Here is a 115,343-nt window from a genome sequence, read left to right on the forward strand (position 1 = left end):
GTGCCTGCTGGCCGCCGCCGCCCAGAACATCAAGAAAATCGCCACCATCCTGGCCCGCAGACGGGCTCCTGACGGCAATTATCCAGGCCCTGCACGCCTCATTCGCGCAATCTGCCGCCTCATCCGCGCCGCCATCCTCATCGGCCCGCCAGAAACGCCAATCGCCGCCTGAAATCACCAAAAACAAAACCCCGCCGAATTTCGACGGGGTTTGTCAGCAGTCTGGGGCCCGGTGCAGACCGGGCCTTTTTGTTGAAGGGTCGTTGACGGTTCAGGCCACCAGTGAACCCAGGCGGCCGCGGATAATCGTCTCTGCCTCGCTGACGATACGGGTCAGCAGGTCCTGGCAGGTGGGGATATCGTGGATCAAGCCCTGGACCTGGCCGGCCCAGATCAGGCCGGCATCCAGATCGCCAGTTTCCAGGGCCACCCGGCCCTTGGCGCCCGAGACAAGGGGCCGGATATCGTCGAACACGGCATCCGGCTGGTTGGAGATCTCCACCACCTTCTGCGAGACGCTATTCAGCGCGACACGGCCGGTATTATGGAATTTGCGGAAAATCAGACGGGTGGCGCGTTCATCGTTGGCGACGATGAATTGCTTCACGGCTTCATGAATGGGTGCCTCTACCGTGGCACAGAAGCGCGTACCCATATTGATGCCGTCAGCCCCCAGCGCCAGGGCTGCGGCCAGACCGCGGCCATCACCGAAACCGCCACTGGCGATCATGGGGATTTTCACCTTGTCGGCGGCGGCGGGGATCAGGATCAGGCCGGGGATATCATCCTCGCCCGGATGGCCGGCACATTCAAAGCCGTCAATGGAAATGGCGTCCACACCCATGCGTTCGGCCGACAGGGCGTGGCGGACGGCGGTGCATTTATGCAGGACCTTCACGCCATGGGCTTTGAAATCCTCCACATGTTCCTGCGGTTTGTGGCCTGCCGTCTCCACAATCTTGATGCCGCTGTCGATGATGGCCTTGCGGTATTCGGCGTAGGGTGGCGGGGTGACAGAGGGCAGAATGGTCAGGTTCACGCCGAACGGCTTATCCGTCATCGACCGGCAGCGATCAATCTCGCGGCGCAGATCGTCGGGTGTGGGCTGGGTGAGGGCGGTCAGAATGCCAAGGCCGCCGGCATTTGACACGGCGGCGGCCAGTTCGGCCCGGCCCACCCACATCATGCCACCCTGGACGATGGGATGTTCAATCCCCAGCAATTCCGTGATCCGGGTGCGGATGGTCATGGTCAAGCTCCTGTGAAATCGGGTTTGCGGCGCGCGAGATAGGCGGCGACGCCCTCGCGGCAATCATGGGTGGCGCCGGATGCGGCGATGCGGCGGGTCTCGCGGTCCAGATGGGCCTCCAGCGACCCATCGAAACTGTCCAGCAGCAGGTTGCGGGCGGCACCAACCGCCCGCGTGGGGGCGGCGGCCAGGGTGCGGGCGGCTTCATCGCCGGCGCCGGCCAGATCGGCATCCTCCACCATGCTGGTGACCAGACCGATGGAAGCGGCTTCCGGCGCCGATATGCGCTGGTTGGCGATGATCATCTGCTGCGCGCGGCGCATCCCCACCAGCCGGGGCAGCAGCCAGGACATGCCGCCATCGGGCGACAGGCCGACGCTGCCATAGGCGGCGGTGAAATGGGCGGAGCGGGCGGCGATGACGATATCCCCGATCAGCGACAGCGACAGGCCCGCGCCCGCCGCCGGGCCATTGACCAGCACCAGCAGCGGCTTTGCCATGCGCTGCAACCGGCTGATGGCCATATGCAGCGTGCCCGCCAGCTCGCTGAGGAAGGCCGGCACCTGATCCCCCGCCGCCGCAAAGGCGGACAGGTCGCCACCGGCGCAGAACAGCCGCCCGGCCCCCGTCAGCACGACGCAGCGGATGCTCTCGTCCTGGTCGCAACGGATGGATGCCGTCAGCAGCGCCTGTGCCAACGGTAGGTTGATGGCATTGCCGGCGGCGGGGCGGTTCAGGGTCAGGGTGGCAATGGCCCCGTTGACGGTGAACAGCAAGGGCGTGTCGGTCATCGGCACTTCTCCAGTGACTGGCGGGCCAGAGACGCCAGACGGGGAAAGCTGGTGGCGCGTTCACGGGCATGGGCCGATGATGCCGTGCCTCGCACGACGCGGCCCTTGATGCCGTGGAAGATGGCGGCCAGCCGGAAGAAATTGAACGCCACATAGAAATCCCAGGACGGGATGTCGCTGCGGCCCGTGCGCCGGCAATAGGCCTGCACATAATCCGCCTCGACCGGGATGTTCAGCGCCGCCAGATCGGCGCCGGCCAGCCCCGCCACGATGTCGGGCGGCATCTGGTACATCATGGCGTGATAGGCGAAATCGGCCAAAGGGTGGCCCAGGGTCGACAATTCCCAGTCCAGCACGGCCACCACGTGCGGCTCTGTGGGATGGAAGATCATGTTGTCGCAGCGGAAATCGCCATGGACGATGGCGCTTTCCTCTCCGGCCGGGATCAGGTTGGGCAGGGCTTCGACCAGTGCATCCATGTCAGGGTCGCGGCCGGCGTCGGTATCCTCCAGATACTGGCGCGACCAGCGGGCGATCTGGCGTTCGAAGTAGTTGCCGGCCTTGCCATAATCACCCAGCCCCAGCGCATCGGCATCCAGCCGGTGCAGCCGGGCCATGGTGTCATTCATGGCATCGAAATAGGCGGGGCGGTCGGCCCGGTCCAGACCGGGGAAGGTGGCATCCCAGAAGATGCGGCCTTCCACCATCTCCATGACATAGAACCAACTGCCGATGATCCCGTCATCGGTGCACAGCCCATGCACATGGGGGACCGGAAATTCCGCGCGGCCGAGGGCGGTCAGCACGCGCGCCTCCCGTTCCACCGCGTGCGCGCCCTTCAGCAGGGGGCCGGGCGGCTTGCGCCGCATGACATAGCTACGACCGGGCGTCACCAGCTTGTAGGTCGGGTTGGATTGCCCGCCCTTGAACTGTTCCACCCGCAAGGGGCCCTTGAACCCATCCACATGCGTGCTCAGCCATCCGGCCAGGGCCTGCTCATCGAAGCGCAGGCCCTCCCGCACTGCCGTGGTGCCGGCATTGGCATCCTGCCCCAGCGCGTTCATGATTGCCCCGCCTTCCAGTCGCGGCGGACCTTCTTGGCCAGGCTCCATTTATGCACCTCCGTCGGGCCGTCATAGATGCGGAAGGCGCGGATTTCGCGGAACACCTGTTCCACGATGCTGTCGCCGGTGAGGCCTGACCCGCCCATCACCTGCACGCAGCGATCGGCCACGCGCATCAGCGCCTCCGATACGGCGACCTTGGCCATGGAGCTTTCGGCGACCCCCAGGGAGCCCGTGTCCAGCACGCCGGCGCACCAGTCGATCATCAGTTCGGCCTGTTTCAGGTCGATCAGATTGTCGGCCAGTTGGAAGCCCACGCCTTCATGCTCGATCAGCAGCTTGCCGAAGGCGTGGCGGCGGTTGGCATAGTCGGTGGCGATTTCATTGGCGCGGATGCAGGCACCCAGCCAACGCATACAATGGGACAGGCGGGCGGGTGAGAGGCGGATCTGCGCCAGGGTGAAGCCCTCACCGGGATGGCCCAGCATCTGGTCGGCGGGCACGCGCAGGCCTTCGATACGCACCACGGCATGGCCGCCGGGCATGGAACTGTCGATGGTGTTGGGCACACGCTCGATGCGGATCGCGGGGTCGGGCAGGTCGACCAGGAACATGCAGGCACCCTGCTCGGCCTTGGCCATGACGATGCCGATCTGTGCCCCCTGGGCCCCGGTGATGAAGGCCTTGCGCCCATCAATGACCCAATGATTGCCATCAGGCCGGCAGGTGGTGCGCATCATCGACGGGTCGGAGCCGGCCCCGTCATCTTCCGCCGGTTCGGTCATGAAGAAGGCGGAACGCGCCCGACCCTGGATCAACGGCTCCAGGAACCGTTTCTTGATCTCCGGGCTGCCCACTTTGCCCAGCAGATACATGTTGCCCTCGTCCGGGGCGGCCGTGTTGCAGGCCAGCGGTCCCAGCGGCGACAGGCCCGTGCGGGCCAGCACGATGGCGGTTTCCCGCTGTGACAGGTGGCTGCCGTCGGGCAGGATATGCGGGGTCAGCACACCGGCCGCCCGCGCCTTGTCCTTCAGGTCCGCCACCAGTTCTTCGGTGGGGCAGTCGTGATGGTCACGCCTGGGGTCCTTCTCATAGGGGACCACCACATCGCGGACGAACCGTTCCACTCGCGCGGCGATTTCCAGCGTTTTCTCCATGCCGACGCCGCTCATTTCGGGGCCATCCGGATGGCGCCGTCCAGGCGGATGGTCTCGCCGTTCAGCATCGGGTTGCTGACGATGCTTTCCACCAGTTGCGCATATTCGTCCGGCTGACCCAGGCGGGAGGGGAAAGGCACCTGTTTGCCCAGCGATGCCTGTGCGTCCGCCGGCAGCGTGGCCAGCAGCGGGGTCCAGAAGATGCCGGGGGCAATGGTCATGACGCGGATGCCATAGCGGGCGAATTCGCGCGCAATCGGCAGGGTCATGCCGACGATGGCGCCCTTGGATGCCGCATAGGCGGCCTGACCGATCTGGCCGTCATAGGCGGCGACCGACGCGGTATTGATGATGACGCCGCGTTCTTCCGGTCCCACCGTGTCGGCGTCATGCAGGCGGGCCGCAAACTTGGACAGGACGTTGAAACTGCCATTCAGGTTGATATTCACGATTTTCGTGAAATCGGCCAGGGGGATGGCCTTGCCGTCGCGGCCGATCACCTTGGCCGGCGGGCCGATGCCGGCACAATTGACCAGGATGCGGGCCTTGCCATGCAGCCCCTCGGCCTCGGCCAGTGCCGCCTCCACCGCTGCTTCGTCGGTGACATCGACCTTGATGAAATGCCCGCCGATGGCGGCGGCATGGGCAGTCCCCAAATCGGCGTTCAGGTCGAAGATGGTGACCCTGGCCCCGGCGCGGGCCAGCCGTGCGGCGGTGGCTCCGCCCAGACCTGAGGCGCCACCCGTGACGATGGCGGCCTGTCCATTGATCTGCATGATGATGGTTCCTCGAAAGATGCCGAGGCGGCGTCAGGGCAGCAGAACCGCCTTGATGCAGCCGCCCTGATGCTGGGTAGCGACCGCCTGATTGATCTGCGCCAGCGGGAAGGTCCGGATCAGCCGGTCAAAGGGGAAACGGCCCTGACGGTGCAGGGCGATCAATTCGGGAATGAAACGGTCGGGATCGCTGTCCCCCTCGATGATGCCGACAATGCGGTGGCCATAGGTGATGAACGCAGCCAGGTTGATGGGCAGGGTGCTGTCCGGGCGCGGCGGCACGCCCACCAGCCCCAACAGACCATGGCTGCCCAGGGCCGCCAGGGCGGCGGCCACCACCTCCTCCCGACCACTTGTTTCGAAACCATAATCAATACCGTCCGGGACGATGGCGCGGATGGCGGCGGTAACATCGCCGGCGGCGGGATCGATGACATGCGTCGCCCCCAGCTCCAGTGCCATCTGGCGCCGGGCGGCGACCGGTTCGACCAGGATGATGGTGGCGCAATTCTGGATGACGGCCCCCATGACGGCCGCCAGCCCCACAGGGCCGCCGCCGAAAATGGCGATGCTGCTGCCCGGATGGCAGGCCAGCGAGCGCATGACCCCGCCGGCTCCCGTCTGAAAGCCACAACCCAGGGGGCCCAGGATCGACAGGTCCAGCCCGGATGCATCCACCTTGACGACATTGCGTTCATGGGCCAGCGCGTGGCTGGCGAAGCTGGACTGGCCGAAGAAATGGCCAGAAATGCGGTTTCCATCCTGGCTCAGCCCGCTGCTGCCATCCGGCCGCGCCCCTGGATAGTTCAGCACCGGGAAGTCGCGGCAGTAAGAGGGCAGATTATCCCGGCAACGCGCGCAGGTGCCGCAGCTGTTGAACCCCAGAACGACAGTATCGCCCGGTTTGACCTTGGTGACGGCGGCTCCCACCGCCTCCACCACGCCCGCCCCCTCATGCCCCAGCACAGCCGGCAGCGGGATCGGAATGAACTGGTCACGGGCCACCAGATCGGTATGGCACAGGCCGACACCGGCGATGCGTACCACAACCTCATGGTCGCGCGGCGGCGCCATCTGTACCGGTTCAATGGTAAAATCGGCTTGCGGGCTGCGCGTTACGGCGGCTTGGATGTCCATCTTTCGGCTCCGTCCTTTCGGCGGCCAAACCCGCCGCCCGTACCGTTTCTTATCGGCTGATATTGGGTTTAGGCCGGGCGGCGCAGTGCGGCCTGGGCTTCTGCGATCAGCGGATCAAAGGACCGGCGAACATCGTCCAGGGTCAGGAAATCCTCTTCCGGACATTCGGTGAAGCTGGCGGTATGAGCAGGATAGACTCTTTCGCCAATCATCCGTGCCTTATCGTCATAGGGCCAGACCATGCAGATCCAGCGATGCTCGATATATTTCTTCGTGGGATCGGCATCGGGCAAGCCCCGCGCTATTGCACTCTCCCCCGACATGAAGGTGTGATAGAGCGCTTCTGAGGCAAAGCCCCAATCGTCAACGACCAGTTCCTCATGCTCCAGGAGCATGACGGTGGTTGCCGCATGTTCCAGCCCCTTATAGAAGCTCTGAACCTGCTCCGTTCCACGCAGCTCAAGCACCCCGACGGGGGATGAAACCCGATAAAACGGGTCTTCCACCGTCAGTTCGGGCACGAAAATCTCCGGCCAGCGGCCCGCCACTTCCAGCATCGCATGAAGCCGGTAATTGGCAACAATGGCCCGATGACGTGGATTCTCCAGCCGTTTCAGGGCATTGTCGGCGGCCAGGGTTAGGAGGATCGGGTTCAACTTCATCATCGGTTTCCTTTGGAAGGCGTTGCAGGTAGGGCGGGGATAACGTCCTGATGTTCAGCCGAAGGTTCGGACGGGGTCCCTCCCGTCCCAATCGGCCGATGCTTGCCGGATCAGGCCGAAGACCCCGGCAATGCGGCTCTGGCCTCCAATAGGCCGAAGCCGCGACATCTTAGAAGTTGGTCCGCGCCGTTACGCCAAAGGTACGGGGCGGGGCGAGATAATAATTCTGGTCACCGTTCTGGAAAGGCGTGTTAAATCCGTAGGTCCCATAGATCTCATTGAAAACATTTAACGCCCAGAAGCCGATTTCCCAACGGCCATCGCTCGATTTCACACCAAGATTGGCATTCACTATCTCCACGGCTCCCTGCTTGGTCAGCGAAGCGGTGTTCAGATATTGGGGACCAGAATACTGATATTGAAGCCTGCCGATCAGATTCAGGCTATCACTGATTGGCTGGTCCAGAAGCAGGGATGCATTGCCGGTAAATTTCGGAGCATAGCGGAAACGATGGCCGGACAGAACCGGGTCGATGCTGCTGTCCGTACCAAAGGCAGCCTTGGGCAGCCAGGTTCCATCCAGACCCAATGTCACACTGTCGGAAAGCTGAAACAGGTTTTCAACTTCCACGCCCTGGGTTTTGGCCGATCTTGCATTCAGCACCGTGAATTGCAGACCGACAAACTGGGCCACCTGCAGATCCTTCACTTCATTGTGAAACAACGCGATATTAGTGCGGGCGCGGCGGTCCATATACTCGATCTTGGTCCCCAGTTCGAATGCGTCCACCTTTTCCGGACGGAAAGCGGGGTCCAGCGGCTTGGCGCCAGGAGTGACGGTCGGGTTGTTCAGGGCCGTACCACCGGCATTGGCGTCGATATTCACACCGCCTGATTTGAAACCGCGATTATAGGTGAGATAGACCATGCTGGTCTCTGACGGGTGATATTGAACACCCAGCGTACCGCTCAATGCCCTGTTGGTCAGTTCACGATCGTAGGCAGGGCCCGGCTGTACGCCCAAAACCGTCATCACCTCATTGGGTGTCGCCGTATAAAACCGATAGGCAAAGCGGCCCTTCTTTTTCTCAATTGAATAACGGGCACCGGCAATCAGGTTCCAATTATCCCCGACCTTAAAATCGAAATGTGAGAAGCCGGCGATTGATTCAGAACTACCGCTCAAGCCATCATGATGCACCTTGCCCTTGGCACTGACCGTGCCGGCCGGCAGGCCTTGCGTCGCCAGCAGCGTATCCCAGTAGACCTGGGCTTGCGTGGTCCAGGTGCCGACCCGGTCCATCGCCAGCTTTTCATGGGCATAATAGGCACCGACGACATAATTGCCGTTCAGGCTGTCCAGCGTGCCGTTATAGGTGAATTCCTGGGATATGAAGCGGCTTTTGAAACTCTCGTCCATTTTGAACAGATCGGCACCGCTGAAATCAGCATCATCGTTGAATTGTGCCACACTGAACTTGCGGATCGCCGTTACAGATTTCAGCACGTCGTCACCGATATTGATATCGGTCAACAGGGCACCGCCATAATCCTTGGTTGTCTGATCAGTGACAAAGTTTTGTGCGACTTCAAAATCCTTCGGTCGCTTGGACGGAAGTTTGAGGCCCTTTGCCACCGTCAGTGCATCAATGAGCGGCTGTGTCGGCCCATCGACATAGTTGGACGTACCGTAACAGCAGTTACCGCTGCTTTCCAAATAATCGGCGATCAAACGGATCTGTACGCTCTCACTAGCGTCGACCAAATATTGGGCCTTGATGGCTTTGGTTTCGTCGTTGTTGACGTGTTTTCCCGTATTCACATCCTTGTAGAAACCATCCTTATGCGAATAAAGGCCGGAGACGCGAATTGCGCTGTCCTCAGAAACCGGGATGTTGACGGCAGCCTTGACGTTGTATGTGTTGTAATTTCCATAGGTGGCTTCAGCCCGCCCCTCTGTCCCGCCTGTGCTGGGAGCAGCGGAGGTCAAAAGCACGGCACCAGCGGAGGTGTTCTTGCCAAACAGCGTCCCCTGCGGGCCGCGGAGAATTTGCAAACTGTCGATATCGTTGAAGCTTTGCAGGGCGGCGCCGGCACGGCTCCGATAGACCCCATCGATGAACACACCGACGGCCCCTTCAAAGCTGCGGCTGACACCGGTGGTGCCCAGGCCGCGGATCTGGATATTGGCGGAGGAGCTGGAGATGTTACCGTTGGTGAATTGAACGCTGGGGGAGATCGTCGAGATGTTCGCGATATTCTCAACTCGGGCCAGTTCAAGCTGTTCGACCGAGGCAGCCGTGATGGCCACTGGCACATCCTGCAGCCGCTCCGCCCGCCGCTGCGCGGTGACGATAATTTCGTCCAGGACGTTTTCCTGGGTGGCGGTGTTGGCCTGAGCGCCAATGGTCGGCGTCAGCAGCATCGCGGTGCTTCCAAGCAGGATGGCAATCTTTCGCATTCGGGCGCTCCCTGGGGTTGATGCGGCTTGATGCCGTCTTCGGGGGTAAATTAGCTGACTGATTACTTAACCGCAAGCGCCCTCTTTGGGTGCTGAAATGATTCTGGGCGCCTTCTGGGTGGGCGGTCTGGTCCGGGAAGCGCCATGAGGTGACGGTGAGCTTGGAGATTAAAGAGCCAGGTGGGGTGCGGTCAGTTATGTCTGATCCCGGTGGATCATCCATTGACAGGGGCTGCAAATTAATCAATTGATCAACTACCAGATTGGGTGCAGTCTGGTGCCTTCCCATTTTGCGCCTGCCCCTTACGTCCAGGTGAGCTGAGCCATGAACTATGAGACGATCCGTTACGATGTTACGGATTCCATCGCGACCATCACATTGAACCGACCAGATCGGATGAATGCCTATAATCCGAAAATGGCGCATGAACTGGTGGACGCGTTTGATCATGTCGATGTCAATGACACGGTACGCGCGGTAATCGTCACCGGCGCAGGGCGCGCCTTCTGTGCTGGCGCAGATCTTGAGGGCGGCACGTCCACCTTCGATTTTGCCGGCCGTGACGATTCACCTGTCAGGGCTGATGGCAGCCTGGATTATGCCCGGCCGTCGGCCCGCGACATGGGGGGGCTGGTCAGCCTTCGTGTCTACCGCTGTCTGAAACCAGTGATCGGTGCCTTCAACGGGGCAGCGGTCGGGATCGGGGCCACGATGCTGTTGCCCGCAGATGTGCTCCTGGCGGCCGAAGAAGCCCGCTTCGGCTTCGTCTTTGCCCGACGCGGCATTGTGCCGGAGGCGGCATCGGCCTATTTCCTGCCGCGTCTTGTCGGCATCTCCCAGGCGTTGGAATGGTGCTATAGCGGGCATCTGGTGCCGGCGGAAGAAGCACTGTCGGCGGGACTTGTCCGTCAGGTTGTTCCCGCCGCCGATCTGCTGCCGACGGCCCATGCGCTTGCCCATCAATTGACGGCGCATTCTGCTCCGGTATCGGTGGCCATGATCCGGCAGATGATGTGGCGGGGCCTGGGCTATACCGACCCGATGCAGGCCCATCGCATTGACAGCCGTGCGATCTTGTCGCGCGGACGCAGCGGTGATGCAGCCGAGGGCGTGGCCTCCTTCTTGGAAAAGCGGCCCGCCAGCTTCCCCGACAAGGTCTCGCGCGACATGCCCGATTTCTTCCCTTGGTGGGAAGAGCTTTCCTACGAGTGACCACAGAGGCCGGTTGGCCGTTGGCACGCGCCGTCCACAGTCACCCCCGCGCGCTCTCACTGTTTTGACATCGCCCTGGTGTGGGAGCTGAAATCATGGAGCATTTAATGTTGGATACCACAACCCGCACAGCCTATGGCGAGGAACATGAGATATTCCGGGATCAGGTACGGAAGTTCTTCAGCCGGGCACTGGTCCCTTATCTTGACCGCTGGGAAGAACAGGGGGTAGTCGACCGTGATTTCTGGCGCGCTGCCGGTGAGGCGGGTTTGCTTTGCCCGACCATCCCGGAAGAATATGGCGGGCTGGGTCTGGATTTTCGCTTCAATGCCGTCATTGGTGAGGAACTGGCCTATGCCATCTCGGCCGCGGGCTTGCCGCTGCAATCTGACATCGTCGCCGATTATATCCTGCATTATGGGACGGAAGCGCAGAAGCAGCATTGGCTGCCCCGCATGGTCAGCGGGGAGGTGGTCACAGCAATTGCGATGACGGAGCCCAGCACCGGGTCTGACCTGCAATCCATCCGGGCCACGGCACGGCGTCAGGGGGATGAGTATGTTGTCAACGGGGCCAAGACCTACATTACCAACGGCCAGCTTGCCGATTTAATCATCGTGGTGGCCAAAACCAACCCGGAAGCCGGGGCAAAGGGCGTTTCCCTGATCCTTGTCGAGGCCAGCCGCCCCGGCTTCAGTCGGGGCCGCAACCTTGACAAAATCGGGCAGAAATCGGCCGATACTTCCGAGCTGTTTTTCGCTGATGTCCGCGTGCCCTGTACCAACCTGCTTGGTGAAGAGGGCAGGGGCTTCGCCTATTTGATGAACCAGTTGCCGCAGGAACGGCTCAGCATCGCTATCAGCGCACAATCATCGGCCCAGCGTGCGCTGGATGAGGCGATCTCATTCACAAAGGACCGTCCGGCCTTTGGCAAGACCGTGTTTGACTTTCAGAATACCCGCTTCACCCTGGGAAGCTTGAAAGCCAAGGTGCAGGCGGGCTGGGCTCATCTTGATTGGGCCTTGCAGCGCCATATCGCGGGCAAGCTGACCACGGCAGAGGCGTCGGCTGCCAAGCTGTTCCATACAGAATTGTTGTGGGAAGTGGCCGATGCCTCGCTGCAACTGCATGGCGGGGCCGGCTACATGAACGAATATCCCATCGCCCGCCTGTGGCGCGATGCGCGTGTCCAACGCATCTACGGCGGCACGTCGGAAATCATGAAGGAAGTGATCGCCCGCTCCCTGTAAGCGGCTGAACGAAGTTCCCGACGAAAACCAGAAAATGACCCGGACGGCCCTGGATGGCACCGGCGACAGATGAGAGGGTTCCCATGACCGAGGCATGGATCATTGATGCAGCCCGCACCCCACGCGGCATTGGCAAGGTTGGCAAGGGTGCGCTGACCGACATTCATCCGCAGCGGCTTTTGTCCACTGTGCTGAAGGCACTGGCTGAGCGTAACGGGCTTGATACCGGTGACGTCGATGATGTGATTGCTGGCTGCGGTACCCAGTTTGCCAAGCAGGGCAACTGCATCGCCCGCATGGCGGCGCTGGATGCCGGCTACGACCAGCGCGCTCCCGGCGTCAGCATTGACCGTTTCTGCGGGTCCGGCCTGTCGGCGGTCAGCTTGGCCGCCATGGGCATCAAAGCGGGTATCCAGCATCTGGTTGTGGCCGGTGGGGTGGAGGCGATGTCGCATTCGACCACCATCCCCGGTCTTCAGCCGATCCTCGATAGCGGCAATCTGGCGCTGCGCGCCCGCGTACCACAGCCCCACCAGGGTGTCTGTGCCGATCTGGTCGCCACGCTGGAGGGGTTCACCCGCGACGATGTCGATGCCCTGGCTCTGGAAAGCCAGCGCCGCGCGCATCAGGCCATCCAGGAGGGGCGGTTCGCCCGCAGCCTGATCCCCGTCCATCATGATGATGGACGGCTGGCGCTGGACCGGGAGGAATATCCACGGCCGGAGACAACAGCAGACGCGTTGGCCGCGCTGAAGCCGGCGTTTGAGCGTCTGGTTGATTTTGCGTTGGACGAGGAAGGGACCACCTATGCCCGGTTGGTGCGTCAGGCCTTCCCCGATATCCGTATCAACCATATACACACGGCGGGCAACAGTTCGGGTGTGGTCGATGGGGCCGGGGCCCTGGTACTCGCCTCGCCCGATTATGCCCGTGCGCATGGGCTGACGCCGCGGGCGCGTATCCGGGCCATGGCGACCTGTGGCGATAGCCCGACACTGATGTTGAACGCCCCCGTCCCGGCGGCGCGCAAGGCACTGGCGCAGGCCGGGATGCAGGTCGGCGATATCGACCTGTTTGAAATTAATGAAGCTTTTGCCGCCGTTCCCCTGAAGTTCATGCGCGATCTGGGCATTGATCCGGCCATCGTTAATGTCAATGGCGGGGCCATGGCGCTGGGCCATCCCATCGGCGGCACCGGGGCCATGATCCTGGGCACCCTGCTGGACGAGCTGGAACGGCGTGATTTGACGACGGGTCTCGTGACGCTGTGTGCCGCCGGTGGCATGGCCCCCGCGATGATTATTGAACGGATCTGATCCGTTTCACCCCAATCGATTGCCAAAGGTTCAACAGCATGGCTACACAGATTGCCACCCTGTCCGTTGCGGACGGTATCGCCACCATCATCATCAACGCCCCCCCGGTCAATGCGCTTTCTGCCCCGGTACGGTTGGGGTTGGTCGAGACATTCACGGCGGCGCTGGCCGATGACGGGATAAAGGGGATTATCCTGGCCTGTGCGGGCAAGACTTTCTTCGCCGGTGCCGATATCACCGAACTGGGCAAAGGGTTCCAGCAGCCGGACCTGCACGCCGTCCAGGCCGTGATCGAAGGTTCCAACAAGCCCGTCGTGGCCGCCATCCATGGCACCGCCCTGGGCGGCGGGTTGGAAGTGGCATTGACCTGCAATTATCGGGTGGCCGTGCCCTCGGCCAAGGTCGGGCTGCCAGAGGTGGCGCTGGGCCTGCTGCCCGGCGCCGGTGGTACCCAGCGCTTGCCGCGCGTTGTTGGGCCGGCTGCTGCATTGGATATCATGGTGTTTGGCAAACCGCTTTCAGCCCGCAAGGCGTTTGAGCTGGGCCTCATTGACGCGTTGGTCGATGAAGGGGGGCTACATGCAGGCGCGCTCGCCTATCTGCGCCAGGTGATTGCAGCGGGCAAGCCGCTGCCGCGTGTGCGGGACCGGGAGGACGCACTGAAGGAAGGGCGTAACGATCCCGGTCTGTTTGACCGATTCCGGGCCGCCAATGCCCGTGCCTTCCGCGGATTCAAGGCACCCGAAAACATCATCCGCGCCGTGGAAGCCGCGGTGACCCTGCCTTTTGAGCAGGGGATAAAGCGGGAATGGGAGTTGTTTTTGGAACTGCTGGGCTCGACGCAGTCCGCCGCGCAGCGATACGCCTTTTTTGCGGAGCGCGGTGTGGGCAAGATCCCGGACCTGCCCACCGATGCCAAGCCCCTTCCGATCAGCCGCATCGGCGTCATCGGTGCGGGCACCATGGGTGGCGGCATCGCCATGAATTTTCTAAATAGCGGGCTGCCCGTCACCATTGTAGAGCGCGCGCAGGAATCGCTGGACCGCGGTATCGACACGATCCGCCGCAACTATGCCAACACCGTTGCCAAGGGCCGCTTGAGCGAAACGGAGATGGAGCGCCGGATGGCGCTTCTCACGCCCACGCTGGATATGCAGGCGCTGGCCGGTTGCGATCTGGTGATCGAGGCGGTGTTTGAAAATATTGACCTTAAAAAGCAGATTTTTGCGACGCTCGACGGAATTGCCGCGCCGCACGCCATCCTAGCCTCGAACACCTCCTTCCTGGATTTGGATGCCATTGCGGCCGTGACGGCGCGACCACAGCAGGTGATAGGCCTGCATTTCTTCTCGCCTGCCAATGTCATGCGTTTGCTGGAGGTGGTGCGCGGACGGATGACCAGTCCGCAGGTGCTGGCGACGGCGCTGCAGGTTGGGCGCGTGATCGGCAAGGTCACCGTGGTGTCGGGCGTCTGCGACGGCTTCATCGCCAACCGCATGATGGCCCCGCGCACGGCCATCGCCAGCGACCTGACCCTGCGCGGCCCGCTGCCGTGGGAGATCGACCGGGTCATGACGGATTACGGCTTCCCCATGGGGCCATTTGCCATGATGGATCTGGTCGGGCTTGATGTCATCGGCTGGAATGCCGAGACCAGCCGGTCGGCAACCTTGCAGGAATTGCTGTGCGAGGCCGGGCACTGGGGCCAGAAGCGCGGGCGCGGCTATTACGATTATGATGACAAGCGACGGGCCCAGCCATCCGCCTTTACCATGGAAGCCATTGAACATCTGGCCACCAAGGCGGGAATTGAGCGCCGGCCCTATAGCGACGATGAAATTCTGGAACACCTGCTCTATCCCGTCATCAATGAAGGGGCGCGGATCCTGCGCGAAGGGATCGCGTTCCGGGGCAGCGATGTCGATATCGCCCTGATCTATGGCTATGGCTGGCCGGTCTTCACCGGCGGCCCCCTGTTCTGGGCCGACACGATCGGGCTGGACCGGATTGTCGCAGGATTGGAGAAGCTGCGGGCCAGTTATGGGGACACCTACGCCCCGGACAGCCTGTTGCGCGATTTTGCCGCCAAGGGCCTGAAACTGCATAAGTTCGGGGCCTGATACCAGGGAGGAGCCGGACCATGGTGGATGGGGCGGACGGTTTGCGGGGCAAGGTCGCCCTGGTTACGGGGGCCACCTCCGGTTTGGGGCTGCGCTTTGCCCAAGTGCTGGCGGGCCACGGCGTGCGGGTGGCGTTGATGGCCCGCCGCCGGGATCGCATGGATGCGATTGTGGCTGAAATCACGGCCCAGGGAGGAACGGCCGTAGCCATTCCCTTGGACGTCTCGCGCGTTGAAGACTTTGCCGATGCCGTCACGAAGGCTGAGACGGCCTTGGGTCCGGTGGATTTTCTGGTCAACAATGCCGGTGTGCCGGACGCCAAGCTTGCCACCAAGATGCAGGCAGATCATTTCGATCACGTCATGTCGGTTAATGTCCGCGCTCCCTTCCTGTTGTCAGCGGAGGTGGCGCGGCGGTTGATGGCGTCCAAGCGACCCGGTCGGATTGTCAATATCGCATCCATGGCCGCCTATCATTGCCCGATGCCCGGCATGGCACTTTACGCCGTCACCAAAAGCGCCCTTGTGCGGATGACAGAGGCGCTGGCGGTGGAATTGGCGGTCGCCAATATCAATGTAAACGCCATCGCCCCCGGTGCCTTCGCCTCGGAAATGATGGACGGCATGCTGCAGCGCATGGGGGACATCACCCGGCATTTTCCCCGTCGTCGCCTAGGGGAGCCCAGCGGGTTGGATAGCACGCTGCTCTATCTGCTGTCTGACGCCTCTGCCTATGTAACCGGCACCTGCATCAAGGTCGATGACGCGCAATACCCCCGATAGGGGGGCGTGGCGTGGGTGACAGGTAATCATTTAATTAATATATTGGCGCGTCGATCTGACGGCCATGAGGAGGAACGAAATGTCAGTAGCACAAGAAGATATGCAGTTCGTACCAGAAATGGTCGCCGACGCACAGCTTTACGGGCAAGAGAAGAAGCTGCGGGCCTTTCATTCCTGGCTGCAGACCAACCATCCCGTGGTGCGTGTTCACCCCGATGGTTACCGTCCCTTCTGGGTGGTCTCCAAGTTCGATGATATCCGGGCGATTGAAGCGGCTCCTGAGAAGTTCCTTGCGGCCCCCCGCAATGTGCTAATCCCTATCGATGTTGAACAGGCCAACTTGCGCGTGCTGGGCACACCCAACGGCGTCACCTCTCTGCCGCAGCTGGACGGAGAGAAGCATCGGGCTTTGCGGGCGCTGACACAGAACTGGTTCATGCCGAAGAACCTGAAAACCATGCAGGCCCGGATCGCCGACCTGGCGCGGGAATTTGTGGATCGTATGGTGGCGATGGGCGGCACATGTGATTTTGGTGAAGATATTGCTTTCTGGTACCCGCTTCGCGTCGCGACTACGATCCTCGGACTGCCACCGGAGGACGAGCCACAGTTGCTGAAGATGACACAGCAGCTTTTTGCGATGCAGGACCCCGAAGTGGCATTGAGCGCGGAGCCGGAGGCGGTGGCGCAGGTGATCAGCTCCTTCGCTGCCTATTTTGAGGCGGTGACGGCTGACCGTCGCGCTAACCCGCGCGAAGATGTGTCCACCCTGATTGCCCATGCTACCCTTGACGGTCAGGAACTGTCGCCACTGGACCGGATTTCATATTATATCCTCGTGGCGACGGCCGGTCATGACACGACCAGTTCCTCCATCGCGGGCGGGATGCAGGCCCTTGCCGAGTTCCCCGACCAATGGGCGCGGCTGAAGGCAAATCCCGACCTGTGCGCGGCCTTGCCGAACGAGGCGATCCGCTACACGGCGCCCGTCAAACATTTCATGCGGACCACCACGGAAGATGTTGAAATCCGCGGCCACAAGATTACGGCGGGTGAAAACATCTTCTTATCCTATGACGCGGCCTGCCGTGACGCGGAGGTGTTCGAGGATCCACACGCCTTCGTCATTGATCGTCCCAACAGCAATCGTCATCTGGCCTTTGGGTATGGCCCGCATATCTGCCTGGGGCAGTTTCTGGCGCGCATGGAAATTGAACTGTTTTTCCGGGAGCTGGTGCGTCGTGTCGACCATGTCGAACTGGCGGGGCCGGTACGCCATATGGAAAGCAGCTTTGTCAGCGGCGTGAAGCATCTGCCCATCCGCTACACGGTGGCCCGAGCCGCCGTCTAGCCTTTGTCAGACGCCTTTGGCAGCACCTGACAGCCGCAGCATGACCATCGGTCAAAATTCTTGACCGATGGTCATGTTGTCACTGCCGGCGTTTGAGGGAACTGAACCGCGCCGGGATTGTCGGCGGCAAAGGTTCGTGAGTCACGCCGCCAATTTCTGAGCGCTCACAGTGTCATGATAGCGTTGTTCGGCCTCTGCGGGCGGGATATTTCCGATGGGCTCGAGCAGGCGGCGGTTGTTGAACCAGTCGACCCATTCGAGGGTTGCGTATTCCACGGCTTCAAAGGATTTCCACGGTCCCCGCCTGTGGATGACCTCCGCCTTGTAGAGGCCGTTGACGGTCTCGGCCAAGGCATTGTCGTATGAATCGCCGACACTGCCGACCGACGGTTCGATGCCGGCCAGGCCCAGCCGCTCGGTGTATCGATTGGACAAATATTGGGCGGTCTCAACCGGTCGTCGCAACAGCCCTTTGATAGGAGGTTGGGATGGCCAAACGGAAGCGCCGGGCGGCGCTGATGCAGGGCCTGTTCCAGGGCATCCATGACAAAGCCGGCGTCAGCCGTGCGGGACACCCGCCAGCCGACGATCCGCCGGGCAAAGGCGTCGATGATGAAAGCCACATAGACGAACCCGCTCCAGGTGGACACATAGGTGAAATCGGAAAGCCACAGCTGATCGGGCCGGTCAGCCCGAAACTGCCGGTTCACCCGGTCCAGCGGACAGGGTAAGGCCTTGTCGGCAATGGTAGTTTTCACCGGCTTGCCGCGGATGGCACCCCGCAGGCCCATCTCCCGCATCAGCCGCGCGACCGTGCAGCGTGCCACCTGGATGCCTTCGCGCTGAAACTGCCGCCAGACTTTGCGCACCCCATAGACCTGGAAATTCTTAATCGAACACCCGCCGGATATCGGCCTTAAGGCCGATATCGCGCTGTGCGCGCGCCGACAGTTTGGCCGGATCAGCCTTGCGAGCCGCATGCAGACGCACAGTCGACGGGGCGATTGGCAAAACGTCGCAAATCGGCTCGACCCCGTATTCCTGGCGGTGGGCATCAACAAAACCCAGCATCATTTCAGTCGGCGGTCGAGCTCCGCCATCGCGAAATATGCCGACGCCTTGCGCAGGATTTCATTCGCCTGGCGTAGTTCCCGGATCTCCCGCTCCTGCGCCTTCAGCTTCTCCAGCACATTCAGCAGAATACCGGCATGGCTGCCGCTTTCAACCTCGGCTCATCTGACCCATTCGTTTGTGCCGTGTGGGCCAAACAGCCGATCATGGCTGAGGCAGCCAAGCCCTTTCAGTTTCTGTCCGGAAAGTTATCCTGATTTTCGAAACCTTGCCCTTTTCCCATCGTCATTCCCGCAAAGGCAGTACTCAGAAATCCGCGCTGTTGTATAGTTTCCAGCCTTCGCGGGAATGACGGTTAATACCAAGGGGCATGGGATATGACCTTTGGAGGCCGGCGACCGCCGGCCCGCGCACCCACTTGCGATCAGACGTGGCTTGCCAGCTGCATGACGTCAAGCGTCGATCGGGTGACAAAATCGGCACCGATACGGTGGAACGCCTTTGGTGAGGCGATAACGGCCGGGCCGCCAAGGGCGATTTTCATCCGCCGGATCCGGGGGCTGGCCTGCACGCGCCGGATCACCTCCGAACAGTCCCGCACCTCATCCACGCGGCTGACGGAAATCCCCAGCAGATCGTACGGCTTCTCGGCAAGGCGCGTATAAATATCCTCACCAATCTCCAGATCGCTGCCGCCATCGACCACCCAGCCCATGTCACGAAAGCAGGATGCCACAATGGAAACGCCAATCGTGTGCTGGGCCCCATGGGTGCGGGCAAGCAGGATACGCCGCGGGGCGTCTGCCTCCTCTGCCGCTGCGGTGGCAGCATGGGAAACATGGTTAACGATCATGCTGAGCCGGGTGGAGGCGACGGCGATCTGCATGAAATCCGCTTCGTCGGTACACCAGCGATGGCCCAGTGCCGTTGCCACCGGTGTAAATAAATGTACCGCCAGCGTCCGCACGGGGATGGCGGCGGCAAGCAGCTCTTCGATGAAGCGGCGGTGTCGGCGGGGATCGGGGGCGATCAAACAGTCCAGCAGGCTGGTCCGATAAGCCATGGCCTGTTCTGCCCCCGGCATCTGGCGCGCCATCGGATGGGATTCCGGGTGCAGCATCAGATCCCCGTCAACCCCCGGCCCGTGTCCGTTGGGCAGGGGGGGGTGATCCGGGTGGCTGGCGCTGACAATACTGGAAACAGAGCCCCTTATCGCCCGCTCCAGCGTGCGGTGATCATGGCGGCTGAGCTGGGGCTCACCCCCGGCTGACTTTGATTGTGCTGATTGGCTGGGACGCACCGGGCTTGGTGATCCGCCGGTCCCGTTATCATCCTTGTCGGCCATGTCCCCCCCCGGGTGATCAGCCTGGGAAGTTCGCCTTCCTCATCGGCAAAGTTTACTGCATCCCTGCATTTCTGCAATTTTTTTCATCATCAAATTGATATTTATCATTGATTCTCCGTGACAGGTCACTCCGCCGCGATGGTGCGCGGGGTCGGATCGGGGCCAAGCGGGCGCCGCCTGGGCGACAGGCGGCGCCGTTGGGCATGGGACAGGGCGCCCATGACAAGCCGTTCAATATGCGCGGCATTCAACCGCGCCTCTGCATACATCTGCTCCGGTGCGGCATGGGCGATGAAGCTGTCGGGCAGCGTCATGGTCCGCACCGCGCAACGCCCATCCAACATGCCCCGCGCGGCCAGATAATGCAGCACCAGCGCGCCGAAGCCGCCGGTTGCCCCCTCTTCAATGGTGACCAGCAGCCGGTGCCGGGAGATCAGATCATCGATCAATGCCTTATCCAGGGGCTTGGCAAAGCGTGCATCCGCCACGGTGACGGAGATACCCTGGGCGGCTAGCGCCTGACGCGCGGCCAAGCACTGGCCAAGACGCGTCCCGAAGGAGAGCAGGGCGACAGTTGAACCATTTTCCACCACCCGCCCCCGGCCAATCGGCAGAACCGTCCCGCGTGCCGGCAGGGCCACACCAGAACCGTCCCCGCGTGGATAGCGGAAGGCGATGGGTCCCCGGTCATGCGCGGCGGCGGTGGCAACCATATGCACCAGCTCCGCCTCGTCGCTGGCGGCCATCACGGTGAAACCGGGAAGGTTTGCAAGGTATCCGATATCGAAAGCGCCGGCATGGGTCGGCCCATCGGCACCGACCAGCCCGGCCCGGTCGATGGCAAAGCGCACCGGCAGGCCCTGCAGCGCCACATCATGGACGATCTGGTCATAGGCGCGCTGCAGAAAGGTGGAATAAATGGCGCAGAAAGGGCGCAGCCCGCTGGCGGCCAGACCGGCCGCGAAGGTGACAGCATGTTGTTCGGCAATGCCGACATCAAAGGCCCGGTCGGGAAAGCTGCGGGCGAAGATATCCAGCCCGGTGCCTGCCGCCATGGCGGCGGTGATGGCCACGATGCTGGGGTCGCGCGCCGCCTCGGCCACCAGCGCCGTGGCGAAGACCTTGGTATAGCTGGGGGCGGTGCTGCGCGGCTTTGTCTGCACACCTGTGTCAATATCGAACGGGGCAACGCCATGCAGCCGGTCAGCTGCCTGTTCGGCATGGACATAGCCGGCACCCTTGCGGGTGATGGTATGCAGCAGCACGGGGCCGTCTGCCCCTTCCTTCAACTGGCGCAGAATCCGCAGCAGGCCCGGCAGATCATGGCCATCCACGGGGCCATGATAGGCAAAACCCATCTGCTCGAACAGGCTGGTCATCGTGGCATTACCGCCAGGGCCCGTTTCCGCACCGGCCCGAACGGGTTCGGCCAGCCGCTCCAGATGGGCGGCCAGGGCCCCGGTGGGCGGTGAAATCGACATGGCATTGTCGTTGAGGATGACAAAGAGCCGGCGGCCCAGGGCGCCAGCATTGTTGATCGCCTCAAACGCCATGCCGGCGGACAGCGCACCATCGCCGATGACGCAGACAACATCCCCGACCGCCGCCCCCAGATCGCGCGCCACGGCAAAGCCGAGCCCGGCGGAGATGGAGGTGGAGGAATGTGCCGCCCCGAACGGATCATGGATGCTTTCGCTGCGGCGGGTAAAGCCCGAGGCACCGCCCTTTTTCCTTAAAGCCCGCATCGCCTCGCGCCGGCCGGTCAACAGCTTGTGCGGATAGCATTGGTGCCCCACATCCCAGATCAGCCTGTCATGCGGCGTATCGAAGATGGCATGGATGGCCAAGGTGAGTTCAACCACGCCAAGGCTGGAGCCGAGATGGCCACCGGTTTCGGCGACAACGCCGATGGTTTCCGCTCTCACCTCATCCGCGAGACTCAACAATTCACCGTCCGACAATCGGCGCAGGTCAGACGGATCGTGGATGCCATCAAGCAGCGGTGTCCTGGATGCTGGGGGTAATTGGCGCATTGCGTACCCTCCCGCGCCGGGTGCAACCACCCTGCGCCGGCAGGTGGTCCCTGCCGTCATTTTTTGCATGAACGCCCGGGGCCTGTACGGCAGGGCGTGACAGGGACCATCTTCCGGCAACTTGTCGCAGGTGTAAACTTTTATTTACACTTGACGGCGAATTTGCTATTTCCCTCGGTACTATTTCCCGGGGCTGAACTGCTTCAGATAGGCGATCACGTCGGCGATCTCCTTATCTGTCTTCAGGCCGGGAAAGGCCATTTTCGTGCCATTGACCAGATTCTTGGGGTTGGGAAGATAGGATTTCAGCAGCGCCTCATCCCAGGTTTTTCCGGCGCCGAAATCCACCATGGCTTTGGAATAGGTGAAGCCGCTGACCGTTCCCGGTTGCCGGCCGAACAACCCCATCAGCGATGGGCCCACCTTGGGCTTGTCATTTTCAACATTGTGGCAGGCCATGCATTTGTTGAACACAAGCTTGCCGGCGGCGGCATCTCCCTCCTGGGCGGGGGCGATACTTGGCATCAGCACCAGTGCCAAGCCGCAGGCAAATGCGAGAAACTTCGACATAAGCGATCTCCCGTAGCGAATATGCGTCTCTGGAACGCGGTTGCCTTCTGGATGATCATTTGCCCGGGCCGCTGCCATCCGGTGGGGCGATCAGATCGTTGCGTACTGTCACGGTTGGTTTACTGTCGTAAACGCCCGTCCCGTCAAAGGATCCTGCTATGGCGGCTTTTGCCTTCATTCTGATTGTTATCGTTGCCGCGTCCAGCGGCGCCATTTTCAAGCCCGGCGACTGGTATGAAAGCTTGCAGAAACCGGCCTGGACCCCGCCGAAATGGGCCTTTCCGGTGGTGTGGACGTTGCTTTATGCCGCCATCGCCTATGCCGGCTGGCTTGTCTGGAGCCTGGCCGGCTGGTCGCTGCCCATCCTGTTCTGGGGCCTTCAGATTGTGGTGAATGCCCTGTGGTCCTGGATGTTTTTCGGCCTGCGCCGGATGCGGCTGGCGTTGGGCGATATCGCCCTGCTCTGGCTGTCGATCCTGGGTTTCATCGTTACAGCCTGGCCGGTTTCCGACTTGGCGGCGCTGCTTTTCCTCCCTTATCTTGTGTGGGTTACCACAGCGGGTTTCCTTAATTATTCGGTGCTTCGGCTGAACAGCCGGCCCTGATCCTGGCGGCGCATCAGGATGTCGGCCGCGTGGGCGACCAGCGACGCCGCCAGCAGGGCCAAAATCCATATAGGGCCCTGACCGCGCAGGGCCAGCCCCAGGGCGCAAAGAAGGCAGGTACCGGAAAGGGCATTGGGGCAGAGCGCGCGGAAGCGCCGCCATCGCTGTGGGGAGAGCAGCGAAAGGGCCGCTGTCTCCACCCACAGGACCAGGATGGCGAACAGGCTGATCCAGCCATTGGCCAACCCGTCAAGCAACAGGGCCATGCCCACCTGCCGGAATGCCGAGCAAGGCCCGGAGATCCTTGAAGAAGACGCGCAGATGGGCCAGCGGATCACGCCGCACCAAAGCCTTGTTGAGGTAGGATTCCCAGGTCAGGCGCTGCACGTCGGGGTCGGCGCACATGGCGACGAATTTCTCCCGGAACCGATCATTGCGGTACCAGACGGCCTGCAAAAGGCCAAGGATGAAGAACACCCGGCCATGGTCCCGCATGAAGCTGCGGCGGGCCTGACGCAAGGCGGATGGTTTGCCGGTTTCCAGGCATTGATGCACCGCCTGGGCGCAGAGCCGGCCGCAGAGCATGGCATAATGGATGCCTTCGCCGGAGGCCGGTGCCACGGTGCCGGCGGCATCGCCGGTCAGCAGCACATTGCGCCCATTGTCCCAGCGCCGCATCGGTTCCAGGGGCAACGGCGCGCCTTCCCGGCGCACCAGCCGGCAACCGCTCAGGCCGGCGGCCTGACGCAAATCCGCCGTCGCCCTGCGCAGATCATGGCCCTTAACGCCAGACCCGCAGCCGACGGAGGTGAGCCTGCCATGCGGAAAGACCCAGCCATAGAAATCCGGGGAAATGCGGCCATCATAGATCACATCACAACGATCCGGGGTGAAGGCAGCACCTTCTTCTGTCGCCGGGCTTTCAATCACATCATGACAGGCAAAGACATAGGGTGGGCGCTGACGGGCCGGGAACATCAGTCGGCGCACGGTGGAATTGGCACCATCCGCGCCAATCACCAGACGGGCCTGCTGTGTGCTGCTGGTGCCGTCATTGGCGGCAAGGGTCAGCCGCAATGTCCGGTCGGCCGCCTCTTCCAGGGCGGTCAGCTTACCGGTGAACAGGCAGGCGCCGGCCTGTGCCGCCCGCTGGCGCAGATAAGGGTCGAAGCTGGCCCGATCCACCATGCCGACAAAGCCGATATCGCCGATCCGCATCTCCACCGTGCGGCCGGAAGGGGCGATGATGCGGGCGGCCGCCACGCGGGCCACCAGCAACTCTTCCGGGATGGCGAAATCCCGCAAGGTCCGCGATGGAATGGCCCCGCCGCAGGGTTTGATCCGGTTGCCGGGGTCGACCAGCAGCACCTGATAGCCTTTTTCGACCAGCCATTCGGCGGCCATGGCCCCGCTGGGGCCGCCGCCGATCACCGCCACATCATAAAGCTTGCTGGTTTCCGCCATGGATCACTCCGCCGGCTGCAGGCTGTGGGGGCGGGGTGCCGGCGGGCGCGATAGCCTGGCCGTGCGCCCGATGCGCAGGGCCACGGCAGCGGAAAGCAGGAACAGCACGGCTTCCAGCGCGAAAACCAGGGCAAAGGCGCTGCCATCGGCACCGGTCAGCTGTCGGCCGATATCCAGGCCGATGCTGCCCAGCAGCCCGCCCAGCCCGAAGGCGATGGCCTGCGCTGCCCCCCAGACGCCCATGCGCATCCCGGCATTGCCCGTCCGCCCCTGGGCCGCCAGCGCCATCATGGTGCCGATGGCGGCCACTGCGAACATGCCATTGGCAAAGCCCAGCCCGAAGATATTCACGGCCAGCGGCCAATCGGGTGCCAGGGAAGCCGCCAGACAGAGCAGCGTCAGCGCGGCGGCGGACCCCACGCAGCCGGCGATGATGAAAACCCGCGACAGGCTGGGCACCTTGGGGCCGAGGATCAGCCCGCCCAGCCCCACCACCGCCATGCCGGCGAAGACGCCCGCATGTTGCATCCCGGATAATTGGGTGGATTGGCCGGGCGACAGGCCGAACAGCAGCCCGGCAAAGGGCTCCAGGATCAAATCCTGGGTGGAATAGGCCAGCATCGACATGGCGATGAACAGGGTGAACAGGCGTGCCTCCCCATCGTGCCAGACCTCGCGCAAACTGTCACTGAAGCGGGCAGTTGTGCCCGCTGCCGCCTGGGGGGCGGAGAGGGCCGGCTTACGCTCAATACCCAATACGGCCAGCCCGGTGAGGCAGAAGGCAACCGCCCCGGTTGCCGCCGTCACCTGCACCAGCCGCAGGTGGGAATAGGGTTCCAGGGCAATACCGGTGACAATCGAGGTGATGATGATCCCCAGGATCATCATCATCCAGGTGATTGTCGCGGCCGTGGCGCGCCGTTCCGGCGGCGTGCGCAGGGCCAGCAGCGCCAACAGGGAGGTGCCGCTGGCCCCGATGCCGATACCGATCAGAATATAGGCGATGAAGGCGACGATCAGCCCCAGCGCCGGACTCTGCGCGAAAAACAGGGTGCTGGCCGATGCCATGGTGCCGGACAGTGCCAGCAATGCCATGCCGATGAGAATCCAGCGCGTGCGCGATCCGCCCGTGTCCGACCGGTGCCCCCAGAGCGGGCGGGTGATCTGCACCGCATAATGCACCCCCACCAGCAGGCCGGGGATGATGGCGGCCAGCCCCAATTCAACAATCATCACCCGGTTCAAGGTGGAATTGGTCAGGACCACGATGGCGCCCAGTGCGGCCTGCACCAGACCCAGGCGCAGGATATCCAGCCAGCCAAGCCCCGGCCGGAACCCAAGCCGCGGGGAGGCCCTGTCGGGCGACAGGGCCGGCGCGCTCATGCTCATGGCAATCTCCTCAACCCGGAATGGTGATGAGCGCGGCATGACGCAGACCGAAGGCGGCCAGCATCATGCCGATGACATAGAGACCGACACCGACGGCGGAATACCAGACCGCCCGGCCCACCGGATCGGCCAGGAAGCGCCGCATGGCGGCCAGCTGCACGGCCAGAAGCAGCGCCAGACCGCCGGCGTGCCAGGGCAGGGACCAATGGACCAGAAGCCCGATCACCGCCAGTTGCGGCAGGGCCATGATGATGCAGGCGATCCGCGCCGCTGCCGGGGCGCCGTGCAGAACCGGCAGGGTGGCGATCTTCATCGCCGTGTCGCCGCGGATCGATTTGAAATCATTCAGCGTCAGGATGCCATGGGCGCCGATGCCATAGAGCAGGCCAACCAGCAGAACCGGCGGGGCCGGCATCAGGCCGGTCATGGCGGTGGCGGCGGTGATCCAGGGCAGGGTTTCATAACTCAGCCCCACCGCCGCATTGCCGATCCAGCCATTCTGCTTGAAGCGGAAGGGCGGGGCGCTGTAAGCCCAGGCCAGTGCCAGCCCGGCCAACGCCGCCAGGAACACCAGCGGCCCCAGCAAGGCCGCCACCGCCGCCGACAGGGCCGACATGGCCAGCGCGATATAAAGCCCCCAGCGCCCCGGCATTCGGCCGGACGGGATGACGCGATCGGGTTCGTTGATGGCATCGACATGCCGGTCAAACCAGTCATTCACCGCCTGGCTGGTGCCGCAGAGCAGGGGGCCTGCCAGCAGGATACCCAGCATCGCGGCAAGGGCCGCACTCTCCAGCCCCTGACCCGACGAAATCACCCCGCAGCCATAGGCCCACATGGGTGGAAACCAGGTAATGGGCTTCAGCAGCGCGAGCACCGCAGCGGGGCCCGGCCAGTCACGTCGCAAGGTCTGTGTGCGGGTGATGTCCATGCGGCGATGCTATGCCCGCCTCAACAGAGTGTCAATTTGAATTGACACTTATGTATTTGAATCCGTATCGGTGTTGACACTGGCTGCGAGGGTCTGTGTAACCAAAGCCTATTCGTTCCCGCTGTGCCGGGGCAGAGGGGCAGCGGGGTGTTGGGGGGGCTCAGTGTCTGGCCCGAAAGCTATCCTGCCTTTCGAGACCTTGCCCTTGCTCTACCGTCATTCCCGCGAAGGCGGGAATCCATACAACAGCGCGGATTTTGGATTCCCACCTTCGCGGGAATGACGGTTAAGATATTGGAAAAGAAGTGAAAATTCGTGGGCGGACTCCAAGGTTCCGTCCGGAAAGTTTCACGCTATCTCACCGTCTTACACGTCTTATCTTTAAACGCTCCCGTCACCCATGCTGCGGCCGGGGTCCAGAATCACAAGCGCATTGCTCTACGAACTGGACCCCGGCCTTCGCCGGGGTGACGGGATTAAAACATTAACATGTTGAGAAAGAAGGAAAAGTTTTCAGACGGGCTCTAAGGAAAGCATCAGTTGGACGGGCGGTAATCTTCCAATCCGTGCCGGCGCAGCTTGATATAGAGGCTCTGGCGTGACAGGCCCAGCATTTCGGCGGCCGATGCCCGGTTGTTATTGGTCTGATCCAGGGCCGCTTCGATGCAAATCTTCTCGATCACCTCCAGCGATTCGCGGACCAGATCCTTCAGCGGCACCCGGCCGACAAGGTTGGCGAAACCATCGGCCTGTTCCGGCGTGCCGGGGGACGGGATGGCAATCCGCTCCGCACTGGGTGGCTGGGCGACGAAAATCAACTGGGTATGGCTGGTTTCCGGGTTGCGCCGGGCCGAAATCAGCACCGGGCGGTCACCGCTGAGATTGTCGGTCAGCGTCGTGCTGAACCCGCGCACCATCTGCTCCTCTGCCAGCCGGGAGACCAGCACATGCAGATCCAGCGAGGTTTTGGCGAACCAGGTTCCCAGATTGCGGCCGATCACCTGCCCAAGGGAGGGGGCATGGACAAGATCAAGGAACAGGGGGTTGGCGGCCAGAATCTGGCCGTGGTCGTTGGTCTGCACCGCTGGTTCCGGCACATCGGACAGGTCGGCCGGCCGCGCGCCCGGTTTTTCCGCCTGCTGCCGCTTGGCCTCCAGCGCATCGCCGCTGGCCCAGGCGGAAATGATCAGGTTGGTGACACCATTTTCCCGATAGGAGCGGAGATTGAGGGAGATTGCATCCCCCTTCACCGTCTTCAACGTGTCCAGCCGGACGGGGCTGGCGCTGTGCCGTGCCTCCCCGATGGCATCGCTCAGCAAGTCCCGATCCTGCTTGCGGAACAGGTCGCGGAACGGCTTGCCGATGATGGCCGTGGTGCCGCCGCCGATCAGGCTGATGGCGGCGGCATTGGCGTCCAGCACCGTCTTGCGCTCACCATCCAGCATGACATGGGCGATGGCGGAAACGCGAAAGGCGGTGCGATAACGCGCTTCCGCCTCCTGCAATTCCCGATAATCGGCCTCCAGCTCCATCTGGGTCTGGACCAGCCGCTGCTGGTCCAACATCTGCTGGCGCAGTTCCTGTCCGACCACCAGCGTGTAGGGCGTGCCCGCCACGGCAACGCTGGAATAGAGCACCGGCAGGTCCGGCTTGCCGTCGCACGCGTGGTTGATCTGATAGCCGCGCGCGTGCCGGGCGGTGCCGGCATCCGACAACATGGAATCGACCTTCGGCACGGATTCGATGGTCACCAGATCCTGCAGCCGCTTGCCCACCGCCTTGGCCAGACCATAGCAACCGATTTCAGGATCGGCATATTGCAGGCGCGCGACCTTCTGATCCTGATCCATCAGAATAACGATATCGGCACCAAGGCCAACCAGGGCCACGATGGCATCGGCATCAAGCGACTTCAGCAGACCGGCTGCAACTTCGACGCCATGCATCCTGTTCTTACCATTTAGGGGCTTCATGGGGACAACCAATCAGGTCCGCCCGAACTGACCATGAACTGTTGACTGGAGGCTGATGTTTGCTGACCGACGGCTTCAAGTTCGTAAAACTTTTCACAAATCCGTGAAGCGGAATAAACACTGTCACATATGCAGTCAATCCCCAAGCCCACCAGAAAATCAACGGAATCCAGCGCTGCTGCCCCCCCTGCGACAATCGGTGTCCGCGAACCGCTCTCCACCGACCGGATGATCCCGACAATATCCTGGAATTGTTTTTTAAGGCGCTGGTTGCTCCAGCCGATGCAGATGATATCCGCCTGTTTGAGGGTGGAGCGCAGCCCGGCCCCCTGCAGGGCCTTTCCTTCCAGGATCTGGCTGGTCCAGCCCATCGCATCGAACAGCAGCCCCAGGATATGCTGGGCCAGCGTGTGCTGTTCCCCCACCGGGGTCAGCAGCACCACGAACGGCACCCAGCTGCGGGGCTGCCGGTTGCGGAAATCAAACGATAACAGGCGGATGATTTCCTGCAGGCGGGCGGTACCGATGGTGACATCCACGAATCCGCAGTCACCCTGCATCCATTGCCGGCCCAGTTGGCGGGCCACCGCCTCAATGAACAGAACCTTGACGATTTCCGGCTGATCGCCCGGCAATTCGCTGTGCAGGAACCGATACAGGGCCGCCGCCCTTATCCGGGGGCGCACCACCTGGGCGCAGAATTCCGCCAGAGCTGCATCGTATCGACGATCATGCTCCAATCCCATCTCATACCGCGCTGCCAGCTTTTCGGCTGTCATTGACGCCACGGTCCCCTGGATGATGCGGCGGAGCCGTTCCCGTTCGCTTGTTGCTAGGTACTCTCCTTGATCATGCGGGGCAAGCGCTACACTGGTATGCGTGCCCCTGCCCAGCAGGGGCATCCGGTCAGGACAGGTTCTGTCAGGGGCGTTCAATATTCTGGTCATGTGCCGTTCGCGGAAACGCCCCCCTTTCGATCCAGAGAATGCGCGCCGCCAGGTGCAGGCAGGGTGTCTGCCCTGGGCACACTTGCAAGCGGCTTCAGAATGGCCAGCATGACGAGAAATGTAAATAAAAATTTACGTCAACCAAGATTGACACTTTGGTTTTTGACAGCGTACTCTTTCCCATCCCCGCAGCCCCGCCGCACCCGTCTGGGGAGAAGGAGAGAGCGTGATTGGCAAGAACCACCAACCGCATCCGGGCCCGGCCCTTTACACCGACGCGCAACGGCGGCGGCGCGATGCAAGCGGGTGGACCCGGGTGCAGGGCGTGCTGGCACCTGTCCAGTTTCTGGTGTTCCTGGTCAGCCTGGGTCTGATCCTGCGCTATCTCGCCACCGGCGATGGGCTGGGGCTGGCGCAGATGTCGGTGGTGATCAAGACGCTGACCCTTTACGCCATCATGATCACCGGTTCGATCTGGGAGAAGCAGGTCTTCGGCGTCTATCTCTTCGCCCGGCCCTTCTTCTGGGAAGATGTCTTTTCCATGCTGGTGCTGGCGCTGCACAGCGCCTATCTGCTGGCCCTGTGGAAGGGCGGGCTGAGGGCCGATGGCCTGATGGTCCTGGCGCTGGCCGCTTACGCCGCCTACCTTATCAATGCCGGGCAGTTTGTCTGGAAATTACGGCTGGCCCGCCTGGACGCGGCCCGCTGGGTGGCGGGCGTCGAGAATATCCATGACGGGTTGTCGGCGGCGGGAGGGGCATCATGACCCTGCCCGATATCGCCACCTGTGCCGAACCGGCCCCCCTGCGCCAGCGCGGCCAGCATGAGGTGTTCTGCGGCCTGACCTCCATCATCTGGCTGCACCGCAAGGTGCAGGATGCGTTCTTCCTGGTGGTGGGGTCGCGGACCTGTGCGCATCTGCTGCAATCGGCGGCGGGCGTGATGATCTTTTCCGAACCGCGCTTTGCCACCGCCATCATGGAAGAACGCGATCTGGCCGGGATGGCCGACATGCATGATGAGCTGGATGGGGTGGTGGCGCGCTTGCTGGAACGCCGGCCCGATATCCGCATGTTGGTGTTGGTCGGCTCCTGCCCGTCGGAGGTGATCAAGTTTGACCTGACGCGGGCGGCCGCCCGGCTGAATGCACGTCACGCCCCGCGTCACCGGGTGATTGCCTATTCTGGCAGCGGGATCGAAACCACCTTCACCCAGGGGGAGGATAATTTCCTGGCCGCCCTGGTGGCCGACAAGGCGACCAGCCGGCCCGCCGGTGCTGCCGCCAAGCTGGTGGTGGCTGGCTGTCTGGCCGATGTGGTGGAAGACCAGTTTGCCCGCCTGTTTAACGAACTTGGCCTGACCGGCGTGGTGTTCCTGCCCGGCCGTGATGCCATCAACGGCCTGTGCGTCGGGCCGGAGACGCGCTTCATCCTGGCCCAGCCCTATCTGGGCGCCACGGCGGCAGCTTTGGAAGCACGCGGCGCCCGGCGGATTGATGCCATCTTCCCGCTGGGGGCGGAGGGGACGTCAGCCTGGCTGCGCGCCATCTGCACGGCTTTCCGGGTCGATCCGGCCCGGTTCGATGCCGTGGTGGCGCAGCCAAAACGGCGCGCGGCAGCGGCCATGGCGCATTACCGGCCCTGGCTGGAAGGCCGCCGCGTCTTCTTCTTCCCCGACTCCCAGATGGAGCCCTCGCTGGCCCGGTTTCTGTCCCGCGAAATGGGGGTGGCGTTGCTGGAGGTGGGCAGCCCCTATCTGCACCGGGAGCATGTGGCGGGCGAACTGGCCCTGCTGCCGGCGGGCGTGACCATTTCCGAAGGGCAGGATGTCGACCGGCAGATCGAACGCTGCCGTGCGGCCAATCCCGATCTGATCATCTGTGGCCTTGGCCTTGCCAACCCGTTTGAGGCGGAGGGGCGGGTCAGCAAATGGTCGATTGAGTTCAGCTTCACCCCCATTCAGGGGTTTGAACAAGCCGGCGATCTGGCCGAGCTGTTCGCCCGGCCCCTGATCCGCAACGCCATGCTGAGTGGCGGTGCCGACCGACGGGAGGCGGTACGATGAAACTCTCCATGTGGACCTATGAAGGCCCGCCGCATGTGGGCGCCATGCGTATCGCCGCCTCGATGCAGGGTGTGCATTATGTGCTGCACGCGCCGCAGGGTGACACTTACGCCGACCTGCTGTTCACCATGATCGAACGGCGGCCATCGCGGCCGCCTGTCACCTACACCACTTTTCAGGCTCGCGATCTGGCCGGGTCGACGGCGGATGTGTTCAAGACGGCCTGCCGCGACGCCGTGGCGCGCTTCAAGCCCGACGCGCTGCTGGTGGGTGCGTCCTGCACCGCCGAACTGTTGCAGGATGACCCCGGCGGGCTGGCCCGCACGTTGGATGTACCGGTGCCGGTGGTGCCGCTGGAACTGCCTTCTTATCAGAAGAAGGAGAATTGGGGCGCGTCGGAGACATTCTATCGTCTGGTCCGCGCCTTCGTGGGCCGGAGCCCACGCCCGGAAAACATCCCGGCCAACAGTTGCAACATCCTGGGGCCGACCTCACTCGGTTTCCGCTGTCGTGATGATGTGACGGAGATTGTCCGGCTGCTGACCGAGGAAGGGTTGGATGTGCGCGTCGTGGCCCCGCTGGGCGCCACACCGGCCGATCTGGCACGCCTGCCGGAAGCGGCGTTCAACATCGTGCTCTATCCCGAAATTGCCGATGTCACGGCCCGCTGGCTGAAAACCGCGCATGGGATGCCGTTCGTATCGACCATTCCCATCGGTGTGGGGGCGACAGAGCAGTTTCTGGCTGAGGTGCGGGCCCTGGCCGGTCTGCCGGTGCGGGAGGGCCTGCGCCGTGACCGGCTGACCTGGTACAGCCGGTCGATCGACAGCAACTATCTGACCAACAAGCGGGTTTTCATCTTCGGTGATGCCACCCATGCCATCGCCGCCGCCAGGATCGCGTCGGAAGAGTTGGGTTTTCGCGTCTGCGGCCTTGGCACCTATATGCGCGAATTCGCCCGTGATGTACGCGATGCGGCGGCCAGGTACGGGGTGGAGGCGCTGATCAGCGACGACCATCTGGAGGTGGAAGCCGCTATCGTCGCCGCCCGGCCCGAACTGGTGCTGGGCACCCAGATGGAACGGCACATCGCCAAGCGGCTGCGCGTGCCCTGCGCCGTTATCTCCGCGCCGACGCATGTGCAGGATTTCCCGGCCCGCTATTCCCCGCAGATGGGGTTCGAGGGGGCGAATGTCATCTTCGACAGTTGGGTCCATCCGCTGATGATGGGGCTGGAGGAACATCTGTTGCAGATGTTCCGTGACGATTTCGAATTCAACGATGGGGCCGCCGCCTCCCACCTGCATCCGCAGGCGCCCAAGCCGGCGGCGGCCCCTGTCGAGACGGCACCCGCCGGGGTGATTGCCACCTGGACGCTGGAGGCCGAACGGGAGCTGCAGAAGGTTCCGTTCTTCGTCCGGGGCAAGGCCCGGCGCAATACCGAACTCTTTGCCCAGGGCAAGGGGATACACCCGATCACCGTGGAGACGCTGTATGACGCGAAAGCCCATTTCGCCCGCTGACAGCACCCCGGTTCGGGTGGTGCTGGTTACGCTGGATAATCACATTGTCGCGGCGGTGGATGCCGCCCGGCTGGCCCTGGTGCGGGAATTGCCGGGCCTGACGCTGACCGTTCATGCCGCCACCGACTGGGCGGAGAATGCGGGCCGGCTGGCCGCCTGCCGGGCGGACATTCTGGCGGGTGATATCATCATCGTCTCCATGATCTTTGTGGAAGAGCATGTGAAGGCCATCGCCGATGTGCTGGAGGCCCGGCATAGCGAGTGTGACGCCATGGTCTGCTGCATGTCGGCCGGTATGATCATGAAATTCACCAGCATGGGCCGCTTCCGCATGAGCGGTGAGCAGAAAGGCCCCCTGGCCCTGCTGAAGAAGCTGCGCGGGTCCAGCTCCCGTGGCGGCAAGGATAGCGGCAAGACGGCCGGCGAACGGCAATTGGCCATGCTGCGCCGCCTGCCGCAACTTCTGCGCTTCATCCCCGGTACGGCCCAGGATGTGCGCAATTACTTCCTGACCCTGCAATACCGCATCGCCGCCTCGGAAGAGAATGTGGCTAACATGGTGCGGTTGCTGGTGGCCAAATATGCCCGGGGCGACCGCAAGGGCCTGCAAGGCCGCGTCACCGTCGGCGATCCCGTCGAATATCCCGATGTCGGGCTGTACCACCCGCGCCTGAAACCGCGCGTCACCACGCAGTTGGCGGCACTGCCAAAGCCGGCGGCGGCCAAGGGCACCATCGGTCTGCTGTTGATGCGCACGTACATCCTGTCGGGCGATACGGCCCATTATGACCGGGTGATCGCAGCGCTGGAGGGGCGGGGATATCGGGTGGTGCCGGCCTTCTGTTCCGGCCTGGACATGCGCGGCGCGATTGAGCGCTATATGGACCCGGCCGGGGGTGGTGCGGCCATCGATGCGCTCTGTTCACTGACCGGCTTTTCCCTGGTGGGCGGCCCGGCCTACAGCGACAGTGCCGCCGCCGCCCGCACGCTGGGCAAGTTGGACGTGCCCTATCTGTCGGCCTTCGTGACGGAGTTTCAGACCAAGGAAGCCTGGCAGAAATCGGGCCAGGGCCTGACGCCGATTGAAACCACCCTGATGGTGGCGATCCCGGAACTGGATGGGGCCACCGGCTCCATGGTTTTCGGTGGTCGGTCGGAAGGTGGGGGCAAGGCCAAGCCCTGCACCTGTTCCCGGCAGTTGGGCGAATGCCCCGCCACCCGCGCCTGTATGCAGCCGGATGAGGAGCGGGTGGAGCTGCTGGCCAACCGGCTGGCGGCCCTGGTCGATCTGCGCCGCAAAGCCCGGCGGGAACGGCGCATCGCCGTCACCCTGTTCAACTATCCGCCCAACAGCGGCAGCATCGGCACCGCCGCCTTCCTGGCCGTGTTTGAAAGCCTCTACGCCACCATGAAACGGCTGGCTGCCGAAGGCTATGATGTCACGGTCCCCGACAGTGTGGACACGCTGCGCATTCTGCTGCTGGAGGGCAATGCCGCCTTCCACGGGACGGAGGCCAATGTTCACGCCGTCGTGCCGGCGGATGATCATGTGCGCCGCGAACGCCATCTGACCGATATCGAGGCGCAATGGGGCCCGGCACCGGGCCGTATCCTCAGCAATGGGCGCGGCATCTTTGTGCTGGGCCGGCAGTTCGGCAATCTGCTGGTCGGGCTGCAGCCTTCCTTCGGGTATGAGGGCGACCCGATGCGGCTGCTGTTCGAGGGCGGGTTTGCCCCCAACCATGCCTTCGCCGCCTATTACACCTATCTGCGGGAAACGTTCCGCGCCGATGCCGTGCTGCATTTCGGCACGCATGGCGCGCTGGAATTCATGCCCGGCAAGCAGACGGGCCTGTCGGCCACCTGCTGGCCGGACCGTATCCTGGGCGCCTTGCCCAATTTCTATCTCTATGCCGCCAATAACCCGTCGGAAGGTTCGATTGCCAAGCGGCGGTCGGCGGCCACGCTGGTGTCCTACCTGACCCCGCCCATCACCCAGGCCGGGCTCTATAAGGGCTTGAGCGAGTTGAAGGCCAGCCTGGACCGTTATCGCGCGACAGAGCCGGATGCGGTGGCGGAACGCAGCCGCATGATGGGGCTGATCCGGGTGCAGGCCGAACAGCTGGACCTCAGCCCCGCCCCGCCCGATGCCGACGAGGCGCAGGTGGTGCAGTATCTGATGCAGCAGATGCTGGAGCTGGAATATGCGCTGATCCCGCACGGGCTGCATGTCGCCGGTCAGGGCATGGGCCGCGCGGAACGGCTGGAACTGCTGGGTCATGTGGCTGTCGGCATGGAAGACGCGGCCTTCCTGCGCGGCGATACCGCGCTCACCACCGCCATCGTGGATCAGGACAGCCGGGCCATCGACACCGCACTGCGCGGGGCGGAGGAGGGCAAGCGGGCGGTGGTAGCGCGGCTGTCGGCCATGAACTCCGGACTGCTGCATAATGAGGAACTGGACGGTCTGGTCCGCGCCCTGGATGGGCGGTTCATCATGCCGTCGCCGTCGGGTGACCTGCTGCGCACGCCCGATCTGCTGCCCACCGGGCGCAACATCCATGGTTTCGACCCGTTCGGCATCCCCAGCGCCTTTGCGATGCAGGATGGCGAACGGCAGGCGGCCAAGGTGCTGGAGCGTTATCGCCAGATCGACGGACGGCTGCCGGAAACGGTCGCCATCGTGCTCTGGGGGACCGACAATCTGAAGACCGGCGGCGCGCCCATGGCGCAGGCCCTGGCCCTGATGGGGGCACGGCCCCGGCTGGATGCCTATAACCGGGTCTGCGGGGCCGAACTGATCCCGCTGGCGGAGCTGAAGCGGCCCCGCATTGATGCCGTGATGACCCTGTCCGGCATCTTCCGCGACCTGCTGCCGATCCAGGCCAGCATGTTGGCGGAGGCCAGCTATCTGGCCGCCACGGCGGATGAACCGGTCACGATGAACTATATCCGCAAGCACGCGCTGGCCTACTGCGAGGCCCATGGCGGGGTGTTGGAAGCGGCCTCCTACCGCGTCTTCTCCAATGCCGAAGGGGCCTATGGCGCCAATGTGAACATGCTGATCGGCTCATCCGCCTGGACGGATGATGAGGAGATTGCCGAAACCTATACCCAGCGCAAAAGCTTCGCCATCAACCGCAAGGGCAAGACCAGCAACCAGGCCGCCGTGCTGGACTCCATCCTCAGCGAAGTGGACATGGCCTATCAGAACCTTGATTCTGTTGAGGTCGGCGTCACCACCATCGAACATTATTTCGATACGCTGGGCGGCCTGACCAAGGCGGTCTCAAAGGCCAAGGGTGATGCTGCCCTGCCGGTCTTCATCTCTGACCAGACGCAGGGTGAAGGCAAGGTCCGCACGCTGGGTGAACAGGTGGCGCTGGAAACCCGTACCCGCACCCTGAACCCGAAATGGTTCGAGGGGATGTTGAAGCATGGCTACGAAGGCGTGCGCCATATCGAGGCACAGGTGACCAACACGCTGGGCTGGTCGGCGACCGCTGGCGGCGTGGACCCCTGGGTCTATGAACAGATGACCGAGACTTTCGTGCTCGACCCCCAGATGCGCCAGCGTCTGTCGAGCCTGAACCCCGCCTCCACCGCCCGGGTCGCCGCCCGGCTGATGGAGGCGCATGAGCGTAATTACTGGCAGCCGGACACCGAGACCCTCGCCGCCCTGAAACGGGCCGGTGAGGAGCTGGAAGACCGTCTGGAAGGCGTGGCAAGGGAGGCTGCCGAATGAACATACAGATCAACACAAAGACCGTGGAACGCGATGCAAGGCTGGTCCAGTCGTTGCGGGAATGTGCGGATGGGGAGGGCAGCGTTCAGGTCCATCTCGACCCGACCATGGAGATCGATGGTGCCAAGGTCTTCGCCGTCTATGGCAAGGGCGGCATTGGTAAATCCACCACCTCCTCCAACCTCGCGGTTGCCTTCTCTCTGCTGGGCAAGCGGGTGCTGCAGATCGGCTGCGATCCCAAGCATGATTCCACCTTCACCCTGACCAAAAGCCTGATCCCCACCGTCATCGATGTGCTGGAGAAGGTGGGCTTCCATTCAGAGGAACTGCGGCCCGAGGATTACATGGTCCAGGGCTATAACGGCGTGCAGTGCATCGAGGCGGGCGGACCGCCGGCGGGCACGGGCTGTGGCGGTTATGTGGTGGGGCAGACGGTCAAGCTGCTGAAGGAACATCACCTGCTGGATGATACCGATGTGGTGATTTTCGACGTGCTGGGCGATGTCGTCTGCGGCGGCTTTGCCTCGCCACTTCAACATGCCGAACGCGCCGTGATCGTCGCGGCCAATGATTTCGACAGCATCTTCGCCATGAACCGCATTGTGGCCGCCATCAAGGCCAAGTCGAAGAATTACGAGGTGCGGCTGGGTGGTGTCATCGCCAACCGATCGCGGGAAACCGACCAGATCGACCGCTACAACGCCGCCATCGGCTTGAAGCGTCTGGCGCATATCCCCGACAGCGATCAGGTGCGCCTCAGCCGCCTGAAGAAAAGCACGCTGTTTGAAATGGGCGACAGCCCGGAGATCAGGGCCATCCAGCAGGAATATCTGAAACTGGCCGAAACACTGTGGGCTGGAACGCCGGGGCTGCTGGTGGAGCCGATGAAGGACCGCGACATTTTCGATTTCCTGGGCTTCGAGTGATGGGGGCCGCCGCGATGACACATGTCGACCACATACGCCGGACCGGAGAGATCGAACATTACTTCGATCGCACCGCGCTGGATGCCTGGAAGAAACTGACGGGGGAACAGCCGGTCAGCGGCATCCGCGCCACCGTGCGCCGGGGCCGCGACCTGATGCGCCGTACCTTGCTGGGCTGGTTGCCGCAGGATTTGACCGGCTGGCGCATCCTGGATGCCGGCTGTGGGTCGGGCGTCATGTCGCTGGAACTGGCGGATCGCGGCGCGGATGTGCTGGGCATCGACCTGTCGGCGCAGATGGTGGAATTCGCCCGCCAGCGGGCCACCAACCAATGCCCGGTTGGCGGTCGTACCGGCACGCTGCGCTTTGCCAGCGGTGATATGTTGGACCCCCGCCATGGTCGCTTTGATGCCGTGGTGGCCATGGATGTGCTGATCCATTACGACGCCCCCCATGCGACGCGGCTGCTGGAACAGTTGGCGGCCCGCACGGAGCGTAAACTGGCCTTCACCCTGGCACCCGGCTCGCGCTTCCTGCGCACCATGCTGGCCGCCGGCCGCGCCTTCCCGCGCGGCAACCGCTCCCCCGCCATTTACCCGGTCGATACGGATGATCTGGTCACAGGGCTTGTCTCCCGGCCGGAGATGGCGGGCTGGTCGGTGGGGCGGACGGAACGGGTTTCCATCGGGTTCTACAAATCCCAGGCGATGGAGGTCACACGGCCATGAAGCTCGCCGCCGCCAACCGCAAAATGATCGGGCTCTGGCAGAAGCTGGGCACCCGCTACATGCCGTTCGCGGATGCGGCGTCGGTGGAAATGCCGCTGGCCCGCCTGCTGCGGCTGGCCTTGTTCCAGATTTCGGCGGGCTGCGTGATGGTGCTGCTGAACGGCACCTTGAACCGGGTGATGATTGTTGAACTGGGGGTTCCGGTCGAACTGGTGTCGGCCGCCATCGCCATCCCGGTGCTGGCGGCCCCCTTGCGGCTGTTCTTTGGCTACCGGTCAGACACGCACCGGTCGGTGCTGGGCTGGCGGCGCGTTCCCTATGTCTGGCTGGGCAGCCTGTTGCAGTTTGGCGGGCTGGCCATCATGCCCTTTGCCCTGCTGCTGCTGCAATCACAGACGGTGGGGCCGGCATGGGCGGGGGCCGTGGGGGCCTGTCTGGCTTTCATGCTGACCGGGTTTGGAATGCATATGTCCCAGACAGCCGGGTTGGCCCTGGCCAGCGATCTGGTGCCGGCGGAAAAGCGGCCGCGGGTGGTGGCCCTGCTCTATGTCATGTTGCTGGTCGGCATGATGGGGGCGTCGGCCTTCTATTCTGTCGCCCTGGTGGATTTCTCGCCCAAACATCTGATCCAGGTGATCCAGGGCACGGCGGTCTTCACCATCGCGCTGAATGTCATCGCCATCTGGAAGCAGGAAGCGCGCAACCCGGCTTTCACGGCGACCCGGGGCGACCGCGCCGGCTTCTGGGAAGCGCTGGGCCGCTATCGCAGCGATCCGGGAACGCTGCGCCTTCTGCTGACGGTGGCGGTGGGGTCGGCAGCTTTCTCCATGCAGGATATTCTGCTGGAACCCTATGGCGGCGAAATTCTCGGCATGTCGGTGGGGCGGACAACGCTGCTGACCGGCCTGTGGGCGGCGGGCGCTATGATCGGTTTTATCTGGGCGGCAAAAAGCCTGCAATCAGGTGGGCAGATGTACCGCATCGCCGCGCGCGGCCTGCTGATCGGCATTACCGCCTTTTCGGCCATCATCCTGGCCGAACCGCTGGAACTGCACAGCCTGTTCTATGCGGGGGCGGCCGGCGTGGGGATCGGGGGCGGGCTGTTTTCCGTCGGCACCCTGCTGGGGGCGATGGCGATTTCCGCCCGATCCGACAGTGGCATGGTGGTGGGGGCCTGGGGTGCCGTCCAGGCCACGGCCATGGGATGCAGCCTGCTGGCGGGCGGGGTGATCAAGAATGCCATCAACAATCTGGCGCTGAAGGGCGCGCTGGGTGAGGCGATGGTGACAAGGGCGGCGGGCTATCTCACCGTCTATGCGCTCGAAATTCTGCTGCTGTTTGTCTGCCTCGCCGCCATCGGCCCGCTGACGGGCCGGCGCTATCGGGCAAGCGGTTCACATGACATGCGTTTGGGCCTGGCGGAGATGCCCGGCTGACCGCCGGCACCAGCGCCTTATAAATGGGAGGGACAAAGATGATCGGTTCTCTCGGCGGCAGCCTCGATGTGGCCCAGATGGTGCTTTATGCCTTCTGGATCTTCTTTGCCGGCCTTCTCTGGTATCTCCGGCAGGAGGATCGGCGCGAAGGCTATCCGTTGGAAGATGACGCGACCGGGCGGTTCAACAAGAACCCCTTCCTGTTCATCCCACCGAAGAAAACCTTCATCCTGCCCCATGGCCAGGGCACCAAGCAGGTGCCGGATTTTGTACGCGACACAAGGCCCCTGTCGGGACGCCGGATCGCCAAGGCGTCGGGATATCCGCTGGAACCGGTGGGCAACCCGCTGCTGGCCGGCATCGGCCCCGGTTCCTGGGCGGAACGGGCGGAACGGCCGGACATGACCGCCCATGGCGATCCCCGCATCGTGCCGCTGCGCCATGCCGAGGGTTTCGCCATTGCGGCGGGGCAGACCGATCCGCGTGGCCTGCCCGTCATTGCCTGTGATGGGCAGGTGGCGGGAACGGTCAGCGATGTCTGGGTTGATCGGTCTGAGCAACTGATCCGCTATTACGAGGTGGCGCTGGGCACGGGCGAGGGGGCACGCCACGTGCTGCTGCCCAATAATTTCGTGGTGATCCGCAGCGGGCGCGGCAATCGCCGACAGCTTTATGTCCACGCCATCACCGCTGCGCAGTTCGCCGACGTGCCGGCCACGGCCCAGACCGGCACCGTGACGCTGCGGGAGGAGGACAAGATCGCCGCCTATTACGGTGCCGGTCTGCTGTACGCGGTGATTGACAGACAGGAGCCGCTGCTGTGAAACAGTTCGTCGCCCGTGAACATGAAATAGAGCCGATCCCTGGATTGCCGGGGCACCTGCCGGCGGGGGAGCAAATCCTCTGGCAGGGGCGCCCCGCCGCCCGGCTGGTGGCCCGGCATGTGTTGAAAAGCCTCTGGGTCGGCGGCTATTTCCTGCTGCTGGCGCTGTGGGCCGCCGCTGCGGGGCTGGCGGATGGCCAGCCTTTGGGCGGCATCCTGTTCTCCGTCGCCGTGCTGATCGCGCTGGCGGCGCTGGCGCTGGGCCTGCTGGAACTGTTCGCCTGGGGGGTGGAGCGGACAACGCTTTACACCATCACCAGCCAGCGGGTGGTGATGCGGTTCGGCGTGGCCCTGTCCATGAGCCTGAACCTGCCCTTCAACCAGATCAACGCGGTGGCACTGGGCCGGTTGGGCGGCAAGGCCGGCAGCATCGCCCTGGCCCTGCGCCCCGGCCATCGCCTGTCCTGGATGGTGCAATGGCCGCATGTGCGCGGTTGGCGCTTCGCCGCCCCGGAACCCGCCCTGATCTGTCTGGCCGATGCCGATGCCGTCGCCGCCATTCTGGCCATGGCCTATGGCCAGCATGGCAAGGTCCGGTCGCTGCCGGTCGCTGCCAATACGCTTGATGCCATGCCGCACGCCCTGGATGCGGAATAGGGGGGGATGATGCGATCCGCGCTCAGCCTGGGTTATTTCGACAGCCGGAAGCGGCGGGCGACCAGCCGGTTTCCGCGCTGGATATTGCTGGCCGCCGCCGCCTTTCTGCTGTTCGCCACCGCTGCCGTGCTGTTCGGCCAGGTAACGGGCATCGGCGTGGTGCGGGAGGGGGCAAGCCGGCCGCTGGCCGTGCGCGATATCACCATCACCCGCGCCCCTGGCGATCAGGTTGTCGTCACCGATGCGGCGACGGGGGCGGTGATTGCAGCATATCCGCCCGATCAAGGGGGCTTTGTCCGGGGCTCCCTGCGGGCCTTTGAGCGGATGCGCGATGTGGCCGCCGCCCCCAAGGGGGCCGCCTATCGCCTGATCCGCTGGGAAAATGGCCGGGTCAGCCTGTCTGACACGGCCACCGGCCAGCGCATCTATCTGGATGCCTTTGGCCGCGACAATGCGGCGGCCTTTGCCGCCTTGCTTGGCCCGCAAGGGGGAGGAAAGCCATGAACCCCGTCTTTGCCCTGATGCGACGGCGCGAGAGTGTCGATTGCACCATCGAGATCAACAACACGTTCGAGGCGCTGGGCGCGCATCTGCGCTTTGACAATGGCGTGATCATCCATCCAGGCGATGAGGTGCTGGTGCATGGCGCGCCGGTGCAAATCCCCTATGGCGAAAGCCAGAGCTTCCGCCGCCGGGCCACCATCACCCGCGCCGGCGCGCTGGAACGCGCCTGGACCCGCGCCACCGGCGACCTGGACATGCTGGAACTGTGCGAATTCAACTTCACGGAGAGGGCATTGTCATGAGCAACGCAGTGAGGGCCGATCTCCCCGACCATGAACCCTCCATTGAGGAAAAGCTGGCCGCGGTCAATGACACCACGCGCAGCGCGCTGGTTTCCACCATGCTGACGCCGCGCTTCTACACCACCGATTTTGACGAGATGGACAAGATCGATGTGGAGCCGGTGCGCGCGGAATGGGACGGGCTGATCGCCCAGATGCGCAATGACCCCAACCGCGGCCATTTCCGCCGCAATGCCGATTGGGACAATATCGACATTAATGACCTGCCCGCCGATTTGCGGGAGGAACTGATCGATTTCCTCGTCTCCTCCCTGACTTCGGAATTTTCCGGCTGCGTGCTGTATAAGGAAATGAAACGCCGGGGCACCAATAAGGAAATCTGCGAGCTGTTTGGCTATATGAGCCGGGATGAATCCCGCCATGCCAGCTTCATCAATGATGCGCTGAAGGATTTCGGCATTGGCGTGAATATGGGCTTTCTGGCCAAGGCCAAGAAATACACCTATTTCAAACCGAAATTCATTTATTACGCGACATACCTGTCGGAAAAGATCGGCTATGCCCGCTATATCACCATCTTCCGCCATCTGGAAAAGCACCCGGACCGCCGGTTCCACCCGATTTTCAAATGGTTCAAGGAATGGTGTAACGACGAATTCTCCCATGGCGAGGCGTTTTCCCTGATCATCCGCTCCGATGAACGGCTGTTGCAGGGTGTCAACAAGCTGTGGATCAAGTTCTTCCTGCTGGCCGTCTTCACCACCATGTATGTGCGCGACCATATGCGGCCCGCCTTTCATGCCGCCATGGGTGTGGATATCGATGATTACGATATGCGGGTTTTCCGCCTGACATCGGAGATTTCGCGCCAGTGCTTCCCGCTGGTGCTGGATCTGGATAATGATGCCCTGCGTGAAGGGTTCAAGCGCATGGAGCGCATCAACCGCCGCATCATCGCCGCCAAGCAGCGCGGCGGTGTGGTGGGGGCCCTCACCAAGGCCTGGTGGGCGGCGGCGGCGGGCGGCAATTTCCTGCGCATGTACATGATCCCGTCCAAGGCAAACGCGATCCCCGCGACCTCCCGCCTGCTGCCGGTCTGGTAGGGCGCCATGGAATTCGCCCACCCGGCCATCGTTGTGCTGATTGCCGTCATCGTCTGGTGGCTGTCGACCGGGCTTGTGCTGGCCATGGTCCACCGCACGGAACGCGGCGGCTGGGGGCCGGGGCAGGTCATGCCGGTCATGACCCTGTTCGGCGGTGCCGGTATTGGCCTGATGTGGTTCGGGGCCGGGGAGGTGACGCCGCTGGGCTCCTATGCCGGGTTCTTCGGGGCGCTGCTGGTCTGGGCCTGGCATGAGGCGGCATTTCTGACGGGCGTGCTGATGGGCGGCCGGGCAGGGGAATGCCCGCCATCGCTGGCAGGCTTCGCCCGCTTCCGCGCGGCGTGGGAGGCGATCTGCGATCATGAGATCGCTATCCTGATCACCGGCTTCGCCCTGTGGTTTGCCCTGGCGGACAGACCGAACCTTTTCGGCTTGGCGGCCTTTGGCTTGCTGTGGGGGATGCGGATTTCCGCCAAGCTGCTGATCTTCTTCGGCGCGCCCAATGCGGTCAGCGAGCTGATGCCGCGCCGCATCGCGCATCTGAAAAGCTATTTCAAGACTGACCGGCTGACGCCGCTTTTCTATCTGCTGATGGCGGGGGCGGTGTCGCTGTTCATTCTGCTGGTCTTCTGGGCCCATCGGGCGACAGAGGATCATTCCGTGGTTGGACATTCATTGCTGGCAACCTTCATGGCGCTGGCCATTCTGGAACATCTGGTCCTTGTCCTGCCGGTATCCGACACGGCGCTGTGGCGCTGGGCGGTGCCGGGCAGGGTGAAACACGCAACCGACAAACAGCCATAAACCGGGTTACAGGGATGGAAAGGGGAGAGAGATGGACGTTTTCGCCCATATGCAGGAAGCACTGAGCAACCTGAAAACCGCTGGCAATTACCGCGTCTTCGCTGAGCTGGAACGTCAATGCAGCGCCTTTCCGACGGCGACCGTCCACCGGGGCGATGGGGAGACGGGGGACGTCACCGTCTGGTGTTCCAATGATTATCTGGGCATGGGCCAGCACCCGAAGGTGACCGCCCGGATGACGGAGATCATCGCCAAATGCGGGGCCGGCGCCGGCGGCACCCGCAATATTTCCGGCACCAACCATTATCATGTGCTGTTGGAACGGGAACTGGCCGACCTGCATGGCAAGGAAGCCGCCCTGATCTTCACCTCCGGCTATGTCTCCAACTGGGCGGCCCTGGGTACGCTGCTGGCGCGTATTCCGGGGATCATTGTTTATTCCGACGCGCTCAACCATGCCTCCATGATTGAAGGCATCCGCCATTCCGGCTGCCAGCGCCGTATCTTCCGCCACAATGATTACCGGCATCTGCGCCAGTTGATGGCGGCGGATGATCCGACGCTGCCCAAGATGGTGGCCTTTGAATCCGTCTATTCCATGGATGGCGATATCGCGCCGATCCGGGAGATTTGCGACGTCGCACATGAATTCGGCGCGCTGACCTATCTGGATGAGGTTCATGCCGTGGGCATGTATGGGCCGCGCGGCGGTGGCGTGGCGGAACGTGAAGGGTTGATGGACCGCATCACGGTGATTGAGGGCACGCTGGGCAAGGCCTATGGCGTCATGGGCGGCTATATCACCGGGTCGGCGACCTTGATTGATTTCGTCCGCTCCTTTGCCTCCGGCTTCATCTTCACCACCGCCTTGCCGCCGGCCTTGGCGGCGGGGGCGGCGGCGGCGATCCGGCATCTGAAGGAAAGCCCGGTGGAACGTGCCCGCCACCAGGCCGCCGTTGCCAAGGTGCGCCAGGCGCTGGACGCGCGCGGCATCCCGCACATGCCCAATCCCAGCCATATTGTGCCGGTGATGGTGGGCAATGCCGCCAAGTGCAAATGGATTTCCGACATTCTGCTGGACCGGTTCGGCATCTATGTACAGCCGATCAATTATCCCACCGTGCCGGTGGGCACCGAACGGCTGCGCATCACGCCCACGCCGCTGCATAGCGACGCCGATATCCGCCATCTGGCCGACGCGCTATCCTCGCTCTGGTCACAATGCGCTCTGGCCCGTCAGGTTGCCTGACGGGGGCGCGCGCAGCAGCAGGGGGCGTCCATGGATATGATCGATAAGCCGATCATCATTCCGGCGGTGGCCCCGGACGGATCGCTGTTTCCGATTGAGAAAATGGCGGCGCACATCACCGGCCAGCTTCATCTGGCCGTGTCCGTCTTCGTTTTCGATGGCGATCTGCTGCTTCTGCAAAGGCGAGCCCTGGGTAAATATCATTGCGCCGGCCTGTGGGCCAATAGCTGCTGCACCCATCCGCATTGGCGTGAACCGGTGGAAACCTGCGCTGCGCGCCGATTGCGGGAGGAACTGGGCATCTCCCTGCCACTTCATCGGCACCAGACGGTGGATTACGCCGCCGATGTTGGTGAGGGGCTGCGGGAGCATGAACGGGTGACCTTGTTCAGCGCCTCGGCCGATCATACCCGTCTGGTGTCGTCGCCTGACCCGGTTGAGGTTGCGGCGACGCGCTGGATCAGCGTGGCCGAGCTGCGCCGCGAGGTGGCCAGCCAACCGCAGAGCTTCACGCCCTGGCTGCGGATTTACCTCCAGCGCTTCCCCGACCTGTCCTTCGACCACCCGGCGCGGGTGGCCTGACACGCACCGAACTATTCGGAATTTGCCACCGGAAATATATTTTTATTCAGCTTTTTGCTGCTTCCCGCCCGTCATTCACGCCTTCACACTTTGCTGTTGGGATGAATATTGCACAGCAGATTCCATCTTTCCTCCACCGACATGGGCATTAACAAGGTTCTGCCATAAAGAATTTCTCCTAAATTTGCTTGCGGGACATGCCCCTTCTGGTAGTACATTCATTTATATCTGATTCTTTAAAGAGAAGAAATCATGAACATCGCTGCAAGCGAATCGGTCGGTATTGCGGATGCCATCGACACCCTGCGAAAGGAATTGGCGGATGCCATCAATCGCGGTGATGGTGAGGCGTTGCGCTTCAAGGTCAAAGGGATTGAGCTGGAACTCACCGTTGCCTGCGAGATCAGCGGGAACGGCAAGGCCAGTTTCAAGGTGCTCGGCATCGGCGGCGAAGTGGGGGGTAGCGCCAAAAGTACCAACACCCATAAGGTCAAGTTAACGCTTGAGCCGGTGGATAAGAATGGAAATAATAAGGATACACTTGTAGGGGACAGGATTTCTAAGCTTCTCACTGACTAAGATAAATATTTTCACGAGATAGCAAAATGAATCCTGATCTATTATTGAGAGTTGAAGTTATATTTTCTGATGGCAGAGTTGAAATTGGGACTGGATATCCGATTTGGAAAGGTCGGATACTCACCGCGCGCCATGTTGTATCAGGTCAGGGTGGAAAAGAAAAAGAAAGCGTCAGGGTAGTCTGGCGCAATCTGGGCTCCGAGGGAAATCGGCCATCTGCAGAGGTAAAGAATATTTGGGTGCCTTCGGAAAACAAGGTTGATCTTGCGGTACTCTCTTGTGATTTTCCGGCCGAGGTCGTTGGGCCGTTCGGTACCATTTCATCCCTGCTCCCCACCTCTGATGAGAAGTGGAGTAGTCATGGCTTTGCACTTGTGGGGGAGGAATGCGATAAACGACCCTCGGTCCCGTTGAAGGGAACCTGTTTCCAGCCATCAGGCGGCAGCGATTGTCATTTTGAATTGGATGTTGATGCCAATACAACATTGGACAGGGGGTGGCGCGGGGTGTCGGGTGCGCCGGTCTTTGTCGGGGGAATGATCAAGGGTGTAATTGTTGAGTGCCCCGAGGGTTTTGGCAATGCTCGCCTTCGTGCTACGGGAGTTGCGGCCTTATGTACCGATAAAGAATTTTGTGACGCTGTTGGGTTTTCTGATATTGGCGAATATAAGAAATCGGCCGAACGACATTTGATGAAATTATTAGAAAACAAAGAATCTATATGCATAGAGTTAGCAGATAAATTTAATATTAACAGAAAAAACAATAATATAGTATCATATATTTTTCAGGCTATTCTGCAAAAATCAACAAAAGAAATTCTCGAAATATTCGAGTATATTTGTAAATTGTGGGATAGGAAGAATTGGCCGAATGATATTTCGGTTCAATTTATATGTGAATTAGTATTTATTATCCTTCCTTGTTCGGTTGACAGCGGAATTGTTCGATCTTTGAGTGCTCAAAATATTAAGAATTGGAAGCCTAATCCTGTGGGTATTCACACTGAGCACATGGCGGAGATTGCCATGGCTTCTTACGATAAACGCGCTGTACAGGTTGAGACTGTTCTGGGTGCTGGTCCGGTGGTTTTCAGGCCGAAACATGCGATCCCTACTCCTCCAACAGAAGGGCTTCATTTTGACGTTGGGGTGGCGGTGGACAATATAACCAAGCATATGATAGACGAATATTCTCCTGGATTGGAATCAAATTCTGACATACGGATCAAGGTGGTGAATAAACGACTAGAGCAATTATCGAAAAGTGCTGAGTCAAAATATATCACTTTTCTTTATGACCTAGGCAAAGAAGATCCTGTTGTTTTAAGATTAATGTCTCAATTAAAGCAGAAATTTGAGAAGCTTTTCGTGGTTCCACGCAGCGCCGATGATGCGGTCGTTTTAAACGAAGGCACCATTCCCAGCTCCATCAAATACTTCCTCGAACTCGCCGCCAGGACGAAATGATGCAGTTCTTGACCACACCAACCGGCCAACCGCTAACCCTTGCACCGCTGGGCAGCCAGCCGGAACAGGTGCATGTGTTCGATCAGGACAGCATCTATGCCATCAATGCGGCCCTGGCGGCCCGGCGTCCGCTTTTGGTGCTGGGGGAGCCCGGAACCGGGAAAAGCCAGTTGGCGCTCGCGGCGGCATCGGCCTTGCGGCGGGCCTTTGTGCAGAAGGTGGTGACCGCCCGGACCGAGGCGCAGGATCTGGTCTGGCAATTCGATGCCGTCAGCCGTCTGGCGGAGGCACAACTGGCCGGTGCCTTGAAATCAGAGGAAAACCACACGCAGGTGCGAGAGCGTTTGGCGGTTGAGAATTTTCTGACACCAGGGCCGCTCTGGTGGGCGCTAAACTGGGACAGTGCGAAGGCACAGGCTGAGAAGGCCAAAAGCCCGCCGCCACACCAGCCGCCGGGATGTGACCCGGCGAATGGCTGTGTGGTGTTGATTGATGAGATCGACAAGGCGGAGCCGGAATTGCCCAATGGCCTGTTGGAGGTCCTGGGCAATGGGGAGTTCACGCCGACCGGGTGGGACAAGCCGGTCAAATCTGCAGACACCCCGCCCCTGATCATCATCACCAGTAATGAGGAGCGGGCATTGCCCGCCGCGTTTCAGCGCCGATGTCTGGCGCTGCGGTTAAGCCTGCCGATGCAGCGGGAGGCGTTGATCGCGCATCTGATCGCGCGGGGGCAGGCACATTTCCCCAAGGCCAGCACCGATATGCTGGCCCGTGCCGCCGCACAGTTGGCGGATGATCGCCAAGCGGCGGCAGGCGACATTGCCCGTCCAAAGCCGGGACAGGCGGAATATCTGGATCTGGTGCGCGCCATCATCACCCTGGCGCCGGACGCGCCGGAGGAACAGGTGCGTCTGATTGAACAGATCGCCCCCTTTGTCATGAAAACCCATCGCGGCGAGGGGTAAGCAATGCGGGCACTGCACGGTCGGGCCGATCTGGTGCGGGCACTGGCCAGCGGATGCCCCACCCCACCAGAACAATTGGCGGCCCTTCTGGGTTTCCAGGTCCAGTCATCAAAGCCGGAGAAGCTGGAAGGCTCTGCTTCCCTGACCATATCGGCCACTATGTCTGCTACTGGCGAGGTGATTGAGGCGGCAAAGGCGGTCGACACCGTCCCCCCACCCTATTGGCAACCCGTTGCCCGCCAATACCGTTCTTCTGCCCCCGAACAACCGGAACTTTATTCTGCCCCGGTCGATGATGGGCCGGGGATGCCAGACAAACTGCCGCCATGGCCGTCGCTGTCACCCTGGCCGCATCTGTTGGCCCGGCTGAGGTCGGGGATGGCGCAAGCCCGCCCCAATGGTGGCCCCGACATTCTGAACGCCGTAACACGCATCGCCACGGCGCAGCAGCTTGACCGGGTTCCGCGGCTGCGGCGGCGGCAATGGGGTGCCGCCATTCAGGTGATTGATGATCGCAGCCGGCGGCTGGTGCCAATCTGGCATGATCAGGATGAGTTTCTGGGCTGGCTGATGCCCCTGTTCCCGGAAAACAGCGTGGATCATTGGCGTTGCTGGGACGGGGCAACGCTTCTGTTGCCGATGGATGAACGGAACCAGCATCTGGATTACGCCCCGCCGCCGGCGGGAACCATTGTGCTGGTTCTGGGCGACCTGGGCTGTCTGGACCGGTCGGCGCAGCCCCTGGTCCAGCATTGGCTGGAATTTGGTCGCACATTGCGCGCGGCGGGCTGTGTGCCCGTGGCCCTGATGCCCTGTGCGCCGCACCAATGGCCCGCTTCCCTGCAACGCATCTGGCACCTGATTCCCTGGGAGGGGCGGCAGGCCCCGCCATCATCCAATCATGATCCGGCGGAATATCTGCTGTCACTGCTGTCGCCCGCCGTCCGGGTGGAGCCGGGCCTGCTGCGGCAGGTTCGGCGGTTGCCAGGGGCGGGCGGTTTCGGCGTGGCGGCGGAGGTGGCCGCCTGGCAGCATGGTGTCATCACCAGCCAGTCCAGCGTCGCGGCATCGCTGGATGCCGAAGGAGCCAACCGCCTGCGCACGGATTTCGCCCAATATCCGGCGGACATACAGCGCCATGTCCTGGCGCTGATCCGCGACTGGCGGGCCGGCCTGTCCCCCGATGTCTGGTGTGAAGAAGTCCTCAGCCTTTCCGCCGCCAGTACTGCGCATCTGCCCGATCCCAAAGACCGCCAGCGGGCCATCCATCGCTTCCGCGAGCTTGGCCAAGCCTTGGCAAATTTGGATGACCCAAAGCGTGCCGCCGGTTATGCCATGGGCTTGCGTGGGTTATTATCCCGAATGCCCAAGGATATGGTGGAACCGGAAATCCGGCAGGCCATGGACCAGTTCTGGCATTTCGTGCACCAGTGGGATGCACGCGCGAATAACACCAGCACAGAACCGCCCAGCGGCTTTGATCCCGGCAGCATCGCACCCGGCCCTGATGCCGTGCGGCAACGCCTGCATCTGCACCATCAGGGCGGGCATTTGCGGGTTTCCCCGCCGGACAGTGCAGAAGCGGGGGGCAGCCCGCTGGCCACCATCAGCAGTGTGAACGGCCTTATTGCCATTGCCGGTGACGATCTGCCTGACCCGCGCGCGTCTTTCTGGCCGGGGGGCAAGGCCCCAGCCTGGGCCAGTGATTGGGGCCATGACCGGTTTGGGGCCTGGGCCAGTTTCACCATCGCGGGCGTGACACAGCGGCTGCGCTGGGTCACGCCGGGCCGGTTCCGAATGGGATCACCGGCGGATGAGCCCGGGCGGTATGATAATGAAGGCCCTGTGCATGAGGTGAAAATCAGCAAGGGTTTCTGGCTGTTTGACACACCCTGTACACAGGCGCTGTGGGACGCGGTGATGGGGGATAACCCCAGCCGGTTCCAATCCCCGGATCGACCGGTGGAGCAGGTGAACTGGAACGACGCGCAGGGATTTATTAAGCGGCTCAACAGCATGGTTTCCGGCCTGTCGCTCTCTCTGCCGACGGAGGCGCAGTGGGAATATGCCTGCCGTGCGGGCACGGAGACCGCGCTTTACACGGGCCCGATAGATATCAAGGGCAAACATGACGCCCCGGCGCTTGACCCCATCGCCTGGTATGGCGGCAATTGCGGCCAGGGGTTCGAGTTGAGGAATGGGCACGACATTTCGGATTGGAACGAACGACAGTACCCCGATACCAAGGGCGGCACCCATCCCGTTGGGATGAAGGCCCCGAATGGTTGGGGTCTGTACGATATGTTGGGTAATGTTTTGGAATGGTGTGCAGACTGCAACCGTGACTACAGCACCGATTCTCTCCTTGATCCCATCGGCGAGACTAAACGCGGTGCGCTCCGTTCGCTTCGCGGCGGTTCCTGGTTCGACCCCGCGGACCTCGTGCGGGCGGCCTACCGCCGCTGGTACAACCCGCTTGACCGGAACTTCGATTTTGGCTTCCGGTGCGCCCTAAGTCAGGATGGCCCGGAGGGTGGAGCGGAGCGGTCATTGTCGCATTCGCCCCGGCTGGCGGAGCGCCGGGGTGCGGCGGGAATGACATTGCCGCGACCAGGCACCAGCGTGGTGCAGGTGGGTGCCGATGCCGTGCTCGTGCCAATGCCTGCCATCCCGGCCCTGATCATCCGCAGCGATTGCGAAGAACTGCAACTGGCACAGATCACCCGCCCCGATTGGGCCAGCGCCATCGGCCGCGACCGGTTCGGCCTGTGGACCCGCATTGACATTGCGGGCGCAACGCAGCGACTGCGCTGGATGGCACCGGGCCGGTTCCTGATGGGATCACCGGCGGATGAGCCGGGGCGGTGGGATGATGAAGGCCCTGTGCATGAGGTGACAATCAGCAAGGGTTTTTGGCTGTTTGACACGCCCTGTACACAGGCGCTGTGGCAGGCGGTGATGGGGGATAACCCCAGCCGGTTCCAATCCCCGGATCGACCGGTAGAGACGGTGAGTTGGCACGATGCGCAGGGGTTCATAACGCGGATCAACAGCATGGTTCCCGGCCTGTCGCTCACCCTTCCGACGGAGGCGCAGTGGGAATATGCCTGCCGTGCGGGCACGGATACGGCGCTTTACACTGGCCCGATTGAGATTGACGGGAAGAACAACGCTTCGGCGCTTGATCCAATTGCCTGGTATGCCGGTAACAGCGAGAAACAAACCCATCCCGTTGGGATCAAGGCCCCCAACGGCTGGGGTCTGTACGATATGTTGGGCAATGTTTGGGAATGGTGTGCGAATGGTGAGTACAACTATGGCTCTGGTTCCATGGGGGAGACGGAGGACGGTGCAGACCGTTCGCTTCGCGGCGGTTCCTGGGACTACTCCGCGCGCAATGTGCGGGCGGCCGTCCGCTACTGGCACCACCCGGATGACCGGAGCGACGACTATGTTGGCTTCCGGTGCACCCAAGGTCAGGCAGGCCCGGAGGGGGGAGCGGGGAAGACGCCCGCTACAAAGAAACGCAAGAAATAACGACCACGAGAAAGATCAGCCATGCGCAGGACGTTTTTCACCACACATGTTCGGCCTAGCGCAACGGGACAGTACCGTATGGACATGGCCACGTCTGCGCACCAATGCCGCCCGTCGAACGCTCACCGGCTTGCCGCCCGTCCTGCGGGGGTCTTGGGATGAACAGGGCATCCATGGCGTTGATGCCCCCCCTGGCCAACGGCAATCCGCCGGATTGGGCCAGCGAATGGGGCCAGGATGAACACGGCCTGTTCGTCGGCTTTACGATTGCCGGTGTGACGCAGCGACTGCGCTGGGTAAAGCCAGGCCGGTTCCTGATGGGATCACCGGCGGATGAACCGGGGCGCTCCAATGACGAAGGCCCTGTGCATGAGGTGACGATCAGCAAGGGTTTCTGGCTGTTCGACACGCCCTGCACACAGGCGCTGTGGCAGGCGGTGATGGGGAAAAACCTCAGCCGTTTCCAATCTCCGGATCGACCGGTGGAGAGTGTGAGCTGGCACGATGCGCAGGGGTTCATAACGCGGATCAATGGTATGGTTCCCGGCCTGTCGCTGTCGCTGCCGACGGAGGCGCAGTGGGAATATGCCTGCCGTGCGGGCACGGATACGGCGCTTTACACCGGCCCGATTGAGATTGACGGGGATAACAACGCCCCGACACTTGATCCCATTGCCTGGTATGACGCTAACAGCAAACGTAAGTCTCACCCTGTTGGGATGAAGGCCCCCAATGGCTGGGGCCTCTATGACATGTTGGGCAATGTCTTGGAATGGTGTTTGGATGGCCCACGCAAATACAGTTCTGCTCCCGTCGTGGATCCTATCGGTGAGACGGACGTCGGTGCAGCCCGCTCTCTCCGAGGCGGTTCCTGGGGCCGCTCGCCGCGCCGCATACGGGCAGCCTTCCGCTGCTGGGACCTCCCGGATGACCGGAGCGGCAATTGTGGCTTCCGGTGCGCTCAAGGTCAGGCAGGCCCTTAGAGCATGATGGCGGCTGAACGCTCTGCCCGGCGGGCCGACGGCACCGTCAGTTGGGCTTGGCCTCCCCGGCGGCTGGTGGTGACCGTTCCGCCGGCTTGGCCTCGTCCCCTGTGTTCAGGATAACGGGCAGACCATCACGGCCGCCAATGATGATGGTCTTGGCATTGCTGGAGGTGGCAAAGCTCTGTGTCGCCTCAATCCCTCGCAGCCGCAGATATTCCGGGGTGATGGTACGGGCAACGATATCCTGGAACTGGCGGATGCCTTCGGCCTCGATCCGCTTGCGGTCCTTTTCCTTTTCCTCTCGGGCAATGCGGAAATCATATTCCTGCATAATCTGTTCCTGCTCGGCCTTGCGTTCAATGGCTTGACGCACGGTCAGGGGCAGGGTGACGTTGGAAACCAGCACTTCATCAATATGGATCATCGGCATGTTCAATGGATTGCCGGTCGTATCCTTATCATTACCAATGGGAAAATCGATCTTTGCCTGTTCTTCCAGGAAATCCTGAATTTCATCCCGTTTAACCGAGTAGAAATTTTCTGGCGTGTGTTTGGAGACGAATTTGTACAGCAGGCTGGCGATTTCCGGCTGGATCAGGGTTTCCAGATATTCCCGTCCTGCAAGCTTATGCAGCAGGCCCGCCGCTTCCGGGTTGACCCGGTAGCGGAGTGCGACTTCCACCTTGATGGCCAATCCATTGGCGGCCACCGCCTCATATTCACGCGTAAAGCTGCGCAGGCGGGTATCGTACAGGGTGCTTTCATCCCAGGGGAAGATGAAATGGGTGCCTTCCAGCATCACCTCTTCCGTAACGGTACCGCCGGCAAACCGTTTCCACATCACCCCGACGGAACCGGCTGGCACCTCGATCACCATGCGGGGGGCGATGGCCAGCAGGCCCAATATTATCGCCAGTGTCAGGGCGTAAAGGGAAACCGCATTCTCCTTCGCCCAGGCCTGAGCGCTATGCCAATAGCGCACATAGGTGGGGGTGGCGGCAGACGTCGCGACCTGTTTCATTCGCGTTCAGTCCCGCGTCTGCATCTTGAAATGGGATCCAGGCCGGGTAATGGCTTGGATAATGAAGGAGATCAGCGGGGTAATAAAAATCGCCAGCAGGAAATGGCCGATGAACCCGAAGGTTGTCTTGCGACCCATGAAGCCGCAGATGGCACAGGACAGGCCATAAAGCAGGAATACCGTAATCAACATGGGGCCAGAACCTTTGTCACCGGGTTGGCATCGTTGCTGAGAAGAGAAGGCGGGGGACTGTCGGTCCCCCGCCAGCAGGCTCAGGCGGCGACCGGGGCGGCGGCCTCGGCCGTTTCCTCCGCCTTCTTGCCGCGCACCTTGTTGTACTGGGACACGAAATAATCCTTCACCTTCGCCGGATCGAAGGTCAGGAAAGTGCCGCCAGAGGCGAAATGCTGTTCGAACACCCGGCCGACGGCATAGGTGAAGGCAGCATTGAAGCCCGGCAGGGCCAGCCAGCGATAGGCGGTGCCCACCACCGGCAGGTTGGCGACCAGGGCGCTGAGGCCGGAGCTGGCGACGGCCTTGGGGGCAATGGTGGCCAGCAGCGTACCCAGGGCCGGGCGCACCAGATCGGCACGGAATTCCTGACCATAAACCTTGGCCAGTTCGCGCACCAGGTTAAGCTGCACCCCAGCCAGGGCAACGCTGTCCAGCAGATAGACCGGCACCACCACCGTGGCGGCAGAGGCCAGCACGTGGTTGCGGATGATGGTGGCGGCATGGGCCGAACGGGCGGCATCCAGATCGCTGGATGTCGTGGTTTCGGCCGTGGTGGCCTCCGCTGCCGGGGCGGCAGCAGCGGCAGGGGCATCCGCAGCGGCCGTATCGGCAGCCGGGGCGGTACCCTCAGTCTGATCCTTCTTGGTTACCATGTCAGTGCGCTCCAGTAGAAGAGAGGATGGCGGGCCCGCCCCCGGTATGGCGGCGGGCTGTTCCTGCCCCGGATCGACGGTCAACGCTGGATGGCAGGCTCACGCGGCCAGCGACACCGTACAATGGGCTAACCAATAGTTGGGTGATAGTCAAAATTTTTCCCCATATTTACAAGTCAAATCATATGATGATTACGTGATGTCCTGCTGCGGCATCGGATTGCCGGGCGCTGCATGGCTGATTGTTTCCAACCGCCCTTCATTCATGTGATAGGCGCGGTCTGCCAAGTGGAACCAGCGGTCATCATGGGTGACGCAGATGACGATCTTGCCCATGGTCCGCAGTTCCGGCAGCAACTCCTCATAGAAGATCTTGCGGAAATGCGGGTCCTGGTCGGCGGCCCATTCATCCAGCACGATGACCTTCTTATCTTCCAGCCGCGCCACCACCAGGGCCAGCCGTTTGCGCTGGCCGGTGGAAAGGCTGGTTGTGCTGAAACAGCCATCGGCGATGGACACTTTGTCCCGCATTTCCAGCCGTTCCAGCAGGGGGGCGGCGTCCGCATCCGTCACCTCCCCCACGCCATAGAGGCGGCGTGACAGGTGATAGTCGGAGAAGATGGCGGAGATATTGTCCCGCCATTGCTGCATCGCCGTCGCCGGCACCGGCTTGCCATCCACCAGCAACGCCCCTTCATCCAGCGGCATCAACCCGGTCAGCAGCCGCAGCATGGTGGATTTGCCGGAGCCATTGCCGCCGGTGATGAAGGTGATCTCCCCGGCATGGAAGCTGGCATCCAGCGGGCCGACGGCAAAGATGGGATTGTCCCGCGCGTCACGATAGGCGAAACGGGCGCCTGACAGGGCGATGCTGGTGGGATTGTCGAAACCATCCGCCGGTTCCGGCTCGGCCGCGGCTGCTATCGGGCCGGCGGCTTCGCGCAGCCGTTCCTCCATCGCCTCAATATTGGCCAGCGACATTTCCGCCTGGGTCAGCATGGGCGTGACGAAGGAAACGGTGCTGACGGGGCCGACGATAAACAGGGCGGCCGTGGTGGCGGGCACGACAACCGTATGGAAATCGGTGGTCAGCAGGGGCACCACGAAAACCATCAGCCCGATCAGGGTGTAGAACATCACCTCAATCAGGGAGAAATTGCGCCCCCATTGGGTTTTGGTGGCGATGTTGACGGTGCAGGCGCGGGCGGAGGCCCGGCCGATGGCCTGGGTCAGCGCATCGGCGCGCGGCCGGCTCATCCTCACTTCCTTGAAGCCGCGCAGCATGTCGGTCAGCCCGTCAAACACATCGGCTTCCGCCGCGACGGTTTCCATCAGCTGCTTGCGGAAGCCATGCATCCGGGCATAGCGCACGGCCACGGCCAGCCCGGCGAAACCGAAGGCCAGCACACAGGCGATGGGCGACAGCCAGGCCAGATAAAGCGCCAGAAAGACCAGCATCACCGCCTGTTGGGCCCCGATCACCAGCAGCGGCAGGATGCTGCCCAGCGCCTGGGTATCCTGCACCAGCACGCCATTCAGCGCGGCCCGGCCGATCTTTTCCACCGTCACCAGATCGGACCGGCGCACGGCGTCGAACAGGCGCAGCCGGAATCCGTGGATCAGCCGTTCGGCATCGTGCGAGGCGGTCACCAGGGTGACATTATGGCTGATGCCGAACAGGGTGATGGTGACGACATACATCAGCACCAGCCGCAAACCCGGCTGGCCATCATCCTGCGTGGCCTGGGTGGCGGCCTGCACCAGCCACAGCAAGGTGGCCGTGGCGATGGCCGACAGCACGTTCATCCAGGAGACCAGCCGCAGATTTTCCGGTATCTCCCGTAAGATCACGCGGGCCAGATTGGAATTGAAAGGGGGGCGGGTCATGCGGCCATGTCCCCCTGTCCGGCGGGCGGGGGCGGCACCGGCACTTCACTCATCCGGCCTTCTTCCATATGCAGGCGGCGGTCGGCCACGTCGAAATAATGATCATCATGGGTGACGGCGATCAGGGTCAGGCCCTGGGCCTTCAGCGCAGGCACAATCTCACGGTAGAATTTGTGCCGGAAATGCGGGTCCTGGTCGGCGGCCCATTCATCCAGGATCAGGATGGGCTTCTTCTCCAGCAAGGCCGCCACCAGCCCCAGCCGCTTGCGCTGCCCGGCCGACAGGTCGCGCCGGCCGAACCGGTCATCCTTCAACGCCGTCACCTTGTCCATTTCCAGCCATGCCATCAGGCGGTCGGCTTCCGCCCTGTCGGGCGCGGGCGTGCCATAGAGGCGGCTGAACAGGTGAAAATCGGCAAAGACGGTGGCCATGTTTTCCCGCCATGCCGCCAGCCGGTCAGGTCCGACCGAGACGCTGTCCAGCAGCAACCGGCCCGATGTCGGCCGGTACAGCCCGGTCAGCAGCTTGATGAAGGTGGATTTGCCCGATCCATTGCCGCCGGTGATGAACACCACCTCACCCCGCCGCAGCGTCAGATCGAAGGGCCCGACGGAAAAGCCCTTTTCCCCATCGCGGCCGGGGAAGGTGAAGCTGACGGCATCCAGCTGCAATTGCTGGAAATCGGCCGGCAGTGCCTCCCCCGGCTGGTCGCTGCCTTCTTCGGCCAGGGCGGCCAGTTCCGGTTCCAGCTCAAGCATCCGCCCGGCGGCAGCCTCTGCCGCTGTCATGATGGCCAGCGACTGCATCAGCCCGAAGACGGGGGCCGACATGAACAGCACGGCGGCGGCCACCTGCGCCATTTCGGCGCTGAAGCCCTTGGCATAGGCGGGGGCGACGAAGATCACCAGCCCCAGCATCAGGTTGAAGGCCATTTCGCCAAAGATGAATTGCTGCCAGCTATGCATATGCACAATGTTGCGGGCACCGACGGTACGTTCGGAGGCTTCCGTGAAGCTCTGCCCCAGCCCGGCGCTGCGGGCGCTGTTCAGCCGCTGTTCCTTGAACCCGTCAAACAGGTCGGACACGCCCTCGAACAGGGCTGCTTCCTGCTGCATCAGTTTTTGCTGCTGCGCCTGCAGCTCCCGCCCCAGGCGGATATAACCCCAGGTGCCCAGCGCCAGCAGCCCGCCGATCAGCAGGAAGGCCAGGGCGTTGATGATGGCGATATAGACCAGGATCGCCAGGGTCAGCAGGCAGGATTGCAGGGTCAGCGCCAGGAACTGGGAATTCTGGGAGATGGTCTGGCTGGCCTGGCTGATACTTTCAAACAGCGGCGTCTGGCCGAATTTCTCCAGCTTCAGCAGGTCGGCATGGCGGATATGGTCCAGCAGGCGCAGGCGCAGCCCATCCACCACCTCTTCCAGGTCACTGGCCATACGGCGCACCAGCCAGACCTGGGAGAACCAGAATCCGGCCAGCGAGGCCAGGAACAGCAAAGCCAGGGCCGCATCCAGAAAATCCGCCTTTTCCTTGGCGATATTCTGCGCAGCAGTATTGATGATGGCCAGCACGATGGTGCTGCTCAAGGCAGAGCCAGCCGCCGCCAGCAGCAGCCGGCGCAGCGGCTGCGATCCCAATCGACCCAGAAGGCGCAGCAGATTCATTGTGTCAGGCCGCCCGGTCCAGGGCGGCGGCTTCGGTCTGGCCGCTTTCGGCCACCCGGATGCGCAGCACGTGCCGGTTATAATCGCTGAACGGCGTGCGGCCATGCAGGGCCTGATGGTTGTTCAGCACCTGCAAGCTGTCCGCCGGCATCTGCAGGGCCACCAGCTTGTCCTGCCGCGCCACCTCTGCATTCAGGATATCCAGGGCGCGGCGCAGCTCCGGCGTGTCCAGTTCCGGGTGAAGGGCCAGACCCTTGCGCAGCGTGTCGCTGCGGTAACGCACGGCCGGCCGTTCCCCGAAGATCGGGGCCAAGGTCACCTCCACCTTGTCGGCCGTGCCGGTTTCAGTGAAAACCGCCGGGATGCGGAAGGGCAGGGGCCGGTCGGTGAGATAGTCCATCGCCCAGCGCCCTTCCGCCGTTGCCGCCAATGATTGGCGCAGGCAGCGCAAATCCCGGTTGGTGGAAATGCCACCCCCGCAGGCCGCCGGGGTGATATAGTAAAGCATCATATAGCGTTCAGGGTTGGCAAAGTACTGCGTATCCGTATGCAGGTCTGCCTCAAACGGATGTTCAGAGAAGGTGGAGACACTGTTGGTCGCCATCTTCGCTTCCCGTACCTTCACATCCCAGACGACACGGCGATCCACCTTGTCGGTCGCGGTTGGCAGGCCCAGGCTGACCGACAGGGCGAACAGCAGGGCCGACCGTAGCGGCAATGGCAGCCCCGCCAGCCCCAGTTTGGGCAGCACCAGGGCGCTGTAATCGCCTTCCAGCAGTTCCTGAATGCTGTTGGCCAGATCGAACAGAACCGGGGCCCGCAAGGCCAGATCCGCCCGTAATTCGGTTTCCCGCTCCGGTGGCACCAGCCGGCCGGGATCGATCTCCCCGCCATAATGGTCGGCCAGCACGGCCAGGGCCGCGTCAATCTGCTCGCGGGCGAAGGGGCGCAGGGAGAATTCCCCCGTGCCCGGCCCCAGATCGCGGCAATGGCTCAGCAGGTTATGTGGCATCGACATGGTTATCAACCTCGATATCCGGCTGGTTCGGTGAAAAGAGTGTGGGCGGCTGCCACCATGGCGGCTTGGCCATCGCGCGGCACGGCGGGCCAGACGACCCCCAGCCGGCGCAAAAACTGTTGTGTGCGATCACTGGCCAGTTCCAGCCGGCGGCCGCGCGCCTGGGGGGAAATCCCGCGATGCAGGCCGAACCCTTCCAGAATTTCCGCCAGGGCGGTTTCCAGGGCGGGCGCGTCGACCGCTGCCGCCACCTTGTCCAGGAAGCAGCCGAAATCCATGGCTGCCACCCGCTCACCGACGCCGTCGGCCCCGGTGATGAAATCGGCCAGCGTGTCGCGCCGAGCATGTTCGACATGGTGGGTCAGGTTGGCCAGGGCGGGGCTTTCCGCCAGGGCCAGCACGGCCTGCGCCACCCTGTCGACATGGCAGAGCCAGAGATGGCTGTCATCGGGCACCGCCCCCAGCCGCGCCAACGCACCCATCAGGCGGAAAAAGGCATTTTCCTTGATGTTGCGCTGCAAGGGGCCGCCATCGGCGGCGAACACCACATTGCCCACCCGGTGAATGCTGGCATTGGCCAGCCGGTCACGCGCCCGCAGCACAAGCCGTTCGGCCTCCTGCTTGCTGCGGACATAGTAATTTTCCTCTTCCCCGTCGGGGGCGGGGTCATATTCAGTGAACAGGCGGAACCCGTCTTCCGGCGGCCGGCCGCAGACCGACAGGGTGGAGATCAGATGCAGGTCGGCCGTGCGCCCGCCGCTGGTCCGGCCATGCTGTTCGGCGAGATCCAGCAGATGCGCCGTCGCCGCCACATTATCGGCCTGGAAATCGCTGTAATGGCCGATATGGCTGACATTGGCGGCGGAATGCAGAATGGCATCCACCGATGCTGCCAGCCCGGTGAAACCGGCCTTGCCCAGCCCCAGATCGGGATGGCGCAGATTGCCCGCCCGCACCGACAGGCCCCCATGGCCCAGCAGGGCGGCCGCACCATCGGTTCCGAAATAATGGGCCACGGCGTTCAGCAGCCGCTGGCGGGCCGCCCCATCATCGGCGGCCCGTACCAGCACCGTCACCGCCCGGTCAGGGCGTTGCAGCAGTTCGCGCAACAGATAGGTGCCGAGATAGCCAGTGGCCCCGGTCAGCAGCACATGGCCGTAATCGGCCCGCTGTCCCGGATCGAAGCCGGCGAAGTGACTGTTCCGCAGTTCATAATCGGCGCGGGCCTGCGCCAGCGTGGCTTCCCGCGCGGCCTCATAGGCGGGAAGTTGATCCCGATAATCCCGCCAATGCCGCCCGGCCGCCCCGATCAGGTCACGCAGGTGATCGGCGCGCGGCCGGCACTGGCGGGCGAAATCGGCCAGCACCGGATGTTCGTAAAGATCATTGATCCGCACGCTGTAATGTTTGCGCAGCCTTGTGATGGTGGCGATGGCCCGCAGGCTGTCGCCCCCCAGATGGAAGAAATCATCCGTCCGTGACGGGGAGGCCCGGCCCAGAATATCGGCCCAGATGGCGGCCACCGCCGTTTCGACACTTCCCTTCGGCGGCTCAGCCGCTGCGGCGCCATTGGCGGTCAGTTCGCCGGCGGCCAGCCGTTCTTCCAGCGTGGCCAGCAGGGCCTTGCGGTCGATCTTGCCGGCCAGATTCACCGGCAGGGCGGGCAGGGCCAGGATGCCGGACGGGATCATATAGCCGGGCAGCCCCCGGCCCAGGAAATCCTGCCAGCCGGCAGCATCGGGCAGCGTCTCTGCCGATCCGCCGGGCACGACGAAGCCCCACAGGCTTTGCGCCCCGTCCGCCGCCTTACGCACCAGCACGGCGGCATGGCGCACGCCGGGATGGCGGGCCAGCGCCTGCTCGATCTCGCCCAGTTCCACCCGCTGTCCGCGCAGCTTCACCTGACCATCCATCCGGCCCAGCACCAGCAGCTGGCCATCGTGGCGCCAGCGGCCCAGATCGCCGGTGCGATACATCCGACCGTGCGGCGTCTGCCGGAAGGATTGTTCCGTCAGGTCCGGCCGGTTCAGATAGCCGATGCCCACGCCGGCCCCGCCAACCCAGATTTCCCCCACCGAACCGGGGGGCACCCGTTCCCCCTGTGCATCCAGGATCAGGATGAAGCTGTTGGGCAGCGGCCGCCCGGCCGGCAGCGGATCATCATCCGGATCAATCCGGCCGATGGCGGCGGCGGCTGTGGTTTCCGTCGGCCCATAGCCGTTGAAATAGGCCAGACGCGCCGCATAGAAGCGGGCATCGGCCGCCACCGGCGGCTCGCCCACCGTCATCAGGAAGCGCAGGGCAGGGAATTCCGCCTGTTCAAACAGACGCAGATAGGAGGGGGCCATGGTGGCCATGGTGATGCCCAGCCGGCCCAGCATCGCCTTCATGCCGGTAATGTCATCCATCTCTGCCTTGGTAGCCGGCACAATGGCGCCGCCTGCCCCCCAAACCATCAGCAGATCGGAAATCCACAGATCGAAGGAGGGGGAGGCGATCAGCAAGGCGCGGTCATCCGGGGTTGCCCCGGTCACCCGCACCAGCCCCAGGGCGAGATTGACCAAGCCGCCCTGCGACAGCACCACGCCCTTGGGCACGCCGGTGGAACCGGATGTGTGCAGGATATAGGCGGGGCTGTCCGACGCCGTTTCCAGCGCGGGCGGGGTGGCGGTATCCGTCAGCGCCATGGCTTCCGGCCGCAGCAGGACCGGGGTCGTTTCCAGCAGGGCCGGCGGCGGGGTCAGCCCGTCCAGTGCCAGCAGCAGGGTGATCCCGGCATTGTCGGCCATGAAACGCAGCCGATCCGCCGGCATCCCATGTGTCAGCGGCATATAGCAGCCGCCGGCCTTCCAGATGGCCAGCACCGCCAGCGGCAGGGTGGCGGAACGTTCCGTATAGACGCCCACCGTCTGGCCGGGGCGCAATCCCTGTTCGATCAGCCGGTGGGCCAGCGCATTGGCGCGGCCTTCCATGGCGGCATAGCTGATGGCGCCGGCCTGGGTGATCAGGGCCGGGCGATCCGGCTGCTGGCGGGCCAGCTGGCTGAAGCGCGCGGCCACGCTGTCGGCCGGGGCCGTCAACCGTTCCCCCTGTTCCCAGGGGGCCAGCCGCGCCAGTTCCGCCGGCAGCAGCCGGGGCAGGGGCTGATCAAGCGGCCGGTCCAGCAGCGCCAGCATTTGGCCCACAAGACCGGTCAGCCAGGCTTCCGCCGTTTCCCGGTCATAAAGGTCGGCCTTGACGAACCAGGAGAGGGAGAGCCCGCCATCGGCCAGCCCTTCATGCACCAGCACCATATCCTGGGCCGGGGCATTGTGGCGCAGATCATAGGCGATCCGGCCCGCCTCTGGCAGAACGCTGCTTTCAGCCGGCCGGAAGCGCAGGGCATCGGGGTTGCTGTCCGTTGCGGTGACGGCCGGGTTCTCCGTCACCGCCATATCGAACAGCGGATAGCGGGCGGGCTGCACCAGCCCCGGATGATCCTGGCGGAAATCGCGGGCGATGCGGGCGAACGGATAGGCGCTGTGGGCCAGCGCATCGGCCAGCATGGACCGGGTGGCGGCCAGGGCTGCCGCTACATCCGTCACACCCGACAGGTGGAAGGCCAGGGGCAGCAGGGTGACGTAATAGCCGACAATCCCCGCCTCTGCCGCGCTGGCGCGGGTGCTGGCGGCGGTGCCCAGCAGGAAATCCTGCCGCCCGGTGCGGCGCCGCACCTCCAGCCCCAGCAGGGTCAGCAACAGGGCGTGCAGGCTGGCACCCTGGCTGCGGGCCAGACGGCGCAGACCCTGGGCTTGATCCGCCGTCAGGCACAGGCGCAGCGTATGGCTGCCCCGGCCGGTGCCGGCGGTGCGGGCTGGCGGCCGGGGGCGGTCGGTCGGCCAGTCGGCAAAACCATCCTCCCCGCTGGCGGCCATTGCCGCCAGTTTCTGCCGCCACCAATCGGCATCGGCCTGCCCGGCCAGCCCCAGCAGATGGGTACGTTCACGCCCGGCACTGTCGGCAAAGCTGCCGCTGGGCGCGGGAAGGCTCTGCCCCGCCAACAGGGCCGTCAGGTCCGCCAGCAGCAACCCCAGCGACGCGCCATCGCCCACCGCATGATGCAGGGCCAGCCAGAAAATCGGCTTTTCCTCCGCCACCTCTGTCAGACCCGCCCGCCAGAGCGGGCCGGTGGCCATGTCGAAGGGCCGGCCCTGTTCGGCCCTGATCTCGGCCAATGCCGTGGCCACATCCGTGGCCCGGCTGATCGTGAAGCGGCCGGGGCTTTCCACCGCCACGATCCGTTTCAGGATGTCCGTCTCTTCGTCCAGTTCATAGCGGGTGCGCAGGGCTGGGTGACGGGCGGTCAAGCCCGTCCAGGCTGCTTCCCATTTGTCGGCGGCGGGGACGGGGCCATCCACCGCCAGGGTCAGGGTGATGGTGAAGCCGCGCGTTTCCAGCCCGGCCTGCTGGGCGGTCCAGAATTCCCGCTCCCCCTCCGTGGCGATGTCGCTGGGCTGGGCCTGGATGACCGGGACAGGCTCGGCCAGATAGGCGGCCACGCGGGCGGCAAAGCCGGCCAGCACCGGATCGGCGAACAGCAACCGCGCCGGCACCGGGCGGGACAACAGCCCTTCCAGCCGGTGGCAGAGGGCAATGGCCAGCAGGCTGTGCCCGCCCAGGCCGAAGAAATCATCCTCCCGCCGCACGGGGCCACTGCGCAGCAGTTCGGCCCACAGCGTGGCGATGGTCTGTTCCAGGCCGGGTTGCGGCGGGGTGCCGCCCGCCGGGCGCTCCTGCATCGACAGGCCAGCCAGCAGGGCGGTACGGTCCACCTTGCCGGATGCGGTGACGGGAATGGCGCTGACCGGCTGTATGGCTGCCGGGATCATATAGGCAGGCAGGATATCGCCCAGGAAAAGCCGCCAGCCGGCGCTGTCGGGCAAGGGCGCATCCGACGCCGCATGAATGAAGGCCCAAAGGCTCTGGCGCTCCCCGGCCTTCCCCTCCACGGCGGCAACCGCCTGGATGATGCCGGGATGGCGGGTGATCGCAGCTTCGATTTCCCCCAGTTCAATGCGGATGCCGTTCAGCTTCACCTGCTGGTCGATGCGGCCCAGCACTTCCAGCCCGCCATCCCCACGCCAGCGCCCCAGATCGCCGGTACGATAGCGACGGCCTTCGGGGGTCTGGACAAAGGCTTTTTCCGTCAGGTCCGGCCGGTTCAGATAGGCCTGGGCCAGGCCGGCACCCGCCAGCCAGATTTCCCCCGTCGATCCCGGCGGCAGGCGGCTGCCGCTGACGGGATCACGGATTTCCACGCCCGTATTGGGCAGCGGCCGGCCGCAATCCAGCCGGTCCGACTGTGCCGCCGACAGGCAGCCCATGGTGGAGGTGATGGCATTTTCCGTTGGGCCATAGGCGTTGAAATAACGCACCCGCCCGGCCAGCCTTGCCACATCGGCCGGCAACGGTGCCTCCCCACCGGTCACCAGGATGCGCAGGCCGGACAGGCTGTCCGTCTCCAGCAGGCGCAGATAGGTGGGCGTCAGGTCAGCGACGCTGATCCGCTGTTCCCGGATCAGGGCGGCGACAGCGGCCGGCTGATCGATCCGGTCGGACGGAACCGGGCAGAGGGCGGCACCGGCGGCCAGCGGAATGCCGATATCGGAAAGCGAGACATCGAAGGAAGGGGCGGCAAAGCCCAGGCAGCGATCCTCCGCCGTCAGCCCATAGGTTTCTACCGCGCCCAGCAGCAGGTTCAGATAGCTGCCATGGCTGACCACCACGCCCTTGGGCTGCCCGGTCGAACCAGAGGTATACAGGATATAGGCCGCATCATCCGGCCCGCCGGCAACGGCCGGTCTCCCGTCCGGGGCCGGTTCGCTGGTGTCGATCTGTGGCAGGTCAAGGCCGGCCGGCGGGGCGATGCCATCCAGCGCCAGCATGGCCACAGCCCCGGCATCGGCCGCCATAAAGCAGAGCCGGTCGGCCGGAAGATCAGCGGTCAGGGGCAGATAGATGGCCCCCGCCTTCCAGATGGCCAGCAAGGCGGCGGGCAGGTGCGCCGACCGGCGGGTCAACACGGCCACCACCTGTCCCGGCTGCACGCCGGCGGCGATCAGCCGATGGGCCAACCGGTTCGCCTGTCGTTCCAGCAGGCCATAGCTGACCGGGCCGTCCGCAGTCAGCAGGGCGGGGCGTTCGGCCTGTCCCGGCTGATCCACCAGCATTTCAAACCAGCGGGCGAAGGTCAGCGGCGGGCGCGGCCGCGCCGGCCCCTGTTCCCAGCCGGCCAATTGCCGCTGCTGGGCCGGCGGCAGGGAGGGGATGGTCGCCTGTGCGCCATGGGCTGCCAGCCAGCGGGCGGCTTCCACCAGCCCTTCCAGCCAGAAGCGGGAGATGTCGACATGATAAAGGGCGGCATTGGTCTGCCAGTCCAGCATCAGGCCGCCATCGACCAGCCTTTCATGGGTCAGCACCATGTCCTGGCCGGGCGGGTTATGCATCCGTTCGTACCCGATCCCGTCGGCCGGCAGGGTCAGCAGCCGTTCCAGCCGCAATTCGTCATCCGCTACCGGGCGCGGGCTGACCGGGTTTTCGGTGATGGCGATATCGAACAGCGGGTAGCGGTCCGGCTGCCGCCGGCCAGGATGGGTGGCCCAGAAATCATGATACATCCGGGCAAAGGGATAGCGGCCATGGGCCAAAGCCGCCGTCAGTTCCTGCGCCGTATGGCGCAGCAGGGAGGCGAAATCACCGGCGTCCCCCGTGGCGCGGAAGGCCAGGGGCAGCATGTTGACGCCATAATGCACCACCGCCGCTTCCGCTGCGGTTTCCGGCAGGGTGGCCGTGGTGCCGATCAGGAAGTCGCCCCGGCCGGTGCGCTGGCGCACAAGCTGCGCCAGCAGCGCCGTCAACAGCGCGTGCAGGCTGGTGCCATGCTGCCGGGCCAAGGCCAGCAGGCTGGCGGTTTCGGCCGCGTCCAGCCGGGTGGTATGGCGATGGCTGCCGGTGATGGCCGTACCGCGCGGCAGGTCCAGCGCCCAGTCATCAAAGGCCGCAGCGGGCAGGGCGGACAGAAGGTCACGCCACCAGCCGGCATCGCTGGCCGCCTCGCCGGCCAGATAGGCCTGTTCGCGGCTGGAAATCATCTCCGGCGTGGCGGTCAGGGAAGGCAAGGGCTCATCCCGCAGCAGCGCCAGCAGCTCCGCCATGATCAGGCCGAGCGAACGGCCATCGCCGGTGGCATGGTGCTGGGCCAGCCAGAACAGCCAGTCGCCATGATCCGCCACATGCACCAGCCCCACGCGCCACAGGGGGGGCTGCGCCAGATCCAGGGGGGCGGCGATGCGGGCGCGGATATGGGCCATGGCCTGGGCATGGTCGGCCTGTTCGGCCAGTTCCAGCGCGGCATCAACCGGCAGAGCCGGCAGGATGTCGCGATAGAGCACACCATCCTCCCCTTCGTGCAGGCGGCAGCGCAGGGCCGGGTGGCGGGCCACCAGCTGGGCCCAGGCAGTGCGCCAGCGGGCGATATCCGGCACCGGCCCGCGCACGCGGCGCACCAGGGGCATGGTGAAGCCGGCCGTGTCCAGCCCGGCCTGCTGCGCGGTCCAGAATTCCCGTTCGCCCACCGTGGCGCGGCGCCCGTCAAAACCGGTGGCGGCACGATCCGTACTGGCGCCCTGCTGCAGGCGGGCGGCGAAATCGGCCAGCACCGGGGCGCTGAACAGGTCGCGGGCGGAGACCGGCCGGCCCAGCCGGCTGGCCAGCTTGTGCGCCATGCCGATGGCCAGCAGGCTGTTGCCGCCCAGGGCGAAGAAATTATCTTCCCGTGCTGGCGGGGCGATGCCCAGCAAACTCGCCCACAGGGCAGCAATATCCTGTTCCAGGCCCGGCAATGCCGGGTTCTTCGTGCTCGTCACCGTTGCCATCGGGGCTGGTGGCGGCGGGGCCGCCCCTTCCAGCAGCCCCGCCAGCTGCAAGGCCGGCAGGTCGGGCCGGGTGGCCAGCAGGGTCAGCCGTTCCACCAGCCCGCCCAGCCAGGCGGCGGCGCTGTCACGGCTGAACAGGCTGGCATTGACGTGCCATTCCAGGGCGATGCCGCCATCGGCCAGCGCCTCATGGATCAACAGTAAATCCTGACCATGGGCGCTGTGCGTCAACTCATAGCCATCCGCGCCGATGCCCAGCCGTTCCAGCCGCACCCCATCAGTTGCCACGGGTGCCGGCGGGTTCTCCGTCACCGCCACATCGAACAGCGGGAAGCGCAGCGGGTCGCGCAAGCCCGGCCGCTGACGCCAGAAATCCGCATAGAGCCGGGCGAAAGGATAGCGCGCGTGCTGCAGCCCGCCCGCCAGCGCCTGCTGTGCCCCGCGCAGCAGGGTCGCCAGCGGTGCCGCCGGGTCCAGCCTCAGCGGCAGGGGCAGCATGTTCACCCCATATTGCACCAGGGCGGCCTCGGCCGCACTTTCAGGGGTGGAGACGCTGGTGCCCAGCATCAGGTGCTGTCGGCCCGTGCGCCGCGCCATTTCCACCGCCAGCAGGGAGACCAGCAGGGCATAAAGGCTGACCGCGTGTTGGCGGGCCAGCCCGCGTAAGCCCTCTGCCAAGGCTGGTTCCAGCACCAGCTGGAAGCGGTGGGTGGCGACATCGGCACCCAGGCGGCGTGGGAAATCCAGCGGCAGGGGCAGGAAAGCCTCATCCGGCACGGCGGCCAGCTGATCGGACCACCAGACGGCATCGGCCGCCAGATCAGGCCCGGAGAGATAGGCCTGTTCACGCGCGGCACTGGTGGCCGGATCGGCCGTCAGCGGCGCCAGCACCTGCCCTTGCAACAGGGCCTGCAATTCAGTGAAAATAAGGCCCAGGGAACGGCCATCGCCAATGGCATGGTGCAGCGACAGCCAGAACAGCCAGCCGCCATCCTGCCCCACCTGCACCAGACCCGCCCGCCACAAAGGCGGCTTTGCCATGTCGAAGGCAAGCAGCTGGTTCTGCCGGATCTGGATGCAGGCGGCATCCAGATCGGCCGCTTCCGCCCAGTGCAGGCCGGCAGCCTTGCCCAAATCCGCTTCCGTGGCGAAAACCCGGCGCAGGGCGCCATCATCGGCGGGGCTGAAACCCAGGCGCAGGCCGGGCTGGCGCTGCACCAGGGCCTGCCATGCCGCTTCCCAGCGTGCCCGTTCGGGCATCGGCCCCATCACCCGGCGGATGGCCGGGATGATATGGCCGGATGTGTCCAGCCCGGCCTGCTGTGCCACCCAGAATTCCCGCTCCCCTTCCGTGGCGCGGTCATCCAGCATCGCAGCCAGCAGGGGGGGCGCCCCTTTGCCCGCTGCCAGCCGGGCGGCGAAATCGGTCAGTACCGGGGCGGCGAACAGGTCACGCGGGGTCACCGGCCAGCCCAGCGCCGGGGCCAGCTGGTGGGCCAGACTGACCGCCAGCAGGCTGGTGCCACCCAGGGCGAAGAAATTATCCTCCCGCGCCACGGGCAGGCCGTCACTGCCCAGGTTCAGCAGGCGGGCCCAGGCGCTGGCAATGCGCTGTTCCAGTGCCCCTTGCGGGGCTGTGCGGCTGGCGGCACCGGCCTGTTCGGGCCGGCGTTCCCGCAGGATGGCCAGCAGGCGCAGCCGGTCCACCTTGCCATTGGGGGTTACCGGGATGCCCGGCACATCAATGATGGTGGCCGGCACCATGTGCGGCGGCAGCCGCCCGGCCAGAAAACCGCGCCATTCCTCGTTGCCAAGCGGGGTGGCATTCGGGTGCAGATGCACGAAGCCGCGCAGCAGCTTGGTGTCCCCGGCCCCCTTATCCACGATCACGGCCGCCTGGCGGACGGATGCATGGGCCAGCAGATGCTGTTCAATTTCCGCCGGTTCCACCCGCTGCCCATGCAGCTTCACCTGATGGTCAATGCGGCCGGCCAGTTCCAGCAGCCCGTCTGCCGACCAGCGCCCCAGATCGCCGGAGCGATAGAAACGCCCTTCGGCCGTATCGATGAAGGCCTTGGCCTGCTGCTGCGGATTGTTCAGATAACCGCCACCGACGCCCACACCACCCAGCCAGACCTCCCCCGTGCAGCCGGGCGGCACCCGCGCGCCATCGGCATCGCGGATGCTGATCACATCACCGGGCAGCGGGCGGCCGACGGGCAGGGGGCGATCGGCCGGATGGTCCGGGGCGATCCGGCCCAGGGAAACGATGATGCTGGTTTCCGTCGGTCCATAGCAGTTCCAAAAGGCGATGCCGGGATGGTGGGCCACATCCTCATGGCTGGGGGCCTCCCCGCCCACCAGCAGCACGCGCATACCGGGGGCATAGGGCTTGTCCTGGCTGACGCGCAGATATGACGGGGCGTGGAAGGCGATGGTGACGCCCAGGTCGCGGTATAAATCCTTCACACCCCAGGGATCTTCGCGTTCGATCCGGGTGACCGGCACCAGCGGCAGCCCGTGCAGCAGGCCCAGCCCCATTTCCCACAGGGAGGCATCAAAGGCCGGGGTGGCGACCAGGGCCACCCGGTCGCCCGGCGTGCATCCTGCGGCTTCCAGCGTCGACAGGATGGCATTGATCATGCCGTCATGCCGCACCTTGGTTCCCTTGGGCGCGCCGGTGGTGCCGGAGGTATAGATGATATAGGCGGTGGCCGTCGGGGCCAGCGGCACGGCGGGGCGGGGCGCATCCCCCGTCAGCTCCGCCGGGCGGATCAGGGTCACCCCGTCCGGCAGGCCGGCCGGCGCCTCGGCACCAGGCAATAACAGCAGATGCCGGGCACCGGCATCGGCCAGGATGAAGGCGACCCGTTCGGCGGGCATTTCCACGGCCAGCGGCAGATGCACCCCGCCCGCCTTCCAGATGCCCAGCGTGGCGGCGGGCAGCCAGGGGCCATTATCGGCCAGCACGCCCACCGGCTGTTCCAGGCCCAGCCCGGCGGCTAACAGGGCCTGGGCGATGCGGTTGGCCTGTGCCTCCAGCAGGGCATAGCTGGTGCTGCCGGTACGGGTGATGATGGCGGGTTGGTCCGGTATCCGGTCGATAATGGCTTCCACCAGCCGGTGGGCGGGCAGGGGCGCGCGAGCCTGCGCCGCCCCTGGTTCCACCCCGTTCAGCCATTGGCGCTCGGCCGGCAGCAGGTCGGGCAGGGGGCCATCCAGCCGGGCGGTATCGGCGGCCAGCCATTCCGCCCAGCCGGCCAGGGCAGTCAGCCAAGCCTCTGCCGTTGCCGGCTGGAACAGGCTGGCATTCCAGACCAGGGACAGCAGCACGCCGCCATCGGTGGTTGGTTCATGGGAGAAGGAGAGGTCCAGCCCGGCGGCGGGGACAGATCCGTCCCCCGCCAATGTCACCGGGGTCAGGCTGCCGCCGGCATCGGCATTGCCGGTGCTGCGGCCGGGATTGGCGGTCAGCGCCACATCCACCAGCCCCATCCGCCCGGCCGGTCGCATGGCCTTTTGCTGCTGGCGCAGATCGCGGATGATGGACCCGGCCGGGTAGAGCCCATGCTTCACGGCGCCGGTCAGGATGGATTGGGCATCCTGCAGCAGCTCGCAGAGCCGCGGCCCCGCCGGCACGGCCAGCGGCAAGGGCAGCAGATTGACGAAATGCCCCAGCTGGTTTTCCGTTCCGGCCGGCCGGGTGGCAATGCCGCTGCCCAGCAGAAGCTGCCGCCGCCCGGTACGCCGCCGCATCTCCATCGCCAGCAGGGCCAGCAACAGCGCGTGCAGGCCGGCCCCCTGGCGGTTGGCCAGGGCCGTCAGCCGCGCCACCAGCCCGGCATCCAGTTGCCGCTGGAAGGCGGGGGCGCTCACCGCCCCCGCCTCATCGGACCGGCGGCGGTCGCCGGGCAATTCCTCAAACGCTTCTTCCGGCAGGGCAGCCAGCTTGTCCAGCCAATAGGCGCGGTCGCGGTCGGCGTCGGGGGAGGCAAGATGCCGCCGTTCCGCCCGCGCGGCCAGCCGGGGGCCATCCAGCGCCGGGGCCAGCGCCCGGCCGGTCAGCAGCGACAGCAGATCCTGCTGCAGCTGGCCGGCGGACATGCCATCAACCAGCGCATGATGCAGCACGAACCAGAACAAGGGGGCGTCATCCCCGATCCGGATCAAGCCTGCCCGCGACAGGGGTGGCTGGGTCAGGTCAAAGGGTTGTGCTGTCTGGGCGGCCACAAAGGCGCCCGCTTCCGCTTCGCTGGCGAAATGCCGGGTTTCCAGCGTTACATCCAGGGCGGGGGCATCGGCTGGCAGGCTGCGCAGCCGTACCGTGCCATCATGGTCGCTGAACAGGCCGGTGCGCAGGGCCGGGTGATGGCGCAGCAGGCTGACCCAGGCATTCTGCCAGTCCGACGCATCGGCCGGCACACCCGAAAGGCGCAGCACCCGGGCGACATGGGCGGCGGCAGGGGGCAGGCCCAGGCTGGCCGCCACCCAAAAATCCACCTGCCCCAGGGTGGCGGCGGGGTTTTCTTCCAGCCCAACGCCTGCCGCGTCTTCTTCCGCCGCTGACAGGCGGCCGGCCAGGGCGGCGATGGTCATGCTGCCCAGAATATCGCGCACGCTGGCCGTCAGCCCAGCGGCCTGCAGGCGCTGGCCCAGCTGGATGGCGATCAGGCTGCTGCCGCCCAGGCGGAAAAAATCATCCTGCCGCCCGATCTGCGCCGCCGACAGCCCCAGAACCTCTGCCCAGATAGCGGCGATACGGCTTTCAAGCGGGCCTTGCGGCGGGCCGCCCTGGCCTTGGCCCCGGTTCCAATCCGTTTCGGCCAGGGCCAGCAGGGCGCTGCGATCCACCTTGCCGGCGCTGGCGATCGGCAATTGCGGCAATGTCAGTACCAGGGCCGGCACCATATAGGCGGGCAGTTTGGCCGACAGTGCAGCCTGCCAATCCAGCTCCGACAGATCAACACCCGGCTTCGGCTCCACAAAGCCCACCAGCCGGCCGCGATGCTGCACGATGGCGGCGGCACGAACACCATCTTGTGCCAGCAATACCCGTTCGATCTCCCCCAGGGCGACCGACTGGCCGGACACTTTCACCACATCGCCGGCCCGGCCCAGGGTCAGCAGCTCCCCCGTTTGGGTCCAGCGGCCAAGGTCGCGGGTGCGGTAGGCGCGGCCGAAGGGGGTGTCGACAAAGCTCTCTGCCGTCAGGTCCGGCTGGTCCAGATAGCCACGGGCGATGCCGGGGCTGAGCACCAGGATTTCACCCTCCGCCCCGGCCGGCACCGGTGCCCCCTGTTCATCCACCAGCAGGATGGTGGTGTTGGGGAAGGGCCGGCCGCTGGGGATCGCCCCTTCATCCGTGGGCGACACCTTGTGCATGGCAAAGGTGCCGCAGAGTTCCGTCGCCCCATGCATGTTCCAGTAATCAACATGGCGGGCATAGTGGCGCGCATCTTCCGGATTTGGCCGCTCGCCGGCCGTCAGGATCAGGCGCAACCCGGCCGGCACCGCGCCGCCCAGCAATTTCAGGTAGGATGGGGTCAGCAGGGCGACACTGACCTGATGCCGGGCCATGCTGTCCAACAGATCGCCCGGCCGGTCCAGCAGGGCGCGACTGGCCGGCACCCAGGCACAGCCCAGCGCCAGGGGCAGGCATAGTTCCCGGAAGCCCAGAATGAAGCTGGGGGCAGACGACAGCAGCAGCCGATCCGTCTCCCGGATACCCTGGGCCAGCGCATGGCCCAGCGCCATGTTCTGGCAGCCGACATGCTGGATCAGCACCCCCTTGGGCTTGCCGGTGGAGCCGGAGGTGAACAGGATGGCGGCCAGCTGGCCGGGCTGGCAGGGCAGGTGCGGACGGCCCCAATCCTGCCGATCCGCATCATCCAGGGCGGGCGGGCGCAGCACCTCAACCGGCCGGCCCTGGCCATTATCCGCCAAAACCGCCAGCAAGGCTGGCGGCGGCTGGTGCCCATCCAGGGCGATCAGCAGGCGGATGCCGGCCTGGGCCGCCATATTGGCCAGGCGCTGTTCCGGCAGGTCGGCCAGCAGGGGCACATAGGTGCCGCCGGCCTTCAAAATACCCAGGAAAGCAATGGGCAGCTGGGCCGACCGGTCCACCAGCACGCCCACCGGCTCTTCGGTTGCAATCTGCAACTGCAAAAGCCGATGGGCCAGCCGGTTGCCCATGCCATCCAGCTGGCCGAAGCTGATGATGCCGCCCGGGGTGATGATGGCCGGTCGTTCCGGATCACGATCCACCCAGGATTCAAAGGATTGGTGCAGGCAAAGGTCAGGCAGGGGCAGGCGGGTGCCATTGCTGAAATCCGGCAATTCCGGGCCAAGCGATGGCGCGTTCAGGCTGTCCGGCATGTCCTTCCCCACATGTTGGGTCATTGGTCAGGTGCCCGCTTGCCGGGCAAGTGATATGAAAAATGTAACCCAAAGATGTGCGCACCATACGCATCCAAAGAGGGAAGTCAACAGGACTCTGATAAAATTAAAAGTCGTTGTTGTTATATGATTATGTCGGGTAAGTGAAAATATGCTCAGCCCAGCGGTTTCGGCAGGGTGGTGAGATGACACGGCCCCAACAATGGCTGACAGCCCCAGCAGAGATGGCTTAGCGTCCGCGTCCCACTGTCAGTGTCTCGCGCCAAAATAATGGATTAATTACATTTGTTCGTTGTATAAATGCATAGATATTGCCGGCGCCCGCGCCCCGAGCATCCGGCCGCAGCCGACTCCAGTAAGGGTGGAGGGTGATGCATAACGACAAAAAGCCCCGCCGGTACACCGGCGGGGCTTTTTCGGTTCGTTTTGCGATCAGATGTAGAAGTGGATTTGGGTGCGGTCGTACCCGGTGCCGATCATCACCGGCTGGCCCTTCACCACCGGCAAATCCTGGCCGAAGAAATAGACGGCCTGCTTCCAATGGTTGGTCCGGGTGGGGGAGTTGGAATTGTAGGTCACCTGCCCATCCATATGCAGGTCGAACCAGAAGGCGACGCCATGGGCAATGCCCGTCTCGCTGGCGGTGACAGTCAGCGCCTTGGAGGCGGTGGCCGGCATGTTCTTGTAGAAATCGAAGAACCAGGCCTGTTCCGGGTTGGAAAGCAGCTGGTGATTATCGGCGGCCAGATCCAGCGTGCAGTAACCCGGCGTGCGGAACTGGTCGAAACGCGACATGTCAAAGCCGCTGATGGTGCGGATCGGGCTGATGCGGCGCAGATCGTCAGCCTGCACCAGCGAGCACCAGACGGTGGCCGAGGCCGGGATGATCTTGGCACCCGGCTTCAGCAGGTTCTGGCGGGCATGTTGCAGGATGGCCAGCATGTCCGGCGCCAGCATCCCGACATTGATCAGTTCAGAGACGAAGATATCGGCCTTTTCCGGCATGTCGCTGCCGATCACCAGATCGGTGGATTTCTTGCCGATGACGCTGACGCGGTCGCTATAGCCGTTCACCGCCACGGTTTCCCGCGCCACCTCAACCAGCGGCTTGTGCATCTCGCAGGTATAGACATGGCCGGCCCCGGCGCGGGCGGCCATCATCGCCACCAGGGCGGAACCGGTGCCGATTTCCAGCACCACATCGCCTTCCTGCACATTGTTCAGCAGCGCCGCCTCATAGGCGTCATTGCGTTCTTGATCATTGATCATCGGGATGTGCCAGGCCGGGATCTGCGTGGAACGCAGCAGCTGCAGGGCGAACAGCACATCGGAATTTTCAGGCATACGGTTGTGAACCCCGGTCAGCAGGGCGATGGCATCATCAAGACGGCCCTGGCCCTGGAACACCTGCGCCAGACCGATGGCGGCTTCCCCGCGCGACGGATCGCCAGCCAGCACATTGGCGAACAGGCGGCCGGCTTCATCCAGCCGGTCGGTGTAAAGCAGCAAGGCTGCCAGATTATAAGCGGCATCCAGGTTCTTCGGCCGCAGCGCCAGGGAATGGCGGAAGCAGAATTCCGCCTCGCCCAGATTGCCCAGATCGCGCAGCGTGTTGCCCAGGTTATTGTGTGCCTCGGCATAGGAGGGGCGGCGGGCGATGGCGCGGCGGAAGCACTGCTCTGATTCCATCAGATCGCCCTGGGCGCGCAGGGCATTGCCCAGATTATTGTGGGAAACCGGATCATTATCATCCAGTTCCACCGCCTTGGCGAATTCCACCGCCGCTTCGACGAAGCGGCAGCAGCCATAGAGCAGCACGCCGCGGCTGTTATGGAATTCCGCCTTATGGTCGTCCAGGGCGATGGCCTTGTTGAACAGGTCGTTGGCTTCGGCCGCGCGGTTGGAGCGCAGTGCGATGATGCCCAGCAGATGGGTGGCTTCCGAATGTTCCGGTTCGGCCTGGAGCGCCGTGCGGCAGCTCATCTCGGCTTCGGCCAGATAACCGGCCATCAGATGCTGACGGGACAGGCTGACGCAATCCTGGACGAACGACATGGGAAAACTCCTTCGGTTCTTTCTGCCGGTCCGTTGCCCCCCTCGGGCCGCCCGGTATTCGGGAAATCATGAAAGCAAATGGTGTGCCAGCGGGTGAATTTGGCGGAAATGCTGGGGTTTCTGACCAAGGGGGCGGAAAATGCCGGGGTGTGTCCGGCGGCGGGGCGGCGGATTTTTCCCGCCGCCCCGCCCTCCCGGCAGAAGCGGCCCGGCAAATCTGATGGAATAATGTCCAATCATGAACAACTTTAACTTGACCATGTCATAGGCGTAGGCTGACAGTTCGGGCGGGAGATTTTTCCGCCATGTGCAACCAGGGGTGAGAGATGACCGATTTCACGTTCGGTACGCCGGCTTTCATTGTTGATTTTCCGGCTTCCACCGAGAAGCAGGCAGCGCTGGCCGCGCTGTGGAACGACAATCTGAAAGGCTTTGTGCAGCAGGCGATGCCAGCGGCCCCGTCCTTTTTTTATGATCCCACGGACACGGTCATTCCGCCCGGCTCCCAGACGGCGCAGGTGTCCTGGTCGGCCTTTTCTGGCCGCCTGATGCAATATTGCTCCGCCACGCCACCGATCCCGCCGGCCAATCCCTATAAGCTGGAGATGCCGGATATCTATTCCTTGGCTGATACTGGTTATTATGGGGCAAATGCCACCCCGTTGCCGGATATTCCGGCACAGTTCTGCCCGCAGGCGAACTGGAGCGGCCCGTTGCAGAAATACGGCCCCTATGGCCCGCGCGGCTGGCATGATGAATATTGTGAATGGGCGGCAGCACGGGATGAAAATAATAATATCATCCGTATCGATTTCTGCTGCGAAAACCCGGAATATTGGTATTCCCTCTGGGCCATCAGCCCCACCCGCGTGGTGGAGCTGTATAATGAAATCCTGAATTATGGCCTGCATACCGATCATCTGGTGGTCATTACCGAGGGTGATCTGACATTGAAGGACGCCGACGGTAACGTCGTGACGGATCCGGGCACGGGCCGCCCCGCCTATAACCCGTTGAACAAGTGGAATAGTGGCCCGAAATCGTCCCGCACGGGCGCGCTGGCCGACCGCAGCGGCGGTGCCATCCATCTGACCAGCACGCCCAATACCCTGCAGACGGAAATCGGACTGGCCGGCGTTTCCACCCAGCAACTGGTCAGCGGCAACAGCGATGCGCAGAAGCTGCTCTGCTGCGGCCAGTACGGCCAGGCCTATCGCAACAGTGACCCGCATATTGGCCAGACGGTGAACCAGGTGGTCGGCGGTCAGGTGACGGGGGCGTATCAGCTGGTCAATCTGGCCAATCCGTTCGGGCTTTATATTCAGATGCCCAATTTCACCACCTGGAGCTTCGGCCCGCGTATCCAGGTCGGCAAGAATGTTCCGTCAGACGCCAAGCCGTCCGACATCTGGCAGGTGGTGCGCGGTGCGGCCACGCTGGTTGACCCGGTGACCGGCCAGAATTTCCCCGGCAATACCGGCGATGGTGGTTTCATCCTGCACGCCGCCTGTCAGATACCATTGTCGTGGCTTGCCATGGATCCATCCCTGACCCTGGCCGACATCCAGATCAATGGCAGCGCCATTACCTGGGCTGGCCAGATCGCGCAGCAGTTTGATGTGGGGCTTTATGCCCGCCCGCTTTCCACCGATGCCACGCCGCCCACACTGCCCTGTGCCGGGGCGGGGTCGCAGGCAGCACCTTTGCAGTGCATGTATTCAGTGTTGTGGAACGCCTATTATGCTGTGGCGGAGCCTAATCCCACCGGGTTCGTCCTCCCCATGTCCAGCAACACCACGATGATTGCGCCCTTCCTGCCAGCGGGCGGGGGGGAGGCGGCCCTGACCCTGATTGTCAGCAATTATGAAGGCACTGACCTGCCCAGCGTCGCGGTGCTGACGGAACTGTCCGGCGGGGCGGTGGATGGTGATGTCACGGTGACGGTGACGGGTGCCAGCCCGGTCTCCTATGCCGTGCCCGGCAATTCTTACCCCGGCAACTATACGGCCCTGACGCTGACCGTGTCGGTTGCCAGTGGGGCGACGCCCGGCCTGCGCGCCCTGTCGGTCTCGCTGAACGGCGATACCCAGACCATGCCAGCGCTGGTCCATATCACGGCGGGGGCTTGATCCATGCTGCGCCGGGTTCTCTCCCTGCTTTGCTGCCGGGGCGTGGCCCCGGCGCTGGCTTTGCTGTCCGTGTTGATGCTGGGCGCCGGCACCGCCGCCGCCCAAACCGTCAGCAATCCCTGCACCGGCTTCGGTACCACCCAGATCACCATGAATCCGGTGCTGCCGCCAAATTTCAACCTGCGCAACCAGACCAATGCCGATTGCATCGCCTGGCAGCAATTCATCTATCTCAACTGGGCGGCCAGCAGCAGCACGCCGGGCACGCCGGATACGTCCGTACCGGCCAACCAGTTCGGCGTGCCCGGCAATAACAAGCCCACCGTTTGGCAGACCTATGTGCTGGCCAACCTGCTGTTCAGCGGGGATAAGGCCGCCTTGAAGAAGGCGACGGCGCATCCGGGGCGGCTTAACCTCTCTGTGCTGTCAGAGGTTTCCTCGCTGGACCTTTCCGCCATTGGTCAGGCCAGCGGCACCCCGCTGAAACCGGATTGGCTGACTGACCAGCGTGGCGGGCTGACCTATTATACGGTCAGCATCAATCTGGATGAGGCTGCCTATATCACCAGCCAGAATCTGACCAGCTTTGCCGGGCAGGAAGCCTGCGCCAGCAATGCGGGCCAGAACGGGATGGGCGGTTTCAATCTGCCGATGGGGCCGGGCGATGTGGATTGCGCCGGTAATGCCAAAACCTTCGGCCTGAATGTCGGCTCCATCGAACTGAAGGCTGCTTGGGTGGTTCTGCCGGCAGACGGCTCGTTGAACTACCGGTACCTGACGGCACAGGCGACCGTGACCGACCCCTATGGCAATACCAGCAACCAGACGGTGGGCCTGACCGGGCTGCATATTATCCGCCGGCTGCCCGGGGCGCCGCAATTCCTCTGGTCCACCTTCGAACAGGTGGATAATGCGCCAGATAATGGTGGGGACACGGTGAACTTGCCGGATAATCCCAACCGCAAGCCCAGCCCTGGTTATACCTATTTCAATCCATCCTGCGATCCCGCCACGGATTTCTACAAGTGTCAGGCCAACAAATCCCCCTCGTTTCCCTGCAACAATACCAGCCCGCCCTATCTGCCCCAGGGCTGCAGTCCCTATGCGGCGCCGATGCAGGTGACGCGGATGACGCCGGTGGAGAATGTGGCCAACAGCACCAACCAATATGCCTGGGGCCTGTTTCCCGCCCAATCCGTGTTCAATTATTATCGGCTGATTGATGTGCAATGGCCATCCCTCCCCACGGCCATCCCGCCGCAAAGCGTGGTGCCCTTGACGGTGGGGGGCATCACCCCGGCCACGGCCACGCGGGTGGTGGCCAATACGACGATGGAAACCTATGTGCAGACCGGTAAAGCCTGTATGGATTGTCATCAATATGGTGACATTGCGCAGTCTGCTGCCGTCACCTTCTTCCGCAAGAATGGGGTGACTCAGCGCAGTGTCACCCTGTTCCCGATGACCGCCAATGGCGAGAAAACGGCGGACAGCACGCCGCACTATGCCACCAGCTATTCCTTCATCTTCTCCGCTGATACGGTGAAGTGATCAATGCGGCAGCGGGTGGCCCGCCCTTCAGGGCAGGGCCGCCCGCCGTCCGAACAGCCGGGCCAGCGGCAGGGATGGTACCAGGATGCCGATAAAGATCAGCGCCATCCCCGCCATCCGCTGTGGTCCGAAACTTTCCCCATAGACCAGATGGGCGGTGACGGTGCCGAAGACCGGCACCATCAGAGAAAAGGGCGCCACCAGCCCGGCCCGGTAGGTTTTCAGCAGAAATCCCCAGATACCGAAGGCCGTCAGCGTGGACAGCACCACGATATAGAGCAGGGATGCCACGGCCACGCCGTTGAAATGGCTCAGCGCCTCCGCCACCCGCCCCGGCCCCTCGATCGCCAGTGACAGGCAAAGGGCCGGCAAGGGGGGAACCACGGACAGCCAGACCATCAGCGGCAGGGTAGGGGTGGGGGGCAGGCGGCGCGTCAACACATTGCCCATGGCCCAACTGGCTGCCGCCAGCAGCGTCAGGCCAAAGCCCATCCAGGTAACATCCCCGCCGATGGTACCTGCCGTCACGGCCAGCCCGGCAGCAGCGATGCAGGCCCCGGCCAATTGCCGCCCGCCGGGCCGTTCCCCCAGCACCGGCAGGGCCAGCAGCATGGTGATGAAGGCCTGGCTCTGCAGCAGGATGCTGGCCAGACCCGGCGCCATGCCATTATCCAGCGCACTGAACAGAAAGGCATAATGCCCGACAAAGAGGAAGGTGGAGACCAGCGCCAGATCGCGCCAGCGCAATTGCGGCGGCTTGGGGATGATCAGAATGGGTAATGCCGCCAGGGTGAAGCGCGCGGTGGTCAGCAGCAGCGGCGGAAAGCCCGTCAGCGCCATTTTGATGAAAACGAAATTCACGCCCCAGATCAGGGCAACCAACAAAGCCATGGCAATATGAACAGGGCGCATCGGCAGTACCCGGATGGAAAGGGGCGACTTCCATCCCGCACGGCCATGCGCCCTGTTGCAACCGCTAACATGTCACGGGGACAATGGTTGGCGGCAGTTCCTTGACATCGGCTGTTTATTAGAAGGAGCCTTTGGCATTCTTCGGATCTTTGAGCACCTTGCTGTAATTGATGAAGCCGGCGGAGACGGCTTCCAGCTCATCATCCGACAGTTCGGCATCGGCCAGCTTGGCCAGTTCCGCTTCCAGGCTGTCGCCCAGGGCGGCGGCATCCACGCTGATCCCCTTGGCGGCGGCCACACCCAGCAGTTCGCTGGCGAGCGCGTCCTTTTCCTTGATGGCGGACAGGCGGTCCACCAGGGCCGGATCGGCGAAGATGGCATCGCGCAGGGCGGACAGGTTGGGCGACAGGGGCTGGGCCTGGGTCATGATCTCACTCCGGTTTTCTCAAAGGGCAGGGACGCCATTCCGACACCCCATCTTTATCCTGTCCGACCGTCCCCCGCATCCGGGCCACAGTTTGCGCGGGCGGCGCGATACTCTGCCATTCATCCCCCGCCTGCCCCCTTGCCGCCCTGATCCGAAGCGGGCACCCTGGGGGCCGATCAGGGGCCTCAGGGGCCCGGCAAAGGGGAAGCGACCATGGACAGCACAATCGCCGGCACCTGGCAGGAACGCGCCGCCCGGCTGCTATTCCGCAATCAGGCGTTCATCGGCGGCAAATTCGTTGATGCGCTCAGCGGCAAGCGTTTCGATTGCGTCACCCCGCGCGACGGTTCGGTGCTGACACAGGTGGCCGAATGCGATGCGGCCGATGTGGATGCGGCGGTGGCCGCCGCCCGCAAGGCGTTTGAAACCGGTGTCTGGCGCGATGCCCACCCGCGCCAGCGCCGCAAGGTGCTGCTGAAGCTGGCGCAGTTGATGGGGGAGAATGCCGACGAGCTGGCCTTGCTGGAAACGCTGGATATGGGCAAGCCCATTTCCGACAGCCGCAAGATCGACATTCCCCTGTCCATCCGCTGTGTCGAATATTACGCCGAAGCCATCGACAAGATTTATGATCAGGTCGGCCCCAGCGGCGGCGATGCCATGTCGCTGATCCTGCGGGAACCGCTGGGTGTGATCGGCGTGGTGGTGCCGTGGAACTTCCCGCTGATGATGGCGGTATGGAAGCTGGCCCCGGCACTGGCCACCGGCAATTCCGTGGTGCTGAAACCGGCCGAGCAATCGCCGCTGACGGCCCTGTTCCTGGCTGAACTGGCGGTGCAGGCGGGCCTGCCGGCCGGCGTGCTGAATGTCGTGCCGGGTTTTGGGGAAACGGCGGGGCAGGCCATTGGCCGGCATATGGATGTGGATATGCTGGCCTTCACCGGCTCCACCGAGGTTGGCAAATATTTCATGCGCTATTCCGGGGAAAGCAACCTGAAGCGCGTCTCGCTGGAATGCGGCGGCAAAAGCCCCCACATCATCCTGCCCGACGCGCCGGACCTGGACCGGGCCGCGCGCGAAGCCGTGGGCGGCATCTTCTTCAATCAGGGGGAGGTTTGCACCGCCGGTTCCCGCCTGCTGGTGCATGAAAGCATCAAGGACGAGTTTCTGGAACTTGTCACCCGCCATGCCGCACGCTGGACCCCCGGTGACCCGCTGGACCCGAAAACCACCATGGGGGCGATGGTGGATGACCGCCAGCACGCCCGCGTGCTGGATTACATCGCCAAGGGCAAGGCCGAAGGGGCGGCCCTGCGCCTGGGCGGCGGCGCGGCGCGCACGGAGACGGGCGGCTTCTATATCGAACCCACCCTGTTTGACGGCGTCACCAACCAGATGACCATCGCGCGGGAAGAAATTTTTGGCCCCGTGCTCTCCACCATCAGCTTTTCCAGCACGGAGGAAGCCTTCCGCATCGCCAATGACACGATCTATGGTCTGGCGGCGGCGGTGTGGACGCGCGACCTGTCCACCGCCATGAAGGCGGCCCGCGCCATCCGGGCCGGTAGCGTCTGGATCAACTGCTATGATGGCGGGGATATCACCACGCCATTCGGCGGTTTCAAACAGTCCGGCTTCGGCCGCGACCGCAGCCTGCACGCGCTGGAAAAATATACCGACCTGAAAAGCGTCTGGATCGATCTATCGTAAGGGGCAAAGCTCAGGGCCGCTTGCGTTGGGTGAACGCGGCGGCCAGGGCCTTCAGATTATCCGCCTGATCGCGCGGTTCGGGTTCCGGCAGATCGCCGCTGCCCGTGCCCATGCGGGAGATGATGGCATCCAGCATCTGCGGCGACAGCTTTTTCGGCCCCGGCTGCGGCTTGGCGGCGCGCTGGATACCCTGGCCGGGGGCCGGCGATGCGGTGGTGATGCCACCGCCGCGCGCCACCCGATCCACCGCACTGCCGACAATGGCCTTCAGGAAGGGCTTGGCCAGACCGCGCAGCAACTGCTCATCATCCAGCGCCCAGGTGATCAGCACGCGCTGAGCCTGGGCGCGGTTGCCCTGCGCCGCCTTCAATGCCTCACGAATTTTGAGCGTGACATAGGTATCGCTCATGGCCCACTCCTTCGGGAGATTTGTGCCCAAGACTACCGAAGCCGGCCCCGCTTGCCCAAATAAAAATGTGATGTGCCGTGGTGACCCGGCATCCTGGTGTGTTTATCGACCGACAAGCATATCCAGCGGCACCGACAACGCCGCCGCAATCCGGTTCAGCGTATCAATCCCCCCGCGTTTGCGACCTGCTTCGATTTCGGAGATGAAGGATTGCGAGAGGCCGGCTGCCTGGGCCAGGGCGAGGGCGGAAAGGCCCCGATGCTGACGCAGAACCAACACGGGATTTTCCCCATCCAACAGCCGATTGACCACATTGTCGGGGAGTGTCCCGGCTTCACCGCCATCCAGTTTACGGGCCACAGCCTCGATATCCGCGAGGTCGGCGGCATCTTCCAGCAGTTCCTGGATGGCTTCAAAATCAGCACGGCTCAACGTCACGCTGTCCGGCGTCTCCGCAATGGGGCGGATATGCAAAGCGTTCATCGATAAACGTCCTTTTATCGCCCGGAGCGATATCCACTACCCTCTCACCCCGCCCGCAGAGCCGCAAACACCTCCTCGGCCTGCGGCATGGCGGTGCCGGTGCCGATGCGGGTGCAGGCGATGGAGGCGGCGACATTGGCATAGCGCATGGCATCGGCCAGCGCGTCCCCCGCCGCCAGCCGGGCGGACAGGCTGCCGACAAAGCAATCCCCGGCCCCGGTGGTATCCACCGCCTTCACCTTGCGGCCCGGCACCAGTTCATGGCCCATCGATGTGACGGCCAGCGCGCCGCGCACGCCGAGTGTGGCGATCACCACCTGATCGTCGCGGCGGAACAGGCGGCGGGCGGCTTCGGCCACCGCTTCCACCGGCGCGTCACCGGACAGTTCCACGCCGGCGAAATGGCCCAGCTCCGTCTCGTTCACTACCAGGATGTCGGTATCAGCCCAAAGCTCAGCGGGTGCATCATCCAGGGCTGGCGCCGCATTCAGCACGGTGCGGGCACCCGTGGCGCGCGCCTGGGCGAAGATGCTGGCAATGGTGCTGCGCGGCACCTCAAACTGGCTGACCACGATATCGCCAGCGGCAATGGCCACCCCCTCAGCATCGGCGGGCACGATCTCCTTATTGGCGGCGGGGATGACGACGATGCGGTTTTCCGCCGTCGCATCCACCAGGATCAGGGCATTGCCGGTGCCCAGCGTCTCGCTGCGCTTCAGGCCGGATGCCTCAATGCCTTTTTCGGCGAAGAAGGCCGCGACCTGATCGCCGAAGGCATCGCGGCCCACCCGGCCGACAAAGCTGACCGCCACGCCCTGCTGCACTGCCGCCACGGCCTGGTTCAGCCCCTTGCCGCCTGGCATCAGCTGCACCGTCTCCCCATTCACCGTTTCGCCGGCGCGCGGTGCCGCCTGCATGGTGGCCAGGATGTCGATATTGGTGCTGCCGAGAACGATCAGCTTGGCCATGTTGGTCCCTTTGCCTCTGGATAGCGGGTTGACGGCGGCGTTCCTACCCGGTTCCCCGCTGTTGGGGAAGGGGCTTAACCCGCCTTCTTCTTCTCCGCCTCCAACTCATCCAGCAGGGCCTTGCGCGACAATTTGCCGATCATGGTCTTGGGCAGCTCATCGCGGAATTCATACAGCTTGGGCTGTTCGATGGGGGACAGCTTATCTTCCAGGAAGGACTTGATATCGTCCTTGCTCAACACCGCGCCATCGCGGGTCTTGATATAGGCCTTCACCGTCTGGCCGCGATAGGGGTCGGGCACGCCCAGCACAATGCATTCCGCCACCTGCGGATGCTGGTAGATCGCCTCTTCCACATTGCGCGGATAAACGTTGTAGCCGCCGGCCAGGATCATGTCCTTGATGCGGTCAACGATGAAGATATAGCCGTCTTCATCCAGATAGCCGACATCGCCGGTATGCAGCATCCCGCCATCCAGCGTCTCAGCCGTTTCCTTGTCCTTCTTCCAATAGCCCTTCATCACCTGCGGGCCGATGATGCAGATTTCGCCCCGTTCGCCGCGCGGCACCTCCGTACGGCGATCTTCCAGGCTGACGATGCGGATATCCGTACCGGGCACCGGCAGCCCGATGGAGCCGGCGCGGCTGGCATGGGTCGGGTTGATGGTGGCGATGGGGGCGGATTCCGACAGGCCATAGCCTTCCACCAGGGCGCAGCCGGTCAGCTTCTCGAACTGCGCCTTCACCTCCACCGGCAAGGGCGCACCACCGGAATTACAGACCTTGATGGAGGAAAGGTCGTATTTCCCCACATCCTTGTAATTATTGATGGCGGTATAGATGGTGGGCACCGCCGGAAACTGGGTGGGCTTTTTCTTGTGGATCGTCTCCAGCACCTGCTCCAGCTCGAACCGGGGCAGCAGGATCATTTCCCCACCATTCTGGATGGTCAGGTTCATCACGCAGGTCATGGCGAAGACGTGGAACAGCGGCAGCACGCCCAGCATCCGCTCATTCCCCGGTTCTGCCATCGCGCTGAACCAATAGGCGGCCTGGGCGGTATTGGCGGTGATATTCTGATGCGTCAGCATCGCCCCCTTGGGCACGCCCGTGGTGCCGCCGGTATATTGCAGCACCGCCACATCATTGACGGCATCCAGCGCCACCGGGCGCGGCCTGCCATCATTGGCCACCAGTTGTTTGAACCAGACATGCCGATCATCGCGCGGGATGGCGGCGATTTCCTTCTTCTTCACGAAGGGGAACAGCAGGTTCTTCGGGAAGGGCAGGATGCCGGCCATCGGCACCACGATGATCTTTTTCAGCCGGCTCTGCCCGAACATCTTGGCCAGCTTGTCATATGTGACCTTCAGATCCAGGCTGATCATCCAGTCAGCCTCGGAATCATTGATCATGTGGCAGATTTCACGTTCCGCGTAGAGCGGGTTGAAATTCACCACCACGCCGCCAGCCTTCAGGATGCCGAAATAGCAGATCACCGAATAAGGGGTGTTGGGCAGGAACAGGCCGACCTTCTGGCCCTTCTGCAAGCCCATGTCCTGCAAACCCTTGGCGAAGCGATCCACCAGATCGGTGATCGCGCCATAGGTATATTTCTTGTCCAGGAAATCGACGCAAGGGCGGTCGCGGAAGCGCTGGGTCGCCTGATCCAGCAATTGCGGCAGGGTGCGTTCCGGGATGGGGCTATCCCACTTCACACCGGGCGGGTAGGAGCCTTCCCACACAAAGGGCCGGCGACCCTGTTGCTGCTGCTGCACGGATGCGACCGCTTCGGCCATTTTATTCCTCCCGGTATGGACTGCCGGCGCCTTCCAGCGCGACGCCTTTGAATCTCCTATATCGGGAGGGGAAATGGAACCTCAAGCGTTTCTTCGGCCTTCCGTTACGTCACCCAAGCGTTTTTTTTGCAAGCCCCACCCCGACAGGGCGAATGGCCAGCGGTTACCGTCTCCCCGCCTTATCCAACAGGCGGCGGCGGGGGTTGTCCGGGCCCTTGGCCAGATCATCCCGCACGGTACCGGCGGCGGGCGATTCTCCGCTGGCATAGGCGGCCCGGCCAATCATGTGGGCGGCAACCGGTGTGGTCAGCAGCAAAAACAGGATGGCCGCCACCACGCGGGCCACCACATCCAGGCCGGGAAAGAACAGGGCCACGGCCAGCAGCACCAGCCCGCAGCCCAGCGTGCCGGCCTTGGAACTGGCGTGCATCCGGGTCAGCGCATCGGGCAGGCGCACCACGCCCAAGGCCGCCACCAGACAGAAAAACGACCCGGCCACCGCCAGGATGCCGACGATGGCCTGCGCGATCTGGTCAAGCATGGGGCTTCTCCTTCTCCTGCTGCGCGGCCTCCCGCTCCTCTGGCCTCTCCACCACGCGCCGTTCCAGGAAACGGGCATAGGCGACGGTGCCGAAAAAGGCGACCAGGGCCAGGGCGATGGCGGCATCCAGAAATACCACTTGGCGCACATACAGCGTGTAGAGCGCGATGAAGGCCACGGCCAGCACACCGAACAGGTCGATGGCAATGATGCGGTCCGCCGTGGTCGGCCCGCGCAGCACCCGCACGATGGTCAGCGCAAAGGCGGCGAACAGCATCACCATGGCGATGGTCAGGCACCAGGACAGGAAAGGGGTGAGGGGGGGCGTCATCGCAGCACCTGCAGGATACGGCGTTCCATACTATCCTTGGTTTCCGCGCACAAAGCCGCCGCATCGCCCCCGAACATGGCATGGATGTAGAGATGCTTGCGGTCGGGAGCGACATCCAGCGTCAGCGTGCCGGGCGTCAGGGTGATGGAACAGGCCAGCAGGGTAATTTCCAGATCCGTCCGCGCATCCAGCGGGATGGCGATGACGGCCGGCTGCACCTTCTCCCCAAAGCCCAGCACGCTGGCCGTCACCTTCAGGGAGGAGAGGACAATCTCCTTCAGCAGCCAGAGGAAATAGCCCAGCGAACCCCAGAGCAGGCGGAAATAACGCTGGTTGGGGTAAAGCGGCCGGCCCAGCCACAGCACGCCATGGCCCAGCACAAAGCCGGCCGTGAAGCCACCCAGGCTGAAATCGGCATTGAAGCCCATCCAGGCCAGGGCCAGCAGCAGGTTCAGCACCAGCAGGTTCATGGCTGCACCTCCATCGCGGCCGGTTCGGCGGCCCCGACCAGGGTGGGGGTGGTCGGCACCGCCCCCAGCACCGCATCGATATAGGCTTGCGGATCAACCAGCCCATCGGCGGCCATGGCGCTGACCCGCATCAAGGGTTCAGCATAAAAACCGATGGTGACGGTGATGGCAGACAGCAGCACCAGCGGTGCCACCAGCGCCACGCGCGCCGCCCCGCCCAGGCTGGCGGTGCCCAGTGCCTCACCCGCCGGGTTGGCCTTCCACACCATCTCCGCCCACAGCCGCCCGACCAACCAGAAGGTCAGCAGGCCCGTGACCAGGGCCACGGCGACGATGGCCCAGTTCTCCACGGCCAAGCCAGCACGCACCAGCAGCAGCTTGGACCAGAAGCCGGAGAAAGGCGGGAAACCGGCCAGCGAGGCCAGCGGCACGAACAGCACCACACAGAGGATCGGGGCAGCGGTGAACAGCCCGCCCAGCCGGGTGTAAGACGTATCCCCGCCCGACAACCGGCGCACCACGCCGGCCCCCAGAAACAGGTTGGTCTTCACCACAATGTCATGCACCAGATAGAAAACGGTGCCGGCAATGGCCAGCGGGGTGGCGATGGCCAGCCCCATGATCATGTAGCCGATATGCGCCACCACCTGCCAGGACAGCGCCCGGCGCAGGTCGCGCACCGCCAGCGATCCCAAGGCCCCCGTCAGCATGGTGGCCCCGGCAATCCACAGCAGGATGCCATGGGTCCAGCCCATATCGCCGGTGAAGATCAAGGTGAAACAGCGCAGCAGCGCATAGACGCCCACCTTGGTCAGCAGGCCGGCGAAAATCGCCTGCACCGCCACGGCGGGCGTGTGATAGGCGGCAGGCAGCCAGAAGAAGAAGGGGAAAACCGCCGCCTTCATGCCAAAGGCGATGATGAACAGCACGGCAATGGTGCTGACCAGCCCCTTATTGGCGACATGCGGCACCCGCACGGCCAGATCGGCCATGTTCAGCGTACCGGTCACGCCATAGAGCAGGGCAACGGCCAGCAGGAAACAGGCGGTGGCGATCAGGTTGATGGCGGCATATTTGATGGCGCCGTCGATCTGTTCCTTCGTACCGCCCAGCGACAGCAGCACGAAGGAGGAGATCAGCATCACCTCAAACCAGACATAGAGGTTGAACAGATCGCCAGTGATGAAGCTGCCGCAGACGCCGACCATCAGCACCTGAAAGATGATGTGGTATCCGCCGCGTTCACGCACCGCATCCACATCGCCCAGCGCATAGACGGCCACCGCCAGCGCCATCACCGACGCGATCAGGATCATCAGCGCCGACAGCGTGTCGGCCACCAGGGTGATGCCGAAGGGGGCGGCCCAACTGCCCATCTGGGCCACCTGTACGCCGCCTTCCATCACCCGCGCCAGCAAGAAGCCGGCCAGGATCAGCAGCAGCGTGCTGCCCCCCAGCGACAGCACGCGTTGCAGGGCCGGGCGGTGCCAGAACACGGCGCACAGGGCCGCCGTGGTCAGCGGTACCAGAATGGGGGAGGCAACCAGCCAGGCGATCATACCGCATCCTCCGGCTCAGCCGTGCGCATCTGGCTGCTGTCCAGCGTGCCCAGTTCCTGATAGCCGCGATAGACCAGGGCCAGCACGAAGGAAAGCAGGCCAAAACCAATGACGATGGCGGTCAGGATCAGCGCCTGGGGCAGCGGGTTGGCCAGACCCTGGCCCAGCACCTCCTGCCCCTGGCCGATCAGGGGGGCCTGACCGGGCGTCAGCCGGCCCACCAGCAGGATGGCGACATTGACGGCGTTGGACAGCAGGATCACCCCGAACAGCACCCGCAGCAACTGGCGCGACAGGAACAGATAGACGGCACCGGCAACCATGCCGCCGACGGCGAAGGCCATGATGGTTTCCATGGGTTCAATCCTCTTCCATCAGGGCCTGGACCATGGCCAGCAGGGCGCCGACCACCACCAGATAGACACCAATATCAAACAGCACGGGCGTGCCCAGCGCCAAACCCTTGGCGCCCGTGGCATCCTTGAAGATGATCCAGCGCGCCGTCATGAACGGGTCGCCGCCGGGGCCGGCAAAAAAGCCGGACAGGATACCCAGCAGCAGCCCGCCGCCCAGCAGGCTGCGCGGGTCCACCACCAGCAGGCGCTTCATCTCCTTCACGCCAAAGGCCAGTGCGTGCAGGGCAAAGGCCACGGCACAGATCAGCCCGCCAACAAAGCCGCCCCCCGGCTCATTATGGCCGCGCCAGAGGATGAAGATGGAAAACAGGATCATCAGGGCCAGCAACAGGCGCGTGGCCGTGCGCAGGATCAGGCTGTCCATCACGCGGCCTCCCCCGTCTGCGGCCCTGGCTGCGGTTTAGCTTTCGGCTTGGCATAGCGCGCCTTCAACAGCGCCAGCACGCCCAACCCGGCGCTGGCCACCACGGTGATTTCACCCAGCGTGTCAAAGCCACGGAAATCCACCAGAATGACATTCACCACATTGCGGCCATAGGCTTCCAGATACGAGGTATCGCCGAAGAATTGCGACAGGGTCATCGGCAGCGGCAGGGCGATGATGGCCAGCAGGATGGCCGTCACCACCCCGCCCAGGCCCAGGGCCAGAATGCCATGCAGAAAGGCCGCCTGCGGCTTGCGGTCCGGCCCCTTGGGCAGGGCCGGCAGGCGGGCCAGCACCAGCACCAGAATGATGGCGGTCAGCGTCTCCACCATCAACTGGGTGATGCCGACATCCGGCGCGCCATAGGCGATGAAGAACATCGCCACCGACAAGCCATTGATCGACAGGGCGGTGATCGCCCCCAGGCGTGACCGGGCCCGCAAGGCCCCCGCCGTGCCCACCAGCATCATGATCCCCAGCAGCAGCCCCACCCATTGCCCGCCCAGATCGGTGGCGGGCAGCACCAGCGCCTGGCGGAACCACAGCGTGCCGCCCAGCAGCAGCAGCATGGCGGTAAAGATGATGGTCATATAGCGGGTCATCACCCCGCCCTGAAGCTGGCCGGTCACGGCGCGGGCCAGCGCATCCAGCCCGTTCAGGATATGGTCCCAGCCCTTGTCAGCATCAAAGCGGGTGGCGCGCTGCAACCCGGCCAACCCGGCGGTAAGGGGCCGCAGCGCCAGATAAAAGCCAATCCCCAACGCCACGGTGATAGCCGACAGGCCCAGCGCCGGGGTCAGCCCGTGCCAGAGATGCAGTTCCACCGCCAGCGGCGCACCGCGCACGGACGCCGCCACCTGCCCCAGCAGCCCATCCAGAACGGCGGGATACAGCCCCAGCAGCAGCCCCAGGCTGGCCAGCAGCGCCGGCCCCAGCCACAGCGTCACCCCGCCTTCATGCGCATGGGCGGCGGCCTTGGACGGTGTGCCCAGGAAGGGCTTGACGAAGACCAGCCCCGCGGCACCCAGCATGGTGGCATTGGCCAGCACAGACGCCACCAGCACCGGCCAGACCGGCCGGTCAGCGGTCAACAGCCCTTCATAGATCAGTTCCTTGCCGATAAAGCCCAGAAAGGGCGGCAGGCCGGACATGGACAGGGCGGCGAGCGCGATGAAAACCCCCGTCACCGGCATGGCGCGGAACAGGCCGGACAGTTCCCCCACCTGCCGCGTACCGCTGCCATGGTCCACCGACCCGGCCCCCATGAACAGGGCGCCTTTGTACAGGCTGTGCGCCAGCAGGAAAGCGGCGAAGCCCCGGATGGCATAATCCGTGCCCAGCCCCACCAGCATGGTCAGCGTACCCAATGCCATCAGGGTGGTATAGGCCAGGATCTTCTTCAGATCGGTGGCGCGCAACGCCATGGCCCCGCCCCAGAAGGCGGTCAGCGCGCCGAAGCCTGTCAGGGTCCAGAACCAGATGTCGGTGCCGCCCAGCAGCGGCGACAGGCGGGCCAGCAGATAGATGCCGGCCTTCACCATGGTGGCAGAATGCAGATAGGCGCTGACCGGCGTGGGCGCATCCATGGCATTGGGCAGCCAGAAATGGAACGGCACCTGGGCGGACTTGGTGAAGGCGGCCAGCAGCAGCAGGGCCAGGATGGGCAGATACAGCCCATGGGTCGTCAGGTCCATGCCCTTGGCGGCAATTTCCGACAGGCTGCCGGCCCCACCCGCCGTGCCCAGCAGGATCAGCCCGGCCAGCAGGGCCATACCGCCGCCACCCGTGACCAGTAACGCCTGTATGGCGGAACGGCGGGAACGGGCATCGGCATGGTTGAAGCCGATCAGCAGGAAGGAGGTAACCGAGGTCAGTTCCCAGAACACAAACAGGCTGATGATATCATCGGCCAGCACCAACCCCAGCATGGCCCCCATGAAGGCCATGATGAAGAACAGAAAACGCCCCTCATGCCGGTGCCCGCGCAGATAGCCGCCAGAATACAGCACGATCAGCGTACCGATGCCGGTGATCAGCAGGGCGAACAACAGCGACAGCCCATCCAGCCGAAACGCCAGTTCCACCCCCAGTGCCGGCACCCATTTCCAGGATTCGGCCACCGGCTGCCCGCCCACCACTGTAGCGAACTGCCCAGCAAACCAGACAAATCCCCCCGCTGGCGCCAGCGCCAGCAGCCAATGGGCAAAGGAGGGGAACAGGCGGTTGAGCGTCGGCGCCAGCGCCGCTGCCAGGAAGATGATCCCTATCGCTGTCAGCATCGGGGCGGCCGGCCTCTCTCGTTTCGGATGGAAGGTCCAGGCCAATATAAGGGCTGAGGCCCCCCCATCAACCAAAACCGGACAGTTCAGGGACGAAAACGTCCCAATCCGGCTTTCGATCCCAGGGGAGAGGGCACGAAAGAAAGCGAAACCAACAAAAAGGCCGGCACCCTTTGACAGGTACCGGCCTTTTTCAATCCCGCAGGCTTGGGCGCTTACGCGTCCAAGGCAGCGGCATTGTCGATGATGTGGCTGACAACGCCATATTCCTTGGCTTCTTCGGCCGACATCCAGAAATTACGGTCGGTATCTGCCGCCACCCGCTCAATCGGCTGGCCGGTTTCGCGTGCGATCACCGTATTGATGCGGTGACGCATCTTGATGATCTCCTTCGCCTCAATGGCGATGTCGGTGGCGGGGCCACCCACGCCGCCGGCGGGCTGGTGGATCATGAAGCGGGTGTTGGGCAGGCAGTAACGATCTTCCTTGGCAGCGCCCAGGAAGATATGCGCGCCAGCCGACGCCACCCAGCCGGTGCCGAGGATTTTCACCTTCGGCTTGATGAAGCGGATGATGTCATGGATCGTGTCGCCCGACTCGACATGGCCGCCGGGGGAGTTGATCACCAGCTTGATCGGATCATCGCTTTCAGCCGCCAGCGCCAGAAGCTGGGCGACAACTTCCTGCGCCACCTTCTGGTTGATTTCGCCGAACAGCAGGACCGTGCGGGCCTTGAACAGGTTCTGGGCCACGCTGGGCGGGGCCTTGGCCTGCTCCTTGGACGCGGTCTCCGGCTTTTCTTCTTCGTCGAGACGGATCGGGTTAACGAGCAAGGCACGCTCCTGGTTTGAAGACCTGTACAGCATCTGACCTAGCCGGAAATCGACAAAGGTTCAACCCATCGCAGCATGGATAACCTTATTTGGCGTGACGCAGTGCTTATTCAATCGGCCCCAACGCAAAAGGGGTGGCCTCAGCGCCACCCCTTTTCAGTCAAAAGAGCGCAGAAATCAGCCGTTCAGCGACTGTTCCAGCCTATGCAGTACCTCATAGCAGGGTAGAACCTGATGCACGCTGGCATTGGGTTCGCGGCCCTCGCGGATGGCGGCGACGAATTCGCGGTCCTGCAGCTCGATCCCGTTCATGGAAACGTCCACCTTGGACACGTCGATCTTCTCTTCCTTGCCGGTGATCAGATCGTCATAGCGGGCAATGTAGGTGCCATTATCGCAGATATAGCGGAAGAAGGTGCCCAGTGGCCCTTCATTGTTGAAGGACAGCGACAGGGTGCAGATGGCCCCGCCTTCGGTCTTCAACTGGATCGACATATCCATGGCGATGCCCAGTTCCGGGTGAATCGGCCCCTGCACGGCATTGGCCTTCACCACCTTTTCGCCCGTCTGGTACTGGAACAGGTCCACCGTGTGGGCGGCGTGGTGCCACAGCAGATGGTCGGTCCAGGAACGCGGCTGGCCCAGCGCGTTCATATTGGTGCGGCGGAAGAAATAGGTCTGCACATCCATCTGCAGAACCTTGGATTCACCGGCCAGGATGCGCTTGCGCACAAACTGGTGCGACGGGTTGAAGCGGCGGGTATGGCCAACCATACACACCTTGCCGGTTTCCTTCTGCACGGCAGCCACCGCCTGGGCATCGGCCAGGCTGTCGGCCAGCGGGATTTCCACCTGCACATGCTTGCCGGCCTTCATGCATTCGATGGCCTGGGACGCGTGCAACTGGGTGGGGGTACAGAGGATGGCGGCATCCACGCCGGGCTGGGCCAGCGCTTCGGCCAGTTCGGTGGTGACATGGGGCACGCCGTACTTATCGGCGGTCTCCTGCGTCTGGTCCAGGCGACGACCGACCAGGGAGACGACCTCCACCCCGTCGATCAGCTTCAGGGCGTCCAGATGCTTCTGACCAAAGGCGCCAGCGCCGGCGAGGATGATCTTCATGGCTTGTACTCTCTGATGGATGGGAATGGTGTTTGGGGGGGGAAGCCCGAAGCTGTCATCGCTTCCGTGAAGGCACATGCGGACCGATTGCAGGATCATGTTGTGCGTTTCACACTCTCCCCACCGTCACCCCGGCGAAGGCCGGGGTCCAGTTCGTAGGGCAAAGCGCTTGTGGCCTCTGGACCCCGGCCTTCGCCGGGGTGACGGTGGAGAAACGGCACTGGGTCCACATACCTCTCAAATCAGTGGCTTTAGACCTTTACGGGAGCAGCAAGAGCTCACCCCCCATTCTTCAAAATCAAATGCCCGACCGCCGTGTTGGAGGCCGGCACGTGGTAGAAGCGGTGCAGCAGGTCGACATTGGCTTCCAGCGCGCCGCGCATGATCAGCCACATCACCAGTTCAATCCCCTCCGACCCGGCTTCACGCACGTAATCGATATGCGGGATGCGGGCGGCCGCTTCCGGATCGTTGATCAGCAGGTCCAGGAATTTATTGTCAAATTCCTTGTTGATCAGCCCGGCACGGGGGCCCTGCAACTGGTGGCTCATCCCGCCCGTGCCCCAGATCTGCACATTCAGATCCTGGTCGAAGCTGCGGATGGCCTTGCCGATGGCCTTGCCCAGCGCATAGCAGCGGGCACCCGACGGCGGCGGGTACTGCACCACATTGACCGCGAACGGAATCACCTTGCAGGGCCAAGCCTCCGGCTGCCCGAACATCAGCGACAGCGGCACGGTCAGCCCGTGATCCACATCCATCTTGTTGACGATGGTGAGGTCGAAATCATCCTGAATGACCGACTGGGTGATGTGCCAGGCCAGTTCCGGATGGCCATGTACCACCGGCACCGGGCGCGCGCCGAACCCTTCATCGGCGGGCTTGAATTCCTCCCCGCAGCCAATGGCGAAGGTGGGGATCAGATCCAGGCTGAAGGCGGATGCATGGTCATTATAGACCAGGAAAACCACATCGGGCTTTTCCTCAGCGATCCAGCGCTTGGAGAAGTCGAACCCTTTGAACACCGGTGCCCAATAGGGCTCAGCAGATTTCCCCAGGTCCAGTGCTGCGCCGATGGCGGGCACGTGGGAGGTGCTGACACCTGCCGTTATCCTTGCCATTTCCGTTTCCTCCCCGTTTTATCAGACGACCTTGTTGCCGTTGCTGCCATCCGGGCGGCGACCGCCCGACAGCATCATGGCGGCATATTCTTCCTGGCTCATGCCGGTCATCGTGGCGGCGGCGGACTGGAAGCTCTTGCCATCGGTGGCGAAAATCTTCGCCAGGAAATAGACGTTGCCGCCCAGCGACAGCAGGCGATTATAATCGCGTGCCAGAACGCCCAGCTTCTGGTCCTCCGTCATTTTCCATTCGTCCAGATAGGCACGCTCATCGGCGCGGAACCGGTCACGGTTCTCCGCCTTCATCAGCGACATGCAGAACTGGTTCAGGTGATAACCCCGGCGCGACATCTCCGCATCGAAGATGATGGTGCCTGGAATGTTTCGGTAAGACGTATCTTCGGACATCAGCGCACCTCTTCCGGCCAATAGAGACGCAGGGGGTTATCCACCAGCAGCTTTTGTTGCAGTGCTGCCGTCGGTGCGATCTGCGGGATCACATCGACCAGATGCCCGTCATCGGGCATGTGGGTCTTCATGTTGGGGTGCGGCCAATCCGTGCCCCACAGCACCCGGTCGGGGAAGCTTTCCACAATATGCCGGGCGAACGGCACCACATCGCCATAGGCGGGGGGCCCGAGTTTCGACAGGCGTTCGGGGCAGCTTACCTTGGACCAGAAATTGGTGTGCTCGCGCATCAGCTTGGTGAACAGGGCGAATTCCGGCCCGTCCACCGGTTTGGTCACATCCGGGCGGCCCATATGATCCACCACCACCACCGTCGGCAGGCTGGTGAAGAAATCATAGAGTTCGGGCAGTTCCTGCGCCTCGAAATAGATCACGATGTGCCAGCCCAGCGGCTTGATCCGCTGGGCGATTTCCAAAAGCTCATCCCGCGGCAGGGCATCGACCAGCCGCTTGACAAAGTTGAAACGCACGCCGCGCACGCCGGCGGCGTCCAGCGCCTGCAGCTCTTCATCCGTCACGCTGCGGCGCACGGTGGCCACACCGCGCGCCCGGCCGCCCGATGCCTGCAACGCATCCACCACGGCGCGGTTATCCGCGCCGTGGCAGGTGGCCTGCACGATGACATTGCGGCTGAAGCCCAGATAATCGCGCAGCGCCCACAGCTTTTCCTTGGGTGCGTCGCAGGGGGTGTATTTGCGTTCCGGCGCATAGGGGAACACATCCCCCGGCCCGAACACATGGCAATGCGCATCCACGGCCCCCGGCGGGGGCACATAGGCGGGCTTGGACGGGTTGGGATGGAAGGGCAGCCAGTCGGCATCCATCTGGAAGGCGGGTTTATCAGCCATCTTACAGATCCCTTCCAGCATTGCCGCGCGCCTTCAAGGAGGCATCCAGACGGGGATAGACGCGGCGGGCATTGCCCTCAAACACGCGGTAACGGTCATCATCCGACAAGGGCAGGCTATCCAGATAGCGCTTGGTATCGTCGAAATAATGCCCGGTTTCCGGGTCGATGCCGCGCACGGCCCCCACCATTTCCGACCCGAACAGGATGTTCTTGATGTCGATCACCTTGAACAGCAGGTCGATGCCCGGCTGGTGATAGACGCAAGTGTCGAAATAGACATTCTTCATCACATGCTCGGGCAGCGGCGGCCGCTTCAGCATGTCGGCCAGCCCGCGATACCGGCCCCAATGATAGGGCACGGCCCCGCCGCCATGCGGGATGATGAAGCGCAGGTCGGGGAAGTCACGGAACAGGTCGCCTTCGATGAACTGCATGAAGGCGGTGGTGTCGGCATTGATGTAATGCGCGCCCGTGGCATGGAAGCAGGCATTGCACGACCCCGACACATGGATCATGGCCGGAACATCCAGTTCCACCATTTTCTCATAGAACGGGTACCAGTGCTTGTCGGTCAGTGGCGGGGCGGTCCAGTGACCGCCGGACGGGTCCGGGTTCAGGTTGCAGCCGACAAAGCCCAGTTGGGTGACGCAGCGCTCCAGCTCCGCCACCGAATTGGCGATGGGCACGCCCGGCGATTGCGGCAACTGGCAGACGCCGATGAAGTTTTCCGGGTAGAGATCGACCACCCGCTTGATCAGATCGTTGCAGGCTTCCGTCCAGGCGCGGCTGACCGCTTCATCCCCGACATGGTGCGCCATGGTGGAGGCGCGGGGGGAGAAGATGGTCATGTCTGCGCCGCGTTCGCGCAGCAATTTCAACTGGTTGGTCTCAATCGTCTCCCGGATTTCATCATCGCTGATGTCGGGCCGCGTCGGTTCCGGCAGGGCGGGGTTCTTGATGCGGGCGATCTGCGCGTCGCGGAAAGTCTGATGCTTGGCGGGTGCCGTGGTGTAATGGCCGTGGCAATCGATGATCAGCATTATTGCTTTTCCCTGTTCTGGTTATCCATTGATCCTTCCGACAGGCTTGTTGGAAGGATCAATGGACCGCAGCGACTGCGGCGGCGCGCCGCGTGGCGCGTGAAAGCCTGCGTGGCGTTTGAACGCGATACGGGAAGCCGATTCATCGGCTTCCCGGTACAAATTGAACGCGCATCGCGTCCAGCATGGCGGTGATTTCTTCCTGGTCCAGCGCGCTGGAGAGCGGCGGGGCCCATTCCTGGCGCTCCACCGTGGCGAGGCTCATCCAGGGGGACAGGCCTGCCTCTTCCACGGTGCGAGCGACCTCGCGCATTTCTTCGGCCCGGCGCTTGCCATGTTCCATGGTGCGGGAAATCATGTAGCGCGACAGCTTGTGCCAGTCCGGCCCCGGAAACAGATCGTTCAGGGAGGTCAGCACCGTGTCATCGACGCCGTAATGCCGGGCGGCCAGCAGGCTTTCGCTCAACAGCGCCTCAATCCCCTTCACCATCACCGACCGGCACATCTTGGCCGCCGAAGCCTTGCCGTATTCGGCAGAGAAGACGGAGAGGTTGGACAGGCCGATATCCCGCAATGCGGCCAGCACCGCATCGGCATGGGGGCCGCCCAGCAGGATGGGGGTGCCCAGCCGCTTGGGCGGTACCGGCGACATCACGGCGGCTTCGACATAGCGGGCACCGGCCCCGTTCATCGCCGCCGCCGCTTCGCCCTTGGCACCGGGGGAGGCGGAATTGAAATCCACGAACACGGCCCCGGCCGCCATGCCGGCCGCAGCCGCCTTGGCCGCATCAATGGTGCGGGCGGCGGTGACGGCGCTGATCACCAGATCGGCCCCGGCCACCGCATCCGCCGCATCGCTGCCCCGGCGCAGGAAGGGCCGGGAAGCCGCCGCCAGGGAGGGCGGCGAGGCTGGGTCAGCAAAGCGCACATCCCAGGCCGACAGGGTGAAGCCGCGTTGGGACAGATCGTCGGCCAGGATGGTGCCGACTTCCCCCAACCCGATCAGGGCGATTGATTTGAAGGACATGCTGTGACCTCACCCCAACAGATGGCCGGGAACATAAACCTCACCCCGCATCAGCTTGCGCGCCGTGCGCAGCAGGGCGGAACGGTTGACCTTGATGCCGGCGCCATCGGCGGCGACATCCATATCCACGGTGAAAAACCCGGTCGGGTGTTCCACCTCCAGCCGCTGCGGCCCGGTGGCGCCATCCAGCCCCGCCACCTGCGCTGCCACCGAACCGGGCAGCACGCAGGCGGTGGCAACACTGACGGCCCCCAGCACGCCAATCGCCTCATGCACCCGGTGGGGGATGAAGCTGCGGGTGCCGACCGCCCCGCCATGGGCGGGCGGGGACACCAGCGTCATTTTCGGCACGGTCTTCTTCGCCACATCGCCCAGGTTCATCCGGGGGCCCAGTTCCAGGCGGATCGCCTCCACCCTGGCTTTCAGGCTGGCGTCGGCTTCCAGCGCTTCCGGCGCTTCATCGCCCTTCACGCCGAAATCGGCGGCATTCAGGATGACGACGGGCATCCCGTTATCAATGCAGGTGACGCGCACGCCCGCCACTTCATCCACCACATTGCCGGTGGGCAGCAGGGCACCGCAACTTGAGCCCGCCACATCCAGGAAATCGATGGGGATGGCGGCGGCGGTGCCGGGCACGCCGTCGATGCGGGCATCCCCTTCATATTCCACCAGCCCGCCGGGCGTGGGCACATGGGCCACGGCCAGCGCCCCGGTATTCACCATATGGATGCGCACAGAGGTGACGGGGCCGGCCACCGGCACCAGGCCATTTTCAATGGCAAACGGCCCCACGCCCGCCAGAATATTCCCGCAATTCTGGCTGTCGCTCACCTCTGCCTTGTCCACCACCACCTGCAAGAACAGGTAATCGACATCGGCATCATCGCGGCTGGGCGGGCCGATCACCGCCACCTTGCTGGTCAGCGGATGCGCGCCGCCCATGCCGTCGATCTGGCGGGCATCGGGCGAGCCCATGGCGGCCAGCAGCACGGCATCGCGCGCCGCGCGGTCGGCGGGCAGATCATGGGCCTGGAAATACAGACCCTTGGAGGTGCCGCCGCGCATCACCGTGCAGGGGATGGGTTTCAGCATGGCGGCTTACTCCTGGTCAGCGGCCTCGATATAGGTCAGGCCCTTTTCGCGCAGCCGGTCGCGCATCTTGTAGAGGTCCAGGCCCAGCACGCCCTGCTTGAACTGGGCGCGGTTCTTTTCTTCCTTGATCTCACGCGCCTTGGCACTTTCCAGCACGGAGGCCGCTTCCTTACGGGCGACGACGACGACACCATCATCATCGGCAACGATGATATCGCCGGGATTGATGGCGGCCCCGGCACAGGTGACGGGCAGGTTCACATCGCCCAGCGTCTCCTTCACCGTGCCCTGGGCGAAGACCGCCTTGGACCAGACGGGGAAACCCATTTCGGTCAGCGTGGCGATATCGCGCACGCCGGCTTCAATGATCAGGCCGCGCACGCCGCGCGACATCAGGGATTCGGCCAGCAGATCGCCGAAGTAACCATCCTCGCAGGGGCTGGTCGGCTTCACCACCAGGATATCGCCCGGCTGGCACTGTTCGACGGCCACATGGATGGTCCAGTTATCGCCCGGCGCCACGGTGCAGGTGACGGCGGTGCCGGCAATGTGCGCCGGGCGGTAGATCGGGCGCATATAGCTGGCCAGCAAACCCTTGCGGCCCTGCGCCTCATGCACGGTGGCGACGCCATAGCGGGCAAATTCATCCACCAGGGCGGAATCGGGGCGCTTGATATTGGTGACGACCACGGGCATGGCCAAACATCCTCCAAAACGGGTGCGCGGATTGGTCCTCCGCGCTTGATCTTGGGTCGGACTATGGACCTGGCTTGCCAAGAAGCTCCACTTCAAAACGCCGATCATGCTATAATATTTTGTTAGAACGTTCTGGATCATAAGGATTGCTGCGGTGCAGGAAATCCCGAAACTGCGGGCATTACAGGTTATTGCGGAGGTTGTTCGCACCCGCAGCACGGTGGCGGCGGCCGACGCCGCCCACATCTCCCAGCCGGCGGTGACGCAGACGGTGGCCAAGCTGGAAGCGGCGGTGGGGGAGGTGCTGTTCACCCGTACCGGCACGGGGATGGAGCCGACCGAACCCGGCCGCCGCTTTGCCCAGCGCATTGGGCGCGCGTTTGATCAGTTGCATCTGGCGGAACGCGAACTGGGGGTGCCGGGGCTGGGGGGCCGGGTGACCAGCGTGCAACTGCGCACCCTGGTGGCGGCGGTGGAGGCGGGCAGCTTCACCCTGGCCGCCGCAAAGCTGGGCGTGTCACAGCCCAGCGTCAACCGGGCCATGCGCGATCTGGAAAGCCTGTGTGGTCGCCCCCTGCTGGCCCGTACCCCCCAGGGGCTGGAACCCACGCGGGAGGCGCGCGGGCTGGCCCGGCTGGCGGCCCTGGCCCTGGCGGAAATCCGCCAGGGGCTGGAAGAATTGCGCGAATGGCGGGGCCAGATGACGGGGCGGGTCTCCGTCGGCTGCCTGCCGCTGGCCCGGTCGCACCTGTTGCCCGAGGCGATAACGGGGCTGCTGGCCCGTTACCCGGAGGCGCAGGTGCGGATCATCGATGGCCCTTATGCCGAACAGTTGCATGAATTGCGGCATGGCGGGCTGGACCTGATTGTCGGCGCGCTGCGCCTGCCGCCGCCCACGCCGGATATCGAACAGGAGGTGCTGTTCGTGGAGCCGCTCTCCATCGTGGTGCGGGCCGATCACCCGATCCTGGCTGAAGGGCAGCCGTCGGCGGCAGCCCTGGCGGCGCTGGACTGGATCGCGCCACGCGACGGCACACCCGCCCGCGCCCATTTCGCCAGCTTCTTCGACGCTGCCCAGGTGAAGCCGCCGCGTCACATCATTGAATGCAGTTCCCTGATCGCGTCACGCGGGCTGTTGATGCAGAGTGACCGGGCCGCCTTGCTGTCCGCCAGCCAGGTGCGGCAGGAGGTGGAGGCCGGGTATCTGGCCGTGCTGCCGCAGCCCTTGCCCGGCACCGAACGCCCCATCGGCCTGACGGTGCGCAAAGGCTGGCAGCCGACGCGGGTGCAGGCGGCGTTGATGGAACTGCTGCGGCAGGGGGTGCAGTAGTGGATAGTTTAATCTCCATTTTGGAAATAATCTTTGCAAAATTAGTCTTAATATGAGAGCTAACTTTGCCTAATTATCTAAACTGGAGAAGGGGGTTTTGATGAAAATTTGGGCAATTATCAGCATTGTGCTTGTTGTTTTGGGTGTGCTTGTGTCTACCGCTTTTCCCCCAGTGGGAGCGGGGATGGCAAGCTTGGGCTTCAGTATCATGTTCTGGGTATGGGCTATCAGTCATTTAAGGCGTCACCATAATGCAATGGATCAGCAGATCGCTCTGCTGAAAGATATCAAAGCCAGCCTTCAAGGCAGTTCGTCGAACTGATCTGGCTTTTATTGATGCTATCCTCGGCAGGGGGGCTGCGATCACCCCCCCGCCCCCCGACGAAAACGGCCGGGGGAACAGCCGATGCGGCTGGTGAAGAAGCGGTTGAAATAGGCGGGGTCAGTGAAGCCCAACTCAAACGCCACCTCCGCCACCGGCAGATCGCCGTACAGCAGGCTGTGTTTCGCCTCCGCCAGCAGCCTTTCATGCAGCAGGTCGATGGGCGCGCGGCCTGTCACCTCCATGCAGGCCGCACGCAGCCGGCCCGGTGTGGCGCCCAGGGCTGCCGCATAATCCGCCACCGACCAGCCGTCGCGGAAATGGGTGGCCAGCAATTCGCGGTAGCGGGCCACCAGCGTCACCCGTGGCCCCCGTGCTGCTGCCCCGGCTGCCCCTTCCACCAGCCTTGCGGCGCGTAAACTGGCCAGCAGCAGCGTGGTCAGCAACCCTTCCACCATCAATTCCCGGCCCGGCCTTTGTTCCTCCATCTCCGCTTCCAGAGCGGTGGCGAGTGGCAGACACAGCGTATCATTGGCGGGCAGGGGCACGGTGCGGGCGGCGGAGAACAGGTTTTCCAACCCAGCCTCCCGCCGGGCCAGCGCGTGCAGCAGCGGGTCCACGAAGGTGATGACAAAACCCTGGCTTTCTGGCCCGAAATCAAAGCCATGCACCTCCCCCGCTGGGACCAGCAGCAGGGCAGGGGCGGTGAAGCCGTGTGCCCGCCCGCCGGCCAGCATCGCCCCGCTGCCTTTGCCCATCACCAGCACATGGTTCAGGTCCGGGTGGGCATGGGGGGCGATTTTCCAGCCGCTGGGGCGGGAGCGCCGTTCCAGCGTTTCGGCATGGATGAACCGTTCATCCGCCTTGGCCGGCGCTTCACCATAGAGAAAGAAACGCGGCACCAGCGGGCGGGTGGGGCGCATCGGCGAATCCTCAATTTATGCTGTTATGCAGCATTACGAAGGATCGATGAAAAGTCCAATTTTTTGATCGCTGCGTGTCCTGTTTGTTGGGTGAACCTTTTGTAGCATCGCACCAACAACGCTAAATCAATGGAGAGGAAACGGCGATGCGTACCCAGGTGGCGATTATCGGGGCGGGTCCGGCAGGTTTGCTGCTGTCCCATCTTTTGTACAAGGCCGGGATTGATTGCGTGATCCTGGAACGGCGCGACCGCGCCTATGTGGAAAGCCGCATCCGCGCTGGCATCCTGGAACAGATCACCGTCGATCTGCTGCGCCAGGTCGGCGTGAATGAGCGGATGGACCGCGAAGGTCTACCGCATGACGGCTTCGCCATGGCCACGGGTGAGGAGACGATCCGCATCGATATGGCGGCGCTGACCGGCAAGAACGTCATGGTCTATGGCCAGACAGAGGTGACGCGCGACCTGATCGACGCCGCCATTGAGCGCAACATCCCCCTGCTGTTCGAGGCGGAGAATGTCGCCGTGCATGAGGTGACGGGGGCTAAGCCCATCGTCACCTGGACCCGCAACGGGAAAGAGGAGAAGCTGGAGGCGGATTTCATCGCCGGCTGTGACGGGTTCCACGGCGTGGCACGCGCCTCCATCCCCGCCGACAAGCTGTCCTTGTTTGAACGGGTGTACCCGTTCGGCTGGCTGGGCCTGCTGGCCGATGTGCCGCCGTGCGACCATGAACTGATCTATGCCAGCCATGAGCGGGGTTTTGCGCTCGCCTCCATGCGCTCCCACACCCGCTCACGCTATTATGTGCAGGTGCCGCTGACGGAGAAGGTGGAGGAATGGTCGGATGACCGGTTCTGGGATGAACTGACCGTCCGCCTGGGGCCGGATGTGGCCCCGCGCATCACGCGCGGGCCGTCGCTGGAAAAATCCATCGCGCCGCTGCGCAGCTTTGTGGCGGAGCCGATGCGCTATGGTAACCTGTTCCTGGCCGGTGACGCCGCCCATATCGTGCCGCCGACGGGGGCCAAGGGCTTGAATCTGGCGGCCTCCGATGTGGCCTTCCTGGCGGAAGGGTTGATCGACCATTACAAGGGCAGCGCCACCGGGCTGGAGCTTTATTCCGCCCGTGCCCTGTCGCGCATCTGGAAGGCGGAACGTTTCTCCTGGTGGTTCACCAGCCTGATGCACCGTTTCCCGGATACCGATGCCTTTGGCCGGCGGATGCAGATGGCGGAGCTGGATTATATCAAGGGCTCCGAAACCGCCCGCCGCACCGTGGCGGAAAACTATGTCGGGCTGCCGCTGCGGTAGAGCTGCTTTCGGTTGACCGGAAACAGGCCCGGCGATTGAGAAGAACGAAAGGTTAAAGCCCGTTTCCGCACAGCGGAAACGGGCTTTAACGTGGGTAATTCACGGGGATAGGGGGCAGCCCCCTATCCCCGCTGCTCCACCGCGCCGGGGAACCGGTCCACGGTGCGCAGGGCTGGGAACAGCACGGCCCAGATCAGCACCACGGCCAGCGTGCCGATACCGCCCACCACCACGGCGGGCCCAGCCCCCAGCCAGGCAGCCATCACGCCGGATTCGAACTCCCCCAACTGGTTCGATGCGCCGATGAACAGGCTGCTGACGGCGCTGACTCGGCCCCGCATCTCGTCCGGGGTTTCCAACTGCACCAGCGACTGGCGGATGAAGACGCTGACCATATCGGCTGCCCCCATCACCACCAGCGCGATGCCGGCAATGATGGCGGAACTGGTCAGGCCGAAAATCACCGTACCAACGCCGAACGCCGCCACGCAGATGAACAGGGTCCGCCCCACCTGCCGCCGCACCGGCCAGATGGATAGGGCCAGGCCGGTGGCCAACGCGCCGACCGACGGCGCGGCGCGCATGATGCCGACCAACATGGGGCCGGCACCAAACTGATCCTTGGCCAGAATCGGCAGCAAGGCCGTGGCCCCGCCCAGCAGCACGGCGAACAGGTCCAGCGAAATGGCGCCCAGCACGATGGGTTTGGCCTTGATGAAGGAAAAGCCGGCCAGCAGCACCTGCATGGAAACCTTCTTGGCGGCTTCCTTGGGCGTGCGCGGTTCCAGCTTGATCAGCCAGACCAGCACGAAAGCCGTGGCGAACAGGGCGGCGCTGACGGCGAAAACCGTGTGACCGATCACGCCATAGAGCACGCCGCCCAGCGCCGGGCCGATGATGCTGGCCCCCTGCCAGGCTGATGAATTCAATGCCACGGCGCGGGGGAAAATCTCCCGCGGGACCAGATTGGGCACCAGCGATGCCGCCGCCGGCATCTCAAACGCCCGGCCCACGCCCAGGATGAACACGGCGATGAAGGCGGGCCAGATCGGGGCATTGTCATTCCACAAGGCCATCCAGAGCAGCATCATGGCGATGATGTCCAGCGTCTGGCAGACATTGATGATGCGCCGCCGGTCGAACCGGTCGGCGACATGACCGGTGATCAGCACCAGCAGGATCGATGGCAGGAATTCGGCCAGACCGACGAATCCCAGCGCGAGCGCGCTGCCGGAAACATCGTAGATTCGCCAGCCGGTGGCGACGATCTGGATTTGCAGGGCCAGGATGGCGCAGATGCGGGCGAACCAGTAAAGCCGATAGCCGGAATAGGCGAACGGGCTTTGCGGCTTTTCAAGCGGGGAGGGGGCAGACATGGCACCGGATCGGGTAACGGGCGACAGGTTGGAACTATGCGCCAGCCCCGATCCGGGCGATAAGGGTGCATCCTGCAAGGCAGAATATCGTCTGGGGCAGGACAGGATGTCAGGGGAACCATGATGGCACTGAAGGATGATGTGGTGGTGCGGGTGGCGCAGCGGCGCGATGTGCCCGACATGCTGGCCCTGCTGCGGGAAGACAGCCTGGACCCCAATGCCACCGACGTGAATGCCACCGACCTGACGCCCTATTACGAGGCGTGGGACGAGATCATGCTGGATCCCAACGCCGAAATGCTGGTGCTGGATGTGGATGGGCGGGTGGTCGGCGTGGCCCAGCTGAACTATATGCGCCATCTGGCGCGCGGCGGGATGCGGCGCTGCATGATTGAAAATGTGCGCATTGCCAGCGCCTTTCGTAACCAGGGTCTGGGCGAAGTGCTGATCGAAAATTGCCTGGATCTGGCCCGCGCGCGCGGCTGTGCCCTGGTGCAGCTGACCACCAACGCCCAGCGGACCGATGCGCACAGGTTCTACCAGCGCTTAGGCTTTCAGGCTTCGCATGTCGGCATGAAGCTGTATTTGTAATGAAGCGGTGGGATAACGGCCCCACCGCCCGTCCTGATTTTCACCAGAGCAGCCGAGAGAAACGGAACATCATGAGCACTATCGATCCGTCCGCCCCCGTCCGCGTCGCCATTCTGGGCGCTTCCGGCTATACCGGGGCGGAACTGATCCGATTCCTGCTCCGCCACCCGCGCGCCCGCATCGTCGCCCTGACGGGCGAACGCGCCGCCGGCAAGCCGGTGGCTGAGGTGTTTCCGCATCTGGCCCCCTATGATCTGCCGGCCCTGACCAAGATTGCCGATGTCGATTGGTCGGGCGTGGATTTCGTCTTCTGCGGCCTGCCACACGGTACCACGCAGGAAGTGATCGCCGGCCTGCCCGAACATGTGCGCATCTGCGACCTGTCGGCGGATTTCCGCCTGTTCGACGTGGAAACCTATGCCCAATGGTATGGCCACGCCCACAAGGCCCCGGCGCTTCAGGAAAATGCCGTCTATGGCCTGTCGGAAATCACCCGCGAGGCGGTGGCCAAGGCGCGGCTGGTGGCCAACCCCGGTTGCTACCCCACCGCATCGCAATTGCCGCTGATCCCGCTGCTGCAGGCCGGGCTGATCGAGATTGATGATATTATCATCGATGCCAAGTCCGGCGTGTCCGGTGCCGGGCGCGATGCCAAGCAGGGCAGCCTGTTCACGGAAGTGACCGAGGGCATCCACCCCTATGGCATCGCCAGCCACCGCCACGCGCCGGAGATTGAACAGGGCCTGACGCAGGCCGCCGGCAAGGATATTGTGGTTGCCTTCACCCCGCATCTGATGCCGATGGCGCGCGGCATCCTGGCCACCACCTATGTGAAGCTGAAGGGCAGCGCCACGGCGGATGATTTGCGCGACATGCTGCGCAACACCTATAAGGATGAGCCGTTCGTGAAGGTGCTGGCCGATGGCGTGGCCCCGCAGACGCGCCATGTCCGCGCCTCGAACCTCTGCCTGATCAATGTCTTTGCTGATCGGCTGCCGGGCCGCGCCATCATCATCTCGGCCATCGACAATCTGGTGAAGGGGGCTTCAGGTCAGGCCATCCAGAATTTCAACATCATGTATGGCTTTGAAGAGACGCTGGGCCTGGACCTGGTGCCGGTGTTCCCATGACCAGCCCGCTGCAGCCCACTATCCTGCCCTTCAAGGGCAAGCTGCCGGTCATCGACCCCACTGTCTTTCTGTCCAATGCCGTGGTCATTGGTGATGTGGAGATCGGGGCGGAGAGCAATATCTGGTTTGGCGTCACCATCCGTGGTGACGTCAACGCCATCCGCATCGGCCGTGGCACGAACATCCAGGATGGCAGCGTCGTGCATTGCACGCGGGAGCGCTTCAGCACGACCATTGGCGACAATGTGACGGTGGGCCATCTGGCCCTGCTGCATGGCTGCGTGGTGGAAGATGGGGCCTTCATCGGCATGAAGGCCTGTGTGATGGATGGGGCCGTGGTGGAAGCCGGCGCCATGGTGGCGGCCGGCGCGCTGGTCACCCCCGGCAAGCGGGTGAAGGCGGGGGAATTGTGGGGCGGCAGCCCCGCCAAGTTCCTGCGCCCGCTGACGGAAGAGGATGTGCGGGTCCAGATGGGCATTGCCCCGCACTATGCCAGCATGGCCAAGCAATATCTGGCAGAGGTTGGCGGCGGGGTGTGAAGGGGGCCGGGCCTGCCTATTCCCCTTCTGCCGGGGCGATCTTCTCGGCCACCGCGTCACGCTGCCGCCAGGGCAGCAGCTTCATCGTCAAGATGAAGGCTGACAGCAGCAGACAGATGAAATTGGTGACGATCAGCGGCCAGTCGCCCTGCAGCAACCCATAAAGGAACCAGCAGCAAAAGCCGCCGACCGTCAGCATATACATGCGGGCGGAGATGGCGCTGGTGTCACGCTGGCGGATGATTTTCCAGGCCTGGGGCGCGAAGCTGAGGGTGGAGCAAAGGGCGGCCAGCGTGCCGATGATGGGGATCAGTTCCATTCGCCCCCCTCCCCCCGCACCAGCAGGGCCACCGGCAACACGCTGAAGAGATCCGCCGCCCGCACCGGCCCGCCCGGCATCTGCCGCCCGGTCAGGGTGCAGCGCCAGCGGCCGGGCGGCAGGGGCAGGCTGGTATCCCGCCAGCCACCATTGGCGGCCAGGGCCAGGGGCAGCCGGGTCGCGGCGGTGATCACCGTCTGCCGGTCCCTTTCACGGGCGAAGGCGACCAGATGGTTGGCGGCCACGCCGTCCGCCTGCATCCCCTCATAACCGCCATCGCGGAACAGGTCCGGCAGGCGGCGGCGCAGATGCAGGGCTTGGCGGGTGACAGCCAGCTTCACCGCCCCGTCTTGCCAATCGGCCAGCAGGCGGCACATCAGCCCCGCCGGGTCGGCCTGCAAGCCCTGTTCGATATCATCCAGCAGCCCGGCGCGGGTCTTGTAATCCACCGGGCGGCGGTTATCCGGGTCCACCAGGGTCAAATCCCACAGGTCGGCCCCCTGATAGAGATCGGGCACGCCGGGGGCGGTCAGCTTCACCAGGGTCTGGGTCAGGCTGTTCACCACCCCCGCTTCGGCGATACGGGCCTGGAAAGGCAGGAAGGCCTCCAGAAAGGCAGGGCGGGTGGGGTCCAGCGCATCGCGGGCAAAAGACAGCATTGCCTCTTCATAGACGGGATCAGGGGCGACCCAACTGGTGTGGCGCTTGGCCTCCCGCAGGCTTTTCACCAAGGCACCTTCCAGCCGCTCCCGCAGGCTGGTCAAGGCATCCGCCTCGGGAATGCCGATGCCGGTCAGCTCCGCCGGCCAGACACCCAGCAGAAGCTGATAGAAGAAATATTCGTCATTGCGGTCAGGCGGGGCCGAACCATGCAGATCGCCCCGGCGGGCGCGCAGGATGCGGCTCCAGGTTTCCACCTGCCGGCCCCATTCATCCGGCACCTCCGCCAGCAGGGCCAGCCGCGCGCGCACATCCTCCCCCCGCTTGGTGTCATGCGTGCTGGTGCCCAGCATGGTGTGCGGCCAGTATTTCGCCCGTTCGGCATTGGCCTTGTGAAAGGCGGGCAGGGGCACGCCCATATGGTCGGGATGGCCGCCGACCTCGTTCAGGGCGATCAGCCGGTTGAAGCGGTAAAAGGCCGTATCCTCCAGCCCCTTGGCCATCACCGGCCCGCTGACCTGCTGGAACCGCATGGCCAGCCGCACCGCCTGGGACCGGCTGTAACCGCTGCCGGGGCGGGCCACCAGATCACTGGTCAACAGCCGGTGCAGGAAATCAAAGACGGAACTGTCCAGTTCCGGGGCATGGCGGCGGGCATGGGCCACCGCCCAGTCAATATCGCGCCGGTCTTCCGCCGTTGCCTCCCCGCCATCGACATAGGTGCGATAGACGGGGAAGGCGGCGATGATCTCCTTCAACCCGCGCTGCAGGATATTGCGGGTGAAATCGGTGGTGCGCGGGTTCTGGCGGGCCAGCCGGGCGGCATCGCGCGCCAGCACATTCAATTCCCCCGCCAGCTCGTTCTCCATAATGCGCAGCTTGGCCTCGCGCACGATGGCGGGGAAAGGCTGTGTCTGGCCGGTGAAGCTGTGATAGGTGCCGGTCAGGGCCAGTTCGCCACCGCCATCCACCAGCAGGCCCAGGATCAGGTTGGTGAATTCATAGCCGGTGGTGCCCTCCACCGGCCAATCCGCCCGCAGGCTTTCATGCCGGGCCAGGATTTTCTCCAGCACCAGATAAAAGGGCATCGGCGCCTTTTCCCGCAGCCAGCGGCAATAAAGGCCGGGGTCGGACAGGCCATCAATATGATCGATGCGCAAGCCCTCCACCACGCCTTCCCGCAGCAGCCGGAACACCAGCCCATGGGCATGGTCGAACAGTTCCGGCAATTCGATGCGTAGGCCCGCCAGTTCATTGATATTGAAGAAACGGCGGTAATTAATGTCATCCGCCGCGACGCGGAAATGCGCCAGCCGCCAATATTGCCGCTGGATCAGCCCATCCAGCCCCATCCAGCTTTCCAGATCGCCGGTCAGGCCGGTGAATTCCGCCACCGCATCGGCCACCGTCTGCGCTGCCTCTGTATCGCTGGCCACCAGGGCCGCCAGTTCGGCCTGCAGCTCCCGCGCGCGCCGCACCTCATGCGGGTGGTGGGCGGACAGGTTGGCGAAGGCATCGCCGATCCGTTCCAGTCCCGGATGGCGGTTGCCCAGCACGGCGGCATAATCGCAGGCACAGATGGGCAGCCGGTGGGTGCCATAGGCCCAGACGGAAAAACGCCCCTCCTCCGCCTCAAAGCGCAATTCAATATCGCCGGCGGCCAGCACCGCCCCATATTGATCGCCCAGGAAGGGCAGCAGCAGCTTGCCCTGCAGATAGCGTTTGTCGGGATCCCAATCGATATCGAACCAGCCGGCAAAGGGGCTATCCGGCCCCCATTCCAGCACATCCAGCCACCAGGGATTATCCGACCCGCCCACCCCCATATGGTTGGGCACGAAATCCAGTATCTGGTTCAGGCCATTGGCGCGCAGGGCGGCTACCATGCGTTCAAACGCGGCGACATCGCCCAGTTCCGGGTTCAGCCGGTGATGATCAACAATGTCATAGCCATGCGTGCTGCCCGGCCGTGCCTGCAGATAGGGCGAGGCATAAAGATGGCTGACCCCCAGCCGCGCCAGATAGGGGGCCAGGGCGGCGGCATCATCGAAGCCGAACTCCCGGCGGAATTGCAGGCGATATGTCGCCAGCGGCACCGGGTTGCGGATATCAGCCATGGTTGGGTTCTCCTTCCGCCGGGGCCGGGGGGATGATGGCCCAGCGCACGCTCCAGGGGCCCAGCGTGCCGGTGTCGGACACCGCGCCCTCCACCCAGATTTCCCGCCCTGGCGGCAGGGCGAATCCGGCCCTTGTCTCCGGCCCCAGATTGGCGGCCAGCGCCAGCACCCCGCCGTCGCCCAGCCGCCATTCCACCATCAAGCCATGATCGCCCAGGGTGCGGTATTGCCCGGCCCCACCTGGGATGCCGGGCAGCAGGGGGATGATTTCCTGGCGCCGCAGGGCCAGCAGGGCGCTGTACCAGCCCAGCCACGGCCCCTGTTCCGCTGCCGCCCAATCCAGCTTGGCGGACAGAAAGGTTGCCTCTGCCGTCGGGTCGGGAATGCGGGCGCGGGCGGCTGCATCCTGAAAGGCGAGGAAACGGGCAAATTCCTGCCGCCGTCCTTCCCGCACGGCATCCTTCAGATCCGGGCCCAAATCGCAGAAAAAGGGGAAGGGACTGGTCGCCCCCCATTCCTCCCCCATGAACAGGAGCGGGATTTGGGGGCACAGCAGATAGAGACAGGCGGTAGCACGGACAGCCTGTTCCGGGGCCAGGGCGTGGATACGGTCGCCAAAGGCGCGGTTGCCCACCTGATCATGGTTTTGCAGGAAACTGACAAAACGGCTGGGGGGCAGGTGTGCACTGGGCTCCCCCCGCGGGGAGCCGCGATAGGCCATCACCTCCCCCTGAAAGGCAAAACCTTCCGCCAGGGCGCGGGCCAGTTTGGCGATATCGCCCTGATAATCGGCGTAATAGCCGGCATCCTCCCCCGTTACCGCCACGTGCAAGCCGTGATGCAGATCATCATTCCATTGTGCGGTGAAAACATGCCCCAGGCGGCGCGCCTCGTTTTCCTCATTCTCCAGGATCAGATGCACCGGGCGGGGGCCGGCGGCGGCGCGCAGGCGGCCCGCCAGCTCATCCAGCAGATGGCGGGGGCTTTCATCGCGGATGGCGTGGACGGCATCCAGGCGCAACCCATCCAGATTGAATTCGTCGATCCAGTACAGGGCGTTATGGATGAAGAACTCCCGCACCGGCCCGGCATCCGGCCCATCAACATTGATGGCATCGCCCCAGGGCGTCTTATGCGCATCGGTGAAGAAGCCGGGGGCATAGAGCGGCAGGTAATTCCCCTCCGGCCCGAAATGGTTATAGACCACGTCCAGCAGCACCATCAGCCCGCGCGCATGGGCGGCATCGATCAGGGCCTTGAAATCATCCGGCTGGCCGTAGCAGGCGGCGGGCGAATAGGGCAGCACCCCGTCATAGCCCCAGCCGCGTGTGCCGGGAAAGGCCGCCACTGGCATGATTTCCAGCGCCGTGACCCCCAGCCGGACCAGATGGTCCAGCCGGTCGATGGCGGCCCGGAAGGTGCCGGCGGCTGTGAAACTGCCAATATGCAGTTCATAGATCACCGCCTCATGCCATGGCCGGCCCGGCCAGCCGGTTTCCTGCCAGCGATAGGCAGCGGGGTCCATCACTTCGCTGGCCCCATGCACCCCATCCGGCTGGTGGCGGGAGGCCGGGTCCGGCACGGCTTGGCCGTCCGGGAGCAGAAACCGGTAGCGATCCCCCGGCCCGGCATCTTCCACGGTCAGCTCATGCCAGCCGCCGGGCAGCGCCTGCAGGGGCATCGGTTCTGCCCCATCCAGGGCCAGCAGGATTTCTGCGTGCCCCGGCGCCCACAGGCGAAAGCGCACACCGCCATCCGGCAACAGCGTCGCCCCAAAGGGCATATCGTGATGGCGGGCCTGATGGGGGGGCAATGTCATGGCGGGCGTTGCTTTCCTGGCCGTGCGTGCCGCCATGCAACGCCACCGGATGCTGCTGGTTCCCGGGCTGTCCCTAAAGCGTCGGCAGGCTGTGCCACCCGCTCCAGCAGACATAAAGCCCGACCAGCAGGATCAACCCGGCGGAGAAATAGGGGGCGCGGCGGGCCAGTGTATTGAAGCCGGGCCAACGGCTGGCGGCATGGCGCACCGACAAAGCCGCCGCCACGCCCACCAGCACCAGGGTCAGCGCCAGCCCGATGCTGAAACACAGCACCAGCGCCACGCCCAGCGAGAATTCCTTCAGTTGCAGGCAGAGCAGCAGCACGGTGATGGCGGCCGGGCAGGGGATCAGCCCGCCGGTCAGGCCGAACAGGATGATCTGCGGTGTGGTCACCGGGCGCCCGGCAAAGCGCTGCTCAATCTCCCTCGCGTGCTGCCGTTCATGGGCCCCCTGGGGTTCGTCATCATGATCGTGGTCATGATGGTGGGGATGATCGTGGTCATGGTGATGATGATGATGCCCATGCGGGTGCAGGTCGCGCCAGGTGCGCCACAGCATCCATAGCGCCACCAGCAGGATGATCACGCCCGACGCCAGTTGGAACCAGCCCTCATTGGCCTCCACATCCATATTCTGGCCGAAATGCAGGCCGATCAGGGCCACGCCCCACACCACCAGCGTGTGCGACAGGGTGGCCGACAGGCCCAGCAGCACCGCCTGGGTGACCGTGCCGCGCACGGCGACGATGAAGGCCGCCATCATGGTTTTGGAATGGCCCGGTTCCAGCCCATGCAGCGCCCCCAGCAGGATGGCCGTGGGCGCGAACAGCCAGGCATGGGCCGTGCCTTCGCGCAACAGATCGGCAAAGGGCGTCATGATGCATAACCTTCAGAGATATTTGGTGATTTCGGCAATGCTGGCCATGCGCTCCCGCGCCTCCTTGGGCAGGGGGCCGGTCACCTCCTCCAGATGATGCTCAATATGGTGCAGCACCAGTTCGGTCTTGGCCTTGTCCAGCGCCTTCAGCACGGCCTGAAGCTGCTGGGCGATGGTCAGCGCGTCGCGCCCTTCCTCCAGCATTCGCAAGGTGGCGCCCAAATGCCCATGGGCACGGCGCAGGCGGTTCATGATCTCGGGGTCTTGTGCATGGCTCATGGGATGGAGCCTAGCACCGGCTGGGACAGTCGGCGAGTCCTATCCCCTGGGAGGGGATATGCAGTTGATAAACTGATGGATTCGATTTGAATTATGCGCTTTTCTTATTGTCGGTTCCGGCCCACCTTTGCCGTCATCCCCCTCACTGGCGGCGGCTGCCGCCCGATTGAAAGGTTCGCCTGTCATGAAAGCCGTTGGTTACCAGAAGGCCGGCCCCGTGGATGGCGCTGGCGCGCTTGCCGATATCGAATTGCCGGTGCCCACCCCTGGCCCGCATGATCTGCTGGTGCAGGTGGCGGCCGTCTCCGTCAACCCGGTCGATACCAAGGTGCGCCGCAACGCCGCCCCGGCAGAAGGCCAGCATAAGGTGCTGGGCTTTGATGCCGCCGGTACCGTTACCGCCGTCGGGTCAGCGGTGACGCTGTTCAAGCCGGGTGATGCGGTGTTCTATGCCGGCGATCTGACGCGGCCCGGCACCAATGCCGAATATCATCTGGTGGATGAACGCATCGTCGGGCCCAAGCCGGCCAGCCTGGATTTCCCCGCCGCTGCCGCCCTGCCGCTGACCGCCATCACCGCCTGGGAAATGCTGTTTCACCGCA

Annotated in this window: 91 protein-coding genes, 1 pseudogene and 1 other annotated feature (1 of these 93 running past the window's edge); of the genes and pseudogenes, 37 read left to right on the plus strand and 55 right to left on the minus strand. The window is 63.8% G+C overall.

What is annotated here, in order from left to right; genetic code table 11:
* Positions 1-271: 271 nt before the first annotated feature.
* From PCJ49_RS00005 to PCJ49_RS00040, 8 genes are all read right to left on the minus strand, one after another.
* Positions 272-1,249: a nitronate monooxygenase family protein gene (locus PCJ49_RS00005; RefSeq protein WP_269909136.1), complete on the minus strand. Its 978-nt coding sequence runs from the start codon at positions 1,247-1,249 to the stop codon at positions 272-274.
* A 2-nt stretch (positions 1,250-1,251) separates the two neighbouring features.
* Positions 1,252-2,040 (minus strand): enoyl-CoA hydratase-related protein, encoded by a 789-nt coding sequence (locus tag PCJ49_RS00010; RefSeq protein ID WP_269909137.1) that lies wholly within the window; start codon positions 2,038-2,040, stop codon positions 1,252-1,254.
* Positions 2,037-3,104: a phosphotransferase gene (locus tag PCJ49_RS00015; RefSeq protein WP_269909138.1), complete on the minus strand. Its 1,068-nt coding sequence runs from the start codon at positions 3,102-3,104 to the stop codon at positions 2,037-2,039. Before PCJ49_RS00015 ends, PCJ49_RS00010 begins: the two co-directional genes overlap by 4 nt.
* Entirely contained in the window at positions 3,101-4,276 is a 1,176-nt protein-coding gene (locus tag PCJ49_RS00020) for an acyl-CoA dehydrogenase family protein (protein WP_269909139.1), read from the minus strand. Before PCJ49_RS00020 ends, PCJ49_RS00015 begins: the two co-directional genes overlap by 4 nt.
* Complete coding sequence (locus PCJ49_RS00025; RefSeq protein WP_269909140.1) at positions 4,273-5,037, minus strand: SDR family NAD(P)-dependent oxidoreductase; 765 nt, start codon at positions 5,035-5,037, stop codon at positions 4,273-4,275. The genes PCJ49_RS00020 and PCJ49_RS00025 overlap by 4 nt, the downstream gene beginning before the upstream one ends.
* 33 nt (positions 5,038-5,070) lie before the next feature.
* A complete protein-coding gene (locus PCJ49_RS00030; protein ID WP_269909141.1) occupies positions 5,071-6,174 on the minus strand; it encodes an NAD(P)-dependent alcohol dehydrogenase in 1,104 nt (367 codons plus the stop codon).
* Positions 6,175-6,242: 68 nt separating this feature from the next.
* Complete coding sequence (locus PCJ49_RS00035; protein WP_269909142.1) at positions 6,243-6,839, minus strand: hypothetical protein; 597 nt, start codon at positions 6,837-6,839, stop codon at positions 6,243-6,245.
* A gap of 166 nt (positions 6,840-7,005) precedes the next feature.
* The gene (locus tag PCJ49_RS00040) at positions 7,006-9,297 is read right to left on the minus strand and encodes a TonB-dependent receptor (RefSeq protein ID WP_269909143.1); all 2,292 of its coding nucleotides are present in this window, start codon (positions 9,295-9,297) and stop codon (positions 7,006-7,008) included.
* A gap of 325 nt (positions 9,298-9,622) precedes the next feature.
* On the opposite strand from PCJ49_RS00040, the gene PCJ49_RS00045 reads away from it, so the two are divergent.
* The 6 genes from PCJ49_RS00045 to PCJ49_RS00070 all read left to right on the plus strand — a co-directional run bounded on the left by PCJ49_RS00045 (position 9,623) and on the right by PCJ49_RS00070 (position 17,329).
* Positions 9,623-10,510 (plus strand): crotonase/enoyl-CoA hydratase family protein, encoded by an 888-nt coding sequence (locus tag PCJ49_RS00045; RefSeq protein WP_269909144.1) that lies wholly within the window; start codon positions 9,623-9,625, stop codon positions 10,508-10,510.
* Positions 10,511-10,617: 107 nt separating this feature from the next.
* Positions 10,618-11,760, plus strand: coding sequence for an acyl-CoA dehydrogenase family protein (locus PCJ49_RS00050; protein WP_269909145.1), 1,143 nt, complete (start codon positions 10,618-10,620; stop codon positions 11,758-11,760).
* 83 nt (positions 11,761-11,843) lie between these two features.
* Positions 11,844-13,076 (plus strand): acetyl-CoA C-acetyltransferase, encoded by a 1,233-nt coding sequence (locus PCJ49_RS00055; RefSeq protein ID WP_269909146.1) that lies wholly within the window; start codon positions 11,844-11,846, stop codon positions 13,074-13,076.
* A 38-nt stretch (positions 13,077-13,114) separates the two neighbouring features.
* On the plus strand, positions 13,115-15,196 hold the full coding sequence (locus PCJ49_RS00060) for a 3-hydroxyacyl-CoA dehydrogenase NAD-binding domain-containing protein (RefSeq protein WP_269909147.1): 2,082 nt from the start codon (positions 13,115-13,117) through the stop codon (positions 15,194-15,196).
* Between the two features lie 20 nt (positions 15,197-15,216).
* The gene (locus tag PCJ49_RS00065; protein ID WP_269909148.1) at positions 15,217-15,978 is read left to right on the plus strand and encodes an SDR family NAD(P)-dependent oxidoreductase; all 762 of its coding nucleotides are present in this window, start codon (positions 15,217-15,219) and stop codon (positions 15,976-15,978) included.
* Positions 15,979-16,057: 79 nt separating this feature from the next.
* The gene (locus tag PCJ49_RS00070; RefSeq protein WP_269909149.1) at positions 16,058-17,329 is read left to right on the plus strand and encodes a cytochrome P450; all 1,272 of its coding nucleotides are present in this window, start codon (positions 16,058-16,060) and stop codon (positions 17,327-17,329) included.
* Between the two features lie 141 nt (positions 17,330-17,470).
* Here PCJ49_RS00070 and PCJ49_RS00075 read toward each other — a convergent pair.
* The 4 genes and pseudogenes from PCJ49_RS00075 to PCJ49_RS00090 form a co-directional block, all read right to left on the minus strand.
* Positions 17,471-18,608: pseudogene (locus PCJ49_RS00075) on the minus strand (IS3 family transposase).
* Positions 18,326-18,442 (minus strand) — a sequence feature (AL1L pseudoknot). Its footprint overlaps the pseudogene before it by 117 nt.
* Positions 18,609-18,824: 216 nt before the next feature.
* Positions 18,825-19,520 (minus strand): cobalamin B12-binding domain-containing protein, encoded by a 696-nt coding sequence (locus tag PCJ49_RS00080; protein WP_269909150.1) that lies wholly within the window; start codon positions 19,518-19,520, stop codon positions 18,825-18,827.
* Between the two features lie 350 nt (positions 19,521-19,870).
* Complete coding sequence (locus PCJ49_RS00085; RefSeq protein ID WP_269909151.1) at positions 19,871-21,778, minus strand: 1-deoxy-D-xylulose-5-phosphate synthase; 1,908 nt, start codon at positions 21,776-21,778, stop codon at positions 19,871-19,873.
* A gap of 180 nt (positions 21,779-21,958) precedes the next feature.
* Positions 21,959-22,426: a cytochrome c family protein gene (locus PCJ49_RS00090; protein ID WP_269909152.1), complete on the minus strand. Its 468-nt coding sequence runs from the start codon at positions 22,424-22,426 to the stop codon at positions 21,959-21,961.
* 80 nt (positions 22,427-22,506) lie between these two features.
* On the opposite strand from PCJ49_RS00090, the gene PCJ49_RS00095 reads away from it, so the two are divergent.
* Positions 22,507-22,953, plus strand: a complete 447-nt coding sequence (locus PCJ49_RS00095; RefSeq protein WP_089290139.1) for a TspO/MBR family protein — start codon at positions 22,507-22,509, stop codon at positions 22,951-22,953.
* Here PCJ49_RS00095 and PCJ49_RS00100 read toward each other — a convergent pair.
* The 6 genes from PCJ49_RS00100 to PCJ49_RS00125 all read right to left on the minus strand — a co-directional run bounded on the left by PCJ49_RS00100 (position 22,920) and on the right by PCJ49_RS00125 (position 29,489).
* Positions 22,920-23,219, minus strand: coding sequence for a hypothetical protein (locus PCJ49_RS00100; protein ID WP_089290138.1), 300 nt, complete (start codon positions 23,217-23,219; stop codon positions 22,920-22,922). The genes PCJ49_RS00095 and PCJ49_RS00100 overlap by 34 nt on opposite strands.
* Positions 23,203-24,417: a geranylgeranyl diphosphate reductase gene (locus tag PCJ49_RS00105; protein WP_269909153.1), complete on the minus strand. Its 1,215-nt coding sequence runs from the start codon at positions 24,415-24,417 to the stop codon at positions 23,203-23,205. The genes PCJ49_RS00100 and PCJ49_RS00105 overlap by 17 nt, the downstream gene beginning before the upstream one ends.
* Positions 24,418-24,420: 3 nt before the next feature.
* Positions 24,421-25,806, minus strand: a complete 1,386-nt coding sequence (locus PCJ49_RS00110) for a BCD family MFS transporter (RefSeq protein WP_269909154.1) — start codon at positions 25,804-25,806, stop codon at positions 24,421-24,423.
* A gap of 10 nt (positions 25,807-25,816) precedes the next feature.
* The gene (gene chlG / locus PCJ49_RS00115; RefSeq protein ID WP_269909155.1) at positions 25,817-26,737 is read right to left on the minus strand and encodes a chlorophyll synthase ChlG; all 921 of its coding nucleotides are present in this window, start codon (positions 26,735-26,737) and stop codon (positions 25,817-25,819) included.
* Positions 26,738-27,273: 536 nt separating this feature from the next.
* A complete protein-coding gene (gene ppsR / locus PCJ49_RS00120; protein ID WP_269909156.1) occupies positions 27,274-28,683 on the minus strand; it encodes a transcriptional regulator PpsR in 1,410 nt (469 codons plus the stop codon).
* A gap of 23 nt (positions 28,684-28,706) precedes the next feature.
* A complete protein-coding gene (locus PCJ49_RS00125; RefSeq protein ID WP_089290134.1) occupies positions 28,707-29,489 on the minus strand; it encodes a cobalamin-binding protein in 783 nt (260 codons plus the stop codon).
* A 394-nt stretch (positions 29,490-29,883) separates the two neighbouring features.
* Between PCJ49_RS00125 and bchF the strand changes: the two genes are divergently transcribed.
* The 20 genes from bchF (at position 29,884) to PCJ49_RS00225 (ending at position 53,639) form a co-directional block, all read left to right on the plus strand.
* On the plus strand, positions 29,884-30,423 hold the full coding sequence (gene bchF / locus PCJ49_RS00130; protein ID WP_269909157.1) for a 2-vinyl bacteriochlorophyllide hydratase: 540 nt from the start codon (positions 29,884-29,886) through the stop codon (positions 30,421-30,423).
* Positions 30,420-31,721 carry a ferredoxin:protochlorophyllide reductase (ATP-dependent) subunit N gene (locus tag PCJ49_RS00135; protein WP_269909158.1) on the plus strand — a complete coding sequence of 434 codons (1,302 nt, stop codon included), beginning with the start codon at positions 30,420-30,422 and terminating at the stop codon, positions 31,719-31,721. The genes bchF and PCJ49_RS00135 overlap by 4 nt, the downstream gene beginning before the upstream one ends.
* On the plus strand, positions 31,718-33,244 hold the full coding sequence (gene bchB, locus PCJ49_RS00140) for a ferredoxin:protochlorophyllide reductase (ATP-dependent) subunit B (protein WP_269909159.1): 1,527 nt from the start codon (positions 31,718-31,720) through the stop codon (positions 33,242-33,244). Before PCJ49_RS00135 ends, bchB begins: the two co-directional genes overlap by 4 nt.
* Entirely contained in the window at positions 33,216-36,989 is a 3,774-nt protein-coding gene (locus PCJ49_RS00145) for a magnesium chelatase subunit H (RefSeq protein WP_269909160.1), read from the plus strand. The genes bchB and PCJ49_RS00145 overlap by 29 nt, the downstream gene beginning before the upstream one ends.
* A 107-nt stretch (positions 36,990-37,096) precedes the next feature.
* Entirely contained in the window at positions 37,097-37,915 is an 819-nt protein-coding gene (gene bchL, locus PCJ49_RS00150; protein ID WP_269909808.1) for a ferredoxin:protochlorophyllide reductase (ATP-dependent) iron-sulfur ATP-binding protein, read from the plus strand.
* A 14-nt stretch (positions 37,916-37,929) separates the two neighbouring features.
* A complete protein-coding gene (bchM, locus tag PCJ49_RS00155; RefSeq protein WP_269909161.1) occupies positions 37,930-38,643 on the plus strand; it encodes a magnesium protoporphyrin IX methyltransferase in 714 nt (237 codons plus the stop codon).
* The gene (locus tag PCJ49_RS00160; RefSeq protein ID WP_269909162.1) at positions 38,640-40,079 is read left to right on the plus strand and encodes a BCD family MFS transporter; all 1,440 of its coding nucleotides are present in this window, start codon (positions 38,640-38,642) and stop codon (positions 40,077-40,079) included. Before bchM ends, PCJ49_RS00160 begins: the two co-directional genes overlap by 4 nt.
* A gap of 38 nt (positions 40,080-40,117) precedes the next feature.
* Positions 40,118-40,903: a photosynthetic reaction center subunit H gene (puhA, locus tag PCJ49_RS00165; RefSeq protein ID WP_269909163.1), complete on the plus strand. Its 786-nt coding sequence runs from the start codon at positions 40,118-40,120 to the stop codon at positions 40,901-40,903.
* Entirely contained in the window at positions 40,900-41,559 is a 660-nt protein-coding gene (puhB, locus tag PCJ49_RS00170; RefSeq protein ID WP_269909164.1) for a photosynthetic complex putative assembly protein PuhB, read from the plus strand. Before puhA ends, puhB begins: the two co-directional genes overlap by 4 nt.
* A 6-nt stretch (positions 41,560-41,565) precedes the next feature.
* Entirely contained in the window at positions 41,566-42,063 is a 498-nt protein-coding gene (gene puhC, locus PCJ49_RS00175) for a photosynthetic complex assembly protein PuhC (protein WP_244559660.1), read from the plus strand.
* Positions 42,060-42,365: a hypothetical protein gene (locus tag PCJ49_RS00180; protein ID WP_269909165.1), complete on the plus strand. Its 306-nt coding sequence runs from the start codon at positions 42,060-42,062 to the stop codon at positions 42,363-42,365. The genes puhC and PCJ49_RS00180 overlap by 4 nt, the downstream gene beginning before the upstream one ends.
* Entirely contained in the window at positions 42,362-43,468 is a 1,107-nt protein-coding gene (gene acsF / locus PCJ49_RS00185) for a magnesium-protoporphyrin IX monomethyl ester (oxidative) cyclase (RefSeq protein ID WP_269909166.1), read from the plus strand. The genes PCJ49_RS00180 and acsF overlap by 4 nt, the downstream gene beginning before the upstream one ends.
* A 6-nt stretch (positions 43,469-43,474) precedes the next feature.
* A complete protein-coding gene (puhE, locus tag PCJ49_RS00190; protein ID WP_269909167.1) occupies positions 43,475-44,272 on the plus strand; it encodes a putative photosynthetic complex assembly protein PuhE in 798 nt (265 codons plus the stop codon).
* A 31-nt stretch (positions 44,273-44,303) separates the two neighbouring features.
* Positions 44,304-45,521, plus strand: a complete 1,218-nt coding sequence (gene hemA / locus PCJ49_RS00195) for a 5-aminolevulinate synthase (RefSeq protein ID WP_269909168.1) — start codon at positions 44,304-44,306, stop codon at positions 45,519-45,521.
* Between the two features lie 30 nt (positions 45,522-45,551).
* Positions 45,552-46,103 (plus strand): NUDIX domain-containing protein, encoded by a 552-nt coding sequence (locus tag PCJ49_RS00200; RefSeq protein ID WP_269909169.1) that lies wholly within the window; start codon positions 45,552-45,554, stop codon positions 46,101-46,103.
* A 252-nt stretch (positions 46,104-46,355) separates the two neighbouring features.
* Complete coding sequence (locus PCJ49_RS00205) at positions 46,356-46,682, plus strand: trypco2 family protein (protein WP_269909170.1); 327 nt, start codon at positions 46,356-46,358, stop codon at positions 46,680-46,682.
* A gap of 26 nt (positions 46,683-46,708) precedes the next feature.
* Positions 46,709-48,151, plus strand: coding sequence for a hypothetical protein (locus PCJ49_RS00210; protein WP_269909171.1), 1,443 nt, complete (start codon positions 46,709-46,711; stop codon positions 48,149-48,151).
* Entirely contained in the window at positions 48,148-49,119 is a 972-nt protein-coding gene (locus PCJ49_RS00215; RefSeq protein WP_269909172.1) for a MoxR family ATPase, read from the plus strand. The genes PCJ49_RS00210 and PCJ49_RS00215 overlap by 4 nt, the downstream gene beginning before the upstream one ends.
* A gap of 3 nt (positions 49,120-49,122) precedes the next feature.
* A complete protein-coding gene (locus tag PCJ49_RS00220; RefSeq protein ID WP_269909173.1) occupies positions 49,123-52,656 on the plus strand; it encodes a formylglycine-generating enzyme family protein in 3,534 nt (1,177 codons plus the stop codon).
* Between the two features lie 173 nt (positions 52,657-52,829).
* Positions 52,830-53,639, plus strand: a complete 810-nt coding sequence (locus PCJ49_RS00225; RefSeq protein WP_269909174.1) for a formylglycine-generating enzyme family protein — start codon at positions 52,830-52,832, stop codon at positions 53,637-53,639.
* A 46-nt stretch (positions 53,640-53,685) separates the two neighbouring features.
* On the opposite strand, the gene PCJ49_RS00230 is transcribed toward PCJ49_RS00225, so the two are convergent.
* The 8 genes from PCJ49_RS00230 to PCJ49_RS00265 all read right to left on the minus strand — a co-directional run bounded on the left by PCJ49_RS00230 (position 53,686) and on the right by PCJ49_RS00265 (position 76,483).
* Positions 53,686-54,663, minus strand: coding sequence for a prohibitin family protein (locus PCJ49_RS00230; protein ID WP_269909175.1), 978 nt, complete (start codon positions 54,661-54,663; stop codon positions 53,686-53,688).
* Between the two features lie 6 nt (positions 54,664-54,669).
* The gene (locus PCJ49_RS00235; protein ID WP_089290148.1) at positions 54,670-54,855 is read right to left on the minus strand and encodes a hypothetical protein; all 186 of its coding nucleotides are present in this window, start codon (positions 54,853-54,855) and stop codon (positions 54,670-54,672) included.
* Between the two features lie 80 nt (positions 54,856-54,935).
* Positions 54,936-55,550 (minus strand): DUF697 domain-containing protein, encoded by a 615-nt coding sequence (locus tag PCJ49_RS00240; RefSeq protein ID WP_269909176.1) that lies wholly within the window; start codon positions 55,548-55,550, stop codon positions 54,936-54,938.
* A gap of 192 nt (positions 55,551-55,742) precedes the next feature.
* A complete protein-coding gene (locus tag PCJ49_RS00245; RefSeq protein ID WP_269909177.1) occupies positions 55,743-57,437 on the minus strand; it encodes a cyclic peptide export ABC transporter in 1,695 nt (564 codons plus the stop codon).
* Positions 57,434-59,101, minus strand: a complete 1,668-nt coding sequence (locus PCJ49_RS00250; RefSeq protein WP_269909178.1) for a cyclic peptide export ABC transporter — start codon at positions 59,099-59,101, stop codon at positions 57,434-57,436. The genes PCJ49_RS00245 and PCJ49_RS00250 overlap by 4 nt, the downstream gene beginning before the upstream one ends.
* A 4-nt stretch (positions 59,102-59,105) precedes the next feature.
* On the minus strand, positions 59,106-60,119 hold the full coding sequence (locus tag PCJ49_RS00255) for a TauD/TfdA family dioxygenase (protein ID WP_269909179.1): 1,014 nt from the start codon (positions 60,117-60,119) through the stop codon (positions 59,106-59,108).
* Between the two features lie 5 nt (positions 60,120-60,124).
* A complete protein-coding gene (locus tag PCJ49_RS00260; RefSeq protein ID WP_269909180.1) occupies positions 60,125-74,431 on the minus strand; it encodes a non-ribosomal peptide synthetase in 14,307 nt (4,768 codons plus the stop codon).
* A gap of 429 nt (positions 74,432-74,860) precedes the next feature.
* Positions 74,861-76,483, minus strand: a complete 1,623-nt coding sequence (locus tag PCJ49_RS00265) for a tetratricopeptide repeat protein (protein WP_269909181.1) — start codon at positions 76,481-76,483, stop codon at positions 74,861-74,863.
* Positions 76,484-76,809: 326 nt separating this feature from the next.
* Between PCJ49_RS00265 and PCJ49_RS00270 the strand changes: the two genes are divergently transcribed.
* Both PCJ49_RS00270 and PCJ49_RS00275 read left to right on the plus strand, forming a co-directional pair.
* The gene (locus PCJ49_RS00270) at positions 76,810-78,612 is read left to right on the plus strand and encodes a hypothetical protein (protein ID WP_269909182.1); all 1,803 of its coding nucleotides are present in this window, start codon (positions 76,810-76,812) and stop codon (positions 78,610-78,612) included.
* Positions 78,613-78,615: 3 nt separating this feature from the next.
* Positions 78,616-80,163, plus strand: a complete 1,548-nt coding sequence (locus PCJ49_RS00275; protein ID WP_269909183.1) for a hypothetical protein — start codon at positions 78,616-78,618, stop codon at positions 80,161-80,163.
* Positions 80,164-80,190: 27 nt separating this feature from the next.
* Here PCJ49_RS00275 and PCJ49_RS00280 read toward each other — a convergent pair whose 3' ends face one another.
* Both PCJ49_RS00280 and PCJ49_RS00285 read right to left on the minus strand, forming a co-directional pair.
* Entirely contained in the window at positions 80,191-81,075 is an 885-nt protein-coding gene (locus PCJ49_RS00280) for an EamA family transporter (protein WP_269909184.1), read from the minus strand.
* A 118-nt stretch (positions 81,076-81,193) separates the two neighbouring features.
* Positions 81,194-81,502 (minus strand): Nif11-like leader peptide family natural product precursor, encoded by a 309-nt coding sequence (locus PCJ49_RS00285; RefSeq protein ID WP_269909185.1) that lies wholly within the window; start codon positions 81,500-81,502, stop codon positions 81,194-81,196.
* A gap of 213 nt (positions 81,503-81,715) precedes the next feature.
* Between PCJ49_RS00285 and PCJ49_RS00290 the strand changes: the two genes are divergently transcribed.
* The gene (locus PCJ49_RS00290) at positions 81,716-83,212 is read left to right on the plus strand and encodes an aldehyde dehydrogenase (RefSeq protein ID WP_269909186.1); all 1,497 of its coding nucleotides are present in this window, start codon (positions 81,716-81,718) and stop codon (positions 83,210-83,212) included.
* Positions 83,213-83,222: 10 nt separating this feature from the next.
* Here the strand turns inward: PCJ49_RS00290 and PCJ49_RS00295 are convergent, their stop codons facing one another.
* From PCJ49_RS00295 to PCJ49_RS00390, 20 genes are all read right to left on the minus strand, one after another.
* Positions 83,223-83,621 carry a hypothetical protein gene (locus tag PCJ49_RS00295; RefSeq protein WP_089289383.1) on the minus strand — a complete coding sequence of 133 codons (399 nt, stop codon included), beginning with the start codon at positions 83,619-83,621 and terminating at the stop codon, positions 83,223-83,225.
* A 102-nt stretch (positions 83,622-83,723) separates the two neighbouring features.
* Positions 83,724-84,104 carry a helix-turn-helix domain-containing protein gene (locus PCJ49_RS00300; RefSeq protein WP_269909187.1) on the minus strand — a complete coding sequence of 127 codons (381 nt, stop codon included), beginning with the start codon at positions 84,102-84,104 and terminating at the stop codon, positions 83,724-83,726.
* A gap of 44 nt (positions 84,105-84,148) precedes the next feature.
* Positions 84,149-85,072, minus strand: coding sequence for a ribokinase (locus PCJ49_RS00305; protein WP_269909188.1), 924 nt, complete (start codon positions 85,070-85,072; stop codon positions 84,149-84,151).
* 74 nt (positions 85,073-85,146) lie between these two features.
* Entirely contained in the window at positions 85,147-86,871 is a 1,725-nt protein-coding gene (locus PCJ49_RS00310) for a long-chain fatty acid--CoA ligase (RefSeq protein WP_269909189.1), read from the minus strand.
* Positions 86,872-87,034: 163 nt separating this feature from the next.
* A complete protein-coding gene (mnhG, locus tag PCJ49_RS00315; RefSeq protein WP_269909190.1) occupies positions 87,035-87,412 on the minus strand; it encodes a monovalent cation/H(+) antiporter subunit G in 378 nt (125 codons plus the stop codon).
* Positions 87,405-87,743, minus strand: a complete 339-nt coding sequence (locus PCJ49_RS00320) for a monovalent cation/H+ antiporter complex subunit F (protein WP_269909191.1) — start codon at positions 87,741-87,743, stop codon at positions 87,405-87,407. Before PCJ49_RS00320 ends, mnhG begins: the two co-directional genes overlap by 8 nt.
* Positions 87,740-88,213, minus strand: coding sequence for a Na+/H+ antiporter subunit E (locus PCJ49_RS00325; RefSeq protein WP_269909192.1), 474 nt, complete (start codon positions 88,211-88,213; stop codon positions 87,740-87,742). The genes PCJ49_RS00320 and PCJ49_RS00325 overlap by 4 nt, the downstream gene beginning before the upstream one ends.
* Positions 88,210-89,772, minus strand: coding sequence for a Na+/H+ antiporter subunit D (locus tag PCJ49_RS00330; protein ID WP_269909193.1), 1,563 nt, complete (start codon positions 89,770-89,772; stop codon positions 88,210-88,212). The genes PCJ49_RS00325 and PCJ49_RS00330 overlap by 4 nt, the downstream gene beginning before the upstream one ends.
* Positions 89,769-90,128: a Na+/H+ antiporter subunit C gene (locus tag PCJ49_RS00335; protein ID WP_153204651.1), complete on the minus strand. Its 360-nt coding sequence runs from the start codon at positions 90,126-90,128 to the stop codon at positions 89,769-89,771. Before PCJ49_RS00335 ends, PCJ49_RS00330 begins: the two co-directional genes overlap by 4 nt.
* A gap of 4 nt (positions 90,129-90,132) precedes the next feature.
* Complete coding sequence (locus PCJ49_RS00340) at positions 90,133-90,552, minus strand: Na+/H+ antiporter subunit B (protein WP_269909194.1); 420 nt, start codon at positions 90,550-90,552, stop codon at positions 90,133-90,135.
* Positions 90,552-92,891, minus strand: a complete 2,340-nt coding sequence (locus tag PCJ49_RS00345) for a putative monovalent cation/H+ antiporter subunit A (protein ID WP_269909195.1) — start codon at positions 92,889-92,891, stop codon at positions 90,552-90,554. Before PCJ49_RS00345 ends, PCJ49_RS00340 begins: the two co-directional genes overlap by 1 nt.
* Before the next feature lie 215 nt (positions 92,892-93,106).
* Complete coding sequence (locus tag PCJ49_RS00350; RefSeq protein ID WP_269909196.1) at positions 93,107-93,724, minus strand: ATP-dependent Clp protease proteolytic subunit; 618 nt, start codon at positions 93,722-93,724, stop codon at positions 93,107-93,109.
* Positions 93,725-93,901: 177 nt separating this feature from the next.
* The gene (locus PCJ49_RS00355; protein ID WP_269909197.1) at positions 93,902-94,846 is read right to left on the minus strand and encodes a Gfo/Idh/MocA family oxidoreductase; all 945 of its coding nucleotides are present in this window, start codon (positions 94,844-94,846) and stop codon (positions 93,902-93,904) included.
* 278 nt (positions 94,847-95,124) lie between these two features.
* Complete coding sequence (locus PCJ49_RS00360; protein WP_269909198.1) at positions 95,125-95,967, minus strand: class III extradiol dioxygenase subunit beta; 843 nt, start codon at positions 95,965-95,967, stop codon at positions 95,125-95,127.
* 21 nt (positions 95,968-95,988) lie between these two features.
* Complete coding sequence (gene ligA / locus PCJ49_RS00365; protein ID WP_153204646.1) at positions 95,989-96,375, minus strand: protocatechuate 4,5-dioxygenase subunit alpha; 387 nt, start codon at positions 96,373-96,375, stop codon at positions 95,989-95,991.
* Entirely contained in the window at positions 96,375-97,283 is a 909-nt protein-coding gene (locus tag PCJ49_RS00370) for an amidohydrolase family protein (RefSeq protein WP_269909199.1), read from the minus strand. The genes ligA and PCJ49_RS00370 overlap by 1 nt, the downstream gene beginning before the upstream one ends.
* Position 97,284: 1 nt before the next feature.
* Positions 97,285-98,325 (minus strand): amidohydrolase family protein, encoded by a 1,041-nt coding sequence (locus tag PCJ49_RS00375; RefSeq protein ID WP_269909200.1) that lies wholly within the window; start codon positions 98,323-98,325, stop codon positions 97,285-97,287.
* Positions 98,326-98,467: 142 nt separating this feature from the next.
* On the minus strand, positions 98,468-99,352 hold the full coding sequence (locus PCJ49_RS00380; protein ID WP_269909201.1) for an NAD(P)-dependent oxidoreductase: 885 nt from the start codon (positions 99,350-99,352) through the stop codon (positions 98,468-98,470).
* Between the two features lie 9 nt (positions 99,353-99,361).
* Positions 99,362-100,447 carry a 4-oxalomesaconate tautomerase gene (locus tag PCJ49_RS00385; RefSeq protein ID WP_269909202.1) on the minus strand — a complete coding sequence of 362 codons (1,086 nt, stop codon included), beginning with the start codon at positions 100,445-100,447 and terminating at the stop codon, positions 99,362-99,364.
* A 6-nt stretch (positions 100,448-100,453) separates the two neighbouring features.
* Positions 100,454-101,143, minus strand: coding sequence for a 4-carboxy-4-hydroxy-2-oxoadipate aldolase/oxaloacetate decarboxylase (locus tag PCJ49_RS00390; RefSeq protein ID WP_089289365.1), 690 nt, complete (start codon positions 101,141-101,143; stop codon positions 100,454-100,456).
* 154 nt (positions 101,144-101,297) lie between these two features.
* Between PCJ49_RS00390 and PCJ49_RS00395 the strand changes: the two genes are divergently transcribed.
* The gene (locus PCJ49_RS00395; protein WP_269909203.1) at positions 101,298-102,473 is read left to right on the plus strand and encodes a LysR family transcriptional regulator; all 1,176 of its coding nucleotides are present in this window, start codon (positions 101,298-101,300) and stop codon (positions 102,471-102,473) included.
* A gap of 100 nt (positions 102,474-102,573) precedes the next feature.
* A complete protein-coding gene (locus PCJ49_RS00400) occupies positions 102,574-102,795 on the plus strand; it encodes a hypothetical protein (RefSeq protein ID WP_269909204.1) in 222 nt (73 codons plus the stop codon).
* A gap of 41 nt (positions 102,796-102,836) precedes the next feature.
* Here the strand turns inward: PCJ49_RS00400 and PCJ49_RS00405 are convergent, their stop codons facing one another.
* Positions 102,837-103,718, minus strand: a complete 882-nt coding sequence (locus PCJ49_RS00405) for a helix-turn-helix domain-containing protein (RefSeq protein ID WP_269909205.1) — start codon at positions 103,716-103,718, stop codon at positions 102,837-102,839.
* 146 nt (positions 103,719-103,864) lie between these two features.
* Here PCJ49_RS00405 and pobA point away from each other — a divergent pair, with 146 nt between their 5' ends.
* Positions 103,865-105,034: a 4-hydroxybenzoate 3-monooxygenase gene (gene pobA, locus PCJ49_RS00410; RefSeq protein ID WP_269909206.1), complete on the plus strand. Its 1,170-nt coding sequence runs from the start codon at positions 103,865-103,867 to the stop codon at positions 105,032-105,034.
* A 122-nt stretch (positions 105,035-105,156) separates the two neighbouring features.
* Here the strand turns inward: pobA and PCJ49_RS00415 are convergent, their stop codons facing one another.
* On the minus strand, positions 105,157-106,410 hold the full coding sequence (locus PCJ49_RS00415; RefSeq protein WP_089289363.1) for an MFS transporter: 1,254 nt from the start codon (positions 106,408-106,410) through the stop codon (positions 105,157-105,159).
* 120 nt (positions 106,411-106,530) lie between these two features.
* Here PCJ49_RS00415 and PCJ49_RS00420 point away from each other — a divergent pair, with 120 nt between their 5' ends.
* From PCJ49_RS00420 to PCJ49_RS00430, 3 genes are all read left to right on the plus strand, one after another.
* Positions 106,531-107,001, plus strand: coding sequence for a GNAT family N-acetyltransferase (locus PCJ49_RS00420; protein WP_269909207.1), 471 nt, complete (start codon positions 106,531-106,533; stop codon positions 106,999-107,001).
* Between the two features lie 71 nt (positions 107,002-107,072).
* Positions 107,073-108,131 (plus strand): N-acetyl-gamma-glutamyl-phosphate reductase, encoded by a 1,059-nt coding sequence (argC, locus tag PCJ49_RS00425; protein WP_089289361.1) that lies wholly within the window; start codon positions 107,073-107,075, stop codon positions 108,129-108,131.
* The gene (locus PCJ49_RS00430) at positions 108,128-108,670 is read left to right on the plus strand and encodes a gamma carbonic anhydrase family protein (RefSeq protein WP_269909208.1); all 543 of its coding nucleotides are present in this window, start codon (positions 108,128-108,130) and stop codon (positions 108,668-108,670) included. The genes argC and PCJ49_RS00430 overlap by 4 nt, the downstream gene beginning before the upstream one ends.
* A 16-nt stretch (positions 108,671-108,686) precedes the next feature.
* Here PCJ49_RS00430 and PCJ49_RS00435 read toward each other — a convergent pair whose 3' ends face one another.
* The 5 genes from PCJ49_RS00435 to PCJ49_RS00455 form a co-directional block, all read right to left on the minus strand.
* The gene (locus PCJ49_RS00435; protein WP_269909209.1) at positions 108,687-108,989 is read right to left on the minus strand and encodes a SemiSWEET transporter; all 303 of its coding nucleotides are present in this window, start codon (positions 108,987-108,989) and stop codon (positions 108,687-108,689) included.
* Entirely contained in the window at positions 108,980-111,766 is a 2,787-nt protein-coding gene (gene treY, locus PCJ49_RS00440) for a malto-oligosyltrehalose synthase (protein ID WP_269909210.1), read from the minus strand. Before treY ends, PCJ49_RS00435 begins: the two co-directional genes overlap by 10 nt.
* On the minus strand, positions 111,759-113,585 hold the full coding sequence (gene treZ / locus PCJ49_RS00445) for a malto-oligosyltrehalose trehalohydrolase (RefSeq protein ID WP_269909211.1): 1,827 nt from the start codon (positions 113,583-113,585) through the stop codon (positions 111,759-111,761). The genes treY and treZ overlap by 8 nt, the downstream gene beginning before the upstream one ends.
* Positions 113,586-113,658: 73 nt before the next feature.
* The gene (locus PCJ49_RS00450; RefSeq protein WP_269909212.1) at positions 113,659-114,462 is read right to left on the minus strand and encodes a nickel/cobalt efflux transporter; all 804 of its coding nucleotides are present in this window, start codon (positions 114,460-114,462) and stop codon (positions 113,659-113,661) included.
* A gap of 12 nt (positions 114,463-114,474) precedes the next feature.
* Positions 114,475-114,741 carry a metal-sensing transcriptional repressor gene (locus PCJ49_RS00455; protein WP_089289074.1) on the minus strand — a complete coding sequence of 89 codons (267 nt, stop codon included), beginning with the start codon at positions 114,739-114,741 and terminating at the stop codon, positions 114,475-114,477.
* Positions 114,742-114,925: 184 nt separating this feature from the next.
* Between PCJ49_RS00455 and PCJ49_RS00460 the strand changes: the two genes are divergently transcribed.
* Positions 114,926-115,343, plus strand: the beginning of a protein-coding gene (locus PCJ49_RS00460) for a zinc-binding alcohol dehydrogenase family protein (protein ID WP_269909213.1). Its footprint extends 596 nt past the window's final position; the window shows 418 of its 1,014 coding nt (coding positions 1-418); its start codon is at positions 114,926-114,928; the stop codon falls past the right edge of the window.

Origin of the sequence: Niveispirillum sp. BGYR6 (assembly GCF_027568365.1) — a bacterium.
GTDB lineage: Bacteria > Pseudomonadota > Alphaproteobacteria > Azospirillales > Azospirillaceae > Niveispirillum.

Excerpts from the sequence above, each read along its gene's own strand:
- hemA (WP_269909168.1), top strand. The coding sequence starts at position 44,304 with ATGGACGTTTTCGCCCATATGCAGGAAGCACTGAGCAACCTGAAAACC.
- PCJ49_RS00420 (WP_269909207.1), top strand. The coding sequence starts at position 106,531 with ATGATGGCACTGAAGGATGATGTGGTGGTGCGGGTGGCGCAGCGGCGC.
- PCJ49_RS00240 (WP_269909176.1), bottom strand. The coding sequence starts at position 55,550 with ATGGTAACCAAGAAGGATCAGACTGAGGGTACCGCCCCGGCTGCCGAT.
- PCJ49_RS00110 (WP_269909154.1), bottom strand. The coding sequence starts at position 25,806 with ATGAGCATGAGCGCGCCGGCCCTGTCGCCCGACAGGGCCTCCCCGCGG.
- PCJ49_RS00210 (WP_269909171.1), top strand. The coding sequence starts at position 46,709 with ATGAATCCTGATCTATTATTGAGAGTTGAAGTTATATTTTCTGATGGC.
- PCJ49_RS00370 (WP_269909199.1), bottom strand. The coding sequence starts at position 97,283 with ATGGCTGATAAACCCGCCTTCCAGATGGATGCCGACTGGCTGCCCTTC.
- PCJ49_RS00095 (WP_089290139.1), top strand. The coding sequence starts at position 22,507 with ATGGCGGCTTTTGCCTTCATTCTGATTGTTATCGTTGCCGCGTCCAGC.
- acsF (WP_269909166.1), top strand. The coding sequence starts at position 42,362 with ATGAGCAACGCAGTGAGGGCCGATCTCCCCGACCATGAACCCTCCATT.
- PCJ49_RS00090 (WP_269909152.1), bottom strand. The coding sequence starts at position 22,426 with ATGGCAGCGGCCCGGGCAAATGATCATCCAGAAGGCAACCGCGTTCCA.
- PCJ49_RS00400 (WP_269909204.1), top strand. The coding sequence starts at position 102,574 with ATGAAAATTTGGGCAATTATCAGCATTGTGCTTGTTGTTTTGGGTGTG.
- bchB (WP_269909159.1), top strand. The coding sequence starts at position 31,718 with ATGAAACTCTCCATGTGGACCTATGAAGGCCCGCCGCATGTGGGCGCC.
- PCJ49_RS00030 (WP_269909141.1), bottom strand. The coding sequence starts at position 6,174 with ATGGACATCCAAGCCGCCGTAACGCGCAGCCCGCAAGCCGATTTTACC.
- PCJ49_RS00230 (WP_269909175.1), bottom strand. The coding sequence starts at position 54,663 with ATGAAACAGGTCGCGACGTCTGCCGCCACCCCCACCTATGTGCGCTAT.
- PCJ49_RS00070 (WP_269909149.1), top strand. The coding sequence starts at position 16,058 with ATGTCAGTAGCACAAGAAGATATGCAGTTCGTACCAGAAATGGTCGCC.
- PCJ49_RS00270 (WP_269909182.1), top strand. The coding sequence starts at position 76,810 with ATGACCGATTTCACGTTCGGTACGCCGGCTTTCATTGTTGATTTTCCG.
- PCJ49_RS00055 (WP_269909146.1), top strand. The coding sequence starts at position 11,844 with ATGACCGAGGCATGGATCATTGATGCAGCCCGCACCCCACGCGGCATT.
- PCJ49_RS00225 (WP_269909174.1), top strand. The coding sequence starts at position 52,830 with ATGGCGTTGATGCCCCCCCTGGCCAACGGCAATCCGCCGGATTGGGCC.
- PCJ49_RS00280 (WP_269909184.1), bottom strand. The coding sequence starts at position 81,075 with ATGCGCCCTGTTCATATTGCCATGGCTTTGTTGGTTGCCCTGATCTGG.
- PCJ49_RS00245 (WP_269909177.1), bottom strand. The coding sequence starts at position 57,437 with ATGACCCGCCCCCCTTTCAATTCCAATCTGGCCCGCGTGATCTTACGG.
- PCJ49_RS00035 (WP_269909142.1), bottom strand. The coding sequence starts at position 6,839 with ATGATGAAGTTGAACCCGATCCTCCTAACCCTGGCCGCCGACAATGCC.
- PCJ49_RS00260 (WP_269909180.1), bottom strand. The coding sequence starts at position 74,431 with ATGACCCAACATGTGGGGAAGGACATGCCGGACAGCCTGAACGCGCCA.
- PCJ49_RS00085 (WP_269909151.1), bottom strand. The coding sequence starts at position 21,778 with ATGCGCCAATTACCCCCAGCATCCAGGACACCGCTGCTTGATGGCATC.
- treY (WP_269909210.1), bottom strand. The coding sequence starts at position 111,766 with ATGGCTGATATCCGCAACCCGGTGCCGCTGGCGACATATCGCCTGCAA.
- PCJ49_RS00215 (WP_269909172.1), top strand. The coding sequence starts at position 48,148 with ATGATGCAGTTCTTGACCACACCAACCGGCCAACCGCTAACCCTTGCA.
- PCJ49_RS00355 (WP_269909197.1), bottom strand. The coding sequence starts at position 94,846 with ATGAAGATCATCCTCGCCGGCGCTGGCGCCTTTGGTCAGAAGCATCTG.
- PCJ49_RS00145 (WP_269909160.1), top strand. The coding sequence starts at position 33,216 with ATGACGCGAAAGCCCATTTCGCCCGCTGACAGCACCCCGGTTCGGGTG.
- mnhG (WP_269909190.1), bottom strand. The coding sequence starts at position 87,412 with ATGCTTGACCAGATCGCGCAGGCCATCGTCGGCATCCTGGCGGTGGCC.
- PCJ49_RS00300 (WP_269909187.1), bottom strand. The coding sequence starts at position 84,104 with ATGAACGCTTTGCATATCCGCCCCATTGCGGAGACGCCGGACAGCGTG.
- PCJ49_RS00405 (WP_269909205.1), bottom strand. The coding sequence starts at position 103,718 with ATGCGCCCCACCCGCCCGCTGGTGCCGCGTTTCTTTCTCTATGGTGAA.
- PCJ49_RS00135 (WP_269909158.1), top strand. The coding sequence starts at position 30,420 with ATGACCCTGCCCGATATCGCCACCTGTGCCGAACCGGCCCCCCTGCGC.
- PCJ49_RS00455 (WP_089289074.1), bottom strand. The coding sequence starts at position 114,741 with ATGAGCCATGCACAAGACCCCGAGATCATGAACCGCCTGCGCCGTGCC.
- ligA (WP_153204646.1), bottom strand. The coding sequence starts at position 96,375 with ATGTCCGAAGATACGTCTTACCGAAACATTCCAGGCACCATCATCTTC.
- PCJ49_RS00025 (WP_269909140.1), bottom strand. The coding sequence starts at position 5,037 with ATGCAGATCAATGGACAGGCCGCCATCGTCACGGGTGGCGCCTCAGGT.
- PCJ49_RS00180 (WP_269909165.1), top strand. The coding sequence starts at position 42,060 with ATGAACCCCGTCTTTGCCCTGATGCGACGGCGCGAGAGTGTCGATTGC.
- PCJ49_RS00285 (WP_269909185.1), bottom strand. The coding sequence starts at position 81,502 with ATGACCCAGGCCCAGCCCCTGTCGCCCAACCTGTCCGCCCTGCGCGAT.
- PCJ49_RS00065 (WP_269909148.1), top strand. The coding sequence starts at position 15,217 with ATGGTGGATGGGGCGGACGGTTTGCGGGGCAAGGTCGCCCTGGTTACG.
- PCJ49_RS00325 (WP_269909192.1), bottom strand. The coding sequence starts at position 88,213 with ATGAACCTGCTGGTGCTGAACCTGCTGCTGGCCCTGGCCTGGATGGGC.
- PCJ49_RS00295 (WP_089289383.1), bottom strand. The coding sequence starts at position 83,621 with ATGAGCGATACCTATGTCACGCTCAAAATTCGTGAGGCATTGAAGGCG.
- PCJ49_RS00330 (WP_269909193.1), bottom strand. The coding sequence starts at position 89,772 with ATGATCGCCTGGCTGGTTGCCTCCCCCATTCTGGTACCGCTGACCACG.
- PCJ49_RS00060 (WP_269909147.1), top strand. The coding sequence starts at position 13,115 with ATGGCTACACAGATTGCCACCCTGTCCGTTGCGGACGGTATCGCCACC.
- PCJ49_RS00335 (WP_153204651.1), bottom strand. The coding sequence starts at position 90,128 with ATGGAAACCATCATGGCCTTCGCCGTCGGCGGCATGGTTGCCGGTGCC.
- puhC (WP_244559660.1), top strand. The coding sequence starts at position 41,566 with ATGATGCGATCCGCGCTCAGCCTGGGTTATTTCGACAGCCGGAAGCGG.
- PCJ49_RS00375 (WP_269909200.1), bottom strand. The coding sequence starts at position 98,325 with ATGCTGATCATCGATTGCCACGGCCATTACACCACGGCACCCGCCAAG.
- PCJ49_RS00080 (WP_269909150.1), bottom strand. The coding sequence starts at position 19,520 with ATGCTGCACCCGGAATCCCATCCGATGGCGCGCCAGATGCCGGGGGCA.
- PCJ49_RS00220 (WP_269909173.1), top strand. The coding sequence starts at position 49,123 with ATGCGGGCACTGCACGGTCGGGCCGATCTGGTGCGGGCACTGGCCAGC.
- chlG (WP_269909155.1), bottom strand. The coding sequence starts at position 26,737 with ATGGACATCACCCGCACACAGACCTTGCGACGTGACTGGCCGGGCCCC.
- PCJ49_RS00100 (WP_089290138.1), bottom strand. The coding sequence starts at position 23,219 with ATGGCCCTGTTGCTTGACGGGTTGGCCAATGGCTGGATCAGCCTGTTC.
- PCJ49_RS00050 (WP_269909145.1), top strand. The coding sequence starts at position 10,618 with ATGTTGGATACCACAACCCGCACAGCCTATGGCGAGGAACATGAGATA.
- PCJ49_RS00010 (WP_269909137.1), bottom strand. The coding sequence starts at position 2,040 with ATGACCGACACGCCCTTGCTGTTCACCGTCAACGGGGCCATTGCCACC.
- PCJ49_RS00015 (WP_269909138.1), bottom strand. The coding sequence starts at position 3,104 with ATGAACGCGCTGGGGCAGGATGCCAATGCCGGCACCACGGCAGTGCGG.
- PCJ49_RS00415 (WP_089289363.1), bottom strand. The coding sequence starts at position 106,410 with ATGTCTGCCCCCTCCCCGCTTGAAAAGCCGCAAAGCCCGTTCGCCTAT.
- argC (WP_089289361.1), top strand. The coding sequence starts at position 107,073 with ATGAGCACTATCGATCCGTCCGCCCCCGTCCGCGTCGCCATTCTGGGC.
- PCJ49_RS00205 (WP_269909170.1), top strand. The coding sequence starts at position 46,356 with ATGAACATCGCTGCAAGCGAATCGGTCGGTATTGCGGATGCCATCGAC.
- ppsR (WP_269909156.1), bottom strand. The coding sequence starts at position 28,683 with ATGCATGGCGTCGAAGTTGCAGCCGGTCTGCTGAAGTCGCTTGATGCC.
- PCJ49_RS00450 (WP_269909212.1), bottom strand. The coding sequence starts at position 114,462 with ATGACGCCCTTTGCCGATCTGTTGCGCGAAGGCACGGCCCATGCCTGG.
- PCJ49_RS00265 (WP_269909181.1), bottom strand. The coding sequence starts at position 76,483 with ATGTCGTTCGTCCAGGATTGCGTCAGCCTGTCCCGTCAGCATCTGATG.
- puhE (WP_269909167.1), top strand. The coding sequence starts at position 43,475 with ATGGAATTCGCCCACCCGGCCATCGTTGTGCTGATTGCCGTCATCGTC.
- PCJ49_RS00235 (WP_089290148.1), bottom strand. The coding sequence starts at position 54,855 with ATGTTGATTACGGTATTCCTGCTTTATGGCCTGTCCTGTGCCATCTGC.
- PCJ49_RS00390 (WP_089289365.1), bottom strand. The coding sequence starts at position 101,143 with ATGCCCGTGGTCGTCACCAATATCAAGCGCCCCGATTCCGCCCTGGTG.
- PCJ49_RS00360 (WP_269909198.1), bottom strand. The coding sequence starts at position 95,967 with ATGGCAAGGATAACGGCAGGTGTCAGCACCTCCCACGTGCCCGCCATC.
- PCJ49_RS00345 (WP_269909195.1), bottom strand. The coding sequence starts at position 92,891 with ATGCTGACAGCGATAGGGATCATCTTCCTGGCAGCGGCGCTGGCGCCG.
- PCJ49_RS00320 (WP_269909191.1), bottom strand. The coding sequence starts at position 87,743 with ATGACGCCCCCCCTCACCCCTTTCCTGTCCTGGTGCCTGACCATCGCC.
- PCJ49_RS00040 (WP_269909143.1), bottom strand. The coding sequence starts at position 9,297 with ATGCGAAAGATTGCCATCCTGCTTGGAAGCACCGCGATGCTGCTGACG.
- PCJ49_RS00125 (WP_089290134.1), bottom strand. The coding sequence starts at position 29,489 with ATGACAGCCGAAAAGCTGGCAGCGCGGTATGAGATGGGATTGGAGCAT.
- PCJ49_RS00045 (WP_269909144.1), top strand. The coding sequence starts at position 9,623 with ATGAACTATGAGACGATCCGTTACGATGTTACGGATTCCATCGCGACC.
- PCJ49_RS00430 (WP_269909208.1), top strand. The coding sequence starts at position 108,128 with ATGACCAGCCCGCTGCAGCCCACTATCCTGCCCTTCAAGGGCAAGCTG.
- PCJ49_RS00105 (WP_269909153.1), bottom strand. The coding sequence starts at position 24,417 with ATGGCGGAAACCAGCAAGCTTTATGATGTGGCGGTGATCGGCGGCGGC.
- treZ (WP_269909211.1), bottom strand. The coding sequence starts at position 113,585 with ATGACATTGCCCCCCCATCAGGCCCGCCATCACGATATGCCCTTTGGG.
- PCJ49_RS00250 (WP_269909178.1), bottom strand. The coding sequence starts at position 59,101 with ATGAATCTGCTGCGCCTTCTGGGTCGATTGGGATCGCAGCCGCTGCGC.
- PCJ49_RS00435 (WP_269909209.1), bottom strand. The coding sequence starts at position 108,989 with ATGGAACTGATCCCCATCATCGGCACGCTGGCCGCCCTTTGCTCCACC.
- PCJ49_RS00380 (WP_269909201.1), bottom strand. The coding sequence starts at position 99,352 with ATGTCCTTCAAATCAATCGCCCTGATCGGGTTGGGGGAAGTCGGCACC.
- PCJ49_RS00385 (WP_269909202.1), bottom strand. The coding sequence starts at position 100,447 with ATGCTGAAACCCATCCCCTGCACGGTGATGCGCGGCGGCACCTCCAAG.
- puhA (WP_269909163.1), top strand. The coding sequence starts at position 40,118 with ATGATCGGTTCTCTCGGCGGCAGCCTCGATGTGGCCCAGATGGTGCTT.
- bchM (WP_269909161.1), top strand. The coding sequence starts at position 37,930 with ATGACACATGTCGACCACATACGCCGGACCGGAGAGATCGAACATTAC.
- PCJ49_RS00005 (WP_269909136.1), bottom strand. The coding sequence starts at position 1,249 with ATGACCATCCGCACCCGGATCACGGAATTGCTGGGGATTGAACATCCC.
- PCJ49_RS00310 (WP_269909189.1), bottom strand. The coding sequence starts at position 86,871 with ATGGCCGAAGCGGTCGCATCCGTGCAGCAGCAGCAACAGGGTCGCCGG.
- PCJ49_RS00275 (WP_269909183.1), top strand. The coding sequence starts at position 78,616 with ATGCTGCGCCGGGTTCTCTCCCTGCTTTGCTGCCGGGGCGTGGCCCCG.
- PCJ49_RS00200 (WP_269909169.1), top strand. The coding sequence starts at position 45,552 with ATGGATATGATCGATAAGCCGATCATCATTCCGGCGGTGGCCCCGGAC.
- PCJ49_RS00305 (WP_269909188.1), bottom strand. The coding sequence starts at position 85,072 with ATGGCCAAGCTGATCGTTCTCGGCAGCACCAATATCGACATCCTGGCC.
- PCJ49_RS00290 (WP_269909186.1), top strand. The coding sequence starts at position 81,716 with ATGGACAGCACAATCGCCGGCACCTGGCAGGAACGCGCCGCCCGGCTG.
- bchL (WP_269909808.1), top strand. The coding sequence starts at position 37,097 with ATGGAGATCGATGGTGCCAAGGTCTTCGCCGTCTATGGCAAGGGCGGC.
- PCJ49_RS00020 (WP_269909139.1), bottom strand. The coding sequence starts at position 4,276 with ATGAGCGGCGTCGGCATGGAGAAAACGCTGGAAATCGCCGCGCGAGTG.
- PCJ49_RS00255 (WP_269909179.1), bottom strand. The coding sequence starts at position 60,119 with ATGTCGATGCCACATAACCTGCTGAGCCATTGCCGCGATCTGGGGCCG.
- PCJ49_RS00160 (WP_269909162.1), top strand. The coding sequence starts at position 38,640 with ATGAAGCTCGCCGCCGCCAACCGCAAAATGATCGGGCTCTGGCAGAAG.
- pobA (WP_269909206.1), top strand. The coding sequence starts at position 103,865 with ATGCGTACCCAGGTGGCGATTATCGGGGCGGGTCCGGCAGGTTTGCTG.
- PCJ49_RS00340 (WP_269909194.1), bottom strand. The coding sequence starts at position 90,552 with ATGGACAGCCTGATCCTGCGCACGGCCACGCGCCTGTTGCTGGCCCTG.